The organism is Mucilaginibacter flavus, assembly GCF_030409315.1.
GTDB classification, from domain to species: domain Bacteria; phylum Bacteroidota; class Bacteroidia; order Sphingobacteriales; family Sphingobacteriaceae; genus Mucilaginibacter; species Mucilaginibacter flavus.
In genome coordinates, this window is sequence record NZ_JAUFPS010000095.1 from 57,672 (window position 1) to 148,116 (window position 90,445).

The 90,445-nt window shown below is 42.2% G+C and carries 91 protein-coding genes and 2 pseudogenes (1 of these 93 running past the window's edge); 52 read left to right on the forward strand and 41 right to left on the reverse strand.

Features of this window, described 5'->3' with window-relative positions; all coding sequences use genetic code 11:
• The 5 genes and pseudogenes from QWZ17_RS27410 to QWZ17_RS27430 all read left to right on the forward strand — a co-directional run.
• Positions 1-1,807, forward strand: partial view of a M61 family metallopeptidase gene (locus QWZ17_RS27410; RefSeq protein WP_290308541.1) — the 3' portion only. 71 nt of this gene lie to the left of the window's left edge; 1,807 of the gene's 1,878 nt are visible here — the last part of the coding sequence; its start codon lies beyond the left edge, outside the window; the stop codon is at positions 1,805-1,807.
• Between the two features lie 131 nt (positions 1,808-1,938).
• Positions 1,939-2,367, forward strand: a complete 429-nt coding sequence (locus tag QWZ17_RS27415; protein ID WP_290308542.1) for a helix-turn-helix domain-containing protein — start codon at positions 1,939-1,941, stop codon at positions 2,365-2,367.
• A gap of 201 nt (positions 2,368-2,568) precedes the next feature.
• Complete coding sequence (locus QWZ17_RS27420; RefSeq protein ID WP_290308543.1) at positions 2,569-3,036, forward strand: ester cyclase; 468 nt, start codon at positions 2,569-2,571, stop codon at positions 3,034-3,036.
• A 13-nt stretch (positions 3,037-3,049) separates the two neighbouring features.
• Positions 3,050-3,724, forward strand: coding sequence for an SDR family NAD(P)-dependent oxidoreductase (locus QWZ17_RS27425; protein WP_290308544.1), 675 nt, complete (start codon positions 3,050-3,052; stop codon positions 3,722-3,724).
• An 11-nt stretch (positions 3,725-3,735) separates the two neighbouring features.
• Positions 3,736-4,029, forward strand: a pseudogene (locus QWZ17_RS27430) (DUF3861 family protein).
• 74 nt (positions 4,030-4,103) lie between these two features.
• Here QWZ17_RS27430 and QWZ17_RS27435 read toward each other — a convergent pair.
• Positions 4,104-4,868: a hypothetical protein gene (locus tag QWZ17_RS27435; protein ID WP_290308545.1), complete on the reverse strand. Its 765-nt coding sequence runs from the start codon at positions 4,866-4,868 to the stop codon at positions 4,104-4,106.
• A gap of 10 nt (positions 4,869-4,878) precedes the next feature.
• Complete coding sequence (locus tag QWZ17_RS27440; protein ID WP_290308546.1) at positions 4,879-5,823, reverse strand: NAD(P)-dependent alcohol dehydrogenase; 945 nt, start codon at positions 5,821-5,823, stop codon at positions 4,879-4,881.
• A 114-nt stretch (positions 5,824-5,937) separates the two neighbouring features.
• Between QWZ17_RS27440 and QWZ17_RS27445 the strand changes: the two genes are divergently transcribed.
• Entirely contained in the window at positions 5,938-6,900 is a 963-nt protein-coding gene (locus QWZ17_RS27445) for a helix-turn-helix transcriptional regulator (protein ID WP_290308547.1), read from the forward strand.
• A gap of 334 nt (positions 6,901-7,234) precedes the next feature.
• Entirely contained in the window at positions 7,235-7,603 is a 369-nt protein-coding gene (locus QWZ17_RS27450; protein ID WP_290308548.1) for a nuclear transport factor 2 family protein, read from the forward strand.
• 536 nt (positions 7,604-8,139) lie between these two features.
• Here QWZ17_RS27450 and QWZ17_RS27455 read toward each other — a convergent pair.
• From QWZ17_RS27455 to QWZ17_RS27500, 10 genes are all read right to left on the reverse strand, one after another.
• On the reverse strand, positions 8,140-8,976 hold the full coding sequence (locus QWZ17_RS27455) for a PRTRC system ThiF family protein (RefSeq protein WP_290308549.1): 837 nt from the start codon (positions 8,974-8,976) through the stop codon (positions 8,140-8,142).
• Complete coding sequence (locus tag QWZ17_RS27460; protein ID WP_290308550.1) at positions 8,973-9,692, reverse strand: PRTRC system protein B; 720 nt, start codon at positions 9,690-9,692, stop codon at positions 8,973-8,975. The genes QWZ17_RS27455 and QWZ17_RS27460 overlap by 4 nt, the downstream gene beginning before the upstream one ends.
• Entirely contained in the window at positions 9,689-10,510 is an 822-nt protein-coding gene (locus QWZ17_RS27465; protein ID WP_290308551.1) for a hypothetical protein, read from the reverse strand. The genes QWZ17_RS27460 and QWZ17_RS27465 overlap by 4 nt, the downstream gene beginning before the upstream one ends.
• A 155-nt stretch (positions 10,511-10,665) precedes the next feature.
• Positions 10,666-10,839, reverse strand: a complete 174-nt coding sequence (locus QWZ17_RS27470; RefSeq protein ID WP_290308552.1) for a hypothetical protein — start codon at positions 10,837-10,839, stop codon at positions 10,666-10,668.
• 2 nt (positions 10,840-10,841) lie between these two features.
• Positions 10,842-11,060, reverse strand: coding sequence for a PRTRC system protein C (locus QWZ17_RS27475; protein WP_290308553.1), 219 nt, complete (start codon positions 11,058-11,060; stop codon positions 10,842-10,844).
• Between the two features lie 11 nt (positions 11,061-11,071).
• The gene (locus QWZ17_RS27480) at positions 11,072-11,662 is read right to left on the reverse strand and encodes a hypothetical protein (RefSeq protein WP_290308554.1); all 591 of its coding nucleotides are present in this window, start codon (positions 11,660-11,662) and stop codon (positions 11,072-11,074) included.
• A 4-nt stretch (positions 11,663-11,666) separates the two neighbouring features.
• A complete protein-coding gene (locus tag QWZ17_RS27485) occupies positions 11,667-12,329 on the reverse strand; it encodes a DUF8835 domain-containing pootine (protein WP_290308555.1) in 663 nt (220 codons plus the stop codon).
• A gap of 16 nt (positions 12,330-12,345) precedes the next feature.
• Complete coding sequence (locus QWZ17_RS27490) at positions 12,346-12,690, reverse strand: penicillin-binding protein (protein ID WP_290308556.1); 345 nt, start codon at positions 12,688-12,690, stop codon at positions 12,346-12,348.
• Between the two features lie 46 nt (positions 12,691-12,736).
• A complete protein-coding gene (locus tag QWZ17_RS27495) occupies positions 12,737-13,765 on the reverse strand; it encodes a DUF932 domain-containing protein (protein ID WP_290308557.1) in 1,029 nt (342 codons plus the stop codon).
• A 46-nt stretch (positions 13,766-13,811) separates the two neighbouring features.
• Complete coding sequence (locus QWZ17_RS27500; protein ID WP_290308558.1) at positions 13,812-14,204, reverse strand: single-stranded DNA-binding protein; 393 nt, start codon at positions 14,202-14,204, stop codon at positions 13,812-13,814.
• 401 nt (positions 14,205-14,605) lie between these two features.
• Here QWZ17_RS27500 and QWZ17_RS27505 point away from each other — a divergent pair, with 401 nt between their 5' ends.
• From QWZ17_RS27505 to QWZ17_RS27575, 15 genes are all read left to right on the forward strand, one after another.
• Positions 14,606-16,357 (forward strand): AAA family ATPase, encoded by a 1,752-nt coding sequence (locus QWZ17_RS27505; RefSeq protein ID WP_290308559.1) that lies wholly within the window; start codon positions 14,606-14,608, stop codon positions 16,355-16,357.
• A complete protein-coding gene (locus tag QWZ17_RS27510) occupies positions 16,344-17,399 on the forward strand; it encodes an HNH endonuclease family protein (protein ID WP_290308560.1) in 1,056 nt (351 codons plus the stop codon). The genes QWZ17_RS27505 and QWZ17_RS27510 overlap by 14 nt, the downstream gene beginning before the upstream one ends.
• 619 nt (positions 17,400-18,018) lie before the next feature.
• Positions 18,019-20,169, forward strand: a complete 2,151-nt coding sequence (locus QWZ17_RS27515) for a PAS domain-containing sensor histidine kinase (protein ID WP_290308561.1) — start codon at positions 18,019-18,021, stop codon at positions 20,167-20,169.
• A 764-nt stretch (positions 20,170-20,933) separates the two neighbouring features.
• Positions 20,934-22,424 (forward strand): bifunctional phytoene desaturase/3,4-desaturase, encoded by a 1,491-nt coding sequence (gene crtID / locus QWZ17_RS27520; protein WP_290308563.1) that lies wholly within the window; start codon positions 20,934-20,936, stop codon positions 22,422-22,424.
• On the forward strand, positions 22,421-23,257 hold the full coding sequence (locus QWZ17_RS27525) for a phytoene/squalene synthase family protein (RefSeq protein ID WP_290308564.1): 837 nt from the start codon (positions 22,421-22,423) through the stop codon (positions 23,255-23,257). The genes crtID and QWZ17_RS27525 overlap by 4 nt, the downstream gene beginning before the upstream one ends.
• Positions 23,254-23,733: a hypothetical protein gene (locus tag QWZ17_RS27530; RefSeq protein WP_290308565.1), complete on the forward strand. Its 480-nt coding sequence runs from the start codon at positions 23,254-23,256 to the stop codon at positions 23,731-23,733. Before QWZ17_RS27525 ends, QWZ17_RS27530 begins: the two co-directional genes overlap by 4 nt.
• Positions 23,730-24,257, forward strand: coding sequence for an isopentenyl-diphosphate Delta-isomerase (gene idi / locus QWZ17_RS27535; RefSeq protein ID WP_290308566.1), 528 nt, complete (start codon positions 23,730-23,732; stop codon positions 24,255-24,257). Before QWZ17_RS27530 ends, idi begins: the two co-directional genes overlap by 4 nt.
• On the forward strand, positions 24,254-24,715 hold the full coding sequence (locus tag QWZ17_RS27540) for a sterol desaturase family protein (RefSeq protein WP_290308567.1): 462 nt from the start codon (positions 24,254-24,256) through the stop codon (positions 24,713-24,715). Before idi ends, QWZ17_RS27540 begins: the two co-directional genes overlap by 4 nt.
• Positions 24,712-25,440, forward strand: a complete 729-nt coding sequence (locus tag QWZ17_RS27545) for a lycopene cyclase domain-containing protein (protein ID WP_290308568.1) — start codon at positions 24,712-24,714, stop codon at positions 25,438-25,440. Before QWZ17_RS27540 ends, QWZ17_RS27545 begins: the two co-directional genes overlap by 4 nt.
• 15 nt (positions 25,441-25,455) lie before the next feature.
• Positions 25,456-26,139, forward strand: coding sequence for a GTP cyclohydrolase I FolE (gene folE / locus QWZ17_RS27550; protein WP_290308569.1), 684 nt, complete (start codon positions 25,456-25,458; stop codon positions 26,137-26,139).
• Positions 26,136-26,852 carry an SDR family NAD(P)-dependent oxidoreductase gene (locus tag QWZ17_RS27555; RefSeq protein ID WP_290308570.1) on the forward strand — a complete coding sequence of 239 codons (717 nt, stop codon included), beginning with the start codon at positions 26,136-26,138 and terminating at the stop codon, positions 26,850-26,852. Before folE ends, QWZ17_RS27555 begins: the two co-directional genes overlap by 4 nt.
• A 1-nt stretch (position 26,853) precedes the next feature.
• Positions 26,854-27,498, forward strand: coding sequence for a flavin reductase family protein (locus QWZ17_RS27560; protein WP_290308571.1), 645 nt, complete (start codon positions 26,854-26,856; stop codon positions 27,496-27,498).
• Between the two features lie 10 nt (positions 27,499-27,508).
• Positions 27,509-28,753, forward strand: coding sequence for an NAD(P)/FAD-dependent oxidoreductase (locus tag QWZ17_RS27565; RefSeq protein WP_290308572.1), 1,245 nt, complete (start codon positions 27,509-27,511; stop codon positions 28,751-28,753).
• 3 nt (positions 28,754-28,756) lie between these two features.
• Complete coding sequence (locus QWZ17_RS27570; protein ID WP_290308573.1) at positions 28,757-29,809, forward strand: oxygenase MpaB family protein; 1,053 nt, start codon at positions 28,757-28,759, stop codon at positions 29,807-29,809.
• A 56-nt stretch (positions 29,810-29,865) separates the two neighbouring features.
• On the forward strand, positions 29,866-30,561 hold the full coding sequence (locus QWZ17_RS27575; protein WP_290308574.1) for a MarR family winged helix-turn-helix transcriptional regulator: 696 nt from the start codon (positions 29,866-29,868) through the stop codon (positions 30,559-30,561).
• Positions 30,562-30,643: 82 nt separating this feature from the next.
• Here QWZ17_RS27575 and QWZ17_RS27580 read toward each other — a convergent pair whose 3' ends face one another.
• Positions 30,644-31,009 carry a VOC family protein gene (locus tag QWZ17_RS27580; protein ID WP_290308576.1) on the reverse strand — a complete coding sequence of 122 codons (366 nt, stop codon included), beginning with the start codon at positions 31,007-31,009 and terminating at the stop codon, positions 30,644-30,646.
• A gap of 52 nt (positions 31,010-31,061) precedes the next feature.
• Positions 31,062-31,844 (reverse strand): AraC family transcriptional regulator, encoded by a 783-nt coding sequence (locus QWZ17_RS27585; RefSeq protein WP_290308577.1) that lies wholly within the window; start codon positions 31,842-31,844, stop codon positions 31,062-31,064.
• A gap of 832 nt (positions 31,845-32,676) precedes the next feature.
• Here QWZ17_RS27585 and QWZ17_RS27590 point away from each other — a divergent pair.
• From QWZ17_RS27590 to QWZ17_RS27615, 6 genes are all read left to right on the forward strand, one after another.
• Complete coding sequence (locus tag QWZ17_RS27590) at positions 32,677-33,351, forward strand: helix-turn-helix domain-containing protein (protein WP_290308578.1); 675 nt, start codon at positions 32,677-32,679, stop codon at positions 33,349-33,351.
• Positions 33,352-33,457: 106 nt separating this feature from the next.
• Positions 33,458-34,888 carry a S41 family peptidase gene (locus QWZ17_RS27595; RefSeq protein ID WP_290308579.1) on the forward strand — a complete coding sequence of 477 codons (1,431 nt, stop codon included), beginning with the start codon at positions 33,458-33,460 and terminating at the stop codon, positions 34,886-34,888.
• A 27-nt stretch (positions 34,889-34,915) separates the two neighbouring features.
• Complete coding sequence (locus QWZ17_RS27600) at positions 34,916-36,019, forward strand: helix-turn-helix domain-containing protein (RefSeq protein ID WP_290308580.1); 1,104 nt, start codon at positions 34,916-34,918, stop codon at positions 36,017-36,019.
• A gap of 117 nt (positions 36,020-36,136) precedes the next feature.
• The gene (locus QWZ17_RS27605; RefSeq protein WP_290308581.1) at positions 36,137-36,625 is read left to right on the forward strand and encodes a hypothetical protein; all 489 of its coding nucleotides are present in this window, start codon (positions 36,137-36,139) and stop codon (positions 36,623-36,625) included.
• Positions 36,626-36,627: 2 nt separating this feature from the next.
• Entirely contained in the window at positions 36,628-37,116 is a 489-nt protein-coding gene (locus QWZ17_RS27610) for a hypothetical protein (protein ID WP_290308582.1), read from the forward strand.
• Between the two features lies 1 nt (position 37,117).
• Entirely contained in the window at positions 37,118-37,690 is a 573-nt protein-coding gene (locus QWZ17_RS27615) for a YceI family protein (protein ID WP_290308583.1), read from the forward strand.
• Between the two features lie 89 nt (positions 37,691-37,779).
• On the opposite strand, the gene QWZ17_RS27620 is transcribed toward QWZ17_RS27615, so the two are convergent.
• The 5 genes from QWZ17_RS27620 to QWZ17_RS27640 all read right to left on the reverse strand — a co-directional run bounded on the left by QWZ17_RS27620 (position 37,780) and on the right by QWZ17_RS27640 (position 43,392).
• Positions 37,780-39,057, reverse strand: a complete 1,278-nt coding sequence (locus QWZ17_RS27620) for an SMP-30/gluconolactonase/LRE family protein (RefSeq protein ID WP_290308584.1) — start codon at positions 39,055-39,057, stop codon at positions 37,780-37,782.
• 195 nt (positions 39,058-39,252) lie between these two features.
• A complete protein-coding gene (locus QWZ17_RS27625; RefSeq protein WP_290308585.1) occupies positions 39,253-39,879 on the reverse strand; it encodes a Crp/Fnr family transcriptional regulator in 627 nt (208 codons plus the stop codon).
• Between the two features lie 28 nt (positions 39,880-39,907).
• Complete coding sequence (locus QWZ17_RS27630; protein ID WP_290308586.1) at positions 39,908-41,341, reverse strand: SDR family oxidoreductase; 1,434 nt, start codon at positions 41,339-41,341, stop codon at positions 39,908-39,910.
• 32 nt (positions 41,342-41,373) lie between these two features.
• Positions 41,374-42,699, reverse strand: coding sequence for an ABC1 kinase family protein (locus QWZ17_RS27635; protein WP_290308587.1), 1,326 nt, complete (start codon positions 42,697-42,699; stop codon positions 41,374-41,376).
• 30 nt (positions 42,700-42,729) lie between these two features.
• On the reverse strand, positions 42,730-43,392 hold the full coding sequence (locus QWZ17_RS27640; protein WP_290308588.1) for a TetR family transcriptional regulator C-terminal domain-containing protein: 663 nt from the start codon (positions 43,390-43,392) through the stop codon (positions 42,730-42,732).
• A 261-nt stretch (positions 43,393-43,653) separates the two neighbouring features.
• On the opposite strand from QWZ17_RS27640, the gene QWZ17_RS27645 reads away from it, so the two are divergent.
• From QWZ17_RS27645 to QWZ17_RS27695, 11 genes are all read left to right on the forward strand, one after another.
• Positions 43,654-43,890 carry a TIGR03643 family protein gene (locus QWZ17_RS27645; RefSeq protein ID WP_290308635.1) on the forward strand — a complete coding sequence of 79 codons (237 nt, stop codon included), beginning with the start codon at positions 43,654-43,656 and terminating at the stop codon, positions 43,888-43,890.
• A gap of 108 nt (positions 43,891-43,998) precedes the next feature.
• Entirely contained in the window at positions 43,999-45,339 is a 1,341-nt protein-coding gene (locus tag QWZ17_RS27650; protein ID WP_290308589.1) for a DASH family cryptochrome, read from the forward strand.
• A 140-nt stretch (positions 45,340-45,479) separates the two neighbouring features.
• Positions 45,480-46,976 carry a cryptochrome/photolyase family protein gene (locus QWZ17_RS27655; protein ID WP_290308591.1) on the forward strand — a complete coding sequence of 499 codons (1,497 nt, stop codon included), beginning with the start codon at positions 45,480-45,482 and terminating at the stop codon, positions 46,974-46,976.
• Positions 46,973-47,110: a DUF2256 domain-containing protein gene (locus QWZ17_RS27660; RefSeq protein ID WP_290308592.1), complete on the forward strand. Its 138-nt coding sequence runs from the start codon at positions 46,973-46,975 to the stop codon at positions 47,108-47,110. The genes QWZ17_RS27655 and QWZ17_RS27660 overlap by 4 nt, the downstream gene beginning before the upstream one ends.
• Before the next feature lie 221 nt (positions 47,111-47,331).
• Complete coding sequence (locus QWZ17_RS27665) at positions 47,332-47,604, forward strand: helix-turn-helix transcriptional regulator (protein WP_290308593.1); 273 nt, start codon at positions 47,332-47,334, stop codon at positions 47,602-47,604.
• Between the two features lie 173 nt (positions 47,605-47,777).
• Positions 47,778-48,365, forward strand: coding sequence for a Crp/Fnr family transcriptional regulator (locus QWZ17_RS27670; protein ID WP_290308594.1), 588 nt, complete (start codon positions 47,778-47,780; stop codon positions 48,363-48,365).
• 99 nt (positions 48,366-48,464) lie between these two features.
• Positions 48,465-48,998, forward strand: a complete 534-nt coding sequence (locus tag QWZ17_RS27675; RefSeq protein ID WP_290308595.1) for a YceI family protein — start codon at positions 48,465-48,467, stop codon at positions 48,996-48,998.
• A gap of 943 nt (positions 48,999-49,941) precedes the next feature.
• On the forward strand, positions 49,942-50,475 hold the full coding sequence (locus tag QWZ17_RS27680; RefSeq protein ID WP_290308596.1) for a DinB family protein: 534 nt from the start codon (positions 49,942-49,944) through the stop codon (positions 50,473-50,475).
• A gap of 798 nt (positions 50,476-51,273) precedes the next feature.
• Positions 51,274-53,274, forward strand: a complete 2,001-nt coding sequence (locus QWZ17_RS27685; protein ID WP_290308597.1) for a Piwi domain-containing protein — start codon at positions 51,274-51,276, stop codon at positions 53,272-53,274.
• On the forward strand, positions 53,262-54,230 hold the full coding sequence (locus QWZ17_RS27690) for a PD-(D/E)XK nuclease domain-containing protein (RefSeq protein WP_290308598.1): 969 nt from the start codon (positions 53,262-53,264) through the stop codon (positions 54,228-54,230). The genes QWZ17_RS27685 and QWZ17_RS27690 overlap by 13 nt, the downstream gene beginning before the upstream one ends.
• Positions 54,231-54,303: 73 nt before the next feature.
• Complete coding sequence (locus tag QWZ17_RS27695; protein WP_290308599.1) at positions 54,304-55,122, forward strand: HNH endonuclease; 819 nt, start codon at positions 54,304-54,306, stop codon at positions 55,120-55,122.
• Positions 55,123-55,142: 20 nt separating this feature from the next.
• Here the strand turns inward: QWZ17_RS27695 and QWZ17_RS27700 are convergent, their stop codons facing one another.
• The 6 genes and pseudogenes from QWZ17_RS27700 to QWZ17_RS29715 form a co-directional block, all read right to left on the reverse strand.
• Positions 55,143-55,973, reverse strand: a complete 831-nt coding sequence (locus QWZ17_RS27700) for a DUF8758 domain-containing protein (protein ID WP_290308600.1) — start codon at positions 55,971-55,973, stop codon at positions 55,143-55,145.
• Positions 55,974-55,980: 7 nt separating this feature from the next.
• Entirely contained in the window at positions 55,981-56,865 is an 885-nt protein-coding gene (locus QWZ17_RS27705; protein WP_290308601.1) for a DUF488 domain-containing protein, read from the reverse strand.
• A 93-nt stretch (positions 56,866-56,958) separates the two neighbouring features.
• The gene (locus QWZ17_RS27710; RefSeq protein ID WP_290308602.1) at positions 56,959-57,966 is read right to left on the reverse strand and encodes a hypothetical protein; all 1,008 of its coding nucleotides are present in this window, start codon (positions 57,964-57,966) and stop codon (positions 56,959-56,961) included.
• Positions 57,967-58,136: 170 nt separating this feature from the next.
• Positions 58,137-58,814, reverse strand: a complete 678-nt coding sequence (locus QWZ17_RS27715) for a hypothetical protein (protein ID WP_290308603.1) — start codon at positions 58,812-58,814, stop codon at positions 58,137-58,139.
• A gap of 38 nt (positions 58,815-58,852) precedes the next feature.
• A complete protein-coding gene (locus QWZ17_RS27720; RefSeq protein ID WP_290308604.1) occupies positions 58,853-59,575 on the reverse strand; it encodes a hypothetical protein in 723 nt (240 codons plus the stop codon).
• A gap of 61 nt (positions 59,576-59,636) precedes the next feature.
• Positions 59,637-59,882: pseudogene (locus tag QWZ17_RS29715) on the reverse strand (response regulator); the annotation flags it as partial.
• Positions 59,883-60,169: 287 nt separating this feature from the next.
• On the opposite strand from QWZ17_RS29715, the gene QWZ17_RS27725 reads away from it, so the two are divergent.
• Both QWZ17_RS27725 and QWZ17_RS27730 read left to right on the forward strand, forming a co-directional pair.
• Positions 60,170-61,879, forward strand: coding sequence for an AAA family ATPase (locus QWZ17_RS27725; protein WP_290308605.1), 1,710 nt, complete (start codon positions 60,170-60,172; stop codon positions 61,877-61,879).
• A 103-nt stretch (positions 61,880-61,982) separates the two neighbouring features.
• Positions 61,983-62,753 carry an HNH endonuclease family protein gene (locus QWZ17_RS27730; RefSeq protein ID WP_290308606.1) on the forward strand — a complete coding sequence of 257 codons (771 nt, stop codon included), beginning with the start codon at positions 61,983-61,985 and terminating at the stop codon, positions 62,751-62,753.
• A 69-nt stretch (positions 62,754-62,822) separates the two neighbouring features.
• On the opposite strand, the gene QWZ17_RS27735 is transcribed toward QWZ17_RS27730, so the two are convergent.
• The gene (locus QWZ17_RS27735) at positions 62,823-63,989 is read right to left on the reverse strand and encodes a hypothetical protein (RefSeq protein WP_290308607.1); all 1,167 of its coding nucleotides are present in this window, start codon (positions 63,987-63,989) and stop codon (positions 62,823-62,825) included.
• Between the two features lie 260 nt (positions 63,990-64,249).
• Complete coding sequence (locus QWZ17_RS27740) at positions 64,250-64,396, reverse strand: hypothetical protein (protein WP_290308608.1); 147 nt, start codon at positions 64,394-64,396, stop codon at positions 64,250-64,252.
• A gap of 284 nt (positions 64,397-64,680) precedes the next feature.
• On the opposite strand from QWZ17_RS27740, the gene QWZ17_RS27745 reads away from it, so the two are divergent.
• The 4 genes from QWZ17_RS27745 to QWZ17_RS27760 all read left to right on the forward strand — a co-directional run bounded on the left by QWZ17_RS27745 (position 64,681) and on the right by QWZ17_RS27760 (position 66,691).
• Entirely contained in the window at positions 64,681-64,917 is a 237-nt protein-coding gene (locus tag QWZ17_RS27745; RefSeq protein WP_290308609.1) for a GIY-YIG nuclease family protein, read from the forward strand.
• Positions 64,862-65,191 (forward strand): Imm32 family immunity protein, encoded by a 330-nt coding sequence (locus tag QWZ17_RS27750; RefSeq protein ID WP_290308610.1) that lies wholly within the window; start codon positions 64,862-64,864, stop codon positions 65,189-65,191. The genes QWZ17_RS27745 and QWZ17_RS27750 overlap by 56 nt, the downstream gene beginning before the upstream one ends.
• Before the next feature lie 132 nt (positions 65,192-65,323).
• Positions 65,324-65,851, forward strand: a complete 528-nt coding sequence (locus QWZ17_RS27755) for a VOC family protein (RefSeq protein WP_290308611.1) — start codon at positions 65,324-65,326, stop codon at positions 65,849-65,851.
• 21 nt (positions 65,852-65,872) lie between these two features.
• On the forward strand, positions 65,873-66,691 hold the full coding sequence (locus tag QWZ17_RS27760) for a helix-turn-helix domain-containing protein (RefSeq protein WP_290308612.1): 819 nt from the start codon (positions 65,873-65,875) through the stop codon (positions 66,689-66,691).
• A 44-nt stretch (positions 66,692-66,735) separates the two neighbouring features.
• Here QWZ17_RS27760 and QWZ17_RS27765 read toward each other — a convergent pair whose 3' ends face one another.
• Positions 66,736-67,860 (reverse strand): FAD-dependent monooxygenase, encoded by a 1,125-nt coding sequence (locus QWZ17_RS27765; protein ID WP_290308614.1) that lies wholly within the window; start codon positions 67,858-67,860, stop codon positions 66,736-66,738.
• Between the two features lie 80 nt (positions 67,861-67,940).
• Entirely contained in the window at positions 67,941-68,798 is an 858-nt protein-coding gene (locus QWZ17_RS27770) for a helix-turn-helix domain-containing protein (RefSeq protein WP_290308615.1), read from the reverse strand.
• Positions 68,799-68,955: 157 nt separating this feature from the next.
• Here QWZ17_RS27770 and QWZ17_RS27775 point away from each other — a divergent pair, with 157 nt between their 5' ends.
• From QWZ17_RS27775 to QWZ17_RS27790, 4 genes are all read left to right on the forward strand, one after another.
• On the forward strand, positions 68,956-69,369 hold the full coding sequence (locus QWZ17_RS27775) for an FAD-dependent oxidoreductase (protein WP_290308616.1): 414 nt from the start codon (positions 68,956-68,958) through the stop codon (positions 69,367-69,369).
• The gene (locus QWZ17_RS27780; RefSeq protein WP_290308617.1) at positions 69,366-70,115 is read left to right on the forward strand and encodes an FAD-dependent oxidoreductase; all 750 of its coding nucleotides are present in this window, start codon (positions 69,366-69,368) and stop codon (positions 70,113-70,115) included. The genes QWZ17_RS27775 and QWZ17_RS27780 overlap by 4 nt, the downstream gene beginning before the upstream one ends.
• 344 nt (positions 70,116-70,459) lie before the next feature.
• Positions 70,460-71,431 carry an aldo/keto reductase gene (locus QWZ17_RS27785; RefSeq protein WP_290308618.1) on the forward strand — a complete coding sequence of 324 codons (972 nt, stop codon included), beginning with the start codon at positions 70,460-70,462 and terminating at the stop codon, positions 71,429-71,431.
• Positions 71,432-71,473: 42 nt separating this feature from the next.
• On the forward strand, positions 71,474-72,286 hold the full coding sequence (locus tag QWZ17_RS27790) for a helix-turn-helix domain-containing protein (protein WP_290308619.1): 813 nt from the start codon (positions 71,474-71,476) through the stop codon (positions 72,284-72,286).
• Positions 72,287-72,397: 111 nt separating this feature from the next.
• On the opposite strand, the gene gap is transcribed toward QWZ17_RS27790, so the two are convergent.
• The 8 genes from gap to QWZ17_RS27830 all read right to left on the reverse strand — a co-directional run bounded on the left by gap (position 72,398) and on the right by QWZ17_RS27830 (position 83,705).
• Positions 72,398-73,375, reverse strand: coding sequence for a type I glyceraldehyde-3-phosphate dehydrogenase (gap, locus tag QWZ17_RS27795; protein ID WP_290308620.1), 978 nt, complete (start codon positions 73,373-73,375; stop codon positions 72,398-72,400).
• A gap of 41 nt (positions 73,376-73,416) precedes the next feature.
• Entirely contained in the window at positions 73,417-74,469 is a 1,053-nt protein-coding gene (locus tag QWZ17_RS27800; protein ID WP_290308621.1) for a GlxA family transcriptional regulator, read from the reverse strand.
• Positions 74,470-74,648: 179 nt separating this feature from the next.
• On the reverse strand, positions 74,649-75,209 hold the full coding sequence (efp, locus tag QWZ17_RS27805) for an elongation factor P (RefSeq protein ID WP_290308622.1): 561 nt from the start codon (positions 75,207-75,209) through the stop codon (positions 74,649-74,651).
• Positions 75,210-75,369: 160 nt separating this feature from the next.
• Positions 75,370-76,950, reverse strand: coding sequence for a RagB/SusD family nutrient uptake outer membrane protein (locus QWZ17_RS27810; RefSeq protein WP_290308623.1), 1,581 nt, complete (start codon positions 76,948-76,950; stop codon positions 75,370-75,372).
• A gap of 21 nt (positions 76,951-76,971) precedes the next feature.
• Complete coding sequence (locus tag QWZ17_RS27815; RefSeq protein ID WP_290308624.1) at positions 76,972-80,172, reverse strand: TonB-dependent receptor; 3,201 nt, start codon at positions 80,170-80,172, stop codon at positions 76,972-76,974.
• A gap of 138 nt (positions 80,173-80,310) precedes the next feature.
• A complete protein-coding gene (locus tag QWZ17_RS27820) occupies positions 80,311-81,354 on the reverse strand; it encodes a FecR family protein (RefSeq protein ID WP_290308625.1) in 1,044 nt (347 codons plus the stop codon).
• 76 nt (positions 81,355-81,430) lie between these two features.
• A complete protein-coding gene (locus QWZ17_RS27825) occupies positions 81,431-81,970 on the reverse strand; it encodes an RNA polymerase sigma factor (protein WP_290308626.1) in 540 nt (179 codons plus the stop codon).
• A gap of 328 nt (positions 81,971-82,298) precedes the next feature.
• The gene (locus tag QWZ17_RS27830) at positions 82,299-83,705 is read right to left on the reverse strand and encodes an MAC/perforin domain-containing protein (RefSeq protein WP_290308627.1); all 1,407 of its coding nucleotides are present in this window, start codon (positions 83,703-83,705) and stop codon (positions 82,299-82,301) included.
• 406 nt (positions 83,706-84,111) lie between these two features.
• Here QWZ17_RS27830 and QWZ17_RS27835 point away from each other — a divergent pair, with 406 nt between their 5' ends.
• The gene (locus QWZ17_RS27835) at positions 84,112-85,161 is read left to right on the forward strand and encodes a sensor histidine kinase (protein WP_290308628.1); all 1,050 of its coding nucleotides are present in this window, start codon (positions 84,112-84,114) and stop codon (positions 85,159-85,161) included.
• Positions 85,136-85,900 (forward strand): LytR/AlgR family response regulator transcription factor, encoded by a 765-nt coding sequence (locus QWZ17_RS27840; RefSeq protein ID WP_290308629.1) that lies wholly within the window; start codon positions 85,136-85,138, stop codon positions 85,898-85,900. Before QWZ17_RS27835 ends, QWZ17_RS27840 begins: the two co-directional genes overlap by 26 nt.
• Positions 85,901-86,040: 140 nt before the next feature.
• Here QWZ17_RS27840 and QWZ17_RS27845 read toward each other — a convergent pair whose 3' ends face one another.
• The 4 genes from QWZ17_RS27845 to QWZ17_RS27860 all read right to left on the reverse strand — a co-directional run bounded on the left by QWZ17_RS27845 (position 86,041) and on the right by QWZ17_RS27860 (position 89,245).
• A complete protein-coding gene (locus tag QWZ17_RS27845; RefSeq protein WP_290308630.1) occupies positions 86,041-86,784 on the reverse strand; it encodes an SDR family oxidoreductase in 744 nt (247 codons plus the stop codon).
• A gap of 100 nt (positions 86,785-86,884) precedes the next feature.
• Positions 86,885-87,373, reverse strand: a complete 489-nt coding sequence (locus tag QWZ17_RS27850; RefSeq protein ID WP_290308631.1) for a cupin domain-containing protein — start codon at positions 87,371-87,373, stop codon at positions 86,885-86,887.
• Between the two features lie 53 nt (positions 87,374-87,426).
• The gene (locus QWZ17_RS27855; protein ID WP_290308632.1) at positions 87,427-87,870 is read right to left on the reverse strand and encodes a GNAT family N-acetyltransferase; all 444 of its coding nucleotides are present in this window, start codon (positions 87,868-87,870) and stop codon (positions 87,427-87,429) included.
• Positions 87,871-87,892: 22 nt separating this feature from the next.
• The gene (locus QWZ17_RS27860) at positions 87,893-89,245 is read right to left on the reverse strand and encodes an MATE family efflux transporter (protein ID WP_290308633.1); all 1,353 of its coding nucleotides are present in this window, start codon (positions 89,243-89,245) and stop codon (positions 87,893-87,895) included.
• 86 nt (positions 89,246-89,331) lie between these two features.
• Here QWZ17_RS27860 and QWZ17_RS27865 point away from each other — a divergent pair, with 86 nt between their 5' ends.
• Entirely contained in the window at positions 89,332-90,213 is an 882-nt protein-coding gene (locus tag QWZ17_RS27865) for a LysR family transcriptional regulator (protein WP_290308634.1), read from the forward strand.
• Positions 90,214-90,445 lie beyond the last annotated feature (232 nt).

Sequence of the window (90,445 nt, forward strand, 5' to 3'; positions counted from 1 at the left end):
ATGGCCCGGTATAACAGACGCGCAAATCCGGCAGCCGAAGACATCTTTTACTGTATCTATGCCTGACCCCGGCAGCCAGCAGTATCACGTGCATCTTATTTACAGCCAGGGACAAAAGGCTCTAAATGACTTCCATATGTGCGCTTGGACCCCCGGCTTTTATGAATTGATTGATTTCTCGTCCGCGGTTACCGGCTTTAATGCAAAAGATGAGAAGGGCAATAATTTACCCTGGAAAAAAACCGATTCCAATACCTGGCAAGTCGCCAACCCTAAAAGGCGGCCGTTGATAATTGATTATGATGTAAAAGCTATTGTTCCTTTTGTCGGAAATATATACCTGGATGAGCATTACGGTTATATCATTCCCGGAGGATTGCTGATGTACGTGAAGGATGCGTTAAGGCACCCTGTGACGCTGGAAATCAAGCCATATGCGAAATGGCCGAAGTATGTCGCTACGGGTTTAAAAAAAGTGCCCAAGAAAAAGAACATTTTTTACGCGGCAGATTTTGATGAGCTTTATGACAGCCCTTTATTGATGGGTAACCTGGAGGCGCTTCCATCATTTACTGTCAACGGGATTCCGCATCAGTTTGCCGGCTACAACCTTGGTGATTTTGACCGTCGGCAGTTTATTGCAGACCTCCAGAAAATTACAAAAAGTGCGGTGGCATTTTTTGGAAATATCCCGTTCAGACATTATACTTTTTTAGCGACGGGTATGTCACACGGTGGATTTGGCGGTGTTGAACACCTGAACTCCACGTCGTTGATGCTGGGTAACAAAGGCTTAATGGCGCCTGATAGAAAAGCAACATTTTATGAATTTCTTGCGCACGAATATTTTCATTTGTATAATGCCAAACGTATCAGGCCTGTGGAGTTGGGGCCCTTCGATTATAGTAAAGAAAACAAAACAGACCTGCTTTGGATCTCCGAAGGTTTTACCGACTATTACGAATACCTGATCGTTCGTGGTGCAGGACTGATCGATGATCAGCAAGTTTTAGCGGGCTATCAGGAACACATCGGCAATTATGAAAATACGCCGGGCCACCTCTACCAGACGTTGTCGGAATCGAGCCGGAGTATCTGGTCGGTCAGGGGCGCACCAACTACGCGGGATAAGGAAGAACTTAGCAAAACGATTTCAGTATATGATAAAGGCTGTGCACTGGCTATGCTGCTTGATCTGAAAATAAGGCATGAAACCCAAAACCTCCGTTCACTGGATGATGTGATGCGGTTATTATATCATGATTACTATCAGGTCAAAAAAAGAGGATTTACCGGACCGGAATTCTGGATTACCTGTAAACATCTGGCCGGCGTACCGCTGGATGAACTCATTTCCTATTCCACTACGTTAAAACCCGTGGATTACCCTAAGTATTTCGCTTATGCAGGATTAGCGATTGATACAAATACCCATCATTTAGATGGCAATAACCTCGGTATAACGGCGGCTGTCAAAGACAGCAGTCTGTTGATTAAAGCGATCGCCTGGAATTCTCCGGCTTTTAAAGCAGGTCTTCAGCAGAATGACCGGTTAATAAGCGTTGGGCATAAAAAAGCCGCGCTAGAATTGTTTGCATCGGCGTTGAAGGATTATAAAACAAATGACACGCTCAGTATTACCGTGAGCAGGGCAAATAAAACGATTGAGTTAAAATTGAAATTAACGTCCTGGGACACCCGGTTTTTTACGATCAATCCGATGCCCCATCCAGACCAACTGCAAATGCAGATTTACAATGGATGGCTTAGGCACTCAGAACACTTGCCAAAAAAGAAAAACCGATGATGATTTTTAACGCACAAGCTGTAAGGCAACGTTTTTTGCAAACCGGTGTTCAAGCACTTATTACAAATACTTAAAAAATCACCAATTCATTTTAAAAAAATAGCGGACATTTGTTTTAATAAAATGGAATAATGGCAGCTATCCCGGTAAAATATCTGAACAGACAGCAGGAAATCACTGACCATTTCCTTTATCAGATGAATAAGCATATGGATGAGTTCATGGCGGGCTATGTGGAAGAAATGTTATCGCTGAAAGACATCGCTAGTATTATGTGCCTGCATCCTGTCCACATCAGCAATGTCATTAAGCTACATACCGGGTTCCACCCCTGCCATTTTTATGAACTGCGTATCCTGAACGAGGCAAAAAAACTACTTGCAGATTATTCCCTGACCATAACCGATGTGGCCAGGCGGTTAACATACGATAATTCCAACTTTACCAAGTATTTTAAGGAGTATGCCGGGATGACACCTACAGCCTACCGTAAGATAGTCAGTGAACAAGCCCAAGCTGATCTACCTGCTCCCAACACAAAACTTTACCTGGTTGCCTGACGAAAAATAGTGTTCCACCACTTGACGTTCTCTTTATTCCCTTTTTTTCCTGGTTTATACTTCCGTTACATACGATTCGCTACCTTATTTAGGGATATTTTCTATGCTCCAATTACTTTAATCTTCACCATTTATAGTTAAATCTTCACCAGCTGCAAGGCTACCCGAAGGGCGACCTTTGTATAAACAAACAATCAATTGATGACAACAAAGAAAGAACAACCGGAACTGGTTAAAGTATTAACGGCGACAGAACTTGAGGCGATAGAGATATTTTACAGCGCCTGGAAAAAGCATGAGCCGGAGCTGCTCGACACCGTCTGCACGGCAGACTGGAAAGATATACCCCTTGGGCCGGGTCAGGCGGATGGTCCAAAAGGGTTGAAAGACATTATCCGCGGGTTTACTGCAACCTTCCCGGACGTGGAAATTATCATTCACGAAATCTATGGCACTCATGAACGTGCCGGTGTAAGGGCGGCATTTGCTTTTACGCATAATAAAGAGCTCATGGGCATCCCTGCCACAGGGCAATGGGTCGAGCTTGCCCTGCATGAATTTCACCATCTCAAAGACGGAAAATTAACCCATACCTGGCACCTGGAAGATTGGTTTGGCCTGCTGCTGAAGACGCGAACGTGGGCGGGAGCCGGCTTAGGAGGTAATTAATTAAAACAGGAAAATGAAGACAGAAAATAAAAACGCAATAATCACCGGTGCCAATAGCGGAATCGGACTGGCGCTTACCCATAAATTACTGGCAGAGGGTTATAACGTATTTGGTACGTCGAGATCCGGCCTGATAGCAGATTTAACACACGAGCACTTAAAAGTTTTCCGCGTGGATATTATGGACGGTGAACTTATCAACGCCGCAGTTGTAGAAATTGATGCAGCTGGACTAAAAATTGATTTGCTGGTCAACAATGCAGGCGTTGCACCGGACGTATTTGACGAAGAACCAGAAATTAGTGCACTAGATGAAACGTTTGCAACCAATGTAAAAGGCACTGTGTTCTTTACGGAAGCTATATTACCCTTGCTCAATCATGCTGCACAGGTACTGTTCATTTCTTCGAACATGAGTTTGCCGAAGAATATAGCAGCTAACGGACCCGCTTACCGGATGTCAAAAGCTGCAGTTAATGTTTACGCTATGACGCTGGCCCAGCGCCTGGAAAGCCGGAACATCCGTGTAACACCGGTTCATCCGGGCTGGGTACAGACCCGTTTAGGAGGCGAGATGGCACCCTATACCACCGCACAATCCGCTGAGGGTATTTTTACAGCAATACAACAAAACACAGAAAATGGAAAGTTCTGGAATATAATGGCTGGCGGTATCGAGGAATATTAATATTGGGAACTGTGGCAAAACGTACAAACCGTTACGAGCTGAAATTGAAACGAATCGGGGTGCCGGAAAACGAAGAGCATGTGTCTGGTCAAATCCACCTCGTGGTCGCAAACCATGACGACATTTTTGCAATCATTGAAAAATTGAAACAAAAAGATTTATTCATTAATCAGCAGCAATCCGCTGAATTTGCCGTAGGTCTTAAGTGATTCAGCGAAGTGATGGTTAGCAACCGGCAACACCTGATCTTTAAAGCCTTCCGGCCTGCCTTTAGACTATTTATGGAGAAGTTAAAAAATACGTAGTCAGACTTTATTTCCGCAAACTTAACCGGGAAATTCAGGTTACTCAGGACTTGTTTTTCCCGGTAAAGTTTGTCCTATTTGAAAAATGGTCTTCCGTTTAATGCCTGTACGAGAATCAGGATAGCTACAAAACTGTAGATTGCCGCTAACAAAAACGTGAATTTCACGTTTTTTAACCCATAATATGAAACCAGGGGTATGATCTGTAGAGCATGCATACCTACAAAATGGGCTATTCTCAGGTCGCCCAATTTTCTTGTCCAGTTGAGTACCGGTAAACCACCGCCGCCATCCGGTCCGCCAACGGTATGTGAACCACGGGCGCCCATCACCAGGCCTTCCAGGGCGAAAATAACAAATAAAAATATGCCTAGGCGGATACTCCAGATATAGTATTCAGGAAGTTCCGGAAATGAACGTGTACAAAATAAAACGCCGATGTAGGCTGTATATAAGGTTATCCCAACGGCCGCCAAAGCCATTATTCCTAAGATCAGAGCGTACACGGGTGTGCTGCGATTATAATGGGATAATTGCCCCCGTGATGCCTGAAAAGCGATATAAAAAAGTTCAAATCCCAATAGAACAATCAGCGCCCAACTGTAACCATTAACTTGACCCGGAAGCCTTAAATACCAGCAGAACCAACCCATTGTCCAACTAAATATGCCGATGGACAGCGCAAATTTAAAGGGCTTGTAAAACGCATTTGCACCCGTAACCTGCATTTGGCTAACCCTTGTTGCACCCAAAAACACGATAGCACTGATCAAACAGCACCAACCAAAATAAAATAAGGGTTCATTTCTGAATTTCAATGTTATAAGAAAGTTATTCATGGATGGAATGCTATGAATTTAAAATGCTAACCAATATTTTTCCCTTTGCCCTGCCGGTCTCACTGTACTGATGGGCTACAGCTACTTCTTCCAGTGGATATTCCCTGTCAATGATCACCTTAAGTTTATGTTCAATTATTAATGTCATAAGCTGGTTCATATCTTCAGTACTTGGATTATTCCAAACGCTCTTAACTTTTTTTGACCGGAACAAATTGAATAGCATGGCAAGCATGATCCGGAAAGAACCTACTGTCGTTACCAAAATTCCGCCTTTTTTAACCAGGCGCTGAATTTTTCCGATATCAAGCTTACCTACCGTGTCAAACACAATATCAAACTGCTTACCCATCCCGTAGACGTCCTGTCTGGTATAATCAAAGACCTGATCCGCATGTAATGCCTTCACGTTTTCCAAATTTTCTTTGCTACAAATTCCGGTTACCTTGGCACCAGCTAATTTAGCCAGCTGAACGGCAAAACTTCCGATTCCGCCATATGCTCCGTTAATAAGCACTTCATCACCAGGTTTTACTTTAGCCGTCAGGCAGAGCCCGTTGTGGGCAGTACCACCGGCGCATGGCAGGCAGGCGCCTTGCGCAAAATCGACAGCGTCAGGAAGTTTAAATACAGCTTTTTTATCAACCGAAACAAACTCTGCATAGGTGCCGAATTTAAATCCGGTATTCACCGTTACCCGGTCGCCCTTTTTTAAGCCTGCGACATTTTTGCCAACTTGTTCAATGACTCCCGCACTTTCAGATCCAAAAACTTTCGGGAACTTACGCCCGGCAAACAACTTAAATTGCCCGGCGCGAACCTTGCAGTCCATCGGGTTTACCGTCGTATAGTAGTTTTTGACCAGCACTTGATTAGGGCCCACTTCCGGAACAGGTACCTGGGCCATTTGGAGTTCGTTAACTGAGCCGAATTTATTGATAATGATCGCTTTCATTTTCTCCTAAAATTATGTATCAACTATAGTAGTTTATATGTGACGCAAACTTCAGGTTATTAATAGTGATTAAATAGCTATATTCGGCTGAATAATAGTCGCAAAAGGTCAAAAATGATACTTGAATTTAATAGTCCTAACCTTTCGGGGCTTCTCCCGGCAATTGCAGCAGCAACAGGCAGTGTCATTGAGAATGGCACGATTAAAATAGGGGAAAAATTTGGTAAAGGTTATATAAAAGCTATTGTTGTCAATCCGCAGTTATGGATGCTGATCCGGCAGTATGAATTGAAAGAGGAACTTATCATTAAACGAGGGCCGGTTACCGATGGGAATAATACCATCATATTAGCTTTTCATAATCTATATCGGGACATCGGCGAGTTATACGACAACACTCGTTCTTTGCCCTCTGTACAGATTGCAACGGCAGGGGTGGACTACGAAGATTTTTTTCCATCAAATACGAAGGTGAATACCTTAATTATTCTGATCCATTTAAATTTTTTAAGAGATCTATTGGACCCGGTTGGTAGAAACGATTTTTTTCAAATAATCCTATCGGGAACGCAATCATTTTTATTCGAAGAGATCCTTTCGCCGGAAATGCAGGACGTTGCCGATGAGATAGTCGGTGAACAAGATCCAGGAGCCTTGACCGATTTTTACTACCGGTTGAAGGCGGAGGAACTGATCTACCTTTTTTTCAAAACACTGACCAGGCGCGACGATCTATCCGAATATCTGCCCAATAAAGAAGATGTTAAAAGAATTTACGCAATAAGAGACAAAATTATCGCTGACCTCAGCATTAACCCCAATTTAGCCGATTTGGCAAAACAATACGGCATGAGCGAAAGTAAAATAAAACGGCTCTTTAAACAGATCTTCGGAGATACCCTCTATAATTACTACCAGTCCATCCGAATGAAACAAGCGGCATTTCTCATCAGGGATCAACGACTTTCAATTGCACAGGCGGGCTATCAAATGGGTTTTACAAATCTCAGCCACTTTGCACGAGTATTTGAAAGGTATCATGGCATAAAACCTAAAAAATATGCCAAAATATATTAACTGCTTCCTACCAATTCTGTCCATATCGGTGTAACCCTACTGTGCGGAAAAATTTTAAAATTTAATTTTTGAGGTGTTTTGCAATAATTCAAGTACGCCCGCTATTGGTTATTGATCGTTTCGGTCAATAGGTGACGCTTAGCTTTAATTTTTTCACACTATTTGGTGATAATTCCTTGAAATGTTATACATAGTAATTAAAACTCAGGACATTTTAATTATCAATTATGAGAAAATCGCATTGGCGCAGGTTGAGATTATTGAAAGCGGTAAAGCGTAATTGCTAAGTTTTGCAAAATATTTGTACAATCGAAATTTAATAAATTATCCCAATATGATGAAAGAAGAACAAACACTTAAAAACATAGTACTCATAAAAAAAGCTTACAGAGGATTCAATAACCGAGAAATTGATGCGGTATTGTCTTTGATGCATCAGGATATTCATTGGCCTAAAGCATTTGAAGGAGGTTACGTAATCGGCCATGAAGCCGTCAGAGACTATTGGACCCGGCAATGGAGTGAGATAAATCCGAAAGTCGAACCGACAGCTATTACTGAACGCCCTGACGGAAAAGTTGAAGTGGAAGTGTTCCAGCTCGTCAAGGATCTAAGCGGAAATATTTTATTTGATGGGAAAGTAAAGCATGTGTATGTGATCAACAACGGTTTGCTACAGCAAATGGACATTGAGCTTACCTGATCAGTTGACCGACAGAATCGAAATAATTGCAAACAATACAATGTGTTTTTATTCTGTTTGGATTTTGACTATCCACAATCTTTCAACAAGCTATTTAAAAGCAAAACCAGTTTAACCCCGGTTGAATTCCGATAAAGCTTTTATTAAAATGTCAATTTTATTCGTCACTTAGCTGGCATAGCTTTACGTTCCAGAAGACAATTTTGAAACCGGCCTGTTTTTCAGCAAAGCGGCTGGCCGTAGGCGGGCTTGATTTGCTGGAAGTCAGGCGACCCACCACGCCGCCCTGCCTGTTGCGGATGAAAGCAGCAAGTGGCAGGGCGGCGCGATTTTTTTACGATCTCAGTTTGAGTAATTTATCATAGCTATCTTGCCAGTAAGCCTCCATCGCAGCATACTGTTTGGCATAAGCGGAGTCGGTATGCCGGTAATGGTGGTAGTCGTCCGCTTATAAAATTGCCAGGTCTAAATCAGCCACATGAATGGTTTTTCCGGCCAAATCTTTAATTTTCCTATGTTTTTTGTATAAATCCGCATTAAGCTGTAGCATACTCTAATGATTCGTCACAAACCACTTTAAGGGGCTGTGTCCGGAAGTCATGCAGGTTCATAAAAAACCCACGGTTGGGTAATATGCCCTCACGAAATAATTGCCATAAAAGTGAAGCCCCCATATTGGCTAAAGTAGAATTGATGAATAAATCCTGTTTGGTGAGCGCTTCGGCTAACGAGCAACTTGGCGTATCGTCGGTAGTATCTGCCATTTCCAATAATGCTTTAAAAGTCTCGGTTACAAAAGGAAGGTTACCCACCGGCGCAAACTTTTCCGAGGCGGGTTGTTTAAGATTGCCGATGGTGGAAAGTATCACTTGTCCCGTGTCTTTGCTATTGCCTAAATCCATCCAGTATAGCGGCTTATTGCGTTCATACCCCCGGTAATCTTTGTACTCCCCTAAAATTTCTGCGATTTCAAACCGGGCGGCGGCATTATCCACGCAGGTTATATAAAGGTTTGCTTTGCCGCCATCGGGGAAATATCGCCGGGTTTCGGTATCGTAGCGTTTAGCAATCGCTTTCCAGTTCGTACCGAAAAAGCGGTTGATACGGTTAACAAGGGCAACACTTTTATGCAAGCCGATTTCTGCTTCCGCAAAAAGCTGCCTTCCGAGGTTGGCAGGGCTTACGGTATCATCATCATAAACGGTAACGATCAAGCCGGGATAGTCAAATGCAAGCATGGCTTGGTTCATTCGTGCGAGCGCGGCGAGCATTTGGCTCCCCGTTCCCCCGGCGCCTATGAGGTTGACAGTAATCGGGTTGGTGGGATTGACCAAATAACTATCGGTTATGTGTACTGCGGTTAAAGTGTTCATCGGATTAAGTTTTTGAGTTGATATTGGGTTGCGTTCAGCACTTCGGTGGGAAACGGTTCTGCTGTGGCAGTCAATTGTTGCCAAAGCTGTATGATGTTACCTTTTATGGGTTCATGTCCTCCAATGAGGTGGCTGAAATAGCTGTTAAAAAAGTAGTCCTGCCATAGTGCTATGAATTGCTCCAAGCTGCAATCGTTTGGGATGCGGATGCGCACGTTCCCCATGCATACTCGGCCGTCATTATAAAGATTAAAAAACGGGGCGTAAAAAAGCGGGGTGCTTTCTGTAAAGCCAGTATGTAATGAGGCAAATATTTGAAGACTGCCTTTACCCGCTTTCCATACGAGTGCAGGGATATTTGCCATTCCTGACAGGATACCCAAGTTTTCAGTAAATAGCAATTTTACTGGCTTGGGCGGGGTATGCCATACTACACAACCATCTGCACCACTGTTCAGGTGCAAAACATTGGCGGGCATTAACCCTTTAGGCGTTAAAAAACCCTGTGCTTTCTTTTCATTTACCTGCAAAGCTTTAGCAAAGTTGTTACTTTCCCTGACGGATAAAGGATGCCCGTTAATTGGGCAACCTTGCTCATCCATGTCGTAACTTTCGATATAGTAATCAGTTTGTTGGTTTTCGCCTGTTTTGCGCAGGATAATCAAAGCTTTTACCGGCTCGTATAAATTCCCGAATGTTCCTGTTAATTCTTTCATGGTTTGCGGTGTAAAAGGGTACATAAATCGTCTATCAGGGCGAATGCCTTTTGCTCATAGGCTAATTCATTGGTATAGCCGGGTTGCGGTTTATTAAAAAACGTGATAACCTCCGGCTCCTGGTAACGGGTGCGCTCGTTAAAATCATCGTTTACCATACTTTTCAGGCGTTCACTCAGGCTGTCGTCCACGCTTCCGATAAAGGATATATATTCATGCATACCGACATAATTATCTTCATAATCCTCCACCTCGTAATCGCATAAACTGGCATGCCTGAAAAGGTTTGCGTTTGGGAAATCCTTTCCTAATTGCAGGCAGGTATTTGCCACTTTAAGGCAATCCATTTCAAATTGAGTTACGGCCTTAAAATTGGCTATCCTGTCGCCCAAACTTTGGCGAAAACCGCTTTCCATCATTTTAGCCTGGATTAAATCGCCCTGTATTTTGGCGTTTTCGAGGGCTGTTTTTTCATGGGCATATTCCTCATTTTCACCATCGCCCCAATCATCGTTTATCCAGTCTTCCAAAGCCTCGTAATTATAATACATATAAGTGTCCTCGTCCCGGTAATAAGTAATCCCTGCCTCGGCATACAGATAAGCGCAGACAGCCGTCAATAGTTCGGCGCAGGGAATATGAGCTACATTTTGCCACAATTCATAAATCGGCATTACCGGGATATAATACAGGCAAAAATCTTCGTCAAACGTTTCTACTATCGTCAAACATATTTCGCAGTTCTCCTGTCCGATTATTTTTAAGTGGCGGTATTTGTCTTTTACCCTAAGTTTGCGGTGCAGCTCCCTTTCAGCCATCAGCAAATTATATGGGTACGGCAGGCAATGAAAGTCAGCCAGTTCTAATCGGTAATGTTCCCCGAGATAAGAACGGGATTTAAAAAAATCCCGTTCTGTGGCTGAACGATCCGGCAACTCCGGCGCAGGTGCGTACATGGGCGTAAAACTATGCCTTAAAAAACCATCGGTAACAGGTGCAGCGGTGCCGAGCGCGGCGGGTTTTGCCTTACTTCCTGCGCATCGGGCAGCCTGTCGAGGTCTTTGGCGAATTGAGCGATTTGCTGATGTAGTTTCCATTGCGGTTGTTTTCGTTGCTGTATCAATCTGTTTTCGGTTTGCTTTTCCATCGTTAACCTTTCGTACCTATGGTGGATACAAATTCGTATTCCCTAAAGTCATCCCTGAATTCAGGGCCGACTATCTTGGCAGTCGTCAAAATGGCGTAGAGGTTGGCAAAGTGGTTACAAACGGCTTCGGGGCTAAAGTCTTCGTTGGGGTCAGTGAGCCGTATCTTTTGACCGTTCTCGGTATGGATAAATATCCGTGGTAATAATTTTGTCTGTATCATGGAGGTGGAGATTAAGAGTTATAATTTAAAAGTGCTTTTTCGTAAAGGCTGGCTTGCTGTTCCAAATACTGGCGTTTCTTTTTCAATTCGTTTTCCTTGTTCGGGTGTTCTTCGATAGTTGGTAAGATGCTCAGGGCTTCGGAGAATTTGAACTTTTTAATCAGTTCAGTAACCTGTTCCATCGCTTCGTCATAAATTTTCTTCTTTTCTTCCTTGCTGATTTTCGGCTCCGGCAATTCCACATCAGCCGTTTTTTTAGTAGCGGTTGCTGTTGCTTGTGCTTTTTCCTTGTTCTTCTTATCTTGTTCCAGTTTAGAGGCAGCTTTGGCTTCTTCCACGCTTTTTAAATGGGCTTCCATATTGACTTGTAAGCCCGCACTTTTAATAATCGGTTCGGTGACCTTATCGAAAAAGCTTTCGTCCAATTCTCCGGCAGTACCCGAAAGTGTCAGCGGGACAATCAGATTGACCGCTTTATCCCCGCAGGTCGTGTTGAATAATTGCGATACGATAAAATTGCCTTTATCGTCGGTGGTGATAACCAGTTTCCAAACCCCTTTAAGGTTCAGACTTGCGATATTTTGAAAAAAGTTAGTTGTCATGGTGTTAATTTTTTGGTGTCCGTTTATTTAATGCTGTTAAATGGTTTGCCGACCTCCCGTCTGCGGTAAACAAGTATTCATTGGTTAAAATACTTTCCTTGATAGCAGTATCGCTTGTCAGAAATTCGTATTGCTTTTCAAGGGATCGGTAAAGGTGGCGATTGAGGATTTCCGCTATGGAGCGTAGCCATTCTTCAAGTTTATCCAGTTCTTCAAAAATATTGTCGTGCGATTTGCCGTCTTTGATAACTTCGGAAATGCCTAAATCTGTTACCACGCCGTACTGTCTCGTCCTGCCTATAATTTGTGGTTCGCCCGGCAACAAGCCCTTTGCTACCAAAGCCATCACCCTGCGGTCAATCTGCGGAACGATGAATACAAATTCCTGTAGCGGTGCATAGTCCTTCCACGATTGGTTAGCGATTGACGTAACCAGTTGGGGGATGTTGACTAAAGCGGAGAAACTGCAACCGTCTCCCTGTGAATAGAAGCCCCTGAATTTGATTTTATCTTTAATCGCGGCAATACCCATATAGGAACACAATTCCATAAAATCCTCAAATTCATCGTCCCACCAGTCAAAATTGACATTCAAATCCCGGTAGGTCGTCAGTGCTTTTTCCTTGCTGATTTTGTCCAGTTCGCTGAAGCTGTAAAGTTTTAACATTATCGTTTTCATAGGCTCAAAGCGGTTTGTTTTCGATGGTTAAAAGATAGTTGGTGTACCTTTGGGTAAGGTTTTCACCCTTACGGAAGATGTCGGTTTTATAGAAATACCGCTCTTCAAAAAAGGCTACGACTTTTGTTTGGAGGTTAATCTCATAACGATAAGTAGCGTTTACCCGCAGTTCATTCGGGGTGCAATGCTCCCCTAACAAAGCCAGTTCCGCATCCGTATCGTTCAGGGCTAAAAGCGGTAACAATAGAGATTCTACGATATAGGCCTGTTCAGGGGCGCTACTACTGTCAGCAACGCAAATAATAGCTTTGCCGTTAGTGAGGGTGATATAAAGATTTGAGCGTGTCATATGCTTTGATTTTAATTTCGGGGGGATTGCGCCCCCCGAATGGTTATTAATTAAGGGTTAAGGCTTCTGTTCCGTTTTTAGCATAACCGAGGCATAAATCAAATGCAGCTTGTGTGCGTAACTGACCTGTACCACCGATGATGGATTTTACTTTGGCTTCATCGTCCTTGTATTCCTTTACATTTTGGAAGTAACCAGTGATGGCGTTGAATGCGCCGAACAAAGTGCCTTTGGTGGTTTCGGTCTGTTGGGTCGGGCTTGACATGGCGTACATAAAGGCGTTATCGCAGATGTTCTTAAAGACGGTCGAAAGTTCCTCCCCTGTTTTCAGGCTTTTTAATACCTCCCTGCTCGGAGCCATTGCCTGTTGTATAAGCTTCATTACGTCCTTGTCAGTGATGCGCAATTTTGCCCAATGATTAAAGATGCCGTCCAATTCATCGGCCATTTTGTTGGATATGCCCATAACCTTATGGGCTTCTTTAAGTCTGTCCTCTGCGTTGGCGGTGTGGCGTATCTTAATCGTATTGGAGCTGTTACGCAATGCGGCGCTTAGCGTATTTTGGCAGACAATTCTAACGGGGGTAAATGCTGCGGTGATACTGCCCGATCCATCGTGCGAGGTGGTCAGGAAAAGGTATTTTTCGATATAATCGTCGTTTCCTATTTTGATGTAGCCGGGTAGTTTAGCGGTAATAAATATCTTTTCACCGTTGCCTAAAGCCCCTGCGGTTTCGTATTGCATCCCTTCCCCGCCTACGATAGCATCAAAGAACCCGAATGCATCTGCATTCTGAACAATATTGTAATCTGTTCCTACTTTATCGCCCAATACTGCGCCGTTATCTGTACGGTAAGTGAAAAATGAACTTTTTGAAATGGTTTCTGTGCCGTCCTGCAATCGGTGGATATTCGGCATTTTTACGACATTGAAATCAAGCCCTGCAAAAGCTAATGCTTCTTTACTGGTGGGGTAATCTTCGACGATTTGCCCTAATCCGTGCCATGCCTTTTGCTTTACGCTGAAAAAACTGTGTTGTCCTGTTTGCTCGTTGAAATGGATATTGTGTGCCATGATGGTATTTTTTAAGTTTTTGAAATTTGTTAATGATTAGGGTTGTTTAAAATGGCAGGTCGTCTTCGTCTTTTGCTACGACTGAGTTTACCGCCTTTTTTTCTTCGCCGTCGGAGCGGTCGGCAGCTTTTGCTACCAATGAAAAAAGCTTGATGGTATCGCAGGTGCAAATCAACCTTGCACGGATGCCGTCATTTTTGCTTTGGTAGCCCTCCGCATCCATCCATCCCGAAATTTCAACTACTGCGCCTTTGGTGAGATACTCGGCAATGCCGGAGTTGCGCCAGTAGGCGCAATCAACGTATGCCGTTTTTTCTTTTTTTTCACCTGTTTTGTTTTTCCATTTTTGGTTCATGGCTACGGTAAAATTGATTACCTGTTTGTCCCCATTGACCGTATTGACTGTTGCGTTTGCGGTTAATCTTCCTGTGAATAGCATAATTTTTAATGTTTTAAATGAATAATTATTTGTGTTGCTTTTCCTTTCGCCGACTTGCCCTGATTGATTATTTTTAAAAGAAAAAGGGAAAAAAGAAAGCAAATCGTAAAGCCCGGCAGCGGGCAAAAGGAAACGGAATAATTGGAGGGGACCCGCCCAGAGGCGGGGAGGAAACCGTTTATGCCGTAGTCTTTTGCAAACCACACGACAGATCCGGGCTTGATTTTAGCTGCGCTTTTTACCCGTTTCGTTTAAAATATTCATTGATTCAATAAAAAAATGCCATTGGAGCCGTAGGCGATAACGAACCCGGCAGCGCATGATAAGCCCCGACGCACCTTTAAAAAGTTTTAAGCGTACCGAAGAAAACAGGATAATCTCACTTTATAATAAGTATAATTGTGTTTAAATCTTATCAGATGCAATTGTGCTTTATATGGGTATCCAGTTATCGGAATATAGGAGATCAGGGATTTAACCTGGGGTCAGCGTATCACTTGGCCTATGACCGAAAAAAAAGCTACTTAAATATTCATAAGAACCCGAAATATATCCCGGATTTTTTCGGGAAGGATATTGTTAATGTTACAGGGATCGTTGGGGAAAATGCTGCGGGAAAGACGAATGTTCTGGAGTTAATCAATTATATGATGGATGGAGGCAATACCCGAATTGCCGCACCATTCATAATGGTTTTTGAGGATTCAGGACTCTTTAGGGTGTTTGGCAATCAGGTGCGAAGCCTGGAATCCAATCAAACTGTCGAGTTTGAGCCCTATTCCGGCGGTAAGCTGCCAATGGAGTCGGCATTTTTTACCAATATCTTTGACGGAAGGCGATATGAATTTGGTGAGAACATCCACGATTTGTCCACGAACCGGATCTTGCATAACCAGTTTGGTGAGAACATACAAACCAATTTAAAGAGGGAAGTACAAGGCCAGATCAGGTTCCTTCAAAGCACGGCCTATCGTCGTTTACAGGAAATTGAACAACTGGCTTACCCGGATACTGTTTTAGACATCAAGCCGGCGCATGTGCAGTTTATTTCGCCTGCATGGGAAAACATCAATAACCGGGCGAGGAACTTTGACAGGTTGGTGTCCAATACGATCGGTGAAAAATTCACCAGTCTCAATGAGTTGTGCCAATCCTTTCGAAAGCAGGTCACGATGCGACAAACGGAGCGTACTTTCATCTATTTTACATCGTTCCTATTACTGCTTGATTTTTTAAGTAATGAATTCATTCCCGACTCCCGGGAAATCGGGAAAAAGTCGACCGGCAGGGTCGTATCGGCTGATCAATTACGGGATGAGTTGAGTCAACTTGGGCTCATGGAATTGAAACGCTTGCAATTAAACGATTTACATGAAGCGATCACCGGGCCGATTGCATTATTTATCGATAAGAATTACCCTCATACCTTTGAAAAATTCAAGTTCCTGAAGGAAATGGATTCCTACTATTTTCCGGCTTTAGAAAAACAGACTGAAGGAACTTACAACCGCAGGAAATTTCAATTTAGTTGTGAGCTAAGCACCGATGTTGAACGCTTCATCCGCGGCTATATGGAAGCCACTACCCAGCTTAATTTAAGCTATACTATTGAATGGCTCGGTATCAGTTCAGGGCAAAGAGCCTTCATGAATATGCTTAGCCGCATGTACAGCATTTCCGGCACTGTTAAAAATAACAATCTGTTGATTACCATCGATGAAGGAGACCTCTATTTCCATCCGCGATGGCAGGTAGAGTATCTTTCCCGTTTGATCAGGGTATTGCCGTTAATATTTACAGGCAAAAAATTGCAGCTGGTCCTGACCACGCATTCACCTTTCCTGGTTTCAGACCTGACCAAAAGTCACCTGATCTTTCTCCGCAAAGACAGCGAACAGCGTTGCATCGTACTTTCCCCAGAGGAACTTCAAAAAGAAACTTTTGGGGGCAATATCGGTGAGCTTTACCTCAATGCTTTCTTTTTAAAAGGAAGCCTGGTCAGCCACTTCGCAGCTGAGAAGATAATTGCATTGGCAACTCGGATCAAAAAAGCAAAGAGAAATTATTCACTTGATGATGATCTGTTATTGAGTCAACTTGGTGACCGGGTAATTCAGACACAAATTAGAAAGTTTTTGAATGATCCTGATTGACGACCATACTTCCACCGACCTCGAGCAACTTGCCGAAAATCATTATACACTCCTCACGCTGCGAAATAATCCCCGGGCCGGACAAGTGCTGGGTGATTTTAAAGCGAAATCATTAGTAGGTAGGATTAAAGCGAAAAAAGCCGTTTCGGTAGCCGCGAATGAACAACAGCAAGTAGACTTCTGGGACTTCTTGTTAGATAACAACGAAGCAAAACTAAAAGAGCTGATCATCAGCAGGCCATCGCGCCTGAAGCAGCTTATTCAAGAGATCGATCAGCAGTTTACCAACGCAATGTTTTCTGTAAATAACAGTTTCACTGATGCGAGTTTAACGCCGTTTGGAACCATAGTCGCAGAGGCGTTTGCATACCAGGCTATGTACCGCAATAAGGACTTATGCGTGACCGTTTTTGAACAACTTCGGCTTCGTGTTTGTCCCTATTGCAACATTACCCCGGTTGAATGCCTTACCTACACTCCAAGGTTGTCAAACGAGCTCAAAAGAACAGCCTTACATCAGTTAGACCATTTTTACCCGCAGTCTCGACATCCTTATCTGGCGCTTTCTTTTTTTAATTTAATTCCCGGATGTCCCTATTGCAATGGGCATTTGAAGTCGCAAATGGATTTTGATATAGATACTCACTTTAATCCCTATGACAAACGATTAGATGATCATTTCTTGTTTGAAGTAAATTCAACAAATGCAGACAGTCCTGATCTATTGGAATTTCAACATATTAGCCGCCAGGGCAGTACTTTTTTGGACTACGCCCTGGTTGATCTGGAAGTCACCTCCAGGTATAATCAATGGTATAAAAATCTTATTTATGATATGATGAATTGCATCAGATTTAACGGGCCTGATGTCGGACTGTCTCATATGATGCAAATGCCAGATGTTTTTACGACCCCACTTGCCGCTCACGATAGTTTGCTAAAAGGGATGGGCGTGCCCAGAAACCGTAACGAGATCAATAATTACCCTTTAGGGAAGTTGAAAAGAGATATTTGTTTACAAATGGATATGCTTGTTCCATAATGAGCGAATTATAAACTGAAGTTCGAAACTATAGACCTGCAAGATGGATAGCAGCGGCATCCTGCATAGCAGATATAGCACATAGCCCGTCCCGGAGGGCTTGCCATAAAGGCTTTATTCAAAAAGGTGCAGTACTTGAAAAAACGGAACGGCAATGTTTATATTCACGCTAAGCGGGGATTTCTGCTTTATTTAAGGCGAATCGAATTATTAAATTTCCTATTTAAACTATTCATAATAAAAGCAGTATTTAATCGTACGACGGAATGTCCCTGCGAAGGTGATGGGATTTAAGTCAAGAAATTTGTCTACATAAATTACACTCGAATAAGAAATACTTATTTACTACAGCTCTTTCAATCATCCAATAAAAATCCAGCGGTATTTTCTAAAGCCGGAATACTTCGAAAAAAGATAGTAAATTGAAAAATCATTATTTGCAGCTTGTTCGTGTTGATTAACTATCGTATTACAAATATTCAAGTAATATAAAGCAGCAATTTTCCAATCTATCTTTTATTTATTTAAACATGAAACAAAAACAGTAGTTGTGTTATTCTTATTGTAAGCTTCTTCTTACCAGCTATACCCTTACATATTATTTACTTCTTATACATCTATGCGATATCCCAACGGTAAAAGGCTGCTAGAATTGGTATTCAAAACCGATTATTTTTCCGACTACATAAAAAAACAGAAGTTTTACAACCGTTATATGCTGCCGTTTGTGCTGACGGGATTGGGATTGTGCTTTTTAATTTTTCATCAGCGGGATCGTATTGATCCGGCTTCATTTTTTGTTTTTACTACAGTCGTTTCGCTGGGATTATGTGGTTTTCTGCTTTTCAAGCTGTTCCATGAAAAAAACTCAAAAAGAAGATTCAAAGATAATTTGGATGTACTCCAATCCAGGCTCGGCAATATTTATGATTCCGGTATCATTGGATTACTTTATACCCGTTACGACGGCGTAATAACCGACGCAAATGATATGTTTTTAAACATAATCGGCTATTCACGGGCGGATCTGGAACAAGGACTTATTAATTGGGTTGAGATGACGCCGCCCGAATATTCCGAAAAGAATAAAACCGCGCTCAATCAGTTAACAACAACAGGTTTTTGTGAACCATTTGAAAAGGAATATTTCCGAAAGGACGGTTCGCGCGTTGCGGTAATGCTCGGCTCGGCCTTATTACACCAGGGTGATAGCGCAGAGATCATTACTTATGCGGTGGATATCACCGGGCTTAAAGAAGCTGAGAAAAAAGAGAAAAGTTTAATCACCCGAATGCACCACCGGCAGGAAGAACTCTTCCGGATACTTAAGGAGGCCCCTGTAGCTGTAGTGATCCGAAAAGGGCTTGACATGGAACTGGAATACGCTAACCAGACAGCACTGAACTATGCAGGTTTTAGCCATCAAAAAGTGACAGGTGCAAGCGAAGATCATTTCGATGCAAAGTTAATGATCAATTACGATCACGTTGAATTAAAAAGGGTATTCCTTACCGGCAAACCTGTTACAGGCAAGGCGAAGCCGGTAGCATATGACCGCAATGGAACCGGTGTAATGACCCATGGCTGGTTCGATTATGTACGGGAGCCTATTTTTGATGAGAACGGAACAGTGAGTGGTGTTGTTACTTTCACTTTTGACGTAACAGAGCTGGTTCGGGCAAACCGGGAGCTTGAAAAAAATGAATATCGTTTTCGTTTTATCGCGGATGCGATCCCGCATAAAATGTGGACCTCTGCCCCGGATGGCTCCGCCACTTATTATAATAAAGGCTGGTCAGATTATTTGCAGGAAAATGATTTTGATAAGTTGCGAAGCAAGGCTTGGGCCGCGGTACATCCTGACGAATTAGAAGATGTAAAACGCGCCTGGCAGGAAATGGTTGATAACGGATCGGATATGGAAATAGAACAGCGGCTTCGCAGGCATGACGGCGTTTACGAGTGGCACCTAACCAGGGTTTGTAGTTGCTGGGACGAAAATAGCGTATTGACCATGTACGTAGGTTCAAGTACGAATATCCATGAGCAAAAAATGGCGCAGATTGCCATGCGCATTGCAATGGAAAAGAAAGATGAGTTTTTTAGTATCGCTGCCCATGAACTTAGAACCCCCATAACCAGTATGAAGGCAGCTTTACAAGCCCTTGAAAAATCAGTTCAGATTGGAAGTGAAATTAAAAAAACGATCCCTGTGCTAAAAATGGCTAATAAGCAGGTAAACCGGTTAATAGGTATTGTTAATGATCTCCTTGATGTAGATCAAATTCAATCTGGTAAATTGAATCTGAATAAAACCTTGTATGAGCTTAGCGATTCTGTCAAAGAGGTTGTTGCACAATTAAAGTTTCACCATTCAGGGCATACCTTCATCATAGAAGCTGGGCAAGACAATTTTGTGGAGGCGGATAAAGCCCGCATCGAAAATGTATTGGTAAATCTCTTAACAAACGCAGTAAAATATTCTCCTGAGAAAGGAAATATCAGGATCTTACTTAAAAAAAATAATTCAGGTGTAATGTGTTCGGTCATTGATAATGGAATTGGCATACCAACCGACCTTCAGCCCTACGTCTTTGACCGGTTCTTCAGAGTCCACGCATCATCCCAATTTTTCTCCGGTTTAGGATTAGGCCTGTATATTTCAGCAGAAACTGTCCGTCGCCATGGCGGCAATATCGGAGTGGAAAGTAAGGAGAAAGAAGGCTCAGTTTTTTGGTTCACGCTTCCTGAACCGGAAATTCTCAAATAGAGGTTTAGAATGATTTACAGAAGTCCTTAATACGTGTATTTCGAACTGAGTCAAAAGGCCGGTAAAAAAGGTTTGTATTGAATTTTTTCCCGGTGCTAAATACCATTTTTTAGCGCTAGCCTGAGACGGTGAGAAATGGACCAACAATTGCTATCGGATAAATTCGGATAAATTTAGCTTTTGGCAAATATATGGGGTGGATTCATTATTAAAATAATTCATGGCATAATCTGTTACCAATATGGGGTCAGCGTAAGAACGAACCTCATGACCTTGTCATTAAATTCTTTATTGATTATATCCTCTATATGCTGATATGTTAGCGCGCTATCTGCATTTACCCTGACAATAGCAATCTTTTAAAGATCATATATACTCAAATAAGTAATTCTGTTTTTATCCTGGCACGGTAAACCGCATAAATCTTATATTTATATTTGCAGTAATCCAGGTAGAATTTGAACTTCTTTGCTGACATTGATTGTAGTCCTCTAAAATAGCATCCTAAACCAAATCTTCGACTAATTCTTCATTATTCAATTTACAAAATGCCTACTTATAGAGGCACTGGTAAGATTTAACTGTTCATTTCTGTGGCGATTTCGTGGCATATTTTATTCATTTAACGGTAACTGGGTAATAGTAAAATAATTCAGCATAATTTAAGATCTGTAATTTTTCCTTAGTCTTATCAATGTAAACAATAGTACAATATCAAACCTTAATTTATAAAATGGTATTATATTGTACTATATTTGTCTTGCATGAATAAAATACCCGAAATTGCAGTAATTGGTTCCGGTTTTGCTGGCTTAAGTGCCGCTAGTTACCTCGCAAAAGAGGGCTTTAAGGTAGATGTATTCGAAAAAAACGAGCAGACCGGAGGACGTGCACGGCAGTTGAACACAGATAATGGCTATGTTTTTGACATGGGACCAAGTTGGTACTGGATGCCGGAAGTATTCGAAAATTTCTTTAACGATTTTGGTTATAAGGCCGCTGACTTTTATGATCTGCAACAGTTAGACCCAGGTTTTACGGTTGTTTTTGGGATCGATGATATCCTGGCTGTTCCTGCTGATTTTGAGGCACTGCGCGCCCTGTTTGAAACTATTGAAACGGGAAGTGCTGAACAGCTTAAACTTTTCTTAGCTGAAGCGGCCTACAAGTATGATACCGGCATGAGAAAGTTGGTTCACAAGCCGGGGCTTTCACTAACTGAGTTCGCCGACTGGGACCTGATTAAAGGAATTTTCAAGTTACAGGTATTTACCTCTTTCAGCAATCACGTCAGGAAATTCTTTAAGCATCCAAAGCTTATTGCTTTAATGGAATTCCCGGTACTTTTTCTTGGTGCCATGCCGGAAGATACCCCCGCCTTATATAGCCTGATGAATTATGCAGGGCTACGTTTAGGTACCTGGTATCCGAAAGGGGGTTTTGGAAAAGTGACCGGCGCGATGCAAAAAATCTGTGAGGCACAGGGCGTAAAGTTTCATACGGGAGACCCGGTCAGGGCTTTAAAGGTTGATGATAGAAGAATTTCAGATGTAATAACAGGTTCAGATCATAAAAACTATGATGCTGTATTGGCAGCTGCTGATTATCACCATGTTGAGCAAGACCTTTTAGAACCCCGGTTCCACAATTACAGTTCAGCATACTGGAACAAACGGTTAATGGCGCCATCCTGCCTCATTTTTTACCTGGGTATCACCCGCAAAATTGAGCGATTAGATCATCACACCTTGTTTTTTGACGCTGACCTTAAACAACACGGACTCGAAATTTATAAAAATCCGAAATGGCCATCGCAACCGTTATTTTATGTTTGCTGTCCTTCGAAAACAGATAACAGCGTTGCACCGGCAGGACATGAAAATCTTTTTGTGTTAATGCCTCTTGCAGCCGGCCTTACAGACCATTACACGCTGCGCGAAGAATATTTCGACGTGATCATGCAGCGTTTGGAGGATTTTACAGGAATACTAATCCGGCAATACATAGATTACAAAAAGAGTTATTGCGTCAACGATTTTACTTCTGATTATAATTCTTACAAAGGTAATGCTTACGGGCTGGCCAATACACTTATGCAGACTGCTCATCTTAAGCCGTCCGTTAAAAATCGCAAAATAGACAATTTGTTTTATGCCGGGCAGCTGACCGTTCCGGGGCCGGGTGTTCCCCCGTCTATAATTTCCGGTAAAATCGCTGCCGGCCAGCTTATTAATTATATCAACCGAAGAAAATGAAAGCAAGATTTGACACCTTATCGGCCACCTGCAGCAAGGCGACGACAAGGCTTTACAGTACCAGTTTTTCGTTAGGAATTTATTTTTTAAAAAAGGAGCTGCGCCATCCGATATATGCCATTTACGGTTTTGTTAGGCTTGCTGATGAGATCGTGGACAGTTTTCATGATTACCCCAAATCCGAATTACTGACCGAATTCAAAGAAGACTGTTTCAGGGCTATTTCAAGGGGTATTAGTGTGAATCCGGTCCTTAATTCATTTCAGCAGGTAGTAAATCAATATGGAATAGAACACCAACTCATTAATCAGTTCCTGAAAAGTATGGAAATGGATCTGGCGGACCAGGAATATACAGAGGAAAAGTATGAGGAGTACATTTTAGGTTCGGCGCAGGTCGTCGGGCTGATGTGCCTGCATGTATTTACTAACGGTGATCCTGTGGACTTTGAGCGACTGAAAATCCCGGCCATGAAATTGGGGTCGGCTTTTCAGAAAGTGAATTTTTTAAGAGATGTCAACGCAGACTACCTGGAATTAAACCGTACCTATTTCCCTGAAGTTAACCTGTCTTCTTTTTCTGAGCTTGATAAAAAGGGCATTGAGCAAGATATCAGTCAGGATTTCAACGAAGCGCTTGACGGCATCAGAAGTCTTCCCCGTTCCTGTCGTAAGGGGGTTTATCTCGCCTATGTTTATTATCGTCAGCTGTTTCGCAAAATTATGAATGTACCGGCAGAAAGAGTTTTATCAGAACGAATAAGAGTTTCCAACGGTCATAAGTTTTGGCTGATGTTTGATTCTTTGGTAAGGTATAAATTGAATGTATTATGAAATTATTATTGTGCCTGGTCGTCATAAGTGGCAACGCCGGTTTCCCGCAGACTATTAATTTAAGCGACGTCCGGAATTTGTATTGTCACGCAGCCCTTGTTAAACAGGATGCTCAGCAATTAAGCAGGTTATTAATCAAGGTTGATTCCAATGCCGAGCCGGTGCTGTTCTGCTACAAAGGTGCGAATGAAATGATAAGTGCCAGGTATTCCCTGAACCCGGTGTCAAAATTGGAAAAATTCAGCAAGGGAAAGCAAATGATGATCACAGCTATCAACCGAGACACCCTTAACCTGGAGATGCGCTTTATTCGCTACTCTATTCAAAGTAACCTGCCTGCTTTTCTGGGCTATCATGAAGAGTTGAATGGTGATAAACGTTTTCTTACGGAAAACATTTCAAAAAGCAATGATTCCGAGCTGAGGCAAATGATCAATAATTATTTATCAATACAATCCAAACAAAAAACAAATTGAAAGAAAGCGTAATGCTGGTTAATACCAGCGGTCAAACTACCGGAACTATGGATAAAATGGCCGTGCACCGCGCAGGGGCATTACACCGTGCCTTTTCTATTTTTCTATTTAATCAGCAGGGACAGTTATTATTACAACAAAGGGCCTTTGATAAATATCATTCCGGCGGCTTGTGGACCAATACATGCTGCAGCCATCCTGGATTAGGTGAACCTGTTACAGAAGCCGCGCACCGCAGGTTGCGGGAAGAAATGGGTACGGTAAGCGAGTTGACGGAAGTCTTTCAGTTCATTTACCGGCATGAATTTGAAAACGGGCTTATCGAGCATGAGTATGACCATGTCTTCATAGGTACTGCAGACGATGAGCCTATCCCGAACCCGGCTGAAGTGGCCGGTTTCAGATATGTTGATCTCGATTCTCTGCTATCTGATATTGCCAGTCAACCGGAGCAATATACTGCATGGCTAAAAATTTCACTGGAACGTGTTTTAGAATATTATCAACAAATATATTGTCTATGATTGCATGGTTCATCAATATCGGTATAACGCTGCTTGCCTTTACGGGCATGGAAGGCGTTGCATGGCTTACCCATAAATACGTCATGCATGGTTTATGCTGGACGCTGCACAAAGACCACCATCGCAAGGAGCATTATAGTTTCCTGGAGCGCAACGATTTTTTCTTTTTGATTTTCGCCATTCCGGGCATTGCCTGCCTTGCTATCGGAACAATTAAGCATATACCAGCGTGGACGTGCGTCGGAACAGGAATAACACTTTACGGGGCCTGTTATTTTTTCGTTCATGACCTTTTCATACACCAAAGAATAAAAGTGCTGCGCAATTCTGAAAACAGGTACTTAAGAGCTATCCGCCGGGCGCACAAAATACATCATAAACATTTGGGAAAAGAGGACGGTGAATGTTTCGGGATGCTGCTGGTGCCATTCAAATATTTCAGGGAGGACAAAACATGAAGTATACTTATCTTCTGATCGACTTTTTTTCAGTCCTTGTGCCCTTGCTGTTTTCCTTTCACCCCAAACTGAAATTTTATAAAAGCTGGCCGGCTTTTTTCCCTGCAGTAATCATTACAGGGTTGATTTTTATAGGATGGGATATGTATTTTACTCATTTAAAAATTTGGGGCTTTAACCCGGTTTATCTTACAAAGATCTTTATAGGAAACTTACCCATTGAAGAATTACTGTTCTTTTTGTGTATCCCTTATGCCTGCGTGTTCACTTATCAATCCCTGAATTTAGGGATCAAAAAAAACCTGTCAAAAACTGTGGAGTTGTTACTCACTATCAGTTTAATTACAGTTTCGGCTATACTGGCTATTGTATTTCATAATCGCAGTTATACGACTTTTGCATTCGCATTTTTGGCCCTGCTGCTTGTTACTTCAAGGTTTATATGCCGCGTTTCCTGGCTGCCGGGCTTTTATTTTACCTATTTAATATTGCTGCTTCCTTTCCTGATCGTTAACGGAATTTTGACCGGCACGGGTTTAAATGCGCCGGTGGTATGGTACAACCCGGATCAAATGCTGAATTTAAGAATATTAACCATCCCGGTGGAGGATGTCTTTTACGGAATGGATTTGATCCTTTTAAACGTCCTGATTTATACACGGCTTTCTGAAAGATGTTATAAACAGCTGAAGAGCCGCATTAAACTTGAAAAAATTCAATATTGACCACAATAGCTATTAATGATAAACGACGAAACAATAATTGAGAAAAAAGATGAGCTTTCTTTCATCGACTTTGACCGGGAGCATCATAGCGCTGCGTTTGACATCCCCCTCCGCGCGGATGCTTTTAAACTGGATGATGAAACAAAGATGGAACTGATTGAAAAACACTTCGCAGCGATCATGCAGGTTTTGGGTATGGATCTCGAAGATGACAGCCTCAAGGACACCCCAAAAAGGGTAGCTAAAATGTATGTAAAGGAAATCTTTAGCGGCCTGAACCCGGCAAATAAGCCAACGCCGACGCTGTTTAAAAATCCTTTTAATTACAGCCAGATGCTGGTAGAAAAAAACATTGCCGTATTCAGCAATTGCGAACATCACTTTGTTCCTATAACCGGGAAAGCTCATGTGGCTTACATCAGCAACGGGCATGTGATCGGTTTATCAAAACTAAACAGGATCGTGCAGTATTGCTCCCAAAGGCCGCAGGTGCAGGAAAGGCTGACCATTCAAATTGCCAATATGATGAAAGAAGCATTAGGGACGGAAGATGTCGCAGTAATTATTGATGCGCATCACCATTGTGTTTCCAGCAGGGGCATCAGGGATGCCGGCAGTAAAACCATTACTGCTGAATATAGCGGCAGGTTCCTGAATGCAGAAACGAAGAATGAGTTTCTTAAATATATAGGGTCATGAATTTTGAAGGAAAAAATATCGTGGTAGCCGGCGGAAGCTCGGGTATCGGTTTATCACTGGTAAAACTGTTAAGCAATCAAAAAGCCCAGGTGTATGTAATTTCAAGGACAGGTTCTGATGAATGGCCCCATAGTGTCAAACATTTAGCTTTGGATATAAACGGGAATCCGGATGCGCTTGCAGGCTTCTTGCCGGACCAGGTACATGGGGTGGTCTATTCCATCGGCAGTATCAACCTAAAGCCTTTTAACCGCCTGACCGAAGATGATTTTTTAAACGATTACCGCATTAATGTCGTGGGCGCTGTTAAAGTGATCCAGCAATCGCTTAAACAACTTAAAAATGCAGGCGAAGCATCTATCGTTTTAATCAGCTCCGTTGCCGCTAAAAGCGGTATGCCGTATCATGCCAGTATATCGGCTGCTAAAAGCGGATTGGAAGGCTTGGCGCTATCACTTGCGGCAGAACTTGCGGCACAGCATATCCGGGTGAACGTTATTGCTCCTTCCCTTACAGATACACCAATGGCCCAAAACCTGCTGAGTACTCCTGAAAAAAGAGAAGCTTCGGCAAAAAGGCATCCATTGGGGAAATTCGGCCTGCCGGATGATATCAGCCAGGCTGCAGCATTCTTACTTTCAGACGAAAGCGGTTGGATGACGGGGCAGGTTATCGGTATAGATGGCGGGCTTGGTAAATTAAAAGTAAGCTGATATGATAAACATTAATAGCGAGCAGCTCTCCGAAATGGAGAAATATTACCGCATCAACCTGATCAATAGTTTAGCGGGCTACAAGTCCCTTAATCTGTTGGGTACTATAGACAACGATGGGATCACTAATCTTTGTATAATCAGTTCTGTATTTCACCTGGGTGCCAATCCCCCGCTTATCGGTATGGTTATCCGCCCGGAAAGACCGCATAACGACACCCTGAGAAATATCAAATCGGTAGGGCAATATACGCTTAACAACGTCTTGCCTGAATGGTATATGCACGCACATCAAACCAGTGCAAGTTATCCTTCAGGAGTATCCGAATTTGATGCCTGCGGTTTCAAAAAAATTTATGCAGATAGATTTAAAGCTCCTTTCGTGGAAAAATCGACCGTCAGGATTGGTCTTGAGATGCGGGAGTTTATCGATGTGGAGCTTAATGGCACCACCATCGTTATTGGCGAAGTGGTCAGAATCATGACTGATGATTCGTTAATTGAAGAAGATGGAACAGTTAATCATATCTGTGCTAAAACAATGACGGTAGCGGGACTGGATAATTATTGTCTTCCGCAAGCCGTGGGCCGTTTGGCGTATGCAAAACCTGGTGTTGAGCCACATGAATTATCTATGGTAAAATAAATTATCCGCTATGGCACAAGAAAAAGATCCGGATGTAATTATCGTAGGTGGTGGTATTGCCGGCTTAACCGCCGCAAAAGTGTTAAAATCGGCCGGCAGATCAGTATTGATTCTTGAAGCCTCCGACGGTATTGGCGGAAGAGTGAGGACCGATACCGTACAGGGCTCTTTGTTGGACCGCGGTTTCCAGGTATTCCTAACAGCTTATCCTGAAGCTAAATATTTATTGGATTACAAAGCGCTTGATCTTAGAACTTTCGAACCGGGCGCGCTGATCCTTAATCAGGAAGGGATCACGGAAGTCGGTGACCCGTTAAGGAGGCCGTCATCTCTGATCAGGACGCTTTTATCTCCTGCCGGCACGTTACCGGATAAGCTGCGTATGCTTCGGTTGAAGCTGATGCTAAGCCGCAAAAGCCTGGAGGATATATTTTCAGAAAATGAGACCAGCACGATGGCCTACCTGAAAAATGCAGGCTTTAGTGAGTTCATGATTACCCGGTTTTTTAAGCCGTTTATGACCGGTATTTTCCTGGAAAACAAACTGACAACCTCCAGCCGGATGTTTGAGTTTGTATTTAAGATGTTCAGTGAAGGCGATGCAGCAGTACCGGCACACGGAATGGGCATGATCCCTTTGCAATTAGCGAAAGGTCTCTCAGACAAAGAATTGATTTTTAATGAAAGGGTTACGGCAATTGATGGCAGCACCGTAAAAAGCGCTACCGGAAAAACTTTTCAGTCCGCCCATGTAATAATAGCTACGGATCAACTGCATTTACCGCAGCCTTATCAGCACCTGGCAAAGTCTTACCATTCGGTAATCAATATGTATTTTATCGCTTCAAAGCCACCTTTTAACAGGCCGCTTATTGCGCTGAATGCCTTGCCGGGAAAGTTGGTAAATAATATAGCGGTAATGAATCAGGTATCGCCTTATTATGCTCCCGGTGTCGATTCCCTCATTTCGGTTTCACTGATCGGCGATTTTTCGGGCGAAAGCGTTATTAAACTCAGGAGTGAGGTGATCCGTGAGATGGCGTGCTGGTTTCCTGACGCGATCAATTGGAAACATTTGAAAACTTATACTATCAATTATGCTTTGCCAAATGATGACCGGGTGCTTAACCATCCGGAAATCTTAAGATTAAACGACCGGTGTTTTATCTGCGGCGACCATTTACTAAATGGCTCGATTAATGCAGCGATGAAAAGCGGGCGATTGGCTGCAGAGGCTGTTATCAGCGGGTGTTAAGCAATGGGATATCAAAAAATATATGGAAGTGAGTTTTTGGCTGCTAAAAGACTAGTTGGTGATCCCGTCGCTGATGCATTTATCCTGCAAGTATTTAGAGACGCTGATCAAAAAAAAGAATTGCAACAATGGTTAAATAGAGCGAGCGGTAACCATGAGTTAAAAGCTTTGGCAGAAATTTTTCCCGGATTGCAGCTTATTAAGGAGGCTGCACATTTACCTGCCTGGGCTGATCAGAAGTTGATGAAAGCCGGGTCGGACTTTTTCATCAGGCATTCTACCACCATCATGAGTTTGCTTGGCTTGATGTCACTTCCCTATTGTTATACAGCCGCTAACGGTGCCAGGGTGCTGTATTTATCGGAGCGCATGCGAACTGATGCGACTAAAAGATTATATGAGACTGCGATCTTTGTTTGGGAAGCGATGGCCCCGGATGCTTTCGGACCAACGGGAAAAGTTTTTACAGAAACCTTCAAAGTAAGGTTAATGCATGCCGCGGTGCGTTACTATACGCTGCAAAGCGGAAAGTGGGACGATTCCTGGGGTGTGCCTATCAACCAGGAAGATATGGCAGGTACCAATCTTTCTTTTTCATTGATCGTAATCAGGGGCCTCAGGTTACTGGGGTTCACGATAAATCAAGCTGATCAGGTCGCATTTATCCACCTATGGAATGTGATCGGCTTTTTGTCAGGTTTGGATGAAGACCTGATTCCCACCAAACCAGGATTAGCAGTAATGCTTGATGCCGAAATCAGCAGAAGACAGTTTGCCGGCTCAGCTCACGGCAGAGAATTAACCAGCGCACTTACAGCACATATTATTTCAGTCAATAAAGGTAAAGTTAAGGCAAATGACATCCTGGGCTTAATGAAATATTTGCTGGGGAAAGATGTCGCGGCAACACTTTCCATTGATGTACCGGACTTACCCAAATACAAGATTTCGCTGCTCCGTACGACAAACCTTATTAAAAGTTTTATGCCCCAGGGCAATACTGATCTTACTTACCAAAGAGCTTATTCAACATTCAAATCACAAAAACCACTTTAACAAAATAAAAGATTTTAAATTTGACCGATATGACAATCATTACAAGCCCTTAAATTATGAAATCCTACAAGCTCATTCATCAATTACTAAGTCTCCTGGAGCAACTGGAGGAGGAAAACAATGGTGAAGAAGTTTCTATCCAGGACTTTACGGGCTTTTTGTTAAGTCATATCGGAGACCCGGCTGCTGATTCTGTCAACGGCGATGTCCGGTTTGGCAAAAACGAGAATATGGCGCAGGATATTGCCTATCAACTGGACAATAATATCGGCAGATTATTTGTTTACATGAGCCGCTATGCCAAATCCTATATAAAAAAGGCATTAGAAGGCACGCCGCTTCAAACCGCTGAAGAATTTACCGGACTTGCCATCTTACTCACACATGACCAACTTTCGAAAACCGAGCTGATCAGCCATAACTTACAGGAAAAGGCATCGGGAACTGAAGTTATCCGACGCCTGATCGCGGCAGGGCTCGTTAAACAGTGGGACAACATAAAAGACAAACGCGGCAAACATATCGGGATAACAGACCAGGGAAAGGAATTATTATACCGGGTATTTGTCGATATGAGCTACGTGGGCAAAATGATCACCGGTAATCTGTCCATCTCCGAAAAACTGACGCTACAATACCTCCTGCAAAAGCTGGAGAATTTCCATTATGAGCATCATGAGAAAAAAACCATTAATACTAAAGATGATTTAAAGATTTTTTTAACAGAAACTGAAGAGAACAAGGTAAAGTAATTTGCCGTTTTACCAAAGACTTACTTTTGATATTCAAATCATTCAACTTTATAACATTGGAACTATGCCGGAAGTAAGGAAATCAGCGGCGGTATTCGTAAATGTTAATTATATGACCTTCGGGATCAGCAACAGCTGCTCCTTTTCCCCATCCCATCTGCTGTTTATCTGCAACGATTTGACAACCGCTTTGCGTTAAGCGTTCAAAATACTGATCGAATAAATCAACTTCAATTCCGATTTCGAAACCATTGTTGCCAGGCGCGGTTTGCGCATTTCCATTTTGCTGGATAAGGATATTACAGCCTGTGCCTCCTTTAATTAAAAAGAATCCCGGGGCATGTGACCTTTGCTCATCTAATTCAAAATTCAGAACATCCACATAAAAGTCTTTAAGTTCACACGGATTGTCTGAGACAAGATTGATACTATCTAGTTTTGCTTTCATTTAACAAAATTAGCCCGTAATAAACTACTCAATTTGTAAAAAAGCGACAATCTTAAATTAGCAGTTTCTTTTTTTGCCGGACATATTCGATAAAATCGCTGGGGTTCTGATTACTGAATCTGCGAAAATCATTACTTAAATGAGCAAGGTCAGTAAAATTTAGACTGCACGCCAGATCGGTAAGGTCGGTATCAGGGTGATTCCACAAAAAATTTCGGATAAATTCAAATCTAACTTTCCGGGCAAGTCCTTTTGGGGTTTGTCCAATCATTTTACGAAATATCCTTTCCATGGTACGATTAGTTGTAAAACTCGCTCCCGAAATTGCAGAGGCACTGATAACTCCTTTTTTTTCGATTATTTCACGGCACGAATTCAGCAGCCTGCTATCGGTATCAAAAAGTTTAAGGGACGATGAAAAATAGTCTTCGAAAAGCTCCAATACACTTTCCGCTGGATTTTTAGTAATGACCTGTACGATTGCTGAATATAGTTCCGTTAGCGACAGAGGCAATCCTATAATAGGTTCGGCCGTGTTTAGAAACCCAAGGCATATGAACGGATAAAGACGCACTCCTACAATGAAAATATCTCCGCGTGCCTTAATATAAAGCGGTTTTTCCAATAGATTAACTGCAAAACAGTCCGGTAATACTTCTTCAGAATTTCCTTTTACAAGGATGCACGGACTCTTAAAACTAAAAATTAATTCCCGGTAACTGTCAGGAAGGATTTCAACAGGTTTTTCGCGGGTATCAAACGACCTCGTTATGGACCAAAAACACTTAATATATTGGTTTAAAGGTAATTTTGGAGATAAGTCCTGATAGGGCATAATATCTATTTCAAATTATCGATATAAAACTAATATAGTTAAATGAGATTAACTAAAAACACAATAGTCAGCCAATAATCGTCTTTCAGATGAAATTTATATAAAGCAGCAAAGTCACCTTATGGCTTGTGCTGCTTTACTTTTAAAAATTAGACAATTTATGAATTACCGTACTGGTCTTTGCTCAATCGATTTTCCATTTGATGTTGTTTAAATTAGTATTGTAACATATCGCCATTCTAAAAGGTGAAGGTCAGCAAAAATTTATCGATAACTCCATATCTCTTTTATGGTATTTTAGTAGCAAAATCATTTGCCTGTGTTTGATCTTAATGTTTACAGCGTTTTATTATTACCCGCTTTCATTCAAGGTGTTCTTTTCACCGGGCTTTGTCTGCTGCGCTATTGCCGGGAGAAAAAATTACATGATCTGTTGCTGGCGCTGCTGTTGCTGTTGTTGACCATAAGGCTTAGCTATTGGATGTTGGGTTTCGCCGGATGGTACGACCGCCATAATGCGCTGACGACTTTTATGTTTTATTTCCCATTCAATACTTTAATATTGATTGGCCCGTGTTTGTATTTTTATTTTCTAAGCCTGACTAACAGGGATTTCCAATTGTCGCGAAGCCATTGGCCGCATTTTATATTGCCGCTTACTTTATTGTTCTTGTACCTGATTAAATTTTCAGCTGACTTTCTATATCACCGTCCATTTCCAGATAATGAGGCCTATCAGTTTGGTACGCACGGTCCTTTTGCCGAACTGGACAAGACAGCTTTAGTCTACCTTATTTCGTATAGCTCTTTATTATTCTATTTCTTTATCATATTGCGCAACTTCAGAGGGTACAAATCCTATTTGGTCGCTCATTTTGCCGATCTGCAGGGCATTGAATTGGGCTGGCTGCGCGGCTTGATTGCTTTTATCGCGACTGCCTTATTTGTCTTAGGCTGCTTTTACATCGCCGATTTATTTATACCGTTAAGTTATATCGTAAACTGGTATCCTTATTTATTGCTGGGACTATCGATCTACTACATAAGCATCAATGGCTATTTTTATTCTCCGGGCCTGTTCAGGCATTTACAATTCTCGATAACCAAAATTGACGAGCAGTTCAAAACGCCGGCTTTACCGGATATTGCGCAATGGAAACAAAACCTGGACAAATTTATGGTGATAGAGCAACCTTTTTTGGATTCGGAAATTAATTTGGCGCTGCTTGCCAGGAAGCTGGGTACGAATACGCAGATTCTTTCCAAAGTCATTAACGAAGGTTACGGACAAAATTTCAACGATTATATTAACGGCCTTCGTGTAAAAGCTGTTATTGAACAATTTCGGCTTCAGGCGCACGAAAAATACAACCTGATGGGGATTGCCTGGGATTGTGGTTTCAATTCAAAAACAACGTTCAACCGGGCTTTTAAAAAAGTGATCGGGCAAACCCCAACAGTTTTTATTGAACAATTAGACGGTTCAGATCATGATTTGAACCCCTGATACCGCCGCACCGGTGCATTTTTGCACCATGAAAACTATCAAAAACTTTTTCGTTCTACTTTGCCTATCCGGCTCACTAAAGGCTCAAACGCAAACCTTCAAAACTGTGCAGCCCGAAATGATGCAGCATGAATTGCAAATATTAAAAGCGGCACTGATCACACTCCATCCGGGAACCTACCGTTATGAGACCCCGGCATCGATTGATTCCGTGTTCGCAGTTTTTGATCGAAGGGAAGCTAAACCGATGTCACAAAACCGATATTTTATCCTTACCGGTCAGTTGCTGACGCATATACATTGCGGTCATACTTATACAAATTACTGGAACCAGCCCAAAGTCATCAGTAACGCGCTTTTCTCTAAAACCTGCCTGCCACTACTTTTCCGTATGATCGGCCGGCAAATGATCATTACCGATAATCTTTCTGACAGTAAAAAAATAAAACCCGGCGATGAGTTAGTCGCGATTAATGGCATTCCTGTGAAAAGAATTGTGGACAGTTTAATCACAGTAAGCCAGTCAGACGGGTTACATGGCTTACCACGGAAGTTGGACAATATTAGCGTTGAACCGCTGGATGCCGACACGTCTAATTATAATTTATTTGATATTTATTTCCCCTTATTTTTTCCGCAAAATTTTGATACTGATCATTACCGGTTGAAGTTAAAGGCATTCAACGGCGGTATGTATGAAGATCAGGTTAAATCGCTGAGCCGAACTGCCCGCCTCACAACTTATAACAGGCGTTTTGGCGTTTTGCCCGTTCATGAAAAAGATTGGTCGTTAAAATTTCTGAACGAACAAACAGTTTGCTTCACGATAGGCGACTTTGAGACCTGGGAATGGAAAGCTGATTACCACAAATATCTCGACAGCATATTTACGGTTTTAAATCAAAAAAAAGTGCAAAACCTTATTGTCGACATTCGTGGTAACGGGGGCGGCGACGACGCAGCGCGGGATGAAGTATTTTCATATTTGACGGACAAACCCTTTGGGTGCGATGACCCGATGCACCGGCGAATCCGTTTTCTGGTTATCCCCGATACATTATTACCTTACCTAAAAACCTGGGACAAGTCATTTAAAGAACCCAAAGATCCGAATAGGTATAAAAAACTACCGGGGGGCTGGTATGAAAACAAAGCGGATAGTCTGGGAGCTTGTGTACCGGTGCAGCCCAAACCCAACCATTTTCAAGGCCGGCTATTCTTATTGACCGACGGGCGCAACAGCTCCACTACCTTTACACTCGCCAAAATGTTCCGCATGGCACATGCCGGTGAGATTATCGGTGAAACAACCGGCGGCAACCAACAGGGTATCAACGGCGGCCAGTTCTTTTTTCTATACTTGCCTGAATCAAAAATAGAAGTCGATATCCCGCTGATATGGGGTGCGTACACTGGTAACAAAGCTGATACCGGGCTTCAGCCGGATATCGCTGTCTCCATTACCGCTGCTTCGGTCAGCAGGAACGATGATGCTGTATTAGACTTTGTATTGAATCAGATCGCCACCGGAAAATAAACATAAAACATTACCTTGCTGTAAATTATGCAGGTTACATTTTACTGGATAACTATTTTGTTGGCGGTCATCGTCTCGCAATCAATTTTTGCGGCCGGCTTATTGTTATTTAGCCGCGATAACCGTACATCTAACCGTTTCCTGGCGGTACTGATCCTAACCATAGCTTTATGGTTATCAGATGACTTTATGCGTATGTCGGGTATATACCGTCAAAAGCCCGGCTGGTATTTTTTACCGCTGTTCTATTCTTTCGGGTTCGGTCCTTTGATTTGGTTTTATGTCCGTAGCCTGGTCAATCACCAATTCCGTTTTAGCGGACGCTCTTTGCTTCATTTTATTCCACTTTTGATCCAGGTATCTTTATATCTTGTGCTCACTTTTTCTTCCTATTCTACCAAATACTGGTATTGGGTACATGTCCATCGGCCCTATACCTACCGGCTGGAGTTTGACGGAACCTGGCTGTCTTTGGTCATTTACCTTATGCTGTCATTCAGGCTTGTTAGGGGCTACCAGGGCTGGCTGGTGAATAATTTTTCCGAAGTATCCCGAATACGGCTGAACTGGTTAAAGCTTTTACTTGGCGCACTAATCGTGTTATGCATCCAATGGCTGGTAGAAATTGTACTTCGGGACGGCTTTAATATCTATTTCAATTATGACTATACTGTTGAACTCTTAGGGTTGCTGGTTCTGATCCTCGGTATCGCCGGTCTGCGGCAGGCTAGTCTTGCTGCTGTTGCCTATCCGGATGAACCCGCTGACAAAGCAGTACCCGATTTCCAACCCGATCCGGATATACTCGATAAAATCAGCGCTGCTATGGAGAAGAAGAAACTTTATCTGAACCCCACCTTATCGCTTGCCGAATTTTCAGCAGTACTGCAATTAAACAGCCGCGCCGTATCCCGGCACATTAATGCTGGTTTTCATCATTCCTTTAATGACTTTGTGAACCAATACCGGGTGGAAGAAGTCAAGCGCCGGCTTCTGTCCGGCGAGTTAGAAAAGTTTACCATTATGGGCATTGCGCTCGACTGCGGTTTCAACTCCAAAACCAATTTTAACCGGATATTTAAGGAATTCACCGGGCAATCACCTTCCGATTTCAGTAAACAGGTGCCATAAACGGAATATGGTACGTACCATATAATGATCTGATACTTTAACACGCAACATAGCCCTCATCTTTGCATTACCAAAGGTCAAAATATGGTACGCAAATCAATCCTTTTTACTTTTTTTATGCTGCTTAACATCAGCAGTTTGTTGGCACAGCAAGTCTGGTCGGATCATTCCAGATTGTTACCGGACAAGCTGCGCGGAGTTCCAACCGCAATATTGATTATTCATGCACCGACGCCTGTTTACCCGGAACCGAACACAGATACAATCGATTACCCGGGTAAATATATCTGGAAGCATCAAACCACAGTAAGCTCAAAACAAGATCTGACTGTTATCGAAGCCGGCAGTTATATATGGGTGGGCGACAAAGGCTGGATCGCCAATATTCACATGGATAATGCGGGCTTCGCCCAACGTTTCAAATGTCCCGGCGGCATCCTCAAAAAGGGATGGAGCTATACCTTTTTCAAAAACTGGCGTTATGGCGATGTTATTTATGCAGGGGACGCTTTATGGTTCGTATTTGCAAAAGATAAAAGGGGCAAATTGTATAAAGGAATAGCAGTCGTGGAAACAGAAGGGATATTAAAAACAAAAAATAATTAAATATGAAGCATTTATTAATTACGCTTAGCTGTTTGATTTGCATGCAAAGCGGCGTTACGGTAAAACAAAATGAATTGGATAGTATGATCGGTAAAAAATGGGCCGGGACGCTGACTTACCTGGATTATACAACCAACCAATTAGTACCTATAATGACCGAATTAACGGTAACGGCTTCTTCAAAAGGTCCCGGAATTTACAACTGGGCAACGGCATATCCACAGGAACCCTCGCACAATAGTACCGACGAACTGGTGATCAGCGCCGATGGCAAAGTGTTTGACGGAGAAGCTGTCAAAGCGCGCACCGTGTTGGATGACGGAACAATCCGATTTACTACCCAAAAGGAAGGTAATGACAACCATAAACCTGCGGTTTTCAGGTTAACTTATTTGTTAAACGCCCGATCATTTTCGCGAAAGAAAGAGGTTTGTTTCGAGGGCGAAAAACAATGGTTTACAAGGAATGAATTAGTTTTAAAAGCGAAATGAGATGAAAAAGACTTTATTATATTGCTGCTGCGTATTGCTGTTAACGGCTACAGGATTTAAAAACGCAGAAACATTAAATTACACGATCGATACCAAGGCCAGTTCGCTGAAATGGACAGGTCATGCTCAGACGGGCGTGTATTCTCCAAGCGGAACAATCAATGTAAAGTCGGGGAAGGTGAGCATGAATCAATATAACATGATTACGTCCGCGAACATCGTCATCGACATGACTACCCTTCACCAGGATAAGGAGGAAATGGAAAATCATTTGAAAGGGGCCGATTTTTTTGATGTCGCAAATTTTCCCGAAGCACAATTCAAATTTACCGGTGTTAAAGGTATCACGGCTAGGGGTCAACTAACAGTCAAAGGCGTTACCCATGAGATAAGTTTTCCGCTTACAGTGACCCACCACGGCGATCAGATCGAAGTTAAAGCGAACCTGGAAATAGACCGGACTTTATACGGAATTAAGTATAATTCCACATCCTATTTCCAGGATCTTGGCAGCTATGCGATCAAAAACATATTTGATTTGGAGGTCGATATATACGGAATCAAAGCAAACTAATTAGCCACTGTCACCTATAAAATACATATCTCCATTTACTTAAACTTAATTCCGGCGAAAAAACGCATGATATTAAAAAGAGTATTATACTACTGTTTCAGGTAAGGTTCTAAAGCGACCAACTCCCCCCGCGTTTTCGGGCCTCCGGTGAAAGCTCCGCCATCGGTCACAACATAAAGTGTATTTCTGTCGTGTTCAGTTTTCCCAAAGACAGCATCAGTAGCACCCACGATGTGCTGTTCCATTTTCCCGACGATCGTCCGCCCGCCATCGGGCGAGACGCGCACAACTGTGTTATACGGATGGGTGGTTATGAAAAGAGACCCATCCATACCAATAGCAAAGTCATCACCCGGAATACCGGAGGCCATCACTGAAGCCGGGCTAAATTGCCCTTGAGCGTTCATAGCGTATCGAAGAACGGTTGTACGATCTGAGACGGTCACGAGCAAATCGTGCCCTTTAAAATGCAGGCCGTTTGCTCCGGGAGCGAGCGATATATAGGCTCGTGCCTGAAGTGCAGCGTCCCGTATTGCTACCTCAACATGGCCATTTTTAGGGTCTACCCGCCAAATGACGCCCAATGAACTGTCGGGTGAATAGAGCATACCATCGGGGCCAATATCCAGACCGTTTGGCCAGGCGCCTGCAGGAAACTGTGCAAGCGACAGTGCCTGGCCGCTGGCATCAATATGCCAGATATAAGACGTGTCACCGTGTCCAGTAAGATAAATAGAGTTATCTTGAGTCACCACCGGTACACCGGAGGTCAGCCCTTTTGGAGTTCTGAAAATGATCCTTTCATTGCCATCCGGCTTGCGTGCAATCAGTTCACCATGGGCCTCACGATAGTAATCAGCTTTAGAAAAGTCGAGGCCGCGATTGCCGGACAGATAAAGAGTACCATCTTCGCCCGCGGCAATTCCTTCGAACCAAAGGCCTTCATCGTAAGTCTTGATAACGCGTGCGCGGCTTGGCTTGAAAGGAAGGTCTGCGGCTTTGGGCAGGGCAATTACTTTAAGCCCCAGCGGCTGAGTTATTGCTACCACTATCGAAGCCATAGCCAACACCAACGGCAGCGGCCAGAAGTATGCTGTCTTCATACGCGTTGCGCGAACCGCTAAGGGCAGCGAAGAAGCAAAAGCGATACACGAGGAGAAAAATGCGATGAACGGTACAGCGATTCCGATAAGAGTTATGATAAACGCGATCCAGTGTACTGCCGCCTGCACAATTCGCATTAACCCCGATTGTACGAATGAGGCATTCAACTTTTCAAAGCGTCGTACCCGAAAGGTAATAATAACTGCCGCTAGCAATGAGGAAAAGCAGACAATCAACTGAAATAAAAGGGTGACAATATTCATAAACGTCCCTCCATTTTAATCAACAATACAAAGACCTTAATATTGATATCTAAGTCACGGGATTGCGTTTTTGCAATTACTCCGTATGTTACTGAAATTTTTTGCATACTTTTTTTATTTGATCAAAATTAGAAGCATGCTAAGCCGAATTTCTTAACAAAAGATAAGAATAATACCAGTGCGGCTGGTCGGATGTCAGGTGTGGATCCTGTTGGTTGAGAGGGTTGAATTCATGATGCGTTTTCTGATTCGTGAAAGCGATACTGCTGTAATACCTATAAATTGTGCAATATATTGCACAGGAATACGCTTTACGATGTCTTTACCTGATTTCAATAAATCAAGGTATCTTTGTTCGGGTGTTTTTATAACAAACGACTTTATCCGGTCCTCAAAAAGGATATTAAAAGATTCCGATATCAACCTGCCGAATCTTTCCATTTTACATGACAATAACGGATGTTTTAGCATCGCTTCCATATTCTTTTTCGAAATAGTGACAAAAATCGTATCTTCTAATGTTTTGATATCATAAAGACAAGGTTCTTCTGCGAGATAACTCTTTAAGGCCGTGACGAAGCTATTCTCGAAACTAAAGTAACCCGTGATTTCTTGTCCGTTAATTACATTACAAAAACGCACCGCACCATTGATAATAAAACCAAGCTCTCTGCAAATTTTACCATACTCAACAAAGCAGCGATTTTTTTTTACTTTTTTTATTTTTAAAAAGCCTGTAAATGCATACCATTCTTCATCATTAAACGTGATGAAATTTTTAATTTTCTCCCTGTATGAAATTAAAATCACTTCCCTATCCATTTCTCAGGCTTAATTATCTGCATTCATCCTAATACTCTGTAATCCTTTTAGCCATACCATTAAAAATAAAAATATGGAATGGAAACATGAGCGCCCAATATAACCTGCCCCATAACCCTTTGGGTCGGAAGGTAGCAATTTGACTTAGGAACTTTTCATTGCGATGCTCTATGATTTTAAATTCAAGCCACGCTTCGCCGGGTAACTTCATTTCGGCATAAAGTAATAATCGCTTACTCACTTTGTCCGCTAAGAGTACACGCCAGAAATCGATAGCATCACCCGGAGAAATATTATTCACACTCGTCCGTCCTCGCCTTGATCCGACCCCGCCTACCATTTTATCTAAAAACCCGCGTAGGTTCCATATCCAGTTCCAGTAATACCAACCCCGTTTGTCACCAATTGACCAGACATTATTAAGAACCTCCCGACTGTCACGAACGAAGGGAACTTTTACTTTATATTCCAGTGTTCCATTTTGAGGGACCTTAAATTGATCCATAAAACCAGGCTTAAGATAACCCTTATTGAGCGCGTCTTTCCAGCTGGATGCTATGGAGTTTTGTTCAATCTGCACGAAAGCTAATTCCAGTGCCTCGCGATAAGTAACGCATGTGTGAGGCACGACATCATTGATCGAATTGTCCCGGCATATGGTTTCATTTTTCATGCTATCCACCAGGCTTTGGGCCAGTGAATAACTGATGGATGTTACAAAATACAGCCAATAGGATGATATTTTAGGTGAAAGAAACGGAAGGGTGACGATGTAACGTTTTAAATTACGCACACTGGCATAGGTGAGCATCATCTGCCTGAATGTTAATATGTCCGGACCACCGATGTCAAAAGTGCGGTTGAAAGATTTTTCATTTAGTAATATACCTTCCAGGTAAGCTAAAACATCGCGTATGGCAATGGGCTGGCAGCGTGTATTGACCCATCGGGGTACGGTCATCAGCGGCAGTTTTTCGGTCAGGTCCCGGATAATCTCAAATGATGCGCTGCCTGATCCGATAATAATTGATGCTCTCAGTACGGTTAACGCCGCTCTGCAATCCCCTAAAACAGTTTCAACATTCCGCCTCGAAAGCAGATGTCGTGACAGGTGGTCATCATTACTGATGCCGCCCAGGTAAATAACCTGTCTGCACTTAGTTTTATTAAGGGCCTGAACAAAGTTGGTCGCAGAATTTGCTTCAAGCTCTGCAAAATTGTGATGTTGTGCCATGGAATGGACCAGATAATAGGCCGCATCAATATCTTCAGGAAACTGCTCTATAGTTTCAGAAAGAAGCAAATCACCTGTAATCAGGGAAACGTGATCCAAATGATCGGTTGTTTCGTGAAATCTCCTTTTGTCGCGCACAAGACACACCACATCATGCCTTTTTTTTAAAAGCATGGGAATTATCCGGGTACCAATGTATCCGTTCGCGCCTGCTATGAGTATTTTCATTAAACTTCAGAAGTTAAATAGAAAACAAATTATTAATATTCCAGCACTATATGTGGTTTATAAGTATCGGTTTTTACCCTGGCTTTGAGTTCATGCAAAATGCTGTATAACCCAAAATTAGTACGGTTGATATAAATAAAGTGCTTTACTCCCCTGGGCTGTTTAAACTCCGGCATTTTGGCTATTTTTTCACCGAAACCATATAAATCGTCGAAAAATGCATTCTCCCCAAAATCAAAATGATCGGTGATATAAGGTTTGGCAAATAAACTGATCATTTGCTTATACATCTCATAGTAAAACTCGATCTGCTCCGGTGCATCCGTTTTGTGGATCATTTCCAGCAGCCGGAAAGCTTTGATAGTTTCCTCTTTGTTTTCTAAGAGATCGGCGGATATCAATGAAAAAAACGGGTAATAGAAGTTCTCAGGCATTTCCTTAATACAGCCAAAGTCTATGATACCCAGGGTGCCGTTATGAGTGATCAAAAAGTTACCCGGGTGCGGGTCAGCATGAACAGCCCGTAATTCATGTTGCTGAAAATTGTAAAAATCCCACAGCGCCTGTCCTATCTGGTCGCAAAGTTGTTGCGAAGGATTAGTTTGCAAAAACTCCCGTAAGTGCTTCCCTTCTAACCAATCCATCGTGATTATCCTTTTACTGGATAACTCCGGGTAATATTTTGGAAAGACAACGTTTTCCAGATTAACACAAGCGTTGGAAAATTCTATTGAACGGCGTACTTCCAGCTCATAATCTGTTTCTTCAAGCAGTCGCTCTTCGACTTCATTCATGTAAATATCCAAGTCTTTGCCGCTGATACCCATGACACGGAAAGCAAAAGGTTTTACCAGCTTCAGGTCTGAAGAAATGGAATCGCCAACGCCTGGATACTGTATTTTAACGGCCAGTTTTTTCCCATTGAGCTCAGCCTGGTGCACCTGGCCAATAGAAGCTGCATTAGATGATTTAGCATCGAATTTATCAAATATCTGATCGGGTGATTTTCCAAAATATTTTTTAAATGTTTGAACGATCAGCGGACCCGAAAGTGGCGGCGCGTTATATTGAGATTGAGAGAACTTACTGACATAGGCTTCCGGCAGCAGGTTTTTGTCCATACTCAGCATCTGAGCCACTTTGAGAGCGCTGCCCTTCAGTTCGCTTAATGATTCATAAATGTCAGTGGCATTGTCTTCATTCAGCTGGGATTTGTCGAGGTCAGGATTGAAAAGCTTTTTTGAATAATGCTTGATGTAATTACCGCCAACTTTAAGGCCCGTTTTTACAAACTTTCCCGATCGTTGAACTTTACTGGTTGGTATGCTATTTTGCTCCTTTGGCGTGTGGTCACTCATCTATAATCCTGCTTATATATTATATACATATTAAAGGTCGCTAAACCCCATTGTCTCTTTTAGACCGCCATTCTTCACCAGGAACTTACCATATTCAAATAAGTTGTCAATCGGGGAACGCTGGAAAAGATCAAATGTAACGTTCAAACCTTTTTCGATAGCCTCGTCAGTTTTCTCAAAGCCCGCGGAATTGTCATTTATCCAAAAATTAAGGACGAATCCAAACTGCAGCCATAATGCATCCTTATAACGTTTCGAGAAAAATTTTCGATCTGATAATTCACCGCTCTCCAGGCCACTGTTTAATATTCCGCTGCTAAAGTTTGCAAATACTTCTTTTAATCCTCCAAAAACACGGGGAGTAGCCAACCCCTTAGGAAGATGTTTGACGGTGTAAACCGCAAAACTGCGGCTGCCTTTAAGCAGCTCAAAAAAGCTGTAGAAAAATGACAGGGCTTTCTCACGCGCACTGTAACCGGTCCAAACATCTTGTCCCTCGATCTCTTTAATGGTTGTTTTTGCAAAATCTGTCCAGATATTTTGTTCCAGGGCGTCAAATGACCCGAATTGACTATAAAAGTCAGCCTCGGTCATCTTGTGTTTTTTTGCAAACATGTAAACTGATTTAGGTTGAACGCCCTCCGTCAGTACATAATCCATATAAGCTTTCTTTATACTTTCAATGGTTGCCATAATGAAGATTTCTTGAAATAAACAGTGTAAAACTAAACGTAACTGATTTATCAAATGTCACACTTATTCAATTAAACACAGATAATGATACAATATTATACTTTTTTAATGAATTTTAAGGTGCTATCATACTATATTTGACAGATGATTTTTGGATTCAATTTCCAATTCAGTAATATTTCAAAGATCACTTTATATTAATTCTGCTCAATGACGGAGACTTTCATATTCGACACCGCATCGACGGATCGCATCATAGAGATGGCCTGGGAAGACCGGACTCCATTTGATGCCATTAAAATCCAATTTGGAATCGGCGAACAGCAAACCATTGAACTTATGCGCAGAGAGATGAAGTCGTCGAGTTTTAGATTGTGGCGCAAGCGTGTTCAAGGCCGAAGCACTAAACACAGGAGACCAGATGAAGGTTCGTCTCTCAAATTTAAATGCAGCAGACAAAGGCATATAAGCGCCAATAAAATCAGTAAAAGAAGTTAACCGTTGATAACAGGCATTGATTTCAATCATCAATACAGGAATCCCTTTTTACAGTTAAACTATAAATGTGTCAGGTTAACACATAATTTAAATAATAACAGAAAAAATATGCCTGCAAAAAAAACCGCGTTAATCTGGTTTAAAACGAACCTTCGCTTGCGCGATAACGAATGCCTGTTTAAAGCGATTGCAGAAAATGATGAAGTCATACCATTTTATTGCCTGGATGACCAGCTTTTTCAAATTACAGCATTCGGGTTTAAAAAAGCCGGGGATTTTCGGTTGAAATTCCTGAAAGAAAGTTTGCTGCAATTGAATGAAGATTTACGCAATGCAGGCTCGGGATTGCTCTTGCTAAAGGGAATCCCGGAAAAAGAGATTTTGCGGCTTGCAAAAGAACAAGGTGCGCAAACTATTTATGCAGAAAAAGAAGTTGCACCCGAAGAGTTAACTATTGCAAAGAAAGTAGCAGTTGAACTACTTAAATTGGATTGTACTTTTTTAACCTATGAATGCCGTAATCTTTTTCACTCGTCCGATCTCCCGTTTCCTGTGGGGCAATTGCCGGAAATATTCACGGAGTTTAGAAAAAGAACAGAAAAAATAGTCCCCGTCAGGACGATATACCCTCAACCATCAATTATTGAATCACCTCCAATCGCACCATTGGATATAGCCATGCTTAATGAATTGATTTCAAGCGATATAACTATTGATCCACGGGCTGCTATACAATTTAAAGGCGGATCAGTAGCGGCGCACCGGCGTTTGCAGCACTATTTTTACGAAACGCAGGCCATAGCTACCTACAAAGAAACACGAAACGGGATGATTGGCGAGAGGTATTCTTCAAAATTCTCCCCATGGCTGGCTCTGGGTTGTATTTCCGCAAAAGAAATCTACTATGAAATAAAAGCTTTCGAAACTTTGCATGGAGCGAATGATTCTACCTACTGGTTGATTTTTGAATTGTTGTGGCGGGACTATTTTGGATTTTGCATGGAAAAAAATGCATCACGTTATTTCTTGAGATCAGGTAATCAGCCATCTAAACCGGCTGATACGAAAGAATTTAATGATGATCTGAATAAATGGATAAATGGTCAAACCGGGGTGCCTTTTATCGATGCCAATATGACTGAGCTAAAATTCACCGGCTTTATGAGCAACAGGGGACGACAAAATGTTGCCAGCTATTTATGCAATGACCTTAAAATGGACTGGCGATACGGAGCGGCCTATTTTGAGCAACAGCTGACCGATTATGATGTATGCAATAACTGGGGTAATTGGGCTTATCTTGCCGGTGTAGGGAATGACCCCAGAGCTGACCGCTATTTTAACATTGCCAAACAAGCGGCTATATATGATCCTGACGGCCGCTTTCAACGGCTTTGGCTTAATTATAAGCCACTGGAGAATGAAATGCGGTGGAATAGTAATGGATAGACTGCAAAGGTCTACTGGCTCATCCGGCGATTATGACCTGCAAGGAACCCATAAGCATATTCTTTTTGAAATTACTCCGAAAATTCGAGCCTTCAGACGTCTTTCGTTAACAAATAATACTTTTTAGCAGTTAAGATACCATGACAAATTCAGTTACCATAATTTTCCCTCATCAGTTATTTCAAAACCACCCTTCATTGCACAAGAGCCGTGTGGTCTATCTATCGGAAGAATGGCTGTTCTTCCGGCAATATAATTTTCATCAGCAAAAATTGGTACTGCATCGTGCAAGTATGAAATTTTATGAAAGCTGGCTGCAACAAAATGATTATACAGTTAAATACATCGACACAAACCAAAAAGAAAATGATTGCAGACAATTGGTGGCAAGCCTTGCCCGACAACAAATAGCCCATATACATATTGCAGCGGTGGCTGATAATTGGTTACTTAAAAGAATGCAGCATGCATGTGCTGGTAATAGCATAACACTGCACATTCTCGACAGCCCCAATTTTTTAAATACTACTAAAAGCACCGAAGATTATTTTAGCAGGAAAAAGGCCTATTTTCAGACTGATTTTTATAAATGGCAGCGGCAGCAGCGGAACATTTTGCTGGAAAGTGACGGACAGCCAATTGGCGGTCAATGGACTTTTGATTCGGATAACCGGGAAAAGTTCCCTAAAAAAGAAAAAGCGCCGGCACTTGAAGTACCACAGGAGAACAAATTCATTACAGAGGCTAAACAATATGTACAGGAAAATTTTTCTAATAATTACGGAGATATAGACAATGCATGTTTGTTTGTGGTAACGTTTGAAGATGCCGAAAACTGGTTAACCGATTTTTTAAAAAACCGGTTTGAAAAATTCGGAGTTTACGAAGACGCCATTTTATCGAGGGAAAACGTGCTCCACCATTCTGTATTAACCCCCATGCTTAACATCGGGTTGCTGCAGCCTATCCAAATTATCAACGCAGCATTGGCTGCGGCAACAGAATATGATATCCCTTTAAATTCTGTAGAGGGGTTTATAAGGCAAATTATGGGTTGGCGGGAATTCATCCACCTGGTATACGAACGCGAAGGCGGTAAACAACGCACTGCTAACTATTGGAAATTTAAAAGAAAGATCCCCTATAGCTTCTGGACGGGAGAAACAGGTGTTGCACCCATTGATATCACCATTAAAAAGATCTTAAAAACGGGGTATTGCCACCACATCGAACGACTGATGGTACTTGGAAATTTTATGCAGCTGTGCGAATTTGACCCCGATGAGGTGTACCGCTGGTTTATGGAAATGTTTATCGATGCTTACGATTGGGTAATGGTACCGAATGTTTATGGCATGACCCAGTTTGCCGACGGCGGACTGATGACTACAAAACCGTATATCAGCGGCAGTAATTATTTAACGAAAATGAGTGATTATGAAAAGGGTGAGTGGCAGCCTTTATGGGACGGATTATTTTGGCGGTTCATGCACGGTCACAGCAGTTTCTTTTTGAAAAACCCACGTTTAGGTATGCTGCTAAATACCTTTGATAAAATGGCGCCCGAAAAACAGCAAGCTCATTTAAGCACCGCTGAAAAGTTTTTAGAACAACTGGATAGCCAAACAAAGGAATGAATAATGTAAAAAAACAAAATTTGCCTGTCAAAATTTGTATTGTTTGCAACAGGCCTTTTACCTGGCGTAAAAAATGGGCCAAAGTTTGGGATGAGGTTAAGTATTGTAGTGACCGATGCCGAAATAATAAATAGCTTTTCGTATACCATACCAATTAGCTATTGAAGGAATTGTCTAAACTATATGAATCAAAAATTTACCTGTCCGGGTTAGTTGGTTTAAACAGATTTGTCAATTGAATGAGACCCTGAATTCCAAAGGAGAAAGTTTAGTTTTTGCCTTGAACAATTTAATATCCGCCAAACAAAAATGATGTAAAAACAATCTATAAGATAAGGGATAAGTAATAGCTGATTTGAGTATCAATCCAAACCTCTCTGACCTGACCAAGATTTCCGGAATGAGCGAGAGTAAAATCAAGCGACTATTCAAACATATTTTTGGTAATACACTTTACAATTACTATCAATATTTACGTATCCAACAGGCAGCTTTCCTGATCAAAGAACAACACCTTTCAATTTCAGAAGCAGGTTATCAAATGGGGTTTACCAATCTCAGCCACTTCGCACGCATATTTGAAAGGCATAAGGGAATCAAGCCAAAGAAATATGCAAAGGCATTTTAGTTTTCATAATAATCGAACTTGATTCTTGTGTCGTTTAGTGATAGGCGATTGTTTTTAAGGCTGTCTTAAAACTATCCGCTCCGCGAAAAATATTCAAAGAAGGAAAAATGCTATACAAAGTGGTAAGAATAATTCGATTTATCTGCTCATCTTTAGGTTTTGTAACATTACTGATGAAACTTCAATTATTGCTCACTCATATCCGACAATTTGTTGACTTGAAAGAAGAAGATCAAACTCTACTAGATACACTCGTGATTGAAAGGCCATTTAAAAAAGGGGAACTCATCGTAAAAAGCGGTGATGCCGCACGTTATCTAGCCTATGTGAACTCCGGTTATACAGTTACCTATTTTACTGATTCAGCTGGTAATGAGCATGTAGTGCGCTTTGCCGCCCCCGGTTGGTGGACCGGTGACGTTTACAGTTTAGGTTCGGAACCGGTGACCCCTTTGACTACAAGGGCCCTTTGTGATGGAAGTCTGCTGTTGCTTCCCCGGACAGTGCACAACCAATTATTAAAAGACCATCCCAAGTTTGAACGTTATTTCCGGCACTTGTTTCAAGGGGCGCTGATGCGGCACCAAATGCTTTTCGTAGAAAGCCGTTCCTTAACTGCGGAACTTCGCTATCTTAAATTTCAAAATACCTTTCCGGGCATCGAACAGTTTCTTCCTCAGAAATATATTGCTTCTTACCTGGGTATCACCCCTGAATTCCTGAGCAAGCTGCGCAGGACTCTCGCAAACAGTAAGGCTTAATCTGGATTAAGTTAAAAGCATTGTTTTCTTAATCTGGTTCATTACCGGTGAGCTTTCTGCAGGCTACTTTTGTTGGGTGTTATTTAAACAATCGACGTTATGCAAGAAACCACTACATCCAACTGGAAAATTGACCCTGGTCACTCCAACCTGCAATTTAAAATCAAACACATGGGTATTGCCTATATTATGGGAATTTTCAATGAATTTGAAGGACAGGTAACTTCTAATCACGAAGACTTTACGGACGCATCGGTAACCTTACAAATTGATGCTACGAGCATCAACACTAATAATAAAGTTCGCGATGAGCATCTAAATTCGGATTTCTTTTTTGACACTGCGCAATTCCCCCAAATTAATTTTCAGGGTCAATTAAAAAAAGCAGTAACAGATTATGAACTCGATGGAGAATTAACCATACGCGATGTTATCAACAAGATCAAATTACGAGCGGTATTAACTGGGAGCGGCTTTGGTCGTTGGGGTGATAGTCGGATCGGATTCGAACTCAGCGGGGAGATTAACCGTAAAGAATATGGTTTAACCTTTAATGTGCTAACGGATGCTGGTGGTGTGATCGTCGGGGACGTTGTGAAATTACAAATGGACGTGGAACTTATTAAAACCTAATATCAGCCTCGTTTACATTTATAAATTAAACTTAAGTAGTGTATCATTTTGGCAGTCTTTAAATTAATACCTTTTTTTACTCGCTGCTCGTGTCATTACTGACGAATTGTAAAAAATTATCAAATAAGACTTTTACATCCAATAGAAGGTAGAATGGAATATATGTTGTCAACATGGTTAAAGCAAGCGCAATTGGAAGGATCAAAAGGACTTGAAGTACCCTTAAAAATCCGTCTATTCCTAAATCAGTAATTTCAACCTACTATACACACTTTTTACTGACGCGAAAAAATACGAGAATGTCGGCTGAAATCACTAAGTGATTATTTTTATTGAAAGTACAGTCAGATTAGCCAAACTGAAACAGCTCGGGAGGTTTTGGCAGTCCGGATAAGACTCGAATCTAAAATTGAATGATGGTAAATTTTAGACCTTTTCTTTTGGTACTTTTCTTTAAGGCGCTTGAAGAAAAGAAAAGCGTCCAGGTCAATAATAACTGTTGACTATGCTAGTCCGATTAGCAGATGACTGCTAGTTTAAATTATCAAAAAACCAGACTGTTTTGTTAAGTAAATAAAAATTGGCCTAATGAATTTTAAAGCGTCAACTAATTGATTACAAACTGAATAAAATAAATCAGGAGGCGGCTAAGTATTTTAAATCTGCTAAAAAAAGATTCGAAAAACTTCCATTGCGGGCTAAACTAAATCGAAAAATTGTCCATAATAGTTTTTAGAGGATTTAAAAAAACGCCCAAAGATTCGGATATTTACTGATACTATGCAGATCAGTAACTGGCGAATGGCAGACCGGGATTTTTCACCCAAGAAACCGCACCAGCAATGACAACTATGCAACGAGTGACCTCACTAATAAGGATGTCACTTCCGGCACCTTTGCCCTTTTATTATAATTATTTTTATGCTCATAAGCAGTAACATTGATGAAACTAGTTTTAGAACGCACTACAATTAACAAGGCGTTAAGTGATTACAACGAGCGGCTGGCCCAAATTCCGGACAATCGGTTTAAGGTTACCCCGTCATCCGGCGGATGGTCATATGCAGAAGTATACGCACATATACTTAAAACCAGCATAGGTATTACCGAAGCCATCAATCAATGCGTTAAAAAACAATTGCCCGCTTCCAAAAAAGGGTTGAGTATCATTGGAATGCTTATGCTTGGTTTTGAAAGGTTTCCGCCGTTCAAGGTAAAACAACCTAAAGAAATTGGAGGGCGATTTATTGTCGATAAAATATCGAAGCTAGAAGCCTTCACCCTGCTAGATAAGCTTAAAACAAACTTGAACGATTTAGCAGAGAAAGTGGTCGCTGCTGACCCCCAATATCGCTTTAAACACCCTCGTATGGGCATGCTTAACGCCCAACAATGGTATAAATTCATCCGTATTCATATGCTGCATCACCTGAAACAATTGGATCGGATTGATAAGGATTTCAGCTCAGTACGTTGAGGTTCATCTAACTAATTGTTAAAAATCAATATAAATTAGGAATATTAACTAAAAAAAATCTAGCCCGTAGCAGAACGTTTTCGCCATCATTTTTGAAGGAATTACGCCTACTTGCTGCTCTCAGGTTGAGCTAATTTCAGGTGCCAACAATCGGTTCCCTTTCTTCCGATAAAAATAGTGTTCCTGTGAACATTGTTCTAAACTGTCACGATGAGGTGCCATTATCAACTATTTTTATTAATGGGTTTGCATGAAGAATACCCTCGGCCTCCGCAAGTGGCGGCAAAATTGAGTAATTGAGGTATCTTCAAAGAATGTTATTTAAAAGTTGGAAAGAAGTTAAGTCAGCAAAATTACCAGCAATAAGATGATGCTTGATAGGTTGGAACAAAGAGGCCGTTAGGCTCTTTCAAATTGGAAGTTTGTATAATGATAATAAATAGTTATCTGTTGTTGATTGTGCCCGCTCAACAATCTCTTTCATGCAAAGAGTCAACTAAGTAAATGGTAAACGATGTGATATTGAAGTCGACGCCTGCTGACAAGTAATTTTGGTCCGGCCGAAACATGGCTTGTTTTAAACTAGCGGATTATATTTCCTTGTTCAGGTTGACATCCTTTAATAATTTAAATCCTCTGTATAGTAAAAAGTAATCATTTGGCAGGCGCTCATGCTTTTATTCTTAATTATTCGATAACTGCCAACTTGTCAACAACTTGGCCTTATTTGAATCAATTATTGCTAAATTCACATTTTTATAAAATTCATGATCTGAACCTATCTATTTTTTAAACCATATGAGCGGCCTTTTTCTAAATTTTTTTCATCTTGATATACCTGCACCGGTTCCCATCGATTTTCCAACCTTACCGTATGCTGCCTACGCGACTAAAGAGGCTTTCAAAAAACTCAATGGCGACCATGCTGACTGGACTTTTTATCGGATTGATGACCTGATCTATTTATGGCCCAAAAATAACCAGGCCGTGTTACCGCAGGGAACTGCAACGCTGCCTGTTGTTATCACCGAGAAACCCAAATTGCTGGCCAAAATTTTCGAAATGGCATTGATCGACCTGATCGCTACGAACGGCAGTTATAATTTTTTCAAGAACAAGCACGCGAATGTATGGGAGATTATTGCAAAAAAGGACCTTTTAAAAGGGGCTATCCCGGGCTTGACCGTCAATAGGGTCGTTCATTTTTCTACCACTTTCTTTTACAAAGAAGATCGGCTGTTTTTTGGTTTTACCTTATCGGCTGCTCTTAAGAATGCCTTTACCTGGTCAAGAGAGGAGTTTGCTGAGGCAGGCATTGATGCCGCAGGCCTTAGAGGAAATGAAGAGAAGATCTATGCTAACCTGCAATCCCTAAAGCGCTTCCTGGATTCCAGCGGCGCCTCAAGTACCTACGACAAGGTCACTACGCAGGAAAACCTCAATAGCAAAGCCTTTCAGGTGATTGATGGATTCCAGCAATGGCTGCAAAAAAAAAGGGGTAGCATCGTCCTGCCTTTTGGATTGAACGTGAATTCGATCAGCCGGAATTATTTGCCATTTGACAATGACGTCGTGCGGTCAGAAATTATAGGAAAGCCCCAGCGATATTTTTACAGCAACCGTAAAAACACCGAAGGCCTGCGTTTTTACGACCAAATGGTGAAAACCTATCAACCTTATTCGCTGGAGCTTTACCAGAACAAAGCCATAAAGATCGGGGTGATTTGCCCCGCGGCGTACCAGGGAGAAACGGAAGGGTTTATTAAAAAGATCGAAATGAAATTAAAGGAAGTCTTTCATTTTAACGCTCTTTCCTTTTTGTTTAAAACGATCCCCGGAACGGATCTTGACAGCTATAAAGAGCGGCTATATGAAGACGACCTCTTGAAATGTGACCTGATCTATGTGATCGTCAATGAGGCCCAGGAAAAGCTACATCCGAATTTTTCGCCTTACTATGTATGCAAGGCAAAACTCATCGGTAATGGGATACCGACGCAGGATGTTCAGATCGAAACCATCCGCCAGAATTTGAATGCCTTTACCATGACCAATATCGCTTTGAATACCTATGCGAAGCTCGGCGGTACCGCCTGGACCATTGAAAAGGAAGACCGGTTGAAAGATGAATTGGTGATCGGGATAGGCTCTACTATTTCTGACAATGGACAGTTCGTTTTAGGCATCGCCCAAGTTTTTCACAATGACGGGCGTTATATGACCGGCGATTGTTCCCCCTTATCTACCTTTGCCACATACCCGGCCAACTTAGAGAATCATTTGTTTAAAACCCTTTCACCGCTGATCGAAGAAATGAGCAAGACAGGGAAGTTCAGGCTGATCTTCCATTTGTTTAAGTCGGCCAGTGAAGAATATGAGATCAAAGCGATCGAAAAACTGAAAGCCCGACTGTCCGAATATGATTTTGAATTTGCCCTTGTACATTTGGGCTATGGCCATAATTACCGTTTGTATTATAACGATGGCAAGTCGGATATTAACCAGGGGACCTATGTTCAGCTGAGTCGTCATTCCGCCGTATTGCATTTCGTGCCCAAAAGCGATCTTCCATTGAAGATCGACCTGGACAAGCGGTCAGATTTTACCAGTTTATTTTACATCGCCAAACAAGTGTATTGGTTTTCCCACTTATCTCACCGCAGTTATATGCCGTCGAAGCGCACCGTTACGATCATGTACCCGTCGCTAATGGCGAGGATGACTGAAGAATTGAAAAAAGTAGAAGGCTGGGATTTTGACAGACTAAAAGCAGTAAGCGACAAACTATGGTTTATTTAAGGCAATATATCCAGGAAAGTCAGCGCCGGCTGTCGCAAAATCAAAATATTGAATGGGCGGCCTATCTCGCCGTTACCTCGCCGTTGCAGCTTGGGCAACAGCATTTTGAACTTACCCCGGACGAACAGGTTTCTTTAAAAGGCTATATGCGCTCGGAAGTCGAAAGTGGTGTAGTAAAAGGTATCCTAAACAGGCCGAAGATCAAAGGGATGGATGCCACTTCCAACATCTACAAATTCGCCGGATTATATTTGGCCGATAGCGTAGGCTTGAAAACGGCGATGGATCAAAAGTTCAAACAGAGTGACCTGAAGCAAAAGTATTTTATCGCCAGGCTGGAACCTGCATATGCAACAGCGCTAGCGGCCGAAATTAAAACCCACTTTTCAGAACCGATCGTGACTGCTATCAAGCAGATCATTGGTGTTGACATGCCGGAAGAAAAAGACTTGAATGAGGCAATTCTGCAACTGTCGAAAATGGATGCCGATGTCCAGTTACAGATCCTTTTGGAGGATCTGGAGGCCGCTTTGTTGAAGATCAGGTATATGAATAAGCCGGCTGAAGAAATAATCAGGGACATCTTGCATCATTTTAGCAATGCCGTACAAAAGATCACCAAAGACCGCCGGAAAGATCATCTTGCTTATGTAATTTCAGATGAATATGATGTTCAGGACATCTTATATGTCATCCTGAAAAGTGTTTTCCCGAATCTGCGCGATGAGGATCCAATCCCTAAAGTGGGGGCCAAATCAACCAAGATCGACTTGATCCTACGGGAAGAAAACATCCTGATCGAAGTTAAAATGATCAAGGCCGGCGATAGTAACGAAACACATTTTATAGAGCAGCTAAAAGTGGATTTTGAATCGTATCATGAATGCAAATGGCTGAGCAAACTGTTTTGTTTGGGACCCTTTCAAAAAGACGAGGGATGTAGCGAATTTCCATGATCTGAACGGCAGCCGCACCAAGGGCGGTCATGTTTTCGATGTAGAAGTCATCGTGCAATCTTGATAAGTAGCTATGGCCTGTATTTTTTGTAGAAAAGGAACCGGCTTTAAAACCGTCGAGCATATCATTCCTGAATCATTGGGCAATGTGGATCATGTATTACCAAAGGGCGTAGTTTGCGATGCCTGCAATAACTATTTCGCGGTGAAAGTTGAAAAGCCACTGCTGGAAATGCCTTATTTCATTAACCTCCGGCAACGGAACGTCATCCGCAGTAAAAAACGGCGGCTCGTCCCTGACAAAGTATTGTTCCCTCATCCTAAAGGCGGTTGGGTCGATGCCTGGATCGACGAACAAGGTTTTATATTACGCTCCGAAGATACGGAGATCATTGAATTGCTCAAGGAAGGAAAGATCAAAAGTATGATGATACCAACCATCCCGGAGGTGATTTACCCCAACCCAGTCGTTTCGCGCTTCTTGGCTAAGACAGCCCTTGAAATGGTAGCCTATTATACATTCGGTGAGGGCCCATATACTGATGATTTTATTGACCAAAACAATTTGCATCCCCTTAGGGAGTATGCCCGGTACGGAATTGGCCCTTTCTGGCCTTACCACCAGCGACGCATCTATACCGAAGATGATTGCTTTATGAATACTGATATTCAGCCTACGCCTTATGAAATCCTGCATGAATTCGATTTTTTAATGACCGACCTTGAACATGTATATTCGGTTATGGTCATCATGGGGGTAGAATATGTGATTAGGCTTAGCAGTCCGGAGATCGACAGCTATCACCAGTGGTTAGGAGCCAACGAGGGACGGTCACCGATACGTCGGGGGAAAGAATACATGGTTTCAAAGGATAGCAAAAAAGACCAATAATCTATAATAAAAACTGAGTTTTAGAATAATTTCATTTGCGGACTGACCGGTTTTGGAACTTCTATTTTGGGATGAAAAGTGCCAATAATCATGAATGGATTATAAGAAACATGATGGTGCAGTTGTGTTGTCCCCAAAAACAAATGCAGATCCTTGGTCATTGCAAAATCGTCTAGGTATTTGGTTTTAACATCCGCACAGGCCTTAGTTTCATTGCCTTCATGCTTGCCCAGACAATTCCAATACAGCTGACCGATCTCCCAGTCCTCGATCATCATCGTACTTGGTGTGCCTTGGTTATCAGTAATGATGTAGGAAAATTTATAGGGTAACTTTCGGACCACTTCAAATTTATTGTCATCTGCCGATTGGAACAGATTCATTTGCTGAAGCTTGGCCAATTTATCCTTTTTCCATTCCCGCTCTACTGCCTCGATCTTAAAATCCTTGACCGTTGCCGGTTTAAACACCGCGAGGGAGGTTCGGATACTCTTATCCTTGGCCTCTGCGATCAGCTCAGTTAGGTTATAATAGATCTTTCCCAAGGCAATCGCCTTTCGCTCTGCCCAGTTACTTTGGGTATCGAGATGGTCGAGAATTTTGATCTCCGTGTCATGCGAATAGGGCCGGTAGCTCTCCGGCCGGAAATCCTTATTATTTTTGACCAGGTCCAACTCGATCCAGTCATACTTCCGGTACTGCTCATTATAAGATTTTTTCCGGAAAGAAACGGGGTAGATCCTTACCCAGCTGCCATCTTCGCGGAAACCTGCAGTGCAAACCAGTTCATCATATTTTCCGGACAACGCAGGGTAAGTCTTAACGGCAATGAGAACTTTGGTTAGCGCCATAGATGGATCAGATATGTTTTAATTCAAATTGATCTTGGGATAGTGCGGCAATGGATTCCGCTAATGGTTTGCGGTGGCATTGGCAGATATTGGCTTCAAAACAGGTTAAGGCGATTCGCTTTTTGACCTTTAAAAGCTCAAGTATTTTCGACTGTACACCTTTTGTGGCTGACAGGTTTTCTTTCTTATATACAAGGAATAACTGGTCATAGTCATGCTGGCTGTTGAGTTCCTGGCGTTGGTCTGAATCAATACCGACCTCCGGTATATGTACATATTCGACACCCACACTGTCACAGAATTTTTTTAATAAACTTTTAGAGAAGCCATATTTCATGCTGAGAGGGTTCTTGCGAACATCCACCAGCACTTTGACGTCGTTACGGATCAGTTTGTTAATATAATGTTCCAGCGAAATACCCTCGTAGCCTATCGTAAATAAGGTCGTTTTTCCGGACCCCGGCCGAGCGGCTTTTACTTTATCCATTTCGTCAGGCGTTAGTATCTCAGTTGCTTTAACACTGTTAAGCGCAAAATAAGGATAGTTTATATAGGTATGACGCATCAGTGCGGTACCATTCATGGCTCCATACAACTTTTTAATTTCGGCGAGTGCTTTTCGGTCATCTGCTTTAAGGGCCGCAAAATATTTTACAGTATCGTTTTTCGTTAACCCGTCCTGATCGTCGATCAGCAGGCCTTTATTTACCATGGTTACCAAGTCAGCCTGGGCCGAAAAAGAAAAACAACCGTATTTATAAGGTATAAATTCATATTCCGGTTCAGCCTGCCGCATTGAAAACAGGAATAAGAGCTTTTGTAAGCGGATCTTTTCCAACTTCCCCTCAAACAACTCCAGCAACGCCAATATGATCTTTCTCCTGTAAAACATCCTGCAAAGTTACTATTTAATAAATTAATTACCGGGGCCCAATCAGCAAGGCAGCCGGTACAGCATAAACTAAAACACTCTACAAAGTTCAGTTCAACGCCTCATTTCCCGCATGTATTCGATGCTTTCTTCAACCCTTTGATCAAAAGCGCTTGCGGCGCGCCCGAGGGCACTATGTAATAGTTCGATCTCAGAACGGTGACTGACGTATTTTTCAAGTGCTTGGTGCGCTGGAATCCTGGTAATTGCTTTGAACTTTTCTTCGAGGGTTGCCAAACGGTCTTGCCTAATAAATTTCCACCCGGCAACATGCCGGGCCATCAGTTTGGCATAACCTTGGTTATAAACATGACTGCTGCTTTCTTCTTTCAGTACTTTTAATTCGAAGTCGTACCTTTCAAAGAAGGAATAGAGTTTGACAAAATCGTTTAATTGCCAATCCTTCGTATCCGGTGCGTAAACTGAATATTCGTCACGAAAATAGTTATACCAGTCAGCCGCCTGCCTTACTTTACCGCTGAGATAATCCGCGATCATGCCAGCAGCAGGGTCTCCGGATGAACCTGCTATAAAATATTTGTCCAAAAATGCCGACCATTCCTTTTCATCGTTAGCACCCAGTCCCCAGGGACTTGCGGGGCCTATAGCGAACGGGTCGACCGTTTTGAAGTTACCGCTCATGAAATCCCGCCCGGACCGCCACTGCGGCTGATAACTCATGACAATTTGTTGCAGAAAAGCTATCGCGATCGCGATAACCGCATGCTCCCCGGCAGCAATATGATAGGCCCGGTTCCGGACCTCGTGGCAAAATGTCAATGCTTTCTGATCGGCCGGGGTGATTAGTTTTTCTGTTACTGCCGCTTTTAGCAGATCGTCATAATTATGGAGGATCTTGACGCGCTGTGCATAGGCATATTGTTTGGGTTTGGAAGTAAATACATCCTCATGGCTGAACTTTTTGCGCATGAGCGCCGACAACTGTATCTCAACGAAATTATCCAGCAGAATAATAGCGAGGCGCTGATGCGCCGTGTCAGCCGCGTTGGCAAATTTCGCCGCTTCAGCCAGCTGTGTTTTTAACAAGATAATCCGTTCCACGTACTAAGATAACTAATATTATTTTGATAACCTGAGCTTCTCGGGAGTTCGTTATTAGTTGAATCCTCTCTTACATATTAGCATCTGCTGGACTGACAACGACCTTTTGTCGAAGCCTGTGGTAATAATTACTTTCTTAAGGTAATCCTCGATCACGTAGTTATCGGCCGCTAGGCTTCTATTTGCTGATTCAAATATTGTAGGTAACCATCTCCTTTGCCGGGTGTCACAAAATGCTTTAAAAAACATCTCATAGCCCTGTTAAATTCAGAATGATTCTCCTTTAAAGTGAAGTCCCGGCTTTCACCGCTAAAATCGCGGATATGGTCCAAATCGGCAATTATATAGTCAATTGACGAGGACGATGCTTTCTTTCGGGTGCCAAAAAAATATGAATCGAAATCTATCACCGTTTTTTTCTCCGTTGCAAATTCCAGATCTGCTTTTACTGATCTTATAAAATCTTCGAAATTAATTAGTTCATCTAACTTATACTCGTAGCGGCATTGTTCTGCAAAAGATAGCGCTTTCTTTTCGTTCTTTTTTCCCTGCAGTGCCGCAAGGAGATTATCCTGATATTTATCAGAATTGGAGTATAAACTGTTTGGTGTTACATAAATATTTTCACCTGAAATGTTTAGATCCTCACATATCAAACCGATGTCTGTATCGGTCTCATATCTTTCAAGTATTTCTAAGGTCGGAAGACCCAGTGCTTTAACGACCCTGTGGTTTTCTACAAAAATGTTGATCCTGTTCTCCGGCCAGCCTAAAGGTATCCTAAAAACATGTTTTCCGTCACCTAACCTTTGAACCTTCCAAACTTGTCCCTGCCCGATGTTATCCATTTTATGTTTTTAAGGATTGCTGATTGCTTGTAATTTAATTAGGCTTCAAGGTAGTGGAATAGCCCGGCCGCACCGATTCGCGCTAGCTGCTGACCAAAAACATTGTTTTGTAACACCGCTTGGGAATTTTTACCCGGAGCCTGATGAGTTGCCAGCCGACTCTTTGCAAATATAAACCCTGCATGATCGGCTAACCCAAGTAATTTGATCTTGTTTCTGGAGGTAAAGACAGCCCTTTGAACATCCGGTGATGGAATGTCAACAGCCTCGATAGGATCATTAATGCCGTAAATACCCTTGTCACAGAAAGCGCATAACGGGACCGGAAAGTCTTGCCGATTATTAGCAAGGAAAATATTTAAGTGCTGGACAAAGTGAAAAAATGCCTGCATCTCCCAGTTGGATTCACGTCCAGCGATCTCAGGATGATTCAATGTTGTCAAAAACTCTTTCGTGGCCTCGTATAGTTTATGTTTATCGTAGCGGAAGACTACCAAATGTAGTTTAAAGTTGATGATAATGTCAGTTAATTTCTGAAGGAGTGCAGTGTCAACCGATTTATTCTTATACGCTTTTGTCGCATGAAACCCTTTTGGCAGATAGGCAACCGCCGATCGGTATTCCTGATCGATCGCGGGCTTCCGGTCCTTACGAACAGCTATACCAAAATAATAAAAGGAATCCTCACCTTCCCCATTTGCTACTGTATGCTTGACCTCGTCTACAAACAGGAAACCGTTGAATTTATCAAGTTCGGCCATGTATTCTAATATAGTTATTTGAGCATTTATAAAGTACAAACACCATGAAACGGTCAACAGGCTACTGAATCAAATTGGTCATAGTTCTCTGAAAAACGTTAAAACTAAAGGGCTTTAACAGATATCCGGATACGTTCACTTCATCGGCCATGGGTTTGTAATAAGTATTCTTTGTTGTTACAACAGTTTTGATCGTTTTTGGTAACCGGCTAATTACTTTAAAGCCTGATAAACGAGGCATATAGATATCAATAAAAACAATATCTACTTTGTTCAATTCACTGATCTCCGGCAATGCTTGTTTTGCATCCGAATTGCTCCCACAACCTTGAAATTTTCCAAGTGACTAATATATTCAACTAACAACTGAATTGCATGCGGTTAATCATCTATAAGGTAACAATTCATAAACCGAAATTAGGTAAATCTGCTGATTAAAAAAGTGTCAGTTTAACTTTACTGATTTCAGAAAGAGGTCTTTTACTTTAGCATAAGAAAATTGAGCGGAAATGCCGCCGAATCTTGTTATATGAATAAGCGTTTGTGTGATATTAATGATTGTCCTATATTACAGCTGTTTTATCTGAACCTGATATGATCAATATTGCAGACGTCCATGAAGAAGTTTTTAACCTTCTCCAAGAAATAAGAGAAAGCGAAGGGCAGACAGCGACACCGCTGTTTTATACCCTGCGCAGGGAAAATAACTATCGCAGACTGGATCAGAAATATTGGTTTCATGGCAACCAGCATTACATGGTCGTTTCATTTTGGTCCGGAATGGATTGGAAAAACAGAACGCCTAATATATTTTTCAGGATCAAAGATGACGGAGAAACTGCCCTGCATATATCAGTTAAGGACAGTATTCAAAAAACAGTGTTGGCCGAAGAGATATTTGTAAAAGCGCTTGATCTTTTACCGGATGGCAACAACAGATGGATCAAGCGGTATCCAAAAAGAAACTACCTACAATCTTTACGAAACTTCCTTGACACAGATAAGCTCGGTATTGATAATTTGATCAGAAAAAACCAGGAAAGACTGGTGACCGAGGATATTCATAATTCCATTGGATTCATCACAGAATCCAATTTCAGTAAATGGCTTCAAAAGATCAACAGTTACAGAAAGGAAGTTGATATCAAAAGGATCCCATTCTCGCTGCTCTCTTTTTTAGTTGTGAAATTTACTCCAATAGATCACTTGAATCTCGGCAGTATCCCTATTGACAGCCGCTTTGTTTTTTTAACGGGGGAAAACGGTAGTGGAAAGACATCCCTGCTGAGGGCTCTTGCTTTTGTACTGGGTAACCAGTTCCATAAAGAACAGTACAATCCGTCCAATTCCCCCTGGATAATTTCAACCACGGTAAATACGCCGACAGGCCTGCATAGTTTTAGAATAAACGTGGAAGAACCTGTTTACGATCTGGTAACAAAAATACCTTTCTGCTGTTACGGTGCATCAAGGCTAACGATCCAAAACCGCAGATACAAATCAGCAAAAGATGATCAATCCCTGGCAGACCGCATGCAGCCGCTAAGAGGGCTATTTGAAAATGATGCGGTCCTTATGGACCTGAACAGGTGGCTGATCAATTCACTTGCCAATAAATCAAAGGATAACGATAAGGTAAGAGCCATTTATGAGGGCATCAAAACCATGCTCATTAATGTCATACCAAATTTATATGATATCCGGGAAGTGCCCTGGGATGGGTTTCAGGAATTATTATATTTTGAAGAGGATCTCGACGGTGTACGTATGGAAAAGGGTGTCATGTTTGACAATTTATCGTCAGGCTTGAAAAGCATGATATCCATGCTTGGGGATATGATGATCAGGCTCTTTGACATGCAGCCGGAGGCGACGGAACCTTCAGAACTATGCGGGATCGTTTTAATAGATGAGATCGACATACACCTTCATCCGAATTGGCAAAGAAAGTTACCGGAACTGCTGGATGAATATTTCCCGCTGATCCAGTTCATCATAACCACACACAGCCCGATCCCGCTGTTGGGGGCTCCTGAAAGCAGTCGTATCTTTGTGGTCAAAAGGATCAGTAAACTTGGCGTCATTGCTGAGCGGCTGGATAATAAGATCAGGTTTGAGAACCTGCTACCCAATTCCCTGCTTACCTCACCGATATTCGATCTTTCTGAGATCATTCCTGATAACAACAGAAATTTAACACAACTGAGAACTGAGGATACTTACCAGGAGATCGTTGAAAATGACGCAGTGAGAGCAAAACTTAAAGCTGTAGCTAAAAAGATCCGCGATGAGGAAGATCGTTAAGAATTTTGCATCCCCACCGGCTAAGTTGACGTCGCCCAGATGTATGACGCAGATGCTTAACATTTACAATTCCCGAATCGGAAAAGATGCAACTTATTATAATATGGATCCCGTTGTAGATGCGCTAAATAAGCTTTATCATAGTAAATGCGGTTACTGCGAGGCGCAGATAGATATTGTCGCCAGTGAGAACGTAGAGCATTATCGGCCAAAAGGAACAGTCAATAGCCTCGATCTTCCAGCCGGGGTTGCGCACCCCGGCTATTACTGGCTGAGCAATGAGTGGAGTAATTTGCTGATATCCTGTCCGAAGTGTAATCAACCCGGTCACAAAGGGACGCGTTTTCCTATTCACCGGCATAACCGGCGCGTATCAACGCCGCCTACGCTTTCCGCGGCTGGGCAGGTAGTTGTTGCATCCAACAGTCATTTATTGCCACCGCTTAGCCGGGAAGACCCTTTGATCCTCAACCCGGAATTCAAAGAGCCTGGCGAACACCTTAAAGTGATTGATTCAGGAGAGCTTAAGCCTGTTCATCGAAGCATTTACGGTGCCAAGACAATCGAGGTCTGCGGCCTTAACCGTCCTCCTCTTATCGCGGCAAGAAAAAAGATCATCGATCGTATCGTTGTTCAAATTGAAAAGAGAATAGAATCATTTACGGCGGATGTTGAACCCTTAACGGAAGGGCAGTTCAGACGGGAATTGGACACGGTATTTGATGAGATAACAGACAGGCTGGATTATAAATCGACATTCACATTAGTCGCCAGGATGATCATAAAGAATTTTGACACGCTGGTACTTTCCAAGATTGACCCGATATTTCATCCTATTATCAGAAACCAATTCGACAGATACATTGACAATTGAAGAAAGCGGCATTACTGCATGTTTATGGCAACTTACGTGCAGCAAACAGCTGTGTGATCGTTCTTAAAATCAGGAGAAGAGAACGTTGACCGAAGCAGTGCGGTTTCCGATATTGAAACCTTGCAAAATACTTTTAAGGATAATGTGCGGATTCTTTTTCATGTAATCCCCTAACCTGTCCAGTCTTGGCGCATCGGGAACCTGATTGATGACTGAAAAAGAGTTTTTACCGGCACGTGTCACCGTAATTCCGAATTCAAACGAAGCTGGTTTTTCTCCTTCGTTATTGATGATCGTCGCTTTTATCTTCCTGCCTTTATCGACCTCGGTTATCATGGTGTTTGCCACAGTAATATCTCTGCCGACGAACCCTGCCGCATATTTCAGGCGCTCTGCGATGGGTTGATGTTGAAAATGAGCATCGGCCAGCCAAAACAGTTCGTTAAAAAACTCACGTATGAGTTTATAGTACGGCTCAAGGTATTCGATATTTTTTATCCTCATGGTGTAGTACCGTTTTACCTGATCGGTATCGTCCCAGTTAGCGAACTCGTCCATTTCCCTTTCCCAGTCAAGCATGCCATTTGAATCTTCGACGATCTTGTTAAGCTCAGTGGCTTCAATGTCTGGGAATTCTGCATTGTTGTGCATTATCTTATTCCGCAGGCGTTTTAAGGGCTGAAATTTTTCTTTGAATGGTAAAATAGAAGTGGTATCCAGGCCAATGACCAATTGCAGGTATTTGTAAATTCCCTCAATGTAATCCCGCTGCTGAAGATCCTCTACCGAGAGCTTGTGGTTCCCCATCAGTCTCAGTAGTTCTGAAAAACGTCTGAACTGGCCTTCCAAAATCGAATACAGCATTGCGGTTGCAGACTTGTTGTAATGATCGATCATTTCCCGGTGATTACGGTCTATATTTTCTTCGACGGTCTGCTCTTCGCCTTCGATCTGACCGTAGCTGGCTTTGTGCGATGCCCATGCGTCACGCTGACTTTCATCGCCTGAAATTTCATCATAGCCTTCCTTATACACCTCGTGCGCAGCCTCCCAAATTGCCGCAAATTCTTTTTTCACTTTTTCTTTTTCTGCAAGATAAGACTCTGCATATAAAACGGTCGTCGCTTTTGCGTTACGTTCAAAAGTGTCGATCAGCTCTTCTAGGTGCTCCAGTAAAGCATCGAAGTCAGATTGCGGTTTCCCGTATAAATAGCGAACAGTAAGATCAAAATCCATGAGATAATGTGACAAGGGGTCTGTGGTCTGCGTTTAATTAATTAAAGGGCACGTACAAAACTAAAAATTTTAAATTATGAAATGGCCGCACTTCGACGGTGATATACACTTGGGAACAGTGGAACCCGTTTTTAATCTTGTGCTGCAGGAAAAGATTTTAAACCGCTGATATGGTTTTATCGCAATAAAACTCTAAGAAGTCGAAAAGGAATGGACACCAGGAAAAACTGGTGTCCATTCTGATATCCAACGCTTTTTTTTTAACCTGCTCCACCATCTCCCCCAAATAAAACCCAATCACTAAAGGCTGTAATATAAAGGATAGTTGATGCCTCTTGATTGACTGCAGTCATAAAGGCACCCACCGATATAAAAGCTGTTGCAATGAGATAAAAAAACGCTTTCATGGTTCAAAAATTTTAATTTAAGCCTCTACCAACTCGTTTTGGATTAAGTATACCTAAATTTGGTCAACAAAGGATAACTGAACATTATCCTGTTTTAGAAATTTATTGAAAAAATTGATTCACTTTCGTAAATAAAACCTTTATTTAAAATGGTTAGTGGTCTCAATAATTTTCTTTGCATCTACGACAGCTTCGATATCGCTATAAAAGTTAGAACTTTTGCCGGTTCCCTCTACTTGGCAGAAAGCCCCTTGAAAAAGGGGCTTTTCTTGTAAACTGAAACTATGTTTACGGTGTACGTCTTATATTCTCCAACTTTCAATCAAATCTATATTGGCTATACATCCAATTTAGATAATCGCGTTCTTTCTCACAATAAATTGGCGACTAAGGGGCATACCATCAAATATCGCCCTTGGGTAATTGCGTATACCGAAGAGTTTAATAACCACCAGCAATTAAAATATGAAAAAATACAAATCAGAAATCTCGGGGCATTTAGATATTACTATTATAAATAATGAAGATGAATTTGAAGGAAACATACAAAAGTGGCAAGATGTATTAATTCACGGCGAACCCGAAGGGTTGCGATCTTTTGCTCGACTCCTGATAAAAATTGCCGACTTGAATCAGGACACTATAAAGGACCTACCAATTGGAGCAAGAGCACACATCCATTTGCAACCAGGCGCGGATATTAGTAAAAGTTCGGCACAGGTAATTATTGGCAGACTTGATGCTAAAGGAACCGGTGCTTTTTATGACAGCTATCTGCAAAAAAACGATAAATAAATATTTTACAGGAGTTGCCACACTCTGTCACACTGCGAGTCCTAATTTTAAACCGTTTTGTTTTACTGCATAATTGCCTATTTTTAGTAAAACAAACACCATAATATCTAAAAAGCCTTATTCCACCCAATTATGAAAAAAACTTTTTTTATCCTTTTGCTAATTATAATTTCATTTGGCTCCGGCTTTGCCTTTAAGGCTGTATTGACACCACCGGCCCGGCAGGTGCCCGGGCTTAAACGGGTAACCGGTATTGGTGGTATTTTTTTCAAATGCAAAGATCCTGGTAAAGTACGGGCCTGGTACCAGGAGCACCTTGGGTTAAATGTGAATCAATACGGTGCCGTTTTTGAGTGGCGGCAAGGCGCAGACACATTGAAAAAAGGCTTCACCCAATGGAGTCCTTTTGGAGAGAAAACCAGCTACTTTGCTCCTTCTGATAAAGATTTTATGATCAATTACCGGGTGGCCGATTTAGACGGACTGCTGGTACAACTTAACAAAGAAGGCGTAACTATTGTAGACAAAGTGGAAGCAGCCAGCTACGGCAAATTTGTTCATATTATGGATATCGAAGGCAACAAAATAGAACTGTGGGAACCCAATGATCTTGAATATGAAAAGTTAGGAGCAAAAATGGGTGCTAAAACAACTAAATAATGATTTACCCTATCTTCAACAATGCAGCATCAAGAATTTGAACCTCCTGAACAACTGCGGAATAGTATAAAATGCTTTTGGCATAACAAACGCCAGGCCGAACCGCGACAATCAAGTTTTGAAGTGCCGCCGGATGGTTATGCCGAAATCATTTTTCATTTCAGTAATGACCTGAGCATTGTAATTAACGGAAAGTTACAGCCTTTGCCATCGCCGTTTATGATGGGCTTGCTCAATCAACCTGTGGTTTTCAATAGCATAAGTGGTTTGGATATTATTGGGATAAGATGTTTTCCCTGGACGGTGTTTGATTTATTAAACCTCCCCCCTGGTAACGATGGTGTACGTATATTTAAACATCCCATAGCTAAACTTCACCCCATGTTAACCAGCCTGGTTAGCAGCGATAATATTAACGATGCCATAGCCCTTATAAAGCAATACTTTATTGATCAACTTGCGCTCGTTAACAGTGATACGATGTTGATTAAAGCCGGCGAAGCGATGCGCAACGCAAAGGGAACACTACAGGTAAGCCAGGTGGCAGAAGCTGCCCACGCCACGGTACGTACGTTGGAGCGACGGTTTAAGCAATCTTCGGGCTACTCGGTTAAAGATGTATCGGGCCTCATGCGCTTTGAGCAGGCACGCAACCACTTATGGCTTAATCCCGATTGCAACCTTGCGGGCCTGGCTCACGAGCTTGGTTATGCAGATCAATCTCACCTGAGCAAAGAGTTTAAACGCTACAGTGGCACTACACCGGCGGCCTTCGCCCGGAAATCGAAAAAAGGGAAACAGGCGTTGGGCAACGATTTTATTACGTTTACGCAAGCCTGATTCCCGATGCCGCGCGTAACTGACCTGCCTATTATCTACATAAATTAAAAATGTGTTGTTTGCGTATTTCTTTTGCGAATAGCTTCTTCGGTTCTTGGGATAAAACTTTCTGTTAAGTTTAACTGAGCCGTAGCCTGAACTTCTTCAATAAACGGACGAAGATTGTTATTATAATCATGAAACGCCAGTTCAAAGTTCCCGTTATGCAGCACCAGTGCATCGGCTAAGGCCGCGGCACCACTTATAGATAACGATGCCCCCATGCCCGCGGCTGGCGAAGCGCAATAGCCGGCGTCGCCCACTAAAGCTACCCGGCCTTTTGTCCAGGAAGGCATTTTTATCTGGCAAAATTTATCGAAGTAAAAGTTTTCTGAATTTTGTACTTCTTGCAGTAACTCCGCTGTTCTCCAGGCTTGGCTGGCAAACTGCTCCTCAATAATTTTTCTTTGTTGGTTAATATCACGGTAATCGTAAGGAATTTCTTTTTCAGAAACGAAGCAAAAAATGATATCGGTTTTGTTGTTGTAAGCATTCAGCATAAAAGCCTTACCCGGCACATTATACATTTGCATAGTTTTTTGCTTGATCAGCAATTTGTTTACAATAGTGATGCAACTGTAAGCTTCCAAAAAATGTGAATACTCAGCTTCATGGCCAAACCAAATTTTTCGCACACCAGAATGGATTCCGTCGCAACCAAGCACCAGGTGGAAAGCCCGTTGCTGGCCATCTTTAAAAGTAACCTGTATATCGTTTTCTGTTTCGTTTAGCGCGGTGATGCTGTTATTAAAAATAAATTCAACATCGTTTTTAAGCTCATTGAACAGGATGCCTATAAATTTATCGCGTTCAATTTCTATCTCGTCGTCGGGGAGTTCGGCGCCATCGCTATTCAGCAAAATGGAGCCTTCGGTAATATCATCGGCATTTTTAAATTCTATCAAATCCACACTTAATCTGTGGGCTTTTAATTGTTCAAAAATGCCCATGCGCTTGACTACATCTATTGTAGCTCCGCGGATATCGATAGCTGCGCCGGCAATGCGGGGTTGGTTAGCCAGTTCAACTACAGTTACCTTGTAACCTATTTTGTTCATCCAATAAGCGGTTGAAAGACCGGCTATGCTTGCACCAGAAATGACTATGTTTTTATTGTTTGATGATTCCATTTTTAAGTCGTTTTATTTGACAGTACAAAGGAACATCGCGCGGCAGGCTCAACAAATAACAATACAAAGCAAGTATTGGACTAATCGAGGTTTTTATTTCTGAAGGCCAAAGCTGCAATACCTGTCACCTTGGTAAACAACCGCGAAAAATAAGGATAATCATCAAAGCCTAAATCGGCAGCGATTTCTTTTACTGTTTTATCTGAATGAGAAAGCAAACGTTTGGCTTCTAAAATTACCCGTTGTTGTATGTGATAGGAAACGGAATAACCTGTTGTGTTTTTAACACATTCGTTGAGGTAAGGGGTAGATATATTTAGTTTTTCGGCGTAGTCTGTTGGTCGCTTTAGCATGGTAAAATTCTTATTCAAAGTTTCCCTAAAGGCTTTGGTTACTATCTCAAACCGGGAAAACTTATCTGTTGGTTTTGCCAACGCTAAATATTGCGAAATAACCAGGGCCACTACGGCATTGCAGCTATCTTTTAGTAAAGAATGGTAGAGCTTATCGTTTTTACGGTCGGCCAATTTGAGGCATAACGATACAGCTTCTCCAATAATGGTAAACGTTTCTGGCTGAAGCAGCAAAGGTTTCGCGGGAGCAATACCTTCCAACAATTTCAGATATTCGAGATTGAGGTTTTCATCGGTGATTGCCAAACTGCAAACGGTTACATTTTCAAACGCTGTTGTACGGTGTACCTGATCGGGGTGAACGTAGATAATAGACGGTGCCTTAATGGTATATTTCTGAAAATCGATTTCAATGGCGATGCTGCCGCTTTCGAGCAGGAAAAAACCATGCCCATCATGCCGGTGAGCGCGCTCACCTCCCTCAATGAAAAGCGGGTTAGTAAATGATACCCGTTCAATTGCAATACCTGCACCAAACTCATTTGCCATTGGGTTTACGGGGATGGATTTTGTTTTTTTAGGCATTTTAACAATCGGTTATTTTCTATGTAGACGCAATATTTTGCGTATCTACGTTGAATTTAAAAAACGTGTGCGCAAGGTAAGCAATCATTTTGTCGCGTTTATACAATACCTGCCTTAATGTATTCTGCAACTTTGTGCTTCAATTATCAAAATAAATATGTTGATATCAAACAAACAGATAGCCATTGTTGGCGGCGGCCCCGGCGGCTTAACATTAGCACAACTTTTACAGCTTAAAGGCGCAAACGTAAAGGTGTACGAAAGAGATTTAAATAAAGATGCCCGCGTGCAGGGCTCACCACTTGATATGCATGAAGAATCGGGAATGGTTGCTTTACGCAAAGCGAATTTAGTGGCGGAGTTTGAAAAGAATGTTCGTGTGGGTGCCGATAAAAAAATCATCGTAAATGAACACGCGGAAATAATTTTCAGCGACCATTCCAACAATCCAGCTGAAGATTTGGCCAACGCGCCTATCCGTCCCGAAATAGATCGTGGTATGTTAAGAAAAGTATTCCTGCAATCGTTGCAGCCAGAAACCGTTGTTGGGACAGTCATTTTGTTTCGATGAATCAGCAAAACGAGGGATGGTTACTGCATTTTAAAAACGGGTCATCTGCTTACGCCGATATTGTAATTGCCGCTGATGGTGCTAATTCTAAAATTCGCCCATACGTTACCAATATACAGGCATTTTACTCGGGCGTAACCATGGTTGAAATTAATATTGATGATGCGCAGAAAGCCACACCCCATATTTACGCCATGCTCAACGGCGGCAAAATAATGGCATTTGGCAATGGTAAGTGTTTACTGGGCGGGCAGAAAGGTAATGGCGGCCTGGGTTTTTATGCGAGCTTTAAGCCCGACGAAAACTGGGCAATAAACAGCGGTTTGAATTATGCTGATAAAACGCAATTACTGGCATGGTTTAAAACAGCATACAGCGAATGGAGCCCTGTTTTTTACGAATTGCTTGAAAACGCCACTATGCCCATTACTCCACGGCCAATTTATTGTATGCCCTTAAATCAAACATGGAAAGCCTTACCCAACCTGACTTTACTTGGCGACGCCGCACACCTAATGCCGCCGTTTGCAGGCGAAGGGGCAAACACATCAATGTTTGATGCTGTAGAACTGTGCGATTGTTTAACATCTGATCAATACAATACCGTACAGGAAGCCATTTCATTTTACGAAACAAGCATGCGTAAAAGAGCGGCAACAGCAGCAAAATACTCCCTTGAAAACGGCGAACGGATGCACTCGGAAGGCGCGTTGGAAAAAATGATGGCGGTATTTGGGATAAAGTAAGTTTGGTGTTTGGAGAGGGAATAAAAACGTCATTTTGAGTTTTAAAATACGAGCACTCCTCTGAAAGGGAAAATAACAATGGCGAAAAAAACGGGGTCATGCTGAGCCTGTCGAAGCACGGGCGAAGGCCTCTGCGCACATCCTTCGACAGGCTCAGACTGACGCCCCTCTTTGTTTTTTACAACTTGTCATGGGTAGGAGGTACGACGAAGTAATGACGGATTTTATAGGTTTTAGACAGCGTTTAAAAACCGAGCCATATAGACAAGCAATTTGAGCCGTGCACGAAACCGGCCCGGCAGAACAATATTGATCTTTGTGGAGTTAATTAAAAAACAAAAGCAATGACAACAATAGAAAAAATAGCCTTAGGCAAAAACGGACCAATGGTTTCTAAACTTGGCCTGGGCTGCATGCGCATGTCGGCAGTTTGGGGAGGCCCCGTAAATGACGAAAGTGAAAGTATTGCTACCATCCAGGCAGCATTAGATAACGGTATCAACTTTTTAAACACCGGTGATTTTTACGGAGCCGGCCATAATGAACTATTGGTAGGTAAAGCCATTAAGGGCCGACGAGATGACGCCTTTATCAGTGTTAAATTTGGCGCGATATTTTATGGCGGACAATGGCTTGGGTTAGACCTTCGACCCATCGCCATTAAAAATTTCATCAATTACTCTCTGGTGCGTTTAGGGATTGATACTATTGATCTTTATCAGCCATGCCGCCTGGATAACAGCGTACCTATGGAAGATGTGATAGGAACGGTTGCCGACCTCATTAAAGAAGGAAAAGTACGTCACCTTGGGGTATCTGAAATTACGGCCGATCAGCTGCGCAAAGCCAACAGCATACACCCGGTAAGCGCTTTGGAAATAGGCTATTCTTTGGCGGACAGACAAATAGAAAACGACCTGCTGCCTACAGCTAAAGAATTAGGTATAGGTGTTGTGGCGTTTGCCAATACTGCGGAAGGCTTGCTTACCGGCGACATGAAAGCCCCGCTCGCGGCTAATGATTATCATAGCCACTTTTCACGTTTCCAGGGAGAAAACCTCATCAAAAATCTGGAAACAGTTGAAGTATTGAAAAACATGGCAAAAGAAAAAGGATACACCCCAACACAGCTGGCCATAGCCTGGGTAAACGCGCAGGGCGATCACATTATGCCATTGGTAAGCATGAGCCGCAGGTCGCGCCTGCCAGAAAATACAGCGGCTATGGAAATTACTTTTAGCGCCGATGAAATGAATACCCTTAATACGCAATTTGCACAGGGGGCGATAGTTGGCGGCACATACCTGCAACGATAACAGACTGTAGGCGTAAGACCGCGTAATTCATATATTTACATAGTGATCAATCCAAATGAAATACTCCCGGGAGTGATATTTTTCTCCTACCTTTCTGCTACCAGGAAGGACAAAGTAGCATTCCTGGGAAATAATACCCTGGTATTACAGGTATCCGGTCATTTCACACTGCAAACCGCCAGCGAGAAAATATCTATGCGCAGCGGCCAGATGTTGCTGATCCAAAAAAATCAGCTGGGCGAAATCACCAAGATGCCTTTGGAAAATGAAGAATATCAAACTATAGTGATCAGCCTGCAGGAAGACTTCCTCAGGAAAATAGCGATGGAAGAGCAGATAGAAATAACACGTAAATATGCAGGACCTTCCAATATCCTCATACCCGGCAGCGATTTTCTGCATGCTTTTTTTCAGTCGTTGATCCCTTATGTTCGGCACCCCGAAGAAAAGATAACCACTGCAGTAGGGATGCTAAAAGTAAAAGAAGCGGTATACCTGCTGCTGCACGCGATGCCCGAACTAAAAAACTTCCTGTTTGATTTTTCGGAACCACATAAGGTGGACCTGGAAAAATTCATGGCCAGCAATTTCCATTTCAATATCCCGGTCGAAAAATTCGCGGAGCTTACGGGTAGAAGTCTCGCAGGCTTCAAGCGCGATTTTCAGAAAATATTTGGCATGGCGCCCAGGCATTGGTTACAGGAAAGACGCCTTTCTGAAGCCCGGCATCTTATCGAACACAAAAACAAAAAACCATCCGCGATATACCTCGACCTGGGCTTTGAAAGCCTTTCTCATTTTTCGCATTCATTCAAAAAGAAGTTTGGCAAAGCCCCAACGGAATGGGCATTATAAACCAGATAGTCAGAATAGTAATTTACAAAAGCTACTTTAAATTAGAAAACTTGCGAAGTTTTAAAAACTTCGCAAGTTTGGATTCGGTAGTTTTAAAAGTGATACGCAATATTACAAGTATGCCACCAATTCTGCTATTCTATTTGAAATCCCTACTTCATTATCATACCATGCCACAAGCTTAACCAGCTTGCCAATAGCTTTGGTTAAACTGCCATCCACAATAGAAGAGTGCGTGTTTCCCAAAATATCTGATGATACAAACTGTTCTTCAGTGTATTCTAAAATACCCTTTAGCGAAGTTTCAGCGTATTGTTTTAACAGGTTGTTCAAATCGGCAACGGATACTTCTTTTTTCAGGTTGATAGATAAATCTACAATGGAAGCATCTATAACCGGTACCCGGTAGGAATAGCCATCCAGTTTACCTTTAAGGGCGGGCAATACATCGCCAATAGCTTTTGCGGCACCGGTTGTAGTTGGAATGATGGAGTAAGATGCAGCCCTTGCCCTCCTCAAATCTTTATGTGGGGCATCCTGTAGGTTCTGATCGGCTGTAAAAGCGTGAACAGTGATCATATAGCCCGATTCGATCCCAAATTCCTTATCCAATATATAAAGTATGGGGGCTATGCTGCCGGTGGTGCATGATGCTGTTGAATAAATTACATCATCGCCTATTAAATCGTTATTTACACCGTGTACAATAGTTTTTACCCCACCGGTTGCAGGTGCTGTAATCAACACCTTTTTTGCTCCGGCGTTGATATGCGCTTGTGCCGTAGCTTTATCTGTAAAACGGCCGGTCGATTCTATAACCACATCAATCCCTAAATCATTCCAGGGCAATTTCTCCGGATCTTTTTCGCTCAGCATGCTGATGCGTTTCCCGTTGACTATGATGGCATCGCCATCGGCAATCACTTCGCCTGGGAAACGGCCATGAGCGGTATCGTATTTAAGTAAGTGTGCCAATGTTTTAACATCCGTTAAATCATTGATGGCAACTACTTCTATTTCCGGCTTATTTTGTAACGCGCGCAGCGTCATCCGGCCTATGCGGCCGAACCCATTAATTGCAATTTTCATTGTGTTTGTATTAAATTATTGATTGATAGGATAACCGCCCCTTAGTTGGACCGGATAAGGTCTTCAATCCCCGCGTGTTTGAGCGAGGTTCTGAAAACCCGCCGATAATCTGACGGTGTGGTCATTAAGTGTCGTAAAAACGTTCGCCTCATCGAAATTAAATTACCCAGACCGCATCGCTCGGCAATTCTTTCCAAAGGCGTATCTGTGTCTTCCAGGTATTTGCGGGCGGTTTCAACGCGTAATTTTTCTATAAATTTTGCCGGGGATACGCCCGTTTGTTTATGAAAAACCCGGGTAAAGTTGCGCGTACTCATGTTTAAATGATCGGCAATCCGCACCACATCCAAAGGTTCATGTAAATGTTGATTAAACCAGCTGTGTAGCTTTTCGGCAATATTGGAGCTTTCATAAGCAGGTAGCAAATTGCCAAATTGCGACTGGAAGCCGGGCCTGCTTAAATAGAAAACCAGTTTCCGGGCAACCTTTATGGCAATATCCTTCCCATGATCCTCTTCTACCAGGCCAAGGGCAAGGTCAATACCCGATGACACCCCACCCGATGTATAAATAGGGCCATCATTAGTGAAAAAAGCATTCGTATCCACGTGAACTAACGGATAATTCTTTTTTAACTTTTCGCTTAATTCCCAATGAGTGGTTGCCTTGCGCCCGTTTAATAACCCGGCCTTGGCCAACACAAATGCGCCGCCGCAAACAGAACAAATTCTGCGTGTATTAGTGGGGTTAATTGTTGATAACCAATTATAAAAAGGAGCGAACAACGGGTTATCTAATTCTACAAAATCATTACCGGCAATAATTAATGTATCTATGGGTACTTTAACATCCATAGCGCTGCTTTCGCAATGGATTTCCATTCCCGATAAAGTGCTCACTTTTTTACTGGCCGTAGGCGATACGATTAAAACATCATAGCCGGAAGTACAACCCGATGCCTGCAACGCTTTATCGGCATTAATAAAAACATCTGCAGGACCAGAAAAATTAAGCAGCAATTTGCCAGACATTACTACGATAACTATCTGCCTCCTTTTTTGATCAGGTTCAATTGCCGATGTGTTTTTATTCATAAATCAAATTTAACAACTTAACACTATGGCACAAAGGACATAAATTATACAATTCAGGCCATTCATTTATTAAATATGCCATAACAGCGGCATACCCTCAAACTTAAGAATGGGATAAAAAAAACGAGGCCACCCATTTTCGGGATAGCCTCGTTTATGTTAATTATTTTATTTATCGCTTATTTAGCACGCTCCAGGTATTCGCCGGTGCGGGTATCTACTTTAATTTTATCGCCCTGGTTTATAAACAATGGCACTTTTATTTCAACACCAATTTCTGTTGTCGCGGTTTTCATTGCGCCAGATGACGTATCACCTTTAACGGCCGGCTCGGCATAGGTAATCTCTAACTCTACGCTGTTGGGTGCCTGTGCCATAATTGGCTCTTCGCTTTCAAAAGAAACAATTACATCCATACCTTCTTTTAAGAATTTTGCAGATGGTCCAAATAAAGCTTTCGGAATATTAAATTGCTCATAAGAGGTGTTATCCATAATCACCATCTGGTCACCATCTTCATATAAATATTGGTAATCATTAGTTTCTACACGGCAAATTTCAACCTGCTCGTCGGTAGCTAAACGGGCTTCAACAATTTTTCCTGTTTTAATATTGCGGAACTTATCTAAATAAAACGCGCCGCCTTTACCTGGTGTACGGTGTAAAACTTCGGTAACGGTTACCAGTTCGCCGTTGTAACGCAATATATTACCTACTTTAATTTCAGATGCCTTTGCCATGAAAAATACTATTGTAAAATTTTAAAGCCCAAAGATATATTAAGTTATGTAATTCTGGGGCTAAAAAAATGGCTAAACATAAACGCTGCCGGCAATTGATGCCGGCAGCGTTTATAACTGGCAAGTGGTATCAGTTACCAGGTTTTATATCGGGCACAGGTTAATACCCCGGATTTTGCTGAAGTTTTGAATTGAGAATAATTTCGGCAGATGGAATTGGGAACAGGCGCTTATTAACATCAGCATCTGTCTTATAACCCCATGATTGCTCGTATTTTCCAAAACGGATCAGGTCGTTTCTTCTCCAGGTTTCCCAGTTCAGCTCGCGGGCGCGCTCCTGCAACATATCATCTAAACTTACGCTCGTCCACGCGGCCGCTTTACGTTTTGCCCTTAACTGGTTAACTAACGATAAAGCAGTTTCGCCACCGGTTGGCGTAGCACCTCTTAAAATAGCTTCGGCTTTCATCAGCAAAACATCGGCATATCTAAACACCGGCACATCATTGCTTTGGTTACGGTCTGTAGCGGTAACATCCGGGTAGTATTTATTGTTGCGGATGCCTTTCGCTTTGCCTAATTCATCGCCACCAACCTCAAAGGTAGGCACATCAACTAAAGTCAAATCAGGCGTAAAAGTAAGCTGATAATCAACCGGTGTGGTTGGATCTGGCCCGGTGTATGATGCATCCAGTCCTTTTTTAGTGGTTTTGATGATAATAGGATTTCCCGAAAAATCGTACTGTTTACCAATTAACCACAGGCTTGTACGGATATCGTTAGGGTCATTAAACTGCGCATAGTATGATGGGATAGTGCTGCAGGGGTTACTTAAACGATATGCGAGACCATATTTTGCCTGCAATGCAGGGTGTAACGAGTACCATGAAAACTGCTCACCCTGTGCCAGGGCATGATCATACGGAATGGCGAAAATAAACTCTTTAACCTTGGGCCCGTTATCGGGGTAAAACATTTTGAGGTAATCGTCCTCTAAATTGTACTTGCCCGATTGTTTGATGTTATCGCACATGGCAACCACATCGTTATACCTGTCTGTGCCTGTATACACCTGCGCGTTCAGGTACATTTTGGCTAATATGGCATAAGCCGTAAATTTGGTTGGACGACCGTAAGTAGTTTGGTCAACCACTTCACTTAAGTTAGGGATGGCGGCCTGCAATTCCTTTTCAATAAAGTTAAACACATCTTTACGGGCCATGGTAGCAGGCTTATCTGCCGAACCAAAGGTTGTTACCACCGGGATGTTGCCATATAGGTCCATCATAAAGAAAAACATCAACGCACGGGTAGTTTTAAGCTCGGCTACCGCGGTGGCCTTGGTAGCATTATCGGGCACCGAAGCAAAGGTTGCAATGATGCGGTTACAGGTGCTTATGGTACTAAAACCCCAGGTCCAGGTATCAGATACCTGTGGTAAATCGGCGGTCCAGTTATGGTAGTGTAGTGCCTGGTATTTGCCGCCATCGCGCCAGCCACCTGCCCTGGCGGGCATAATTGCCTCGTCGGTACTGAGGGTTTGCATTTGCCAGTATGATTGCGCGAAGCTTCCCCTTAACTGCGCGTATGCCGCGCCCGATGCCAATACAAATTGCTGTGGGGTGGTTGGGAAGTTGGCAGGTGTTAATTCGTTTTCTACAGCAACATCAACCTTGGTACATGATGATATGCTTAGTACGGCTAAAAAAGTAATGCACAATTTTTTTATAGTAGTTTTCATGTTGTTTTTTAATTGAATGATTTAAAAAGATGCATTTAAACCGAAAAGGAATGCCCTGGTACGTGGGTAGTAGTTTTTGTTATCGATACCCGGAGTAAGGCCACCCAAAGAAACTTCGGGATCAATACCCTTGTAACCGGTTACGGTAACCAGGTTATTGCCCGATACATATAAACGCAGGTTGCGGATGCCCGGCGTAAGCTTAGGGAAGGTGTAACCAAGCGTAGCATTATCCAAACGAACATATGAACTGCTTTCAATATATCTATCAGAATAGATGTATGCGTTAACATCTTTAGGAGATTCGTTAGCCGATGAAACAGGCAAATTGTAACTTCTTACGTCGCTGGTTCTGTTCAAATCGGCAAGGGTGGCATTTAAAACTTTACCACCTAATGAGCCACGGATAAAGAAATTCAGATCAATGTTACCGTAAGTAAAACTGTTATTAAAACCGAACAGCAATTTAGGCTGCGCGTTACCGGCGTAATAATAGTCTTTTGATGTTGGCGTAGTAGTTACACCGCCGCTACGACTGTAAAATTGCGATACACCAGCAGCATTTTTGCCCGCGTATTTATACAACAGGAACTGCCCCACCGGGTAACCCGTTTTTAATATCTGCACTTTATAACCTGTTTCGCCCTGCCCGCCCGGCTCTGCCTGCGGGATAGAATCCAGCTTGAAAACGCTATTTGAAAGTGATGTTAACTTGTTGTTGTTATGGGCAACGTTTATAGAAGTATTCCAACGAAATTTGCTGGTTTGTACCGGTACGGCGTCAATAGTTACTTCATAACCTTTGTTGGATATGGAACCCACGTTGGCTATCAGCGTACCTGCAAAATATTGGGTGGTTGATACCGGGTAACTGTAAATTAAATCGTTAGTTTTTTTATCGTAAGCTTCAATAGTACCGCTTACCCTGCCTTTAAGAATCGAGAAATCTAAACCCAGGTTGTACATGGTTGTTTTCTCCCATTTCAAATCGGGGTTAGCATTTTGTGTTGGCCCTATGGAGTTTACGAATGAGCCGTTATTGTAAAACGCGCCGGTAGCACCATATCTTATTTGAGCAATAAGCGGATTAAAGCCCAATGAATTACCCGTAATGCCATAACTTCCCCTCAATTTTAAATCATTAAACAAGGTTTGGTTTTTCATAAAAGATTCTTCGGTAATCCGCCAGCCTATGGATGCCGATGGGAAAGTTCCCCATTTATTGTTTTGGCCAAAGGCCGATGAGCCATCGCGCCTTACTGATAATTGCAACAGGTATTTGTTATCGTAACTGTACCTGGCCCTGCTGTAGTATGATATAAGGCGAAGTTTCTGATACAGATTTTGCCCCCAGTCGGTTTTAAAATCACCGGCAGGCGAACCTAAACCAATGTTGATGTAGCCAATATCATCTGTAGGGAAATTACGGTTATTGGCCTGGAAACCATCGCCATTTAAATCCTGCTGTAAGCTGTAGCCTGCAAGCACATTAATATCGTGTTTACCTGTTGTTTTATTATACGTCAAAAAAGTTTCACCAACCTTATGCGTGTTCTCGTACGATGACCGATATGCCTCACCATGTACGCCCTGGTCAAGCGTATACTGGCTGTTGTAGTATGAACCACCGTTAACTTGCTCGTTTTGGGTTGATAAGCTTACGTTGTAGGTAAAGCCAAAAGGCAGTTTTAATTCGGCAGTAGCGGTTATTAAATTCAGTTTGCTTTTGCTTTGCTGATAGGCATCGGCCAGCAAAGCCACCGGGTTATAATACTGTATCCTTTGCAGATTTTCTGTATAAACACCGTTTTGCATTACGGGCACTGTTGGCAAATAGCGCAGCATGTTATATAACACAATGTTTTGGTTGGGGATGATATCTGAATTACTGGTAGAGTTATTGAATGATAAACCCAGTTTCAAATGATCATTAAAACTTTTTTGTTCGATAGCGGCCTTACTGGTTAACCTGCTTAATTTGCTGCCTTTAAGTATGCCCTTATCATCAAAGTAATTAACCGATGCGCTGTAAAGAGTTTGATCGGTACCACCACCCAGCGATACGTTATGATTTTGCGACGAACCGGTACGGCTAACTTCTTTTTGCCAATCGGTATTGGCACCTTTTTGATCAGATGGATCAAGAGATAAACCATTTTTGGTTAGATAGTCATTAAGCTGACTGGCATTCATCATTTTAATACTGTTGGCAATTTTTTCAACGCCGGCATAAGCATTATAACTAATCTCGGCCTTGCCGCTTTTACCTTTTTTGGTGGTAATGATGATAACGCCGTTAGCCGCGCGTGTACCATATATAGCCGTGGCCGATGCATCTTTCAAAGCATCGATAGTTACAATGTCATCAGGAGATACCAAACGGTAATCGGCACCGGGTACGCCGTCAATTACATAAAACGGCTCCTGCGCGCCACCATCGGTACGCAGGGTTGATGGGCCTCTTAAGCTGATAGAGGGCGCCTCATTCGGATCGCCGGAGCGCGTGATGTTAAGCCCGGCTATTTTTCCCTGTAATAATTGCGCGGGATTGCTGAAGGAACCTTTGTTAAAATCCTTATTTTGAACAGATGAGATAGAACTGGTAAGCAGTTTTCTTGATTGCTTGCCGTAACCCACCACCACAACTTCTTTCAAAGCAGCCTGATCGGCCTTTAAGGCAACATTAAGGGTAGCACCCGAAACGATAATTTCCTGCGATTGATAACCGATAAAAGAAAATATCAATACCGCTGTATTTTCTTCGGCCTCCAGGTGATAGTCGCCATCGGTATTGGTAACTGTGCCTTCTTCGGTGCCTTTAATGTGTACAGATACGCCGGGCAAGGTTTCGCCGGTTTGGGCATCGGTTACTTTACCGGCTACCCTTACCAACTTTCCCGCTGTTTTTACATATATGGTTTGATCAACGCGTTTAAATGACAAGCCAGATTGTTTGGTGATCTTTTTCAGGATTTCATCAACCGGCTGGTTTACTTCTTCCAGGCTTATTTTTTTGCTCAACTGGGCTTCGGTAGCATTATGGATAAAACGCAGGCCGCTTTGTTTTTCGATAAGGGAAAATACTTCTTTTATTGACCTTTGCGATACCTGCACAGTGCAGGTTACCGCATCTGTCATCTGGATAGCGCCTGCGTAAGCAAACTGCGAAACCGTTGACAGTAAATAAATAACACTTAAAAGTGAGAATATATATTTTTTCATATTTTTGAAATGGTTTTACTAAAAATGATTGAGCTCTTTGGCGAGAGCTTGATTTACAGGGCAGGTAGTGTGATCTGATCATGCTACCTGTCATTGTTTAATAAGGGTTACCTCATAAAATTTTACCTTTCTTTTTGCTTAGTTACATTTACCGGATATCACTACTTTTTTACCTTCTGTTATCCACGATATATCAGATACCATGCTTATTTGTTGTAGCACCTTTGTTAGTGGCATATTATTGAAAGTGCCTTTGAGCTTGCAGCGCAACAGCTCCCCGTTTTTAAGTTGAACAGGTACCCCATACCAACGGCTTAACTTTTTAGCCGCATCGGGCCAGCTATCATAATCAAACACCAGTTTGTTTTCTTTCCAGCCGGTAATATCCTCGGTTAAAAACTCTGTTACCTTTGCCGTTTTGGCGCTTTTTGAATAGGTCATTTGTTTACCAGGATCAAGTATTACGCGTTTAGCAAGGTCATTATCCATATCAACCTGTACCTTTCCCTGCACCAGCGATACCACAATATTGCTGTCACTTTGATAAGCCGATACGTTGAAATGTGTACCCAAAACCTGTGTGGCTACCTGGCCGGTATGTACTATGAATGGCTTCTGCGGATCGCGCTTAACATCAAACCAGGCCTCGCCATCAAGATATACCTCGCGTTTATCGCTGCCAAAGGCCGCGGCAACATGCAGGCTGCTTGATGAATTGAGCATTACCTCGGTACCATCCGGGAGTTTGATCTTTCTTTTTTGCCCTACGCCGGTATGGGTTTCGGCAAGCATGGTGCCGGCACCTGCGTTATTGTGGCGCGTGTTGTTATAAAATAAAACAGCGCCAAGCATGCACACCAGCATCGCTGCTATGGCTATGACCCGTTTCAAAATAACAATGGTGGCGCCGCGCTTTGCTACAGGCTCTTCGGTTGTGTTGCTATGGCTGTGCTCAAGGGCATCAATTTTTAAATTTAAACTTGCTAAAACGTCGTTAGCTTCTGTATTTTGATCAGGAACGGGCTTCCTGGCCGACCATATCTCGGCTATATCCTCAAATGCTTCAGAAAACGCGGCTTCTTCCTGTACCTTTTGCAGCAGATACTGCGTTTCTTGTTCAGTACTTCGCCCCTCAAGGTAAGCTATGATCAGCAGGTAGTGATGTTCATCCATGTGTGCCATTTTAAGTAAGTCTTAAAAAAGGCACTATCTGATTACATCTTTTTACGAATTAATGTAATGGTAATATTGGTGTAAATTATTTAACAAACAGGATGCGTTTCCTGAAATAATTTAAGGCACGATAGAGGTGGGTTTTCACCGTGTTTGGAGAAATATTAAGGATCTGGGCAATTTCGTAATGATCAAGCTGATGCTGCCAGCTCATTAAAAAAATCACTTTTCCTTGTTCGGGCAGCTCATGTATAAAACGCTCCACCAATAATTTGCGATCCTTCCGCAACAATATCTCATCCGGACGGAGTTCATCGGCAGCGGCGTGATCATAGGCATGCTCCTCGGGCAGCAATTGCATTTGCATATTTTTACCACTGAGCGTGAACAGTTTATTACGAACAGCCCCATACAAATAGGACTTTAAAGAGCTGCTAACTTGCAATTTTTCGCGCTTGACCCAAAGATCCAAAAACACATCGGCAATTACATCTTTACCGTCTTCGGGTTTGGCACCCATGTATTTGCAAAAATCGGTAAGCAGGGAGTAGTATTTTAAAAACAAGGCATTGAATGCTTCCCTATCGTTGGCATTTATCCTGGCAAGTAAATCTATGTCCTCCATTTAGAGGCAATAATAAAACTAAGCTATTACCGGGCTAAATCAGGAATGTTAAGTTTTTGTTAAGCTTTAAAGGAAACGTGCCGACCTCCGGACACCTGTTTTAATGCAGATAATAAGAGCCTGTTTAAAATTATTTCAAATGTTATGCACTCTATTGAGCATATATACAGCAATCATTAAGAATTACTAAGCAATCCCCGGCTTACAGTATCGTGGAGTAAACCCATTCTGTAATTCGGGGATTGCTTCATCGCACCTCCCGCAATATTTATCTTTTATTATTTTAAAACAGGCTCTTATTATAAACAGTATTTACAACCCAATATTATTACTGTTGTAAATAACCAATAATGCCCTCATACACCCAGCTGCTGTTTCCGTTGCCAAGTTCATTAAAGTTGTTTGAATATAAATGCGATCCATTTTTAGAGTTTCTATATCGGTATATAGCACTGTAACCTGTTACCGGTGAAAGGTCCATATATCCTATTACACCTTCATTTGATCCCTGAGGGATTTCGTGTACATCTGATGTAAAAAAGTGAAACCCATTGTTTAAAAAATACCTGGTTAAGGGAGCCACACCCGTTTTAGAATTATCATTATAAACATACCCCAATACACCCTCTACATTCCAGTTAGCCAGGCGGGTTACTTCACTTGGGTCGGTCACCAGCATACGATCACCTGTTTTTGTATTGAAACACCGGTATAAAGCAGATTTGGTATACTGAACCTGTACCTGGTGGTTAGGTAAATAATCATTATAAATGTAGTTTTTAACAGAAGCGGCCAAATTTGGATCTGGAATTAACTCATTAATAGGAATTAAACCAGCTTGGGCTATATTAATCAGTTCTTCATTTTGAACATTGGTGCTTGATTGCCAGGCCGAATAATCGATAGGCGGGGTGTTTTGAGTAAATGAAATAGTAGTTGGTGTAATCCCTACCGTGGGATCGCCGCCATGGGTAACATAATGCAGGTATTGATTAAAGTTTGAGCTACTTTGAGAATGGTTAGAATTGATTCCGGCATTAATAGAAAATATTGAACCTAAACTGGCATCCAAACCCGCTGATGCGGCAGATTTCCTGTCTGTACTTTTAGTTTCTGACTGATATACAATTTGTAATTTTGCGCCCAGAAAAATATCTGAAAGCACAAAGGCACCGTACTGACTTACAATTTGCTGCGGTGTAAGCACGGCGATATCTTTTATAAAATCCTGAGTTAAATATTGTTGCAGTAATGCCGAACTTGCATTAAACTTTAGCTCCTTTTGCTGAATCAATAAATTATAGCTTCCATATATGTATTTTGAGCTAAAGGAATTTGAGTTTGAATAAGCTGATGTTATTGAACCTTTAAACAATGAAAACCCAACTGTAGCATTTAAATGCGCAGAAATATCTGAAGCATAACTTTGCACATTATCACCGTAAGAAAAAGAAGAGTTTCTGGTTGTATTTAAATTAGTTACAAGCCTTGTTGGTGCCGCACTGTAAAGCTTTGCTATATCAATAACCTGAAATGTTGTTGAACTGGAATTAGCAAACTCTCCCGTTACATCATAACCATAACCCAGCAAATCCCAAACCCCATCTTTTGCCGCCTGGGTTTTTAATTTAGTTGCATTGCTTTTTACTTCGGTTTGCTTTGGTGCAGGCTGCTCTTGCTTCTTGCAAGACCATAACATTCCCATTAAGGGGATTAAAAATAAAATTTTTTTCATAAGGTAGATATTATTTTAATATGTATATATCCCAAACATACTCATATTAATATTTATATCAGCAATAATTAATAATAAATTATTGTTAATTGTTTAGTGCCTGTTTAAACTCCTTGCAAGAATATTGTTACAGCATTTATATGGCGAAATTTAAGGGCTTGTTACTGTACAATTTGATTTAAAATAGTATAGTGATCAGCCCTTAGTGCTCCCGCTTTTGGAAAGGTACAATGGAAATAAGCGTAAAAGCAGGGAGGGGTTCTATGCAAGAGAGTAATAACAGTAATAAATACCAGATCTCATCCAAATCTACTCCAATCTCCTTAAAACACCTTCAGGTTCGTTTTTGCCCGCTTCGGCTATATTTCAGCCTGAGGCTAAACGCAATTGGTTATATTTGTTTTATATGCGTTCACCGCTCCCAATTAAAAACCTGGTTCGTCTTAACTGGTTACTCGTTTTTTCGCTTACTGCGATAGTAACGCTTTACCTGTTCTTTTTGCTTGATGAAACAATTGTACGCAAGTTATTTTTGGTGATTATAACCGCGACCGGGATCGCCCTGGTAGCTTTCAGTAATATAGGCATCCGGATATACCTCGCACGTAAATTTCCGGCAAACCCTAAATCAGCTAAGCGATATCGTTTTTACGTTACTTATACTGTCAGCATATTCATATATCTCGGATTGGGGCCACTATTTGATGCTTTACCGGGTAAAAGCTATCTCTATTCCTTCCCGATATACTTATTAATGCTTGTTTTTTCAGGCGCTTTTGTGAACACTGTTATCCTGATGCTGCACGGCTTTGTGATATTACAAGCCGATAAAGCCCATGCCGAACTTGAACTTTCGCGGTTAAAGACAGCGCATGCCGAAGCCGCCAACCTGCTTTTAAAGCAGCAAATTCACCCACATTTTTTGTTTAACGCGCTTAATACCCTCAAGGCACTTTACCGCAAAGATGCCGCTGCCGGCGATACTTACCTGGTACATTTGGCCAATTTTTTACGGGCTTCTGTTTATAGCCACGACTCAAAAGCATCAAGCCTGGGCGATGAACTGGCCTTGCTTTTAGATTATCTTGAAATGCAAAAAATAAGGTTTGGAACAGCTTTAGATTGCGTTATTGATTTACCGGATGATCTTTTAAAAACCGGCTACCTGCCATCGTTTTCCTTACAGCCCTTGTTAGAAAACGCCATAAAACATAACGGACTTACACGGGAATCGCCTCTAATTATTCATATTTTTTGCCGGGATGACCGCATCATAGTAAGTAATACACTCAAAAAGAAAACCCTTAATGTTGCGTCGGCCTACCATGGGCTGGCTAACCTGGCCGAACGGTATAACCTGCTATCGGGCGATGAAATTATTATTAAAGAAGAAGCAGATACGTTTTCTGTAAGTATTAAATTATTGACCAATGAATATAGTGATCATAGAGGATGAGCCAATTGTTGCCGACGACCTTGAACTAAGCATCAGCCAACTGATAGATGAACAGGGCACAATTGTAAAGCTTCAATCTGTAAAAGAAGCTATAGCCTATCTGGAAGGCCCTCATAAAACAGATTTGATCTTCAGCGATATTCAGCTTGGTGATGGTTTAAGTTTTGAAATATTTATGGCTTTGCCCACCACAGCGCCCGTTATTTTCTGCACCGCTTATGACGAATATGCTCTGGACGCTTTTAAAGCAAACGGTATAGATTACATTTTAAAACCCTTCACCACCCAAACGCTACAGCGTGCATTGGAACACTATAGTCAGCTTAAAAAAATATTCCTGGCAGATCAGCCTGTGCAATACAACGCGTTAATGGAGCTATTGACCAACAAAACAAACGCGCAATCGTCGTCGGTATTGGTTTACCACCAGGATAAAATCATCCCCATAAAACTGGAAGATATCGCCCTTATTCACCTGGCTCACGAAACAGCGCACCTGTTAACCTTCGCAGGCAAAACTTTTTACCCAAACAAAAACCTCGATGAACTGGAAAAATTAGGAGGCAATTACTTTTTCAGAGCTAACCGCCAGTTCCTGGTTAGCCGTAAAGCTATTGTTGATGTATCCAGTTTTTTCTCCAGAAAATTATCATTAAACCTCAACGTTGCTTTTACCGAAAGAATAGTGGTGAGCAAGGGCAAAGCATCACAGTTTTTGGCCTGGCTTGCCAGGGCGTAAATTTGCCATGCCAATCAAACCGCGCTTTTCAGGAGGCGTTCGCCCTTGCTGCAATTGCTTTTTGTTAACGGTTCGGTTACGGTATTTTAAATTTTCAGCGGCACATCATCTCCATCTGTTTATAACAACCGATTTCCCCCTTACACCAACACCGTTCCGCCATCAACCGTAATATTTTGACCGGTGCCAAACTGTTGTTTCATGAGATAAACATAGGCAAGGGCTACATCTTCGGCCTGGCCAACGCGTTTTAGCAACAGGGTATCTTCCATGGCTTTAAACAGGCCTTCGCGGTCGCTTTGGGGCATGCTGTCCCATAAACCGGTTTGGATAACGCCCGGCACCACGCTGTTTACACGAATGGGGGCAAGTTCGACGGCCAGGGCCCGAACCAAACCTTCCATAGCACCACAAATACTGCTGGCTATTGACCAGCCTGCACCGGGGCGTGCATTGGCAGTGCCACTGATTAAATTAATAGAACCGCCTGGCTGGATATGTGGCGAAGCATATTTAACGGCAGTGAATGCGCCCCAATAACGCACATTAAAAAAGCCGCGCGCCCGCTCAATATCGGTTTGGGCAATTAAATTAAGGGTAAGGTTTTCGCCGGCGGTGTATACCAGGTGATCGATGTTACCAAGCATTTCAAAAAAGTCTTTGATGCTTTGCTCGCTGGTTAAGTTTACGGCGTAACCACGGCTGCCCTGTGGCAATTCGGTTAATGCTTTATCTATCCTTTGCTGATTGCCAGATACAATAATAACCTGCGCGCCTTCGGCAGCCGAGGCTTTTGCGGTAGCCAGCCCTATGCCCGAACTACCGCCTAAAAGAACTACTTTTTTACCATTTAGCGAGTACGGAGCTTTTGTTTGATTTTCCATGATCTTTGTTTTTATATGAATACAAAGGTCTTGCTGATTAACCCGTATCCACTTAACAAATGGTAAAAACGAAAATCGGGATTAATATTTTTGAGAAAACTTACTCCCTGCACAAACGCGCTATCAACTCCTGATGCTTCGGGCAAAGTGATAGCATGTTTTCTTTACCGGCCATTTCAAATTCATTAAAATCAAAACCGGGTGCCACGGCGCAGCTCACTAATGAAAATCCATCCTCGGCTTTAGTTTCGGCAGCAAACCAAATGCCCGGTTCAATAACTATGGATAAACTGCCGGTAGATGTATCTGATAACTCATGGGTTGTAAGCTCGCCGTCGTTATTAATAGCGTAAATCAGCAATGGATCGCCTTTATGAAAATACCAGATCTCATCTGAAGCCAGGCGGTGAAAAGTCGAAAAATCCTTTCCTTCCAAAAGATAATAGATAGAGGTGCAGGCCTGCTTAACCACCGCTGGCTGCTGTTGCCTGTTGATAGATTGTGCGGAGCGAAATACTTCTTTGTAATAGCCACCTTCCGGGTGGGGCAACAGTTGTAAATGAGCTATCCAGTAGGCTGCGTTTTCCATCAGTGTAAATTAGTTATGGTGAAAGTAAAGCAAAACCATCAAACTTAAAGTGCTTATTTAAGCATTTCAATATGCAAAATGCCGTCTTCATCATAAGGTTCGCCGGTTTCCACAAAGCCAAGGGAGGCATAAAAAGCTTTGGCATAGGATTGCGCACCAATGCGGATTGGTCCCGGTCCTAAAGTTTCATAACAAAGCTCAATGGCTTTGGTCATTAATATCCGGCCGGCCCCTGTACCTCTCACTTTAGGACTGGTAATCACCCGCCCTATCGACATTTCTTCGTAAGCCACTCCTGCCGGCACTATCCGGGCATAGGCCATCAATTCGCCTTCGTTAAAAAGCATCAGGTGGTTACAGTGATAATCTTTGTTATCGGCATCCTGGAAAACACAGTTCTGCTCTACTACAAACACTTCGTTCCTGAGTCTTAATATAGCGTAAAGTTGCGCGGGAGTAAGTTCATCGAACGGTTTTACTATGGTTGAAAATTCCATGTGATAAATATATTGGTATGAATTAATATAACAATTGTTGTTTTGATAACCAGGTAAAGCGCAGATATAAACCAGCCGAGGCTATAGCCAGGCCACTATAAAGCCCTATCCAAATGCCAAACACACCCAGGCCGGTATGCAGCCCAAGCACATAAGCCAGGGGCAGGGCAAACAGCCAATATGCTACAAAGGCCATCAGCGTGGGGAATTTAACATCGCCCATTCCGCGCAGTACGCTTAAACCAATGATTTGTAAGCCATCAAAAACTTCCACAATAGAGGCAAAGATGAGCAGGTGAATCACCATGGCAATCACCGCGGCATCGGCAGAAAGAAACTTTGACAAAAAACCTCTGAAAACAAATAAGGCCAAACCGGTGAGGAGATGAAAAACGATAACAAGGTGATAATTGGATAGCGCAGATAGTCGCACTTGTTGCGGCTCTTTTCGTCCCCTGAAAAAACCGGTGTTTACTGCCGCCGCTGTCCCTATCCCGCAGGCTGCATAATAAATCATGGCTACCATAATCATGGTGCCCTGGTAGGCGGCCAACGGCGCGGCACCCAGCCAGCCTGTCATAAATACGGCGGCACTAAACGCACTGATCTCAAACACGTTTTGTAAGGCGATGGGCAAGCCCGATTTTAAATTATTTTTAAATAAGGCTAATTTTAACCCTGATAGCGAAAAGCTACGCACATACAAGCGGGTACGTTTACTTTTAATGCTGTACCAGGCCATAGCGATGGCCATAATGCTACGATCTGCAATGGCGGCAATACCTACGCCTTTTACGCCCATTGGGGTAATGCCAAACATGCCTTTTACCAGTACAATGCCCACAACAATATTGATGGCGTTGCCCCATAAACTCACCTGCATGGCCTGCCGGGTTAGGCCCAGGCCTTCAACAAACTGTTTAAAGGTTAAAAACACCATCAGCGGTAGCAGCGAAATTCCGGTTAGCAACAACAAGGGTTTAGCCTGTTCAACTACATTGTTTTGTTGTCCCAAATGATCCAGCATAAAAACTGTTCCGCTCAACGCTATAGCCACCAGCAATAAACCTGTAGCTATATTAACCAACAGACTATGCGCTAACAACCTGCCGCAAAGGAAATAATTACGGCTGCCATTGGCATGGGCGATAAGCGGTGTTAAGCCGTACGATATGCCGATGCCAATAATCATCAACAAGTTAAAATACCCGTTTGATAATGCCAATGCCGCCAAAGGTATGGTACCTGCAAAATGCCCCAATATTACCGACGATGAAAAACCCACCAACGGGTGCCCCAACTGGGTGATCATCACCGGGAAGGCAAGCCTGATATTGCTTTTATAATGGTTAATATATGGCCCTAATATTTTCATTGCTGCTTATGGCCAAAGATAGCGCTGTAATAAATGCTAAAAAATGCTCATTTTTGATTAAGTAATGATTTTAACGCATTAAAAACATGGATTTACAGCAGATTAAAAACTTTTTGAAGCTTGCCGATGAGTTACATTTTTGGAAAACAGCCGAAAAGATGAACATCACGCAGTCGGCATTGAGCAGGCAGATCCAGTCGTTGGAAGAAGAGTTGGGCGTGGTATTGTTTGAGCGCAACAAGCGCAATGTAAAGCTTACGCCTGCCGGGGAGTTTTTGCGGAATAAATGGGCAGTAATGCTCGATGAATTAAAATTCATTCACCTGTTTGCCAAAAAGATAAGCGAGGGCGAAACCGGGACCATCAAAATCGCTCATCCTGATTCTATCTCTTCGTCGTTGCTGCCCAACCTGCTTGGCAAAATCTCGGCACGTTTCCCCGAACTACAAATTGAACTGGTGCAACTGCTTTATGAAAACGAACAGGAGTTTATTAAAGAATATAAAATAGACCTTGCCTTTACCCGCGACATTAACCGGCTGGCCAATATCAGTTCGATGAAGGTGAACAGCGATCAACTGGCTATGCTGGTGCCAGCAGATCATCATTATAATAACTATGATGATATCACCCGCGAAAACCTTGACAATGAAAAATTCATTCTCCCGATAGTTGACCACAGCAGCAGCTACCGCTCCATTGTACAGGATTTTTTTGATACCATAGGCTGCACTCCCAATATTGTGTACTACTCAGATTTTGGTTCTACCATACTCGGCCTGGTGGCCAAAGGCCTGGGGTTATCCATCTTGCCCCTGTCATACATCCATCATGCAACACCCGACATCCGATTTATTGAACTGCCATTTAGTACAGATTTATATGTAAACTGGCGAAGTGACGACAACAGCCCGGTTTTGAAAAATGTGTTGGAGGTGATTGGAGGGATGGCGGGAAAGACTATTTAGGGGATACTTTTTAAAATTCAGGAGACATGATGGAAACTAACCAAGGGACGACTCACCCGGTCTACGCTTCGCTGGCCGACCCTCTCTCCGGCTAAAGCCGCATAGAGGGTAAATCCCATTTTTTATTTCCCCGCCCCTCTATGCGGCGTAGCCGGAGAGAGATTCTGTGTTAATTATCAAATAATTTTTAATTTTGTTTTATTAAGGCGGCTTTAAAGCCAGCCTGTTTAGG

Excerpts from the sequence above, each read along its gene's own strand:
- QWZ17_RS27815 (WP_290308624.1), bottom strand. The coding sequence starts at position 80,172 with ATGAAAAAATATATATTCTCACTTTTAAGTGTTATTTATTTACTGTCA.
- QWZ17_RS27835 (WP_290308628.1), top strand. The coding sequence starts at position 84,112 with ATGCGTTCACCGCTCCCAATTAAAAACCTGGTTCGTCTTAACTGGTTA.
- QWZ17_RS27480 (WP_290308554.1), bottom strand. The coding sequence starts at position 11,662 with ATGACAACTAACTTTTTTCAAAATATCGCAAGTCTGAACCTTAAAGGG.
- QWZ17_RS27625 (WP_290308585.1), bottom strand. The coding sequence starts at position 39,879 with ATGGATAGGGAAGTGATTTTAATTTCATACAGGGAGAAAATTAAAAAT.
- QWZ17_RS27610 (WP_290308582.1), top strand. The coding sequence starts at position 36,628 with ATGAAGCATTTATTAATTACGCTTAGCTGTTTGATTTGCATGCAAAGC.
- QWZ17_RS27545 (WP_290308568.1), top strand. The coding sequence starts at position 24,712 with ATGAAGTATACTTATCTTCTGATCGACTTTTTTTCAGTCCTTGTGCCC.
- QWZ17_RS27755 (WP_290308611.1), top strand. The coding sequence starts at position 65,324 with ATGAAAAAAACTTTTTTTATCCTTTTGCTAATTATAATTTCATTTGGC.
- QWZ17_RS27750 (WP_290308610.1), top strand. The coding sequence starts at position 64,862 with ATGAAAAAATACAAATCAGAAATCTCGGGGCATTTAGATATTACTATT.
- QWZ17_RS27605 (WP_290308581.1), top strand. The coding sequence starts at position 36,137 with ATGCTGCTTAACATCAGCAGTTTGTTGGCACAGCAAGTCTGGTCGGAT.
- efp (WP_290308622.1), bottom strand. The coding sequence starts at position 75,209 with ATGGCAAAGGCATCTGAAATTAAAGTAGGTAATATATTGCGTTACAAC.
- QWZ17_RS27485 (WP_290308555.1), bottom strand. The coding sequence starts at position 12,329 with ATGTTAAAACTTTACAGCTTCAGCGAACTGGACAAAATCAGCAAGGAA.
- QWZ17_RS27845 (WP_290308630.1), bottom strand. The coding sequence starts at position 86,784 with ATGGAAAATCAAACAAAAGCTCCGTACTCGCTAAATGGTAAAAAAGTA.
- QWZ17_RS27455 (WP_290308549.1), bottom strand. The coding sequence starts at position 8,976 with ATGAACACTTTAACCGCAGTACACATAACCGATAGTTATTTGGTCAAT.
- QWZ17_RS27655 (WP_290308591.1), top strand. The coding sequence starts at position 45,480 with ATGACAAATTCAGTTACCATAATTTTCCCTCATCAGTTATTTCAAAAC.
- QWZ17_RS27830 (WP_290308627.1), bottom strand. The coding sequence starts at position 83,705 with ATGAAAAAAATTTTATTTTTAATCCCCTTAATGGGAATGTTATGGTCT.
- QWZ17_RS27725 (WP_290308605.1), top strand. The coding sequence starts at position 60,170 with ATGATCAATATTGCAGACGTCCATGAAGAAGTTTTTAACCTTCTCCAA.
- QWZ17_RS27810 (WP_290308623.1), bottom strand. The coding sequence starts at position 76,950 with ATGAAAACTACTATAAAAAAATTGTGCATTACTTTTTTAGCCGTACTA.
- QWZ17_RS27575 (WP_290308574.1), top strand. The coding sequence starts at position 29,866 with ATGAAATCCTACAAGCTCATTCATCAATTACTAAGTCTCCTGGAGCAA.
- QWZ17_RS27850 (WP_290308631.1), bottom strand. The coding sequence starts at position 87,373 with ATGGAAAACGCAGCCTACTGGATAGCTCATTTACAACTGTTGCCCCAC.
- QWZ17_RS27640 (WP_290308588.1), bottom strand. The coding sequence starts at position 43,392 with ATGGCAACCATTGAAAGTATAAAGAAAGCTTATATGGATTATGTACTG.
- QWZ17_RS27440 (WP_290308546.1), bottom strand. The coding sequence starts at position 5,823 with ATGAAAGCGATCATTATCAATAAATTCGGCTCAGTTAACGAACTCCAA.
- QWZ17_RS27415 (WP_290308542.1), top strand. The coding sequence starts at position 1,939 with ATGGCAGCTATCCCGGTAAAATATCTGAACAGACAGCAGGAAATCACT.
- QWZ17_RS27680 (WP_290308596.1), top strand. The coding sequence starts at position 49,942 with ATGAAACTAGTTTTAGAACGCACTACAATTAACAAGGCGTTAAGTGAT.
- QWZ17_RS27450 (WP_290308548.1), top strand. The coding sequence starts at position 7,235 with ATGATGAAAGAAGAACAAACACTTAAAAACATAGTACTCATAAAAAAA.
- QWZ17_RS27555 (WP_290308570.1), top strand. The coding sequence starts at position 26,136 with ATGAATTTTGAAGGAAAAAATATCGTGGTAGCCGGCGGAAGCTCGGGT.
- QWZ17_RS27600 (WP_290308580.1), top strand. The coding sequence starts at position 34,916 with ATGCAGGTTACATTTTACTGGATAACTATTTTGTTGGCGGTCATCGTC.
- QWZ17_RS27565 (WP_290308572.1), top strand. The coding sequence starts at position 27,509 with ATGGCACAAGAAAAAGATCCGGATGTAATTATCGTAGGTGGTGGTATT.
- QWZ17_RS27560 (WP_290308571.1), top strand. The coding sequence starts at position 26,854 with ATGATAAACATTAATAGCGAGCAGCTCTCCGAAATGGAGAAATATTAC.
- QWZ17_RS27460 (WP_290308550.1), bottom strand. The coding sequence starts at position 9,692 with ATGAAAGAATTAACAGGAACATTCGGGAATTTATACGAGCCGGTAAAA.
- QWZ17_RS27425 (WP_290308544.1), top strand. The coding sequence starts at position 3,050 with ATGAAGACAGAAAATAAAAACGCAATAATCACCGGTGCCAATAGCGGA.
- QWZ17_RS27730 (WP_290308606.1), top strand. The coding sequence starts at position 61,983 with ATGGATCCCGTTGTAGATGCGCTAAATAAGCTTTATCATAGTAAATGC.
- QWZ17_RS27715 (WP_290308603.1), bottom strand. The coding sequence starts at position 58,814 with ATGGATAACATCGGGCAGGGACAAGTTTGGAAGGTTCAAAGGTTAGGT.
- QWZ17_RS27745 (WP_290308609.1), top strand. The coding sequence starts at position 64,681 with ATGTTTACGGTGTACGTCTTATATTCTCCAACTTTCAATCAAATCTAT.
- QWZ17_RS27585 (WP_290308577.1), bottom strand. The coding sequence starts at position 31,844 with ATGCCCTATCAGGACTTATCTCCAAAATTACCTTTAAACCAATATATT.
- QWZ17_RS27470 (WP_290308552.1), bottom strand. The coding sequence starts at position 10,839 with ATGGAAAAGCAAACCGAAAACAGATTGATACAGCAACGAAAACAACCG.
- QWZ17_RS27580 (WP_290308576.1), bottom strand. The coding sequence starts at position 31,009 with ATGAAAGCAAAACTAGATAGTATCAATCTTGTCTCAGACAATCCGTGT.
- QWZ17_RS27435 (WP_290308545.1), bottom strand. The coding sequence starts at position 4,868 with ATGAATAACTTTCTTATAACATTGAAATTCAGAAATGAACCCTTATTT.
- QWZ17_RS27515 (WP_290308561.1), top strand. The coding sequence starts at position 18,019 with ATGCGATATCCCAACGGTAAAAGGCTGCTAGAATTGGTATTCAAAACC.
- QWZ17_RS27525 (WP_290308564.1), top strand. The coding sequence starts at position 22,421 with ATGAAAGCAAGATTTGACACCTTATCGGCCACCTGCAGCAAGGCGACG.
- QWZ17_RS27865 (WP_290308634.1), top strand. The coding sequence starts at position 89,332 with ATGGATTTACAGCAGATTAAAAACTTTTTGAAGCTTGCCGATGAGTTA.
- QWZ17_RS27510 (WP_290308560.1), top strand. The coding sequence starts at position 16,344 with ATGATCCTGATTGACGACCATACTTCCACCGACCTCGAGCAACTTGCC.
- QWZ17_RS27685 (WP_290308597.1), top strand. The coding sequence starts at position 51,274 with ATGAGCGGCCTTTTTCTAAATTTTTTTCATCTTGATATACCTGCACCG.
- QWZ17_RS27695 (WP_290308599.1), top strand. The coding sequence starts at position 54,304 with ATGGCCTGTATTTTTTGTAGAAAAGGAACCGGCTTTAAAACCGTCGAG.
- QWZ17_RS27570 (WP_290308573.1), top strand. The coding sequence starts at position 28,757 with ATGGGATATCAAAAAATATATGGAAGTGAGTTTTTGGCTGCTAAAAGA.
- QWZ17_RS27740 (WP_290308608.1), bottom strand. The coding sequence starts at position 64,396 with ATGAAAGCGTTTTTTTATCTCATTGCAACAGCTTTTATATCGGTGGGT.
- QWZ17_RS27720 (WP_290308604.1), bottom strand. The coding sequence starts at position 59,575 with ATGGCCGAACTTGATAAATTCAACGGTTTCCTGTTTGTAGACGAGGTC.
- QWZ17_RS27500 (WP_290308558.1), bottom strand. The coding sequence starts at position 14,204 with ATGCTATTCACAGGAAGATTAACCGCAAACGCAACAGTCAATACGGTC.
- QWZ17_RS27675 (WP_290308595.1), top strand. The coding sequence starts at position 48,465 with ATGCAAGAAACCACTACATCCAACTGGAAAATTGACCCTGGTCACTCC.
- crtID (WP_290308563.1), top strand. The coding sequence starts at position 20,934 with ATGAATAAAATACCCGAAATTGCAGTAATTGGTTCCGGTTTTGCTGGC.
- QWZ17_RS27540 (WP_290308567.1), top strand. The coding sequence starts at position 24,254 with ATGATTGCATGGTTCATCAATATCGGTATAACGCTGCTTGCCTTTACG.
- QWZ17_RS27765 (WP_290308614.1), bottom strand. The coding sequence starts at position 67,860 with ATGGAATCATCAAACAATAAAAACATAGTCATTTCTGGTGCAAGCATA.
- QWZ17_RS27620 (WP_290308584.1), bottom strand. The coding sequence starts at position 39,057 with ATGAATATTGTCACCCTTTTATTTCAGTTGATTGTCTGCTTTTCCTCA.
- QWZ17_RS27530 (WP_290308565.1), top strand. The coding sequence starts at position 23,254 with ATGAAATTATTATTGTGCCTGGTCGTCATAAGTGGCAACGCCGGTTTC.
- QWZ17_RS27420 (WP_290308543.1), top strand. The coding sequence starts at position 2,569 with ATGACAACAAAGAAAGAACAACCGGAACTGGTTAAAGTATTAACGGCG.
- QWZ17_RS27650 (WP_290308589.1), top strand. The coding sequence starts at position 43,999 with ATGCCTGCAAAAAAAACCGCGTTAATCTGGTTTAAAACGAACCTTCGC.
- QWZ17_RS27860 (WP_290308633.1), bottom strand. The coding sequence starts at position 89,245 with ATGAAAATATTAGGGCCATATATTAACCATTATAAAAGCAATATCAGG.
- QWZ17_RS27635 (WP_290308587.1), bottom strand. The coding sequence starts at position 42,699 with ATGAGTGACCACACGCCAAAGGAGCAAAATAGCATACCAACCAGTAAA.
- QWZ17_RS27800 (WP_290308621.1), bottom strand. The coding sequence starts at position 74,469 with ATGAATAAAAACACATCGGCAATTGAACCTGATCAAAAAAGGAGGCAG.
- QWZ17_RS27770 (WP_290308615.1), bottom strand. The coding sequence starts at position 68,798 with ATGCCTAAAAAAACAAAATCCATCCCCGTAAACCCAATGGCAAATGAG.
- QWZ17_RS27775 (WP_290308616.1), top strand. The coding sequence starts at position 68,956 with ATGTTGATATCAAACAAACAGATAGCCATTGTTGGCGGCGGCCCCGGC.
- QWZ17_RS27445 (WP_290308547.1), top strand. The coding sequence starts at position 5,938 with ATGATACTTGAATTTAATAGTCCTAACCTTTCGGGGCTTCTCCCGGCA.
- QWZ17_RS27780 (WP_290308617.1), top strand. The coding sequence starts at position 69,366 with ATGAATCAGCAAAACGAGGGATGGTTACTGCATTTTAAAAACGGGTCA.
- QWZ17_RS27645 (WP_290308635.1), top strand. The coding sequence starts at position 43,654 with ATGGCCTGGGAAGACCGGACTCCATTTGATGCCATTAAAATCCAATTT.
- QWZ17_RS27840 (WP_290308629.1), top strand. The coding sequence starts at position 85,136 with ATGAATATAGTGATCATAGAGGATGAGCCAATTGTTGCCGACGACCTT.
- QWZ17_RS27615 (WP_290308583.1), top strand. The coding sequence starts at position 37,118 with ATGAAAAAGACTTTATTATATTGCTGCTGCGTATTGCTGTTAACGGCT.
- QWZ17_RS27465 (WP_290308551.1), bottom strand. The coding sequence starts at position 10,510 with ATGGCTGAAAGGGAGCTGCACCGCAAACTTAGGGTAAAAGACAAATAC.
- QWZ17_RS27630 (WP_290308586.1), bottom strand. The coding sequence starts at position 41,341 with ATGAAAATACTCATAGCAGGCGCGAACGGATACATTGGTACCCGGATA.
- QWZ17_RS27670 (WP_290308594.1), top strand. The coding sequence starts at position 47,778 with ATGAAACTTCAATTATTGCTCACTCATATCCGACAATTTGTTGACTTG.
- gap (WP_290308620.1), bottom strand. The coding sequence starts at position 73,375 with ATGAAAATTGCAATTAATGGGTTCGGCCGCATAGGCCGGATGACGCTG.
- QWZ17_RS27735 (WP_290308607.1), bottom strand. The coding sequence starts at position 63,989 with ATGGATTTTGATCTTACTGTTCGCTATTTATACGGGAAACCGCAATCT.
- QWZ17_RS27760 (WP_290308612.1), top strand. The coding sequence starts at position 65,873 with ATGCAGCATCAAGAATTTGAACCTCCTGAACAACTGCGGAATAGTATA.
- QWZ17_RS27475 (WP_290308553.1), bottom strand. The coding sequence starts at position 11,060 with ATGATACAGACAAAATTATTACCACGGATATTTATCCATACCGAGAAC.
- QWZ17_RS27825 (WP_290308626.1), bottom strand. The coding sequence starts at position 81,970 with ATGGAGGACATAGATTTACTTGCCAGGATAAATGCCAACGATAGGGAA.
- QWZ17_RS27785 (WP_290308618.1), top strand. The coding sequence starts at position 70,460 with ATGACAACAATAGAAAAAATAGCCTTAGGCAAAAACGGACCAATGGTT.
- QWZ17_RS27690 (WP_290308598.1), top strand. The coding sequence starts at position 53,262 with ATGGTTTATTTAAGGCAATATATCCAGGAAAGTCAGCGCCGGCTGTCG.
- QWZ17_RS27705 (WP_290308601.1), bottom strand. The coding sequence starts at position 56,865 with ATGTTTTACAGGAGAAAGATCATATTGGCGTTGCTGGAGTTGTTTGAG.
- QWZ17_RS27820 (WP_290308625.1), bottom strand. The coding sequence starts at position 81,354 with ATGGCACACATGGATGAACATCACTACCTGCTGATCATAGCTTACCTT.
- QWZ17_RS27495 (WP_290308557.1), bottom strand. The coding sequence starts at position 13,765 with ATGGCACACAATATCCATTTCAACGAGCAAACAGGACAACACAGTTTT.
- QWZ17_RS27490 (WP_290308556.1), bottom strand. The coding sequence starts at position 12,690 with ATGACACGCTCAAATCTTTATATCACCCTCACTAACGGCAAAGCTATT.
- QWZ17_RS27855 (WP_290308632.1), bottom strand. The coding sequence starts at position 87,870 with ATGGAATTTTCAACCATAGTAAAACCGTTCGATGAACTTACTCCCGCG.
- QWZ17_RS27660 (WP_290308592.1), top strand. The coding sequence starts at position 46,973 with ATGAATAATGTAAAAAAACAAAATTTGCCTGTCAAAATTTGTATTGTT.
- folE (WP_290308569.1), top strand. The coding sequence starts at position 25,456 with ATGATAAACGACGAAACAATAATTGAGAAAAAAGATGAGCTTTCTTTC.
- QWZ17_RS27700 (WP_290308600.1), bottom strand. The coding sequence starts at position 55,973 with ATGGCGCTAACCAAAGTTCTCATTGCCGTTAAGACTTACCCTGCGTTG.